Source organism: Streptomyces sp. NPDC050997 (assembly GCF_040660135.1).
GTDB lineage: Bacteria > Actinomycetota > Actinomycetes > Streptomycetales > Streptomycetaceae > Streptomyces.
On record NZ_JBFAGK010000001.1, the window covers coordinates 563140 to 678482 of the forward strand.

The following is a 115343-nucleotide window of genomic DNA, read 5'->3' on the forward strand; positions in this document are numbered from 1 at the left end:
GTGGAACTCGTGGGGCAGCAGTTTGGGTGGGACTTCGAAGACCGCCGAGGGGCCCTTCAGCGCGACGGTGAGCATCCACAGGATGGGCAGGACCATCACCGAGCTGATCAGCAGCGCGACGGCGTACCAGGACGCCGTGCGTACGGTCCTGCCACGCGGCTTCGATGCCGGGGCTGTCGTCGGCGCCGTCGTCGGCGCCCTCGTGACGTCAGGAGACGTGGTCACTGTAGGTCCAAATCGACGAGAAGCGGGCGGTGGCGGCGATCACGACGACGATGCCGAGGAAGAGCACCCACACCTGGGCGGAGGCATAGCCGAACTGGGAGACCTGCCCGAGTTTGGGGAAGCCGTTGGCGTAGATCGACAGCATCAGCGTCCTGGTGCTGAACCCGGGACCGCCCAGGCCGTCCGGCGAGAGGATCTTCGGCTGGTTGAAGGCCTGAAGGGCGGTCACCATCTGCAAAACCACCTGGAGAACCATGATCGGGCTGATCAGCGGCAGGGTGATCCGGAAGAACACCGTCCAGGGGCCGGCGCCGTCGAGCCTGGCCGCTTCGTAGAGCTCGGTGGGGACGGCCTGGAGCGCGGCGAGAAAGATGATCATCGTGGAGCCGACGCTCCACAGCATGACGATCACGATCGAGGGCATCGCCGAGTTCGAACCGGACAGCCATTCGCTGGTGGGCAGGTGAAGCCACGTCAACGCCTGGTTGGCCAGGCCTACTTGTGGGTTGAACACGAACTTCCAGAGGGTGATCGTGGCCACCACGGGCAGGACGACCGGCAGGTAGCACAGGGTGCGCAGCAGGCGGACGCCCCGCATGCGCTGATTGCAGAACACCGCCAGGGCCAGCCCGATGGCCAGCGACAGCGGCACGTACAGCACGACCAGCAGCAGCGTGGCGCGCACCGAGGGCCAGAAGGACGGGTCGGTGGTGAACATCCTGCGGAAGTTGTCGAGGCCGATGAACTTCGGGTCCGACAGGCCGTTGTAGCTGGTCAGCGCGAAGTAGGCCGACCGGATCAGCGGATAGACGACGAACACCGTGAAGCCGATGAGAGCCGGTGCCAGGAACACGTACGCGGCCAGGGTGTCCGACGCCGGCTTCCTTCGCCGGCGCCATGGTCGCCCGAGGCGCCCAGGTCGTCCCTGCTCGGGCGGCCGATCCGCAGGTGGTGCGGTGGTTCGCGTCTCTTGGTGCGGAGTGGCTGTCACACGCGCTCACCTTCTCCCTCCGAGGAGTTGGCGATGACTCAGACTGGGCGGACCCGACCGTCTGGTGGTCTCCAGCTCCTTCAAGGTAACGTTTCCATTCCCTGTTGATCACACGGTGGCGCACGCCACAGAGGGAGTCAAGAGGCGCGATGGTAACGTTTCCCGGAGCAACATCCGGAACACTGTGGGCGGTTCCGGAGTCGCTGAGGGCACTCGGACGACGACTGGTCACCGAACTGCGGGGCAGCCCGGCAGCGGACATCGTCGAGAGTTGCCTGACCAACACGTGGACCACATCGATGAGTTGGGGCACCCCGCCATCAGACGTCTCGGACGTCTTCGTCAAGACCGGAGACATCCCGGCGATGTGGTTGCGTGACAGTACGGCCCAGGTCCGGCCCTACCTCGCCGTGGCCACGGATCCGGAGGTCGGCGACGTCCTGGTCGGCGTATCGCGCCGTCAGATCCGCTGCGTCCTGCTGGACCCGTACGCCAACGCCTTCAACGACGGACCCACCGGTGCGCACGGCGAGCCCGCCGACCGGCCCACGCCGGGCGATTGGGTGTGGGAGCGCAAGTACGAACTCGACTCCCTCTGCGCGCCGTTGCAGTTGGCGTACGCGATCCGGCGGGCGACCGGTCGCGAGGACCACCTCGACGAGGCCTTTCACCGTGCCGCCTGGACGATCGTCCGGCTGTGGCGGGCGGAGCAGTCCCACACACACTCGCCCTACTGGTTCGTCCGGCCCTCCGGCCCCTTCGCCGGTGACAGCCTTCCCCAGGGCGGCCGCGGAGCCGGCGTCCGGCGGACCGGTATGACGTGGTCGGGCTTCCGGCCGAGCGACGATCCCTGCCGACACGGCTATCTCGTCCCGGCCAACGCGCTGGCATCGGCGAGCCTGCACGGGCTGGCCGAACTGGCCGCCTCCGCCCTCCGCGACGCGGAACTCGCCCGCGAGTCCCGGAGGTTGGCCGACGAGATCGACGCCGGAATCCTCGCGCACGCGGTGACCGAGGTCGACGGCGCATCCGTACTCGCCTACGAGGTGAACGGCCTCGGCGCGGCGCTGCTCGGCGACGACGCCAACCTCCCCAGTCTGCTGAGCCTCCCCCTGAGCGGCTGGTGCGCACCGGAGGACCCGCTCTATCAGGCGACCCGGCGTCTTGCGTTCTCCGCGGCGAACCCATCGTTCTTCAGCGGCAGTTACGCGTCCGGCGTCGGCAGTACGCATACACCGGACGGTCATGTCTGGCCGCTGGCGATCGCCACCGCCGGCCTGACCGGCGACGCGAACGCCGCTGCGCAGGCCCTGGACACACTGGCGGCCACGACTGCCGGCACCGGCCTGATGCACGAGAGCTTCCATGTCGACGACCCGGGCCGGTTCACCCGGGACTGGTTCGGCTGGGCCAACGCCATGTTCTGCGAACTCGCCCTCGACCTGTGCGGGGGCGGCGTGCGGCACCTGTTTCCCGTGCACCCGCGGACCCTGCCCGCCGCGCCGAGCGCGGGAAGCGGACCCGCCTGACCTGCGTCAGTGGCCGAGACGGCGACCGCCGGGACCGGCGCCGTCACCGCAACCACCCTGAGGAGCCTGCCGTGTTGTGCCTGCCCGACACCGTCCACGTCATGACCGACGACACCCGGCCGCACACGGCGGCTCCGGCCACCGAAGGTGTCTGGACGGTGCGCGGCACCCAGGTCACCGCCGAGCGGACGTCCAACGGTCTGCGGGTGTGCGCCCGCGCGGGCGCCGAGGGCCTGTCACGGATCGTGCTGCGCTGGAGGCACAACACACCCGGAGGCGCACGGATCCTCGGAGATGCCTGGGAGCGCGGGTACGGCGATCTTCAGTGGCGGACGCTGCAGCCGGATCGCGCGCTGCCCTGGTACGTCCTGATCACCGGTGCGTCCGGGGGGACGACGACCGGATGGGGGGTACGTACCAGAGCCGGCGCCCTGTGCTCCTGGACGGTCGACGAGGACGGCATCACCCTCTGGGCGGATGTGCGCAGCGGCGGCCTGCCGGTGCTGTCGGGTGAGCGAGTACTGGACGTGGCCACGGTGGTGACCGCCGCGGCCCCGACACCGTTCGCCGCACACGAAGCGCTCAGCACCGTCATGAGCCCGGACCCCCTGCCTTCCCCAGGCCCCGTCGTGGGCAGCAACAACTGGTACTACGCCTACGGACGCGGCTTCGGCCCCGACGCGGTACTGAGGGACGCGCGGACGGTCGTGGAGTACGCCGACGGGCATCCCGTCCGCCCGTACTGCGTGATCGACGACGGCTGGACCGAGGGCGGCGGATCCGCGCCCGGCGGCCCCTGGGACACCGGGCTGCCGGGCGTGTTCGACGACATGGCGGACCTGGCCGCCCGCATCACGCAGACCGGTGCCCGGCCGGGCCTGTGGTTCCGACCGCTGCTCTCCCGGACCGAGACCGCCGCCGTCCGGCCCGGCATGCTGAGGGACGCCGGTTTCCCCCTCGACCCGTCACTGGACGTGGCACTTGAGACGGTCGCCGGGGACGTGACCCGGTTCCGGCGATGGGGGTACGAACTCATCAAGCACGACTTCTCCACGTACGACGTGTTCGGCCGCTTCGCCGCCGGCTCCCCGGCCGAACTCGCCTCGCCGGGCTGGTCGTTGGCCGACCGGTCCTTGACGAGCGCCGAGATCCTGGTCCGCCTGTACCGCACGATCGCCGAGGCCGCCGGGGACACGGTGGTGATCGGCTGCAACACGGTCGGCCATCTGTCCGCGGGCCTGGTGCGGGTACAACGGTCCGGCGACGACACCTCGGGCCGCAGCTGGGAGCGGACCCGGCGCATGGGCGTGAACACACTCGCCTTCCGGCTGGCCCAGCACAACAGGTTCTTCACCGTGGACGCGGACTGCGTGCCCTGCACACCGCAGACGGACTGGAATCTCAACCGGCAGTTCCTGGACCTCGTGGCGCGCTCCGGTACAGCCCTGTTCGTCTCGGTGGACCCCGCCGCCCGCACCGACCGCACGGACACCGACCTTGCGGCAGCCATCCGGGTCGCGCTGGACGGCGGGACACCCGGCGGCGTCGAACCCCTCGACTGGCTGTCCACCACGGCTCCCCGTCGCTGGCGGGCCGGTGCGGAGACGCTCGTCTACGACTGGGCCGAAGCCTGGGGAGCGACGCCCCTGCCGGTATGAGTGCGCCGAACTCCCCCCTGCCGCTCCTGGTCTTTCGCTCGGCCCTGGTCCCGACGCCTCACCGCACCACCGCCTCCAACCAGAATGCCTTGCCCTTCGAGGTGTTCTCGGACAGGTCGACCGGCAGTCCCTCGGTGCGCAGCTGCTCGCCCGTGAACTCCCCCTTCGCGGCGTGGGCCTGGCTGCCGTCGTCATCGATCGTGATGTCGGTGACGGCGTAGGTCGTACGGCCCTTCAGCCAGCGCACCTTCGCATCGACGGTGGTCTGGGGTGTTCCGGCCGCGGTCGCGATGAGGAGGGCGGTGCGGCGGGGGGCGTCCGTCCACATCCACACGTACGGGCCCTTGCTGCTGTCCCACTCCGTCGTGTCCCAGCCCTGGCCCAGGTGGACGGGCAGGAACTGGCCGTCCGTCAGGGCGGTGATCTCGGGCCGCCTGCGCCAGGCGTTGAAGACGCCCATCAGTTTCACCGCCGCCTCCGGCCACTTGCTCGGGTCGCCCGGATCCTGGCCGAACTTGACCGCCCGGACGGCCATGTAGGAGTAGTAGTCCTCCATGCGGCCGGTCATCCTGCCGCCGTTCATGTACGTCGCCCCCATCGGCAGGTGCCCGAACGCGGTGAGCGCGGTGCGCAGCGACAGGTCCTCTCCGGTGACGCCTCCGTTGGAGGTGTTCCAGCCGTTGTACGCGATGTGCAGCAGGCCGTTGTTGCGGTCGCCCTGGGTGGGGGCGATGTCGAGTTCGCTGGTGAGCTTGGGCAGGTACTGGGGGTTCTTCGTCACCAGGTCGTTGAGCATGGTCCGGGTGAGGATCGCCTTGCGGTAGACGTTGTCACTCGGGTGGGAGTAGGCGGTCGTCTGCTCGTTCTGCCAGTACTCGGTGAGGTCGATCATGTGCTGGGTGACGCCGTAGTCGTTGAGCAGCGTCTCGATCTGGCCTCGCTTGTAGGCGAGTTGGGCCGGGTCGGCGAGGTCGCGGCCCTTGAGGTGGCCGTCTCCGGTCAGGGAGAACCAGAGGCCGAAGCCGAGTCCGTTGTCCTTGAGGGTCCTGGAGAGCGTGGCCAGGCTGGTGATGGACTTCTTCATGGAGTCGCTGGGTTCGATGGAGTCGCGCGTGGTGTTCCAGTAGTCGTCGAGCATCACCATGTCGAGGCCCGCCCGCCTGGTCTGCGGGATGACGGTGTCGTAGTAGTAGCCGGCGGGAAGTTCGTGGCCCGGGCCGCCGCGGTAGTCCCAGTCGTTCTGGTGGAAGAGCGTGGTCGTGTGGTGGTACTTGAAGCGCTTGTGGAAGTGCAGTTCGTCGGCCGTCTTGCCGTCGACGACGTCGCCCTTGAAGACCGTGAGGTTCACCGCGAGGTACTCGAACTCCTCTTCCGGCCGCAGCGTCAGTCGCAGAGATTCGGGGTGCGTGTCCACGGAGACGGTGTCCTGCTCGTGCCAGGCGTTGATGCCGGCGAACGGCGGCAGCATGTAGTCGGTCGGGTAGTTGCCGTTGCCACGCTGCGTCTTCCAGTTGAGCTCGGGACTCACGCTCCAGCCGTGCCCCGTGTCGTACACGGTGAGGGCCTTCTTCGGCCAGGATCCGCCGACGGGGTCGGTGCTCAGCGACCCTCGGGTGCTGAACCACTTCATGTTCGGGACGTAGTGGAGGGTGTGCGGCTCGTCCGGCAGCCGTAGGTCGATCACTCTTGAGCGGGTGAGGGTGAGTTCGCGGGCCGGGTCCTCGTTGCGGACGAGGGTGAAGTAGCGCAGGCCCGCGTCTGCGTCGTAGATCTCGAAGACCAGGGTGACGCGGAACGGGCGGGGTGCGGTTCTGCGCAGGGGGATGCGGACGCGCTCCCCGACCCGCCAGGAGCTTTCCTTCGTGCGTACGGTGATGAGCTCCCTGGTCGTCGCTCCCAGGCGCCAGCCTCCGTCGTCCGCGCGGACGGTGTCGGTGCCGTCGAGTTCGTGGGCGAAGAGCGACGAGGGGGCGCTCAGGTAGTCGCTTCCGGCACGCTTGTTGAGGATCCGTGTGAGGTGGATACCGCCGTTCCGGTAGGTCACGGTGGCGCGCAGGGAGTCGTTCTCGAAGGTCCAGTCTCTGGATCTGTGCCGGATGGTGTCCGACACCGCGGCGGCGGGTCCGGCGCCTGCGGCAAGGAAGGCGGCCGAGGCCGCGCCGAGGAAGACACGGCGGCTCACAGGGGGCACGGCGGAGGTCACCTTTCGTCGGAGGAACGGTCGTCGACCGGACGGATGACAACGTTGCCATTACGACGGACAGGCACCGGGAGGAAGATCACAGTGGTGCGCATCATCGCGAGGAATTCTCCGTCAGGCGAGCGAGACATGGCGCGGGAAAGCGGCCGATCGGGCTGTGCGGGGTGAACGGTAGACGACAGCAAGCGCTTTCACCTTCGGGGAACCTAGGCGGCGTTCGACCAGTCGGTCAATGGGGCTGCAGGAATTGGACCAGGTGTGCACGCATCGATCGTCAGGCGTGATCCGCCGAGTGCCGCAAGGGGCTCCAAGAGTCTTGACGTGCACACAGTGCGGCCACAGAATGACGGCACACTCTGACAACGTTGTCGAAGGGTTCGTCAATGTCGCAGCACCTGGGGTTCACCCGCCGTCAGGCCATACAGCTGATCGGCGCCACCGGTACCGTGGCCGCCTTCCCGCTCGCCCTGGGTTCGGGCCGGGCCTGCGCCACGACAACCACCTCCACTCCAGGAGCGGACCATGTCTCCGACACGTACTACCGCGTCCTGCTCTCACACACCCGGTGGTCGGAAGGGCAATGGGACCCGGCCCAAGGCCACTACACCGACAAGGACTTCGGCTTCGGCGTCGTACTCGGCAACGCCGTCCTGCTGACCCGTGGCCCGTACGACGCCGAGCGTGCCGGAGTCGACAAGGACACCCTGCGCGCCAGGACCCTCGCCACCGTGAAGCACTTCGCGGCATCCAACCGGCTGACCGGCGGCACCCAGTGGGGGCGGAAGCTGTTCTGGGACACCACGTTCCAGTCGTACTTCGTGCTCGCGGCCCGCCTGTTGTGGGACGACCTCGACGAGGCGACGCGCCGGAACGTCGACACCATTGCCCGCGAACAGGCGCAGTACACCACCCAGTTGGGCACGGCCGATGATCCCGACTCCGCCGGCTGGACCCCGCACGGCCTGAGCGGGGGATTCGAAGGCGACACCAAGTTGGAGGAGATGGGGGTCTATACCCAGGCACTGGCCCCCGGTCTGGCCTGGGCGAGCGACGACCCGCGGTACGAGGCATGGCGCGCCGCGTTCGGCCGGTGGAGCCGCAACGAGGCAGGCCTGCCGGCCGCCGACCTCGCCAACCCGGTCCGCGTGGACGGGGTCGCCGTCAGCGCGAACACCGCGCAGAACCTGTACGACACGTTCATCGTCGAGAACCACGGCTCGTTCGGCCCGCACTATCAGGAAGAACTCTGGCGTACTTCGGGACGCAACAGCGCCCACTTCCTCGCCGCGGGCCGGGACCTGCCCGAGGTGCTCACGGCGCAGCCGAACGCCGGGCCGTTGTGGCGCACCCTGCTCGGCGTGATGAGCGACGCCGGAGAGCCCTTGATGCCGATGGTCGCCGATCGCGAGCACCTCTACGGCCGGGACGTCATTCCGCTCGCCTTCCTGGCCCAGGTCGTCGGCGACCGCGCGGCGGCCCGCTGTGAACTGGCCCTGGCCGAGCGCCTGGAGGCGTATCAGGAGTACCCGCCGCAGTACCGCCTCGCGAAGTTCTCGGGCGAGCCCAAGTACGAGCCGGAGGCCCGGGCCGAACTCGCCATCAGCTACCTGCTGCACGAGTGGCGGGCCCGGTCGGGGCAAGCACCCGTACATCCCCTGTCACAGCGCGAGCTCCTCGAGCAGGCGAGCGGCGTCACCGACTACGGCTCGGGTCCCGGCCTCGTCTCCCACCAGTCGCCGGGCGCGTGGTCCGGTGTGGTCAGCAAGTCCGGCTTCGTGAAGTTCGCCTGGCAACCCGCCCATGACGACTGGCTTTTCGCACTCAGCGGTACGACTCCGATGTTCCTGCCAAGCACCGGCGCCAAGGTCACTGGGCGTTCGGTCGCCACGTACTCGCGCCCGCGGGACGGGTTCGACGGCAGCGCGAGCCTGCTGACGCTCGACCACGGATACGCGGGGTTCACCACGTTGCCGTCCGGCGCCGTCGTGTACGCGACCTCCGGGACGGCGTACGGCGAAGGCCACATCGAGGTGCACAACCTGAACATGCCCGGGATGCCGGGGCTGGACGGAAGCCGCGCGTACCGGGCGGCCGAAGGCAGCACGACGATCGCGGCACAGGCCGACACCTCGGCTCCCGCCGCCGGCCCCCGGGTCGACGAACTCACCTTTCCTCGCGGCCGGTTCCGCCATCTGCGGATGCTCGGGACCCGCCCCGACCCGTCGTACGGCTATTCGCTGTACGCCTTCGAGATACGCGACGGAGCCACGGGCGCCGACCTGGCGCGCGGCGCCGGGGCGACGGCCTCCGCGTCCTCCTTCGACCCGGGCAAGGAGCCCGTACTCGCGGTCGACGGCGACGGCTCGACCCGTTGGGCGGTGTCCCGTACGGACCGTCCTCGCGTGGACAGTTGGATCACCGTCGATCTGGGCGCGGCCCTGGACGTGGACCGGGTGACGCTGCGCTGGGAGACCGCGGCGGGCCGCGCGTACCGGATACAGGGATCGGTCGACGGGCAGCAGTGGACCGACCTCGTCGCCTGGCCGCGGGCGGACCTCACCAGCCGCTCCGGCTGGCTGGACATCGACGGCCGTGCCGGTCTCGTCGTGCGCGGCGGTACCAACCCGATCTCGGTGTACGGCGACACGGTCGTCCTCTCCGACGGACCGGCCGAGGGCCTTCTGGTCGAGGGACTCCCGGGCGCGACGCCTGATCGGCTGCGCGCCGCAGCCGCCCGGAAGAGCCCCTCGGTGCAGTCCGCCCAGGTGAAGGCCGCTCTCACCGACGACTACCTGAGCCTGTTCAACCTCTCCTCGGATCCGGTGACCACCACAGTGACGATCGCGGGGTCACGCTCCGACGGAATCCGCCTGTACGAGGGTGTCCAGACCGTCACCGAATCGGGTACGGCCTATCGAGCCGAACTGTCCGCCGCTTCCGCCGTGCTGTTGCCTGCGCGCTTCGTCCTCTCCGGAGAGCGCGTTCCCGTCGGTCTGCGCGCCGAGGCGGTCGACGGCCGCACGGTGCGACTCGGCGGGCCCTCCTGCCACGTCACCGTCTCCGCTCAGGGTAAGAGCCTCGACGCCACGGTCCGTGCGGGCCGTACGACCACGGTCACCGTGCCGCGCGCCACGGCGTACCCGCTAGCCGATCTCGCACTCGGCCGCCCCGCCTTCCCGACCGCACCGTTGCCGCCCGGCATGACGGACCCGAACGCCGCGGTCGACGGAGACGAAGGCACCGCGTGGACCCCCGGCCCGGACGGTCGGATGGTCGTCGACCTGGGTGCCGAGCGGCACATCACGGAGATCCGCACTCAGTGGCGGGGCGGGCACATCCCGGCAACCCAGGCCGAGTTCAGCAGGGACGGCCGTACATACACCGGAGCGGCACGGCTGACGGCGCGGGGAGTGCTGCGCACCGACAGCACGGCCCGCTATGTGGCACTCCGAGTCACCGCCCCGGCCGGAGGCCACACCGCACTCACGTCCCTCACCATCACCTCATGACCTGAGGAGCACTCCCCCGAGGAGTGGGATGCCAGGAAGGAGATCAGAAGGAACGGTCTGGCTGTAGTCACTGAGGTACGCCGTCCGAAATCGTAGGGGTCTGTTCGCAGTTGGGCCTTTTCTGCGTTCGGAACGGGAGAAAGCGAACTGACAACGTTTTCGGACTCGAGTGGAGGCCTACGTGCACGCAGGAACGCACCGGTTCAGACGCAGACTGCTGGCGTTGCTCGCCGCAGCTGTGAGCGCCACCGTGGCACTCGGAAGTCCCACTCTCCCGGCCGCGGCGGCCACTGAGAGCGCGGCGGCCACGTCGTGGAACGTGACGCACAGGGCGGGAGAGCCCGGCGACGACCTGACCGCGCACCTACAACTCGACAACACACGAGGCACCTTGTCGCTGGGCGTACGTCGGGGCAGCACCACGGTGCTCGAACCCGCCCCGGTCGGCATCACCACCGATGCCTCCGACCTGACCGCCGGTCTGCGGCTTCGTGGCCACATCGTACGGAAAGTGACCGAACGGTACTCCACGACGACCGGCAAGCAGCGCCGGCGTGTGGCCCATATGACCGAGGCGCGGTTCTCCTTCGCCAAGGACGATGGTGCCCGGCTCGACCTGGTCGTCCGTGTCTCGGACGACGGGTTCGCCTACCGCTATGTCCTGCCCGGCGACGACGAGGTGACGGTGCTCGGCGAGGCTTCCGCCTTCCAGGTGCCGGATGAGGCCACGGCGTGGCTGATGCCGTACACACCCAACTACGAACGGCCCCGCACCGAAACCACCGCCGCAGGCGCCGCGGCGGGCGACTACGCGTACCCCTCGCTCTTCCGGGTCGGCGAGTCCTACGTCCTGCTCACGGAGTCGGACGTGGACGGTCGTTATGCCGGCAGCCGTCTCGCGCACGACGCCGGAAGCGGCCGCTACACCGTGGAACTCGCCGACGACCGCATCGCCTCGTCAGGCCCGCTGGCCACGCCGTGGCGCACCGCCGTCATCGGAGACCTGGCCACCGTCACGGAATCCACCCTCGTCGACGACCTGGCGCCCGACTCCCGGGTGGCAGACACCACGTGGATTCGCCCGGGCAAGGTCGCCTGGTCCTGGCTGGCCGGCTTCGGCGCCGCGCAGCGCAGCCTGGAGACCCAGCAGCGGTTCGTCGACTACAGCGCCGCCCACGGCTGGGAGTACACGCTGGTCGACGACGGGTGGAAGACCGAGGACTGGATGCCGCGGCTCATCGAGTACGCGCAGCGGCGTGGCGTGAAGATCCTGGTGTGGATGCACTGGTCCGATCTGGACACGGCCGCCGAACGCGAAGAGACCCTGGACAGGGTCAAGGAGTGGGGCGCGGCCGGGTTGAAGATCGACTTCATGGATTCGGACGCGCAGGAGCGCTTCCGCTGGTACGACGACATCCTTGAGGCGACCGCCGAACGGCACCTGCTGGTCAACTTCCACGGATCGACCATCCCGCACGGCATCCAGCGCACCTGGCCGCACGTCATGTCGATGGAGGCGGTCTACGGTGCCGAGCAGGGCAACGTGTCTCTCGCCGACGTCACCACACTGCCGTACACCCGGAATGTGGTGGGATCCATGGACTACACGCCCATGGGATTCCAGTTCGGCACCCGCAACACCTCGGAGGCCGCGGAACTGGCCCTGTCCGTCGTGTACGAGTCCGGCTTCCAGGACTTCGCGGGTTCGGTGGAGGCGTACCGTTCCCGTCCTGAACTCGAACGGTTCCTGGAGCAGGTACCGACCGTCTGGGACGAGACGCGGCTGCTGTCCGGGCGCCCCGGTGACGGGGCGACCTTCGCACGGCGTAACGGCGACCGCTGGTTCGTCGGCGACGTCACCGCCGCCGGGCCTGCCACGCGGCGCGTACCGCTGGACTTCCTCGGCGATGGCCGCTGGCGGCTGGAGGTCCTGCGTGACGGATCGGACGGCCTGGTCCGCGAGACCCGGGTCGCCGACCGCCACGACGTCCTGACGGTTCCCACGTCGGCGGGCGGCGGATTCGCCGCCCTGATCTGCCGTGCCCTGCCCGGCCGCACCACGTGCGACCGGCCCGTGGACCGCATGCCGTTGACCGACTTGTCGGCCACACCGCAGAAGGCGGAGGCGGATGCGGGGACAACGGTCGATGTCGAAGGCACGTTCCAGGTGGAGGACTTCGGTCCGGCGCGCGACGCCACCGTGCGGGTGAACGCCCCGCAGGGGTGGACGGTCACGGACGGCACCGCTCACGCCGACGAACTCGCTACCGGCGCCGCGCTCAGCACGCGCGCCACCGTGTACGTCCCGTCCGACGCGGCGTACGGCTACCACGATGTGGTGGTCAGCGTCTCCTACTGGGCTCCGGGCGAGAAGGCCGGCGTCCCCGCACTGCGCCAGGAGCGGACGGTACGGGTGTTCGTCGCACCGCCGGGAGTGGACTACGTGAGCGATCTGCCGTTCGCAGAGGAGCGCAACGGCTGGGGGCCGGTCGAACGCGACGCCTCGAACGGAGAAAGCGCCGGAGGTGACGGCGGTCCCCTGCGCATCCGCGGCACCGCGTACGACAAAGGCCTCGGCATGCATGCCACGGCCGAGGTGTCCGTCGACGTCGGTGGCGCGTACGACCGTTTCCGGGCTCACGTGGGTGTCGACGACGAGGTCGGCGGCGCGGCCACGGTCGTCTTCGAAGTGGTGGGTGACGGGCAACTGCTCGCACGAACCGAGGTGATGACCCCCGCGGACGCCGCTCGCGCACTCGACGTCGACGTCAGTGGGGTGCAGCGCCTGACGCTGCGCGTCACCGACGGCGGCGACGGCATCAACTTCGACCACGCGGACTGGGCGGACGCACAACTGCATCAGGTCACCACCGACACCACTGAATAGCGGCATTTCGAGGGTCGGCGGCAGTGCCGGCCCTCGGGCGCCACGGCGACCCCTACGAGGTGCCCGGCGACCTGACCTGGCCCCTGACCCCGAGCAGCGTGGCGATGTCTTGATTCTCGCCACCGGCGACGACGCCGTCCGGCTCCTGGAGCACCTCTACCGGCACGGGGGAGAGCGCGCGTCGGGCCCTCGTGTCCAAGCCTTGCGCCAGATCATGGTGCAGAACTATCACCGCGACGCCGCGGGACGCCTGCGCTGGCGCACCGCCGAGTCCGAGGACGGACCCGGGCTGCCGCCCTCGTCCCGGGCGATCGTCTCCCCCTACGACACCTCGGCCCGCTATGCCCGCCACGGGCACATCATCAACTGGAAGGGGTTCTCCGCCCATCTGACTGAGACGTGTGCTCCGGACGGCCCAAACGTGATCACGGACGTGGCCACCACCGCGTCCACCACCCATGACAGCAAGGTCCTGCCCGGCATCCACACCCGCCAGCAGCACCGTGGCCTGCTGCCCGCCGAGCACCTGGTCGACAGCGGCTACACCTCCCTGCCCCACCTGGAGCAAGCCGCACGTGACCACCAGGTCACCGTCTCCGGGCCACTCCGCAGCAACCCCACCCGGCAACACCGCCGCGGCGAGGGCTTCGCCCGCGACGACTTCCACATCGACTACGACCGCCGGCAGGTCACCTGCCCTCAGGGCCAGGTCAGCCAGGGCTGGCACGGCCCCTACCCGACCTCCTCACCCACCGCGGCCCCGCTGATCGTGGCCAGGTTCACCAAAAGCCAGTGCCACCCCTGCCCGGCCCGGCCCGCACCCAGTGCACCACCTCCCGCGAAAGCACCCGCACCGTTGGCTTTCCCCCACGAGAACTCCGCGACCTGCAACTCCGCGTCCGTGCCGAGCAACAGACTCCCGACTGGAAGACCCGCTACGCGGTCCGCTCCGGAGTGGAGGGAACGGTCAACGAGTTCGCCCACGGCCACGGCATGCGCCGCTGCCGCCACCGAGGACAGAGCAAAGCCCACGTCCAGCACGTCCTGACCGCCATCGCCATCGCCATCAACATCGAGCGTCTCAGCGGTCTCCCACCGACCGAGGAAGCACCCCCTCCCCGCCGACCGACCGCCTTCCAGAACTACCTCGACCAGCGCGAATTCCCCCGGCCAAAATCCTGGCGCACCCTGGGCACCTGACCTCGGCAACTCCAAGATCCCCGACAGAGTCAAGCTAGCGGCGCTCGTTCGCCACACGCTCGCAAGGACAGAAGGACCCCGCACCTGGTACCAGGTGCGGGGTTCTTCGTCGTCGTAGGATGCGCAGCTCCGCTCCGGGAACAGATCGCCTGCGATCATGGTCACAGACGGCGTCTTCCGCACCGTCGAGCGCGAGTGCCCCGCCCCCCGCGCGCGAGATGCAGGGGCAGGGCACTCGTTCACATCAGGTCAAGAACCGGCAAGTTGGCGCAGCACGTAGTGCATGATGCCGCCGTTGCGGTAGTAGTCCGCCTCGCCGGGGGTGTCGATGCGGACCACCGCGTCGAAGTCGACGCCCGTGTCGGTGGTGACCTTGACCGTGCGCGGGGTGGTGCCGTTGTTGAGCTCCTCGACGCCGGTGAAGGAGAAGGTCTCCTCGCCGGTCAGACCGAGGGACTCGGCGGTGGCACCCTCCGGGAACTGGAGCGGGAGGACGCCCATGCCGATGAGGTTCGAGCGGTGGATGCGCTCGTAGGACTCGGCGATGACGGCCTTGACGCCGAGGAGCGCGGTGCCCTTGGCGGCCCAGTCGCGGGACGAGCCGGAGCCGTACTCCTTGCCGGCCAGGATGGCCAGCGGGGTGCCCTGCTCGATGTAGTTGCGCGAGGCGTCGTAGATGAACGACACGGGCGCGTCGGGCTGCGTGAAGTCGCGGGTGTAGCCGCCTTCGGTCCCCGGCGCGATCTGGTTGCGCAGGCGGATGTTGGCGAACGTGCCGCGGATCATGACCTCGTGGTTGCCGCGGCGCGAGCCGTAGCTGTTGAAGTCACGACGCTCCACACCGTGCTCGGTGAGGTACTTGCCGGCCGGGGTGTCGGCCTTGATCGCACCGGCCGGGGAGATGTGGTCGGTGGTGACCGAGTCGCCCAGCTTGGCCAGGACGCGCGCGCCGGAGATGTCGGAGACCGGGGTGGTCTCCATCGTCATGCCCTCGAAGTACGGGGGCTTGCGGACGTACGTCGACTCCGCGTCCCACTCGAAGGTGTTGCCGGTCGGGATCGGCAGCGCCTGCCACTGGGCGTCGCCCGCGAAGACGTCCTGGTAGGACTTGTTGAACATGTCCTCGCCGATGGCGTTCGCCACGACGTCGTTGACCTCGGCCTCGGAAGGCCAGATGTCCTTGAGGTAGACCGGGTTGCCGTCCTGGTCGATGCCCAGGGCGTCCTTGGTGATGTCCACCTTCATGGACCCCGCGAGGGCGTACGCGACGACCAGCGGCGGGGACGCCAGGTAGTTCATCTTGACGTCGGGGTTGATCCGGCCCTCGAAGTTCCGGTTGCCGGAGAGGACCGAGGTGACCGCGAGGTCGTGGTCGTTGACGGCCTTGGAGACCTCCTCCGGCAGCGGGCCGGAGTTGCCGATGCAGGTGGTGCAGCCGTAGCCGACGAGGTTGAAGCCGACCTTGTCGAGGTACGGGGTCAGGCCCGCCTTGTCGAAGTAGTCGGTGACGACCTTCGAACCCGGGGCGAGGGTGGTCTTGACCCACGGCTTGCGGGTCAGGCCCTTCTCCACGGCCTTCTTCGCGACCAGCGCGGCGGCGACCATGACGTACGGGTTGGAGGTGTTGGTGCAGGAGGTGATGGCCGCGACCGTCACCGCGCCGTGGTCGACCTCGTACGTCGAGCCGTCGGGGGCGGTCACCGTGACCGGGTTGGACGGGGCGCCGTTCGGGGCGACGGCCGGGGCGTCGGAGGCCGGGAAGGACTCCTTGCCCGCCTCGTCGACGTCGTCGACGTAGTTGCGGACGTCCACCTTGAACTGCTCGGCGGCGTTCGCGAGGACGATGCGGTCCTGCGGGCGCTTCGGGCCGGCGATCGAGGGGACGACCGTGGAGAGGTCGAGCTCCAGCCTCTCGGAGAAGTCCGGCTCGGCCTTCGGGTCCAGCCAGAGGCCCTGCTCCTTGGCGTACGCCTCGACGAGCGCGACCTGCTGCTCGGAGCGGCCGGTGAGCTTGAGGTACTTCAGGGTCTCGCCGTCGATGGGGAAGATCGCGGCGGTGGAGCCGAACTCCGGCGACATGTTGCCGATGGTGGCGCGGTTCGCGAGGGAGGTGGCGGCGACGCCCTCACCGTAGAACTCGACGAACTTGCCGACCACGCCGTGCTTGCGGAGCATCTCGGTGATGGTCAGCACGAGGTCGGTGGCGGTGGTGCCGGGGGGGAGCTCACCGGTGAGCTTGAAGCCGACGACGCGCGGGATGAGCATCGAGACCGGCTGGCCGAGCATCGCGGCCTCGGCCTCGATACCGCCGACGCCCCAGCCGAGGACGCCGAGGCCGTTGACCATGGTGGTGTGCGAGTCGGTGCCGACGAGGGTGTCGGGGTAGGCCTGGCCGTTACGGACCATGACCGTGCGCGCCAGGTGCTCGATGTTCACCTGGTGGACGATGCCGGTGCCCGGCGGGACGACCTTGAAGTCGTCGAAGGCGGTCTGGCCCCAGCGCAGGAACTGGTAGCGCTCGCGGTTGCGGCCGTACTCCAGCTCGACGTTCTGGGCGAAGGCCTCGTTGGTGCCGAACTTGTCGGCGATGACGGAGTGGTCGATGACCAGCTCGGCCGGGGAGAGCGGGTTGACCTTCGCCGGGTCTCCGCCGAGCTCCTTGACGGCCTCACGCATGGTGGCGAGGTCCACGACACAGGGCACACCCGTGAAGTCCTGCATGATCACGCGGGCCGGCGTGAACTGGATCTCCTGAGAGGGCTGGGCCTGCGAGTCCCAGCCGCCGAGGGCGCGGATGTGGTCGGCGGTGATGTTCGCGCCGTCCTCCGTGCGGAGCAGGTTCTCGAGCAGGACCTTGAGGCTGTACGGAAGGCGGGCTGATCCCTCCACCTTGTCCAGCCGGAAGATCTCGTACGACTCGTCGCCCACCTGCAGCGTGCTGCGGGAGTCGAAGCTGTTCGCCGACACGACAGTCTCCTTCATTTCTGTGCGCTTACCACCGCATCCTGCCGCCACGCCCTCTTGGCTCATCCGCTGAGGTAAGGCTAAGTTAGGTAGGCCTTACTGGAGTGGCGACTGCGGCACGCCTCGGCAGATATCTCGATGTCGAGATAACTCTAGTACATGGGCGCGGGATGGTCATGCCCGGGCCCCTGTGACCGCTGTCATCCGACCCAGCCGTCTGACGACGAACTCAGTCGCTCGGACTTCCTTGCCGGGGAGGCCAGGCGTGTGAGGTGACGCGCTGGAGCGGGGCCGGGCGGCCGTACGGCCGGGTTCGAGGACGTGACTCCGGTGCGGCCGTTTCGCTGGTCGCGGGGTGAGCACCATTTCGCAGACCCCGGCCTACTTCGTGCGCCCAGCTGACGCCTCGGCGGCCGTCGTCTGTCCGTGCGTATGACCTGACGGGTTCCGAGGGCAAGGGGGCGATCACGGCGGGGGGCGGAATGGTGTCGGGGATGTCCCGCATGGTGATGGTGAGACCGGGCAGCTCGTGCGGATGGCGACGGGGCCGGACTGACCGAGATTCAGCCCAGTGGGCCCGCCGCCGGCACGGAGATCAAGTCGCGCGGCGACCACCGCGGGTTTCACGAGTCCTTGGCGGAGACGAGGAAGTCGCTCCGGGCGGAGGGGAAGACAGGGAGGCAGGCGCCGCTCAGCCCAGTACGTCGCGCAGCAGTCTCGCGGCCTTCACCACCTGGCTCGATCCGGTGCGCGCCGCGGCCCTCGTGACCTCGGGGATCTCCCCCTTCGCCGCGCAGCGCGAGGCGCAGTCGACGCTGAGGGCGAGCAGCGCTCCGGTGCCCCGGACCACGGGGTCGCGCAGCAGGTGGGGCAGGGCGACTTCGAGCACGGACCAGACGGTGGCATACGCGCCCGTCTCGGCCGCCGTACGCAGGGACGCAGTCACCCGGTTCGCCTCGATCCACTTACTGCGCAGCATCTCGGCCAGCTGCCGTCCGAGCAGGTCGGCGTTCAGTTGCCCCCGCCCGGCGGCCTCCGACGAGCGACTGCGCCTGCCCCCCGAAGACGGCTACCACCGGTACTTCGACTGGCAGCGACTGCGCGACCAGGTCCTCATCCCGCTCACCAGTGGCACGGCAGCGGTCTACCGGTGCTACGACTGGTCGACGGGTGCGCTCGCCGAGGAGGAGACCCGTGTTTCCCGGTCGGGTACGGTCATCGTCGAAGAAGTCTTCGCCGCCCGTCCGGAACTGGCCGGCTACTACGACCTGACCGTCTACGTCGACACACCGCGCGAGACGTGCTTGCGACGCCAGTACGCCCGCGGAGACGACCACGGCCCCGGCGACTGGACCGAGCGCCGGCGCGCCGCCGAAGAGCACTACCTCGCCGCGACACAGCCCGCCACCCAAGCCGACCTGACGGTCAAGGGCTTCTGATTTTCGCCTACCCACTGACCTGCTCACTGACCTGCTCGCGGACCTGCTCGCGTACCTACTCACGGAGTGGAATCGACATGCCTGACGGATGGCAGTGGGACAGCACCCTGTTCCGGGGAAGCGCGGCCCATTACGAGCGCGGCCGACTGCCGTACGCGCCGGGCTTCGCCGAAACGCTGGCCACGGCCCTCGGCCTGGACGGCCGCGGGCGACTCCTCGACGTCGGCTGCGGGCCGGGGATCGTGACGCTCGCGCTGGCACGCTTCTTCGCCGAGGTGATCGGACTCGACCCGGACGAGGACATGCTGGCCGAGGCCGAACGACAGGCCACCCGTCGCGGAGTGACCAACGCGCACTGGGTGGCCGCCCGCGCCGAAGACCTTCCGGCCGGCCTGGGCGAGCTCCGGGTGGTGGCGTTCGCCCAGTCCTTCCACTGGACGGATCGTGACCGGGTTGCCGCCACGGTGCTGGAGATGCTGGAACCTGGCGGCGCGTTCGTCCACATCAGCGACCTGAAGAATCCGCCCGCCGACCCGACGCCGCTGCCGCTGCCCACTCCTCCCTACGCACAGATCAGCGACCTGGTGCGTCGATATCTCGGTCCGGTACGCCGCGCGGGGCAGGGAACGCTCGTCAACGGCACGCCCGGCCGGGAGGATCTCGTGCTGGCGCGGGCCGGGTTCGAGAACTTCGAACGGCATGTCGTGCCGGCCGGGGACGTGGTGAGCCGCACCGCCGACTCCATCGTGGCGTGGACGTTCTCCCGATCCGACTCCGCCCCTCACCTGTTCGGCGACAGGCTCCCGGAGTTCGAGCGGGACCTGCGGGAGGTGCTTCGGCAGGCGTCGCCCGACGAGCTCTTCGCCGAGCGTCCTCCGTCGACCGAGATCATGACCTGGCGCAAACCCGCATCGTGAGCGGTGACGGTCATGTCCCGGCGCCTTCCGGGTATCCGGTAGGGAACGAAAGGGGGCGGGAATGCCGCTTACGTTCCGCAAGAGTTTCCGGATCCTTCCCGGAGTGCGCCTGAACATCAACAAGCGCTCCTGGTCCATCACCACCGGCGGCCACAAGGGTCCGCGGCACACGCACAGCAGCACAGGACGTCGTACGACATCGATGGATTTGCCCGGACCTTTCGGGTGGCGTCGTACCCATAACGCCAAACGGCGATGACGGCCCGTCACCCGAATGGACCACCTGAGAGGCGCCATCTCATATCTGAGATAACCTCAACCTCATGGCAGACGACTACCTCGTACGTATCGGCAGGCTCATCCGTGACGCCCGGCAGCATAGGGGCTGGACACAGGCGCAGCTTGCCGAGGCGCTCGGCACCAGTCAGAGCGCCGTCAATCGCATCGAGCGCGGCAATCAAAACATCAGCCTTGAGATGATCGCTCGAATCGGTGAAGCACTGGACAGCGAAATCGTCTCTCTGGGCTATGCGGGCCCGATGCATCTGCGGGTGGTCGGCGGTCGTCGGCTGTCCGGCGCCATCGACGTGAAGACGAGCAAGAACGCGTGTGTGGCACTGCTGTGCGCCTCCCTGCTCAACAGGGGGCGCACGGTGCTGCGCCGGGTGGCCCGCATCGAGGAGGTGTACCGCCTGTTGGAGGTGCTCAACTCCATCGGCGTACGCACCCGCTGGATCAACGACGGCGTCGACCTGGAGCTGGTGCCGCCGGCCGAGCTGGACATCGCGGCGATCGACGCGGACGCCGCCGTACGGACGCGGTCCATCATCATGTTCCTCGGTCCGCTGCTGCACATCATGGACCGCTTCAAGCTGCCGTACGCCGGCGGCTGCGACCTCGGTACGCGGACCATCGAGCCGCACATGATCGCGCTGAGTCGGTTCGGGCTGGACATCGCGGCGACGGAAGGGCAGTACCACGCGGTCGTCGACCGTGCCGTGCGTCCGAGCCGGCCGATCGTGCTGACCGAGCGCGGGGACACGGTCACGGAGAACGCGCTGCTGGCCGCCTCGCGGCACGACGGCGTCACCGTCATCCGCAACGCGTCCTCCAACTACATGGTCCAGGACCTGTGCTTCTTCCTGGAGGCGCTCGGCGTCAAGGTCGAGGGAATCGGCACCACCACGCTCACCGTGCACGGCGTTCCCCACATCGACGTGGACGTCGACTACTCCCCCTCCGAGGACCCGGTCGAGGCGATGAGCCTGCTGGCCGCCGCCGTCGTCACGGAGTCGGAACTGACGGTCCGCCGGGTGCCGATCGAGTTCCTGGAGATCGAGCTCGCGGTCCTGGAGGAGATGGGCCTCGACCACGACCGCACACCGGAGTACCCCGCCGACAACGGCCGCACCCGGCTGGTGGACCTCACCGTCCGGCCCTCCAAGCTGGAGGCGCCGATCGACAAGATCCACCCGATGCCCTTCCCCGGCCTGAACATCGACAACGTCCCCTTCTTCGCGGCCATCGCGGCCGTGGCCTCGGGCAAGACACTGATCCACGACTGGGTCTACGACAACCGCGCGATCTATCTCACCGACCTCAACCGCCTCGGCGCGCGCCTCCAACTCCTCGACCCGCACCGGGTGTTGGTGGAGGGCCCGACCCGCTGGCGAGCCGCCGAGATGATGTGCCCGCCGGCCCTGCGGCCCGCCGTGGTCGTACTGCTCGCGATGATGGCGGCGGAGGGCACGTCCGTGCTGCGGAACGTGTACGTCATCAACCGCGGGTACGAGGATCTGGCCGAGCGGCTGAACTCGATCGGGGCGCAGATCGAGATCTTCCGCGACATCTGAAAGTCTTCCGGAACAACGCCACTACACCCCTCCTGACCTGCATATATGTGAATCAGGAGGGGATTCCGCGGCGCCTGTGGACTTCTCTGGGACTTTGAGCCGGGACCGAGCGACTGTCAGCCTGAGAGGTTCAGGTCAGGTTCCTCGGCTCACTGTCCTGCGTACGGGCCCTCGGAGCGTCCAGCGAGCGTCATGGCCAGCCGTCCGTCCCTCCCCTCTTCAGGCGGAACAGGCTGGCACGCCCAGACACCCTGCACGAGCCCGCTCCCGCTCACCGCGGATGCAGGCTCGCGCATCATGGTCCTTGCCGCTCCCCCGACCGCCATAATGGAGTCATGCCCTCCAGCCCACAGCACCCCGCACCGACGCCGAGCGGCCTCTCAGGCGCGGTCGCCGAGGACCTCGCGCTGTACCGGGAGAAGTTCCGGCGGCGTCTGCCGGAGTCACTGGACGAGCTGCACGGTCCGACCCAGGGGATCGTGGATCTGCCGCTGCACGTGGCTTGGTCGGGGATGACGTCGTACGACTTGAGCAAGCCTCGTCAGCGCATGGGCCTGTACCGCACCGTCCTGCATGAGGGCCTGCGTGATGACCTGCCCCGGTATCTCGACCGGGACTTGCTCCTCCAGTTGTGGCCGGTGCTGCGCACACTCGTCGGTCGTACCGTGAAAGAGCGCTTCTTGCCGGCCTGCGCCTGAGAAGGCGACCGGGTACTCGACATCGGCTTCCGGCACGGTGACATCGATGAGCAGGTCCCAGAGTTTCCCGGGTCGGGCATCACCTGGACCTCGATGACGACCCTGGCTGCGGTTGGCTGGGGCCAGTTGCGGTGGTCGGTGCGTTTGAGCCGGTAGTTGGACATCTTGCGTTTGACGACGCGGGGCTGGGTGCGCGACTCGACATACTGCTGGTTCGGCGAGGGCGCGCGGAGGATCTGGTGTCGGCGAACTCCCTGACACCCCTACCCGACACGCGCGTGATCGATGAACGCGGTCAACGCGTCCACAGTCGCGTCGGGCTGCTCCTCGGGAATGAAGTGGCCGGCTTCCGGGATGACGACGCCGGTCACGTTCTCCGCCCAGGGGCTGAGGGAGGCGGCCATGTCGGGGATCGAGCCGTGGGAGCTGGAGATTCCCAGGACGGGGATGGTCAGGTGCCCGCCTCCGGAGGCGAGAGCGTCACGGTTTTCGCGCGCTGATTCCGCGGCGTCGCGGAAGTAGGCGAGAGCCGCGCGGAGCCCTCCCTCGGCTGCGATGGAGGCGGCGTAGTAGTCGATGTCGGCGCTGTCGAGCGTGTTCGGGGACAGCGTCTTGGCCCTCAAGAACCAGCCCACGTAGTCACGTTCGCGGCCGGTGATCAGCGTCTCGGGCAGTTCGGGAACCAGATGGAACGCCAAGTGCCAGGTTTTCCAGGCGCGTTCGGGATCCGTGGGGATGGTGTCCGGGAGGGTGATTCCGGGGATGCCGGCGTCGAGCAGGGCGACGCCGTGCAGGCGGTCCTGGTACCTCAGGGCGAGCGAGAAGGCAACGCAGGCCCCGATGTCGTGGGCGGCGAGCCAGTACTTCGGCACGTTGAGCGCGGTCAGCGCGGCCTGGACGCGCGAAGCGAGAGTGTGAGTGTCGTAGCCCCCTTGGGGGCGATCGGAGTGGCCCTGTCCCGGCAGGTCGACCGCGATCACGTGGAAGCGCTCGGCAAGGCGCGGCATCGCCTTGTGCCAAGCCCACCAGGTCTGCGGGAATCCGGCGAGCAGCACGACGCTGGGGCCGCCCGACCGGCCGCCTTCCACGGCGTGAAGCCGGATTCCTTCCGCGTCGACCCAGCGGTGAGTGAAACCCGCGAGGTCACGCAGCGGCAGCCCGGGGACGCGGTCCGGGTCGGGAGAGCCGTTCGGGGCGATGGCAGTGCCGGTCATGCCTCGAACGTAACATATTTTGAACTATTCAGTTCAAGATAGGATGGGCAAGGCCACGATGGGTTGGTTCAAGAGCGGGGTGGATGCGGGATGGCCGGGAAGAAGCAGTTCGACGTCGACATCGCGCTCGACGCGGCGATGGTCCAGTTCTGGCGGGCCGGGTACGCCGACACCTCACTCGACGACCTCTCCAGGGCGACCGGACTGAACCGAAGCTCCCTCTACTCCTCGTTCGGTGACAAGGACTCGCTCTACCTGCGCTGCCTGGACCACTACGCCGTCCGGTACGGAGACAGGTACGAGCAGGCGCTTTCCTCCGGTGCGTCCGGGGAACCGCTGCGGGCGATACAGGCGTTTTTCGAGGTCACCCTCAACCGCATCGCCGACCCCGAAGTGCCGGACGGATGTCTGGTCGCCCAGACCGCGATGGCAACACCAGTACTCAGCCCCGCCATCGCCACGCGGGCGATCGAAGCCGTCGGGCTTCAGCGTGCGCGGCTGCGGACCGCCTTGAACACCGCGGAACTGGCCGAGGGCGACGCCGAGAACTACGCCACCCACATCACGGCGGTCAACCAGTCGCTGGCCGTGATGAGCAGGGCCGGGGCGAGCCAGAAGCAGCTCAGCACGATCGTCGACATCAGCATGAGCGCGCTCTCGCAGGCTTTGCACAGCCGGGGCTAGAGCCGCGACGGTTGCCCTGTTGCTCCCTCCGGGCGGCGGCAGGTCGGTCGCTTCCTGCCGACGGGTGCGTGAGATCCCAACGCCATGACGATCTTGGCGCGTGATTTTCTGCCGCATCGGTTCCGCTGGGGCGGTGGCCATGCAGACGTGTGGCCGCTCGTTCGGGATGGCGATTGCCATCCATGCGATAGTCCGGGCACCGCTGGCACCGTTCAGCGACGCGGGCGGGATGGCCGTGTGCGGGATCGAGTCACGTGGATTTCTCCCTGGAGGGGCGGCGGCGCTGGAGCTCGGCGTGGGCTTCGTCGCCGCGCGAAAGGCCGGTGGGATGTTTCGCGGCGAGAAGCTCGCTCGGAAAACGGAGCCCGACCATCGGGGTATCCGGCACTCGCTGCGGATCCAGCGGGCGTCGCTGGACCAGGGGGACCGGGTGCTGCTCGTGGACGATTGGATCGAGACCGGAAGCCAGGCTCTTGCGGTCTGGGATCTGTTGAGCGCTGTGAAGAACTTCCAGACGCTTGATCGTGTAGTGCCGGCTCTTCACCGACTGCGTCGGCTGACGTCGGCCGCGTAGGTGGCTCAGTCAGCGCGCGCAGTTGTTGGCGGAACTCCTCGATGTCCAGCTCAGCCTGAGCGGCGAGGCCGGGGATGTCACGCTCGTGGAACTCCATCCCCAGGATCTCGGGGATCCAGGCGCGGTCGGCGAGGACGGCGAGAACCTCAGGCGGCAGGCAATGAGGTCGATTGTCGCGAGGTAGATCATGGCTTCGGAGCGGTGCGGTGCAACACTTGCCGCTCGCTTGGGCGCGCGATGTGGATGAGAACTGCCGCAAAGTGTCGGTGAGAACCGGATCCCGAAGGCGCCGCCGGGTGTGCCGCACCCTGTCCTCGCGGCTGGCGCAGGGACGACGTATGAAGGTGCCGAGATCTGTCCAGCGCTCGTTCCATGCGCCGCCAGGTCCGCGGTGATCGGCGAGGTCCAGGAGCCGTAGGGGACGGGGTTGTCGGGGGCTCGACCCGTGGCCGACTCACTGCCCCCGCCCCTGAAGCCTGTGCTGGATCGACGTATTGTCCGCCTGGTTGCAGCTTATCCCGGTATGTTGTGTCTCAGTCTCCATCCCGGTCGCTCATGACTGGCAGGCAGGTGCCCGAAGCCCGTTGAGGGTGGCGGCAGCCTGGGCGCGCCTGTTCGGAGGTACTCTCGGCGGTCAGTACGACCGAGGCATTCGGCACGACATGACACGACTCCCACAGGATGCCGGTGCGGCTGACGCGGAGGGTGGCGTTGACGATCTCCTGCCGCGCCGGCCGTCGATGACCACGCCCTCACGCGGCTGGACGCCCTCCTCCTCGTAGCGCCGGGCCCACGCAAGAGCACTCAGCTCGGGCTCGATGCGCCGATCCGTATCAGCCGCACGTGTGCGTCGTATTGGCGAGCACCCATCAGTCGCCACAGCAGCCGGGCCGGGGCAGGCATCTCGCCGAGGAACCATGCGCGTTCGCGCGGCGTGGCATCCTCCAGGACCATACCGGCCAGGGTCAGCTTGCCGGTCAGCGTCTTGGGGCCGTGCTTCATGGCGTGCTTCTGCGGCGCCAGCCATTCCGGCACGGTGAGGTGATCGTGGATGAGCGGAAGCACTGAGTCCTCTTCCAGGTCCAGATGCTCGGTCAGGGTCGGGCCGAGATCCCGCAGGGCGTCGGCAAGCCGGTCGCGGGCCGGGGCCTTCGCATCGGCGGTCCAGGCGGGCAACGCGGCCGCGACTTTGCCGACGGCGTCGCCGATCACCTGGTGCTGCCCTTCCATGGCGCCGATCAAGTCCTTCTCGATCGGTACGCGTTCCATGAGGACCGGCCAGAGCAGTTCGTCTTCGGCCTCGTGGTGGTCGTGCAGCATCCCCAGAAGCAGGGAGAGGTGATTGCCGAGCAGACGGGCGCGGGCGGTATCGCCCACGGACACCCCGGCGATGAGAGCGGGAAGCTGGGTGAACTCCCGCCTCATCACACGGTGGATGACCTTCATCTGCTGGATCTCGGGCTTGTCGGCAGGAGCATCGGGGTTAATCAACATACATTTATAGTAACATCATTAACATCAATGTGTCCCTGTCATAATGATGGGATGGCGAAGCGCACCTACCGTTCAAAGGTCCGGACCCTCGCGGCGGGACAGACGCATACCGCCATCCTCCGAGCCGCGGAAGAACTGTTCGTCGAGTCGGGGTTCGCCAGGGCCACGGTCTCCGCCATCGCGGACCGGGCGGGGGTCGCGCTGAACACCGTGTACACGAGCGTCGGAGGCAAGTCGGCACTGGTGGAGGCGCTGGCAAGGGAGGGCACGGAGGACAAGGAGATCCAGACCGCGCTCGCCGCCCTGCTGGCCACAACAGATGGCTCGGAAGTCCTACGTCTGACGGCCGAGAGCACTGGCGAGATCACACGCCGCCATGAACGCGTCCTGAACTTCCTGCGCGACAACGCGACCGCCGATCCTGCGGTGGCCGCTGCGGCTGAACACGCTGTCGAGCGTTACCGCGAGCGGCTGGCCATCATCGCCGACCACCTGGTGGCCCTGCGGGCGGTCCGCCTGGACGCGGTCCGAACCGAGCAGATCCTCTGGTTCTACTTCGGCCAGGGGGCTTGGAGGACCGTCCGCGGGTTCGGCTGGACCTGGGCGGACGGCGGCGTCTGGCTGGCCGCACGGGCAGCCGACGCTCTGCTGCGCACACCCCCGAGCGACGGCGGCTGACCACCCGCAGTTCGTGAACAGGAGAAGACCGCGCCTCTGGCCGCCTCGCTTCGTGGTCTCAGTCATCAGCGTTCATCACAATCAAGGTCCCGAGTGCCCCGGCGTCACCGGACTGGGCAGCATGGGCGAGTCCCCCGTCCGAAGGCGCGCTCATCGTCATTCGAATCCCCTGTGTTCGGCATGGGCGGCTGGCACCAGAACTACCGGCCTGCACTTCGGCCCCGCAGCCGGTTCTTCCTGAACTACCCGCAGCACCTCGACCTGCCGGCCGCGTCACTGGCCAAGCCGCCGGCCGGACGCGCGCCTGCCGGCGAGCCCGATCTCGAAGCGCTCGGAGTCGCCCTGAAGGAGTTCAGGAATCGGCGTCACCACACGCACCTCCACCAGCGACCCGCTCTCGCAGGGGACCCGCCGTATCGAGGTGGAGGGCGTCGCCCGGCGGTATCACGTCCACGGCACAGGAGCGCTGTGCATCGCACACTCCGGAGATCCGGAAGGGACTGGCCCTGCGGCGGTCAGACCAGACCCGCGTGGTGGATGGTCAGGGCGATCTGTACCCGGTTGGTGAGTTCCAGCTTGGTGAGGATGTGCGAGACATGGGCCTTGACGGTGGCCAGGCTCATGTACAGCTCCGCTGCGATCTCCGCGTTGGTCTTGCCCTGTCCCACGGCGACCGCGACTTCCCGTTCCCGCTCGCCCAGCCGGTTGAGCCGGGTGCGTGCCTCGGTGGTCTCCGGTCGCCGGTCCGTCCTGTGGTCCTGGGTGACACGGGCGATGAGCTGCTCGGTCACCGCGGGTGAGAGCACCGGCTCACCCGCCTTCACCCGGCGCACCGCCGCGACGATCTCGGCCGGTGAGGTGTGCTTGAGCAGGAAACCGGCCGCGCCGGCGGACAGTGCGCTGAGGACCTGCCCCCGTCTCAGCTGCGTCCGCCACCTGGGATCGGCGCCGTCCCGACGCTCCGGTCCCTGCCGGGTGGGGGCAGGTCCGGGGCGGGGTTGCTCGGCGCGGTGGTGGACGTTTTCCGTGTCAGCGGCGGAGGAAGTCCAGCGTCTGTGCCACGAACAGGTCGTGGTGCTGGAAGATGCCGCCGTGGCCCGAGTCGGGGTAGACGCTCAGCTGCACGTCGGGCAGCAACCGGGCGAGGTGGAACGAGCTGATCGTCGGCAGCATCGTGTCGTCGTCGCCGTTGACAACGAGGACGGGCTTGTCCACGCTCTTCAGGCCTTCGGGCGAGGTGCCCTGCTCCCACTTCGCGAGGGCGGCCAGCTGGGCGCCGATAGTTTCGTTGGACACCGGCGCGTCGCGGTCCTCCGTGCGCTCGTCCAGACGGGCGAGGAAGGCGTCGGCGGCCGCCTGACTGGTCGCCGTCGGCGAGAAGAACAGGAAGTGCTTGGGGTGCTTGCCCTGGGCGCCGGCCTTCTCCATGGCGGCCTGGAGTACGGCCCCCGTGGCGGCGGGCCCCTCGTCGCCTGCGGGTGAGGTGCCGGCCAGGATGACGCGGCGGACCAGGTCGGGTCGCTGCTGGACGATCACCTGGGCGACCATGCCGCCCAGGGAGAAGCCCAGCAGGTCGACCGTGCTCAGTCCGAGCTTCTCCAGGAAGGCCACCGCGTCGCCGGCCATGGCCTCGACGCTGTCGGGGGTGGTACCGCCCGAGTCGCCGACGCCCCGGAGGTTGACCAGGATGACGGGCCGCTCGGCCGCAATGCCGTCGACGACTTCGGGGTCCCAGTCGTCCAGTACCGCGGTGAAGTGGTGCAGGAACACCACCGGGACGCCCGTGGTCGGGCCGACCTCGCGGTAGGTGAACGGGGTCCCGCCGACCTCGACGGTCTTGGTGACGGCTTCCTTGCTGGTTACAGACATGACTCTGTTCCTTCTCTCGCTTCGTGCCGGTGACGGCGTCCTGACTCTCATAGCGTAGCGCTCGTTATATAACGAGCGCTACCCTAAGGTGCCCAATAAGTCCGGAGACTTAAAGGAGGGACCGGGGATGAGGTACTCGAAGGAGCACAAAGCGCAGGCCAAGGCCGCGATCGTGCGGGAGGCGGGCCGCACGCTCAAGGAGGGCGGCTTCCACGGCGTCGGGGTCGACGGACTGGCCGCGTCAGCCCAGGTCACCTCGGGGGCCCTCTACTCCAACTTCGCCAACAAGGAAGCGGTCCTCGAAGAGGTCGTGGCCACACAGCTGGGCATCGAGTTCGCCGGCCTCGCCGACAAGGAGCCGGCCGAGCGCCGCGCCCTGCTCCGCGAGTCCCTCCGCGTCTACCTCAGCGACCTGCACCGTGAGGACCCCGGACACGGCTGTGTGATGCCGTCACTGAGCGCGGACGTGGCGCGGGCGGGCGACTCGGTCCGTGAGGCGTACCGGCGCCGGATGGCCGATGTGATCGCCATCCTGGCCCCCGCCATGCGCGGAAAGCCGGAGGAACAGGTGCAGCTGGCCTGGGCTCTCCTCGCCTCGATCGTGGGTGCGATCACGATCGCGCGGGCCCTCCCCTCTGGCGACCAGGCCCAGGCCGTACTCGACGCCGTCCTCGCGTCAGTCATGCAGTCGATCACGGACGAGCCCTGACGGGTACTGGGTACGGCTGCGCAGCGGAGCAGAGGTGACCAGCGCCCGCGTCGGAGCGTAGACGATGTGCAAGAACCTGCCGCGGAAGTGACCGATTCTGAACACGCGCGGTTCGATGTCTTCGTGCTGAAGCCCGAGGCGGTCGACGCCCCCAGTCTGCGAGGCCAAGGACGCGGGAGCCGCCTGTTCGAGGCCATGCGGGTGGCCCAGCAGACGTAAGCGGCAACCACGAGGCCGTGGAAACGGTCCTGAAACCCGGCCCCACGCTGACCGTGCGCCAAATACGATGAGGTGGCCATGGACGCCGCTCACGCGCTCTTCCACGCGGACAGCCGCCACCTGCTCACCTACCAGCGTGGCCCGGACACCTGGGACGCTGAGAGACCGCCGTCCTCCTGTGAGCGCCATGATGCAGGGCGCCGCGAAGGACTGGTTCGAGCCGGCCATTGTGACGGATCGTCGCTGCCTGGCCTGTCCTGTACTGCTGCCGATCCGGGCAGGAGTGTCGGCAGCGGCAGAGCATCTCCACCCACAACTCGCCAGGCCGCGACGCCAGATGGCGTCCCTTGTTGTGGTGTAGCCGATCACGGTCAGGGAGTGCGCCCGGGGCGCGTGCTGGCGTGGCTTCCGCTCCCTGCCCGCAGGGTGGGTCACCGTGCAACTCTCCGTAATGAACGGGCAGTTCAACGCGGGAGGTGCAGGGTGGCCCTGTCTCAGCATGACCTGGACACGCCGTGGACGTAAGCCTCCATGATGACCGCATAAAGGGCCTGGTCGATGCGGCGGCGTTCCCAGTCACATCCCGAAACCCAAACGAACGCCGCGACGACGCAGCAGAAATCAACAGGTCGACGACGCTCCCGATGTCTGACCCAGGCATACGAAAGGGCATGTCCAGCCTCGCCTCCGCACCGCCCACCGCCTCACCTCGTCGCCTTGGCACCGGGCCTGCTTCCGGGGCTGATCCCGACCGGCCGGCGGCTGATCATAGGAGCTCAACAGCCCTTCGCTTCGGGCTCGCCGTGGCGGAGCACCTCGTGCAGCAGCGCTACCCCGACCGCATCGGGTCGGTCGTGGACACGAGCAGGGTGCTGCGAGCCGGCTGGCCCCTGAGCGTCTCGCAACGGAACAAGGGCTGACGGCCCCCGGCCCAACTACCTCATCAAGGCATGGAAGCTCGGCGAGCCGTCGAAGGCGCCTTCGTGGCCTGCCGGGGAAACCACCAGAAGCCGTGCAAGCGGACCGGCCCGAACCCGCAGCACCACGATCCAGCAAGATGTACGGCCGACCGCAGTTGCCCCTGAAGCCGCCTCCGCTGTTCCCCGACGCTACTCGTCCGACGCGAGTGGCTGGTCGTAGGCGCTCAGAAGCACTTCGATGCTCTGATTGTTGATGGACTGCCGGTCGTAGAGGCGTTTGGCGTACCGCGACAGGAGAACTTCGACGCTTTTGCCGGCCCCCTGGGCGACCTCGGCCGGGTCCGCCCCGGCGCACAGCCAGGTGGACAGCGCCGAATGCTTCAGGTCGTACGGGCGCTTCGCGAGCGGGGCGCCGACGAGGGGCGGCGCCAGAGCCAGGTCGCGGGTCTCGTGCCAGACCCGGTGGTAGGTGGTGTAGCGAGGACTCCGCCGCGTTCGCTGAAGAACAGCCGGCCGTCGTCAGCCGTGCCGAAGGTGGCGACGTGCTCGCGCCACAGGGCCACCAGATGCGGGGGCAGCGGCACCACCCGTGTTTCTCCCGGCGGGCGGTTCTGGCCCCCTGGGCGAGGCCCGCGCGGATGGCCCGCACCAACTCCGCGCCGAAGTCGCAGCAACCGTGTGGCAACGCTCGGTACGGCGGACAGGCCATTGGCACGCCACAATGACGTAGCGGCCCCTCACCAGCCCAACTGCACTCATACGCCCTGTATGACGCCGAATGAGTGGTTGTCGGCAGTGGGAGTTCCGTGGGACTTTTCTGGGACTTCCGGCTGCGTCAACGGGTACGAGCATGAAACAGCTGAAAGGTCATTCGCGCAGGTCAGCCACCTGAGACCACTCATTGCGGCAGGTCACCGCGTCCGCTGGCCTCTTCCGGGACATCTGAATGGCGGATGTCACCGCACCCTGCCTGACCTGCGCTGATGCGGGTCCAGAGGGGGTGCGGCGGCGTCTCAGCGCAGTTGCTCGGCCAGTCCGACGATGATGCCGTCCGGGCCGCGGAGGTAGCAGAGCAGATAGCTGTCCTCGAACCGGGCGATCTCGCCGACGAGTTCGGCGCCGTGAGGACGCAGGCGGGCAACGGTGTCCTCGATGTCGTCGACGGCGAACATGACGCGGTGCGTGCCCAGAATGTTGTGCGGCCGATTGCGCGGCCCGGCGCTGATCGCCTCGGGGCTGCGGTACTTCGCCAGCTCGAGCCGGCTGTGACCGTCCGGGGTCCGGACCATCGCGATGTCACAGCGGACGCCGTCGAGCCCGGTGCACTGGTCGGCGACGAAGCCCTCGACCTCCGCCCTGCCCTCCAGCTCCATACCGAGTTCCACGAAGAACGCGATGGCGGCATCGATGTCCTCGACGACGATGCCGACGTTGTCCATCCGCTGAATCGCCACGCTGGTCTCTCCTTCGTCCTCGTGCGGCCCGGTGGTGACCGCTGATGTCCCTGGGACGGAGCCGGTGGCACGTTCTCGACATCCGCAGACCGGCGGAAGCGCGACACACACCTGCTCCTCATCACCCGTACTGAACGAAGCAGCAGGTCAGGCGGTTCCGGTAGCTTGCGACCCAGTCCACATGATGCGTCATCGGGAACATGTCAGTACCAGAAAGCGGTACAGAACCCCAGGTCAGAAGCGGTCTTCCGAGTGCCCCTGACGCCCCCCAGGACCCTGAGCGTCAAACGAGCGTCAAGTCTCATGACAATGCATGTGGGGCTGCTCGGGACAAAGAGGCGGCACTCCACGGCCGGGAGGGGTGCGATCTGCACGCGGTTGTTCAGCTCCAGCAGGGTCCGCATAGGCAGCAGGATCCACATGTGGCACTCGTCACCGTCAGCCAGGGGTGACCTCAGCGTTCACCGGTCAGGTCCTGGCGAGTCAGCACGGCCCGACCGGCGAGGGGGTGGGCGACCGGTACGCAGCTCTCGACCGGGTCTTCGCCGAGGAGGGCTCTCCGCACCTTCCGGTACGGGGAGCCGGACCGGGGCGGAATCGTGGGTGAGTGCGAGGTCGGCGGCCCCCCTGGAGCGAGGTCCGTGCACGGCTCGTCCGTGGCGCACCGCATACAGCAGGCGGCCCCTCATCCGGAGAGGAAGGGCCCCCTGATCATCGTTGTTTCCGCATACCCCGGCGGCTACGCGGGATCCAGCACGGGCCTCGCGGGAAGCCCGCCGTTCTTCTCGCAGCGCAGTTCCTTGGCCATGGCCAGCGAGAAGGAGTGGGCCACGGTCGCGTAGGCGTCCTTCAACGCCTCGACGTCGCCCTCGGGCTCTTTTGGCATACCCCCGCGCTCGACGCCGATGTCGATGTGGGCCACTCTCGACGAGTCGGACAACTTGTCGCTCAGGCATGCGAACCGGACGTATGCCTTGTCCGCCGCCGCCAAAGCCTCCTCACCCATCTTCAGCACGGTGAACTCCGGGGCCGCCGGGTCATCCGTCGGGGCTTCGTCGGCCAGCCTCCAGGTGATTTTGAGCTCGAAATTCGGCGTGTCGAGGGGCGTGTAGACACGGCAGGCGTCCTTGGGCACGGTCGGGACCGGGAACGCCTCGACAAGGTCCGCCGCGGTCTGCGCGACGGTGTACTCCTCTGCCGACGCCTCGAACCGTGACGACCCCGTGATCACCTTCAGTGCCTTGGACGCGTCCGCGGACACGGCATCGCCACCGCAGAGTGCTGTCCCCGCAACGACCTTGTAATCCTTCGGAAGTTCGTCCTTATCTCTGCCCCCTCCGCAACCGGTGGCCCCGACAAACAACGAACCGGCCATGACCGCAGAGAGGAGCCCCCCACGTACCGACCTACGATTGATCACTGTCCGTATCCTTACGTGTCCTCGGCCGTCCACCGGCCTCAGCCGGTCTCCGGGTCGTTGCCCTGCTGGTTCTCCCGGTCGTTGCCGACCCCGTAGCCGATCAGCATCGATTCGTGCAGGTCTTGCGCGAACACGCCTTTTTCGGGATCCATGCCGTGATGCCGCAGGAACTCCTCCATCGGGGACTCGGCCATGCTCTCACCGGCGGAGTAGATCTTGGTCTTCTCCGTCCTGTTGAGCTCCTCCACCTTCTCCTTGTGCTCATCCACCGAGTTGTCGGAGATGTCGCCGACCATCTGGCCGATGACCTGTTCGGCAGCACCACTGGCGGTATCGGTCGCCAGCGGGATGAGCACCGCGGCCGTGCCCACGGCCGCGGTCGCGGGCAGGAAGGCTACGCCCGCCGCGACGCCCGCCGTGGCCCCGAACTCGACCCAGCCCGCCCGCTTGGCGACCGCCTTCTCGTAGTCCTCGTGGGTCTTGAGGTTCGTCGCCTCCACCTGGTCTGCCCGGGACTGGTCGAGCATGCCCTGCACCTCGGCGCCCACGCGCACGGTCGCCCTGGCAGCGCCCTCGTTGATCTTTCCGTCGGGTCCCACTGTCTCTTCCAGCGCGCTGCGGGTGTAGACCTGCTCCGCGGTCGAGACCGTCGCGTAGGCGTCCGGGTGCTGGCCGAGGGTGCTGAGGAAGCCCCGGACTACGCTCCGCCCGTTCCCGTCCGCGGTGTCCGCGAAGTCGAGGTGCCCGTCCGGGTTCTTGCCCGGCGCGAACACGCTGTCCGGATCGTTCTTGGCCAGCGCCCAGTTGATGTCGTCGATGTACCCGGCGCCCATGACGCCCAGGCTGTCGGCCATCGCCTCGTGGTGCTCCTTGAGCAGACCCGGGTCCGCACCGTATTTCTCCATGACCTTCTGCATGACCGCGGCGTTGTCCGCGTCCCGCACCACGCCGGCGTCCGGGTGCCCGGACGGGTAACCGAGGGTCGCCGCCTCCAGGGCGTGACCGAGGGCGTCGGGCATCTGGTCGAGCGACGCCTTGCCCTCCTTCTCGTCGGTCGAGTTGACGTCGGGGAAGGACTCCCACTTCTCGTCGCCGAAGAAGTCGAGGTAGTTGTCGATCGCCTCGCCGTCCTTGTTCTTTCCGAGGTCGGCCGTGGCACCGTGGTTGACCGTGCCGTCCTCGTTGTACGCGGTCGGAGGGTCGGCGAAGAACTTCTTCGCCGCTTCCGGACTGTTGCCGAGCGCTTCCAGCATGGCGGTGGCCGGGTCGTAGCCGGCGCCGTTCACGCCCGAGGGGTTGAACGGGTTCTTGAACGGACTGTTCACCACCTTGTTCTCGGCGAACCTGTACGGATCCTTCTGATGCAGCTGCGCCACGTGTTCCGCGATCGGGTTGAGGAACTTCGCGTCGTAGTTCCCGTACCGCATGATCCCGCCGAGCAGCTGGTATCCGAACGGCCCGCCGTAGTCGTTCTTGGCCAGCGGAATGCGCTCCGTACCCAACTTGCGGAGCTCCGGACCCCACTTGTCGGTGAACTCCTTGTCGTGGGAGGCGGTGGCCAGGTTGAGGCCCAGGTTCTTCTGGAGCTCCTGGACGTCCTTCAGGCGCTCCGCGTCGACCTTGCCGTACTCGTACATGTCCATGGAGAGCTGGCCGAAGAACGCGAGCGACTTCTCGGGACCGAGCTTCTCGTAGAAGCCCTTGGAGAACTCCACCGACGAACTGTTGTCCTTCAGCAGCTCGTTGAGCTGCTGCAGTTCGGCGTGTGTGATGTCCCGGCCCTTGGCCGCCAGAGCGGCGGCGCGGGCGGCCTCCTCCTGGTCCAGCTTCGTGTACGTCGGAGCGCTGAAGTCCTTGCGGTCGGAGACGTTGGCCTCGAGGGTGTTCTTGAGGGCGAGGTCGGTGTCGTTGCAGTTGTCGACGATGAGGTCGATCCTCTTCTGCCACGACTCGATGTTCCGCCTCTCCTCCTGCAGGAACTCGCTGTAGTCGGGGTCGTGCCGCGCCGCGGAGCTCTCGGACAACGGGTTCCGCGCAGTGACCTTGCCGTTGCCGGCCACGCGGATGCCAGCCGCGGGCCCCTCCTGGTCCCGGATATTGACCAGGTCGTCCTTGGCCTTCTTGATGGCCGCGTGACCCTCTTCCAGGATCAGCTTCACACCCTTGGCCTCGGCCGCGGCGTCCGCGAACTCCTTGGCCGTCTTACCGATGAACGCCTTGGTGACCCCTGCGTTGACGCCCTCCCAGGCCGCTCTGTCCGCCTTTGCCTTCATCCCGTCGGCGGCGTCGGTGGCGAGCTTGTCCAGCTTCCCCGCCATCTCCGACCAGTCGTCGACGGCGGCCTTCAGCTTCGCCACCGGAGCGTCGATAATGTCCTCGTACTTCAGCATGTTGCGCGCTCCCCCGAGCCCTATTTCATGTATTCCGTGAGCACGGAGATCCGCGTCAGATCTCCCTCGATCTTCGCCTCGTCCTTGGCATGCTGGGCCTTGCTGTAATCGAGGTGATTCGAAATCTGCGCGCAGGCGTCCAGCAGCGTCTTCAGGTGCGTCTGCCAGAAGTCATGCACCTTCAGCACGGCCGAACCGCTCACGAAATTCCCATTGGTCAGCGCCGTCGCCGCGTCGAACGTGGAGGAACGCGCGATGTCGCCCTCCTTCGTCAGCCGTCCCAGCAGGTCATACGCGTCATTGCCGATAGCTCCGAGGTCGTCCCGATTGACCACCAAGTCGTTCCCGCCACCACCGCCTCCGCCGCCGTCGGCCGGAATGCTGTTGATCTGCATGGCAGTCCGCTTGGCCGCCGCCGCGCGCAGTTCGGCCCATTCTTGCTCGAACGTCATGAATTTCCCCCGAGTCGATCCAGGCAGGCCACACCGTACTCGCGCGGCCACCGACCTGATCACCTGTCTCTTGTATCATCACCCGCCCACGGGCGGCCGGTAGTTGATTCCCCGAAGCCCGGACGACAACGATCGAATCCCGGCAGGGTCATGCCCCGTGGATGCGGTCTCCCCGCCTGCCCAAGGCGGCGCGTGCGGCCCAGAAACGACCACTCGCGATTCGTCAGACCCCTCACATGATCCGCCGGATGGTGCCCAGCCCGGTGGGATCACAGGCGCAGCCACCGTCACCCTCGTACGTCTCTCTGATCAACCAGACCCGGAGTAGTCGGCGTGCACTCGCGCCTGCGCACCGATCAAGACTTGGGACGTCCGCCAGTAGGTCATCGGATGCGTGGGCTTCGGGGGCGGGTGTTCCAGCGGTAGAGGGTCCAGGCACGTCGGATCAGGCGGCGGACCGTGATGATGGTGCTGCCCAGTCCGCGGGGGACGAGTGGATGCGGATGCTGAGCGAGGACGCGGCCGTTGCGGAGACCGCCGAGGAACTGCACGCGCGACTCCGGCATAGGCTCGGCAACCTGACCCTCACGGCGGTCAACTCGGAACTGCCCAGCCACCCGTTCGAGCGCAAGCAGGATCTACTCAAGGGCAGCCACCTGGAGTTGAACCGACGCATCGCAGCCACCGACCGGTGGGGGGCCCAGGAGATTCTGCCCCGCGCCGACGATCTCGCCGAGCGCGCGATCGCACTGTGGCCGGCCCCTCTGCGCGGAATCGGCCGGTCAGGGCGCAGCCGCGACTGGCAGCTGGTCCATCAGGTACTCGCGGCGCTCCCTCACGGCACCTGGACGTCCTACGGTGACCTCGCCGCATTCCTCGGTTCGGGCGCGCAGGCCGTGGGGAACCACCTGGCCGCCACCCCGGGCGTGGCCTACGCGCATCGCATGCTCATCTCCGAGGGCAAGGTCTCCGACGGGTTCCGCTGGACGTCCCCGAGCGAGGGGGGCGACGTCCGCGCCCGGTTGACCGCAGACGGCGTCCGCTTCACGGTCAACGGCGCCGCCGATTCGGCCCAACGCATCACTGCCGACGATCTCGCCCTCCTGCTCACCGGCGTCGACGACTCCCAGGCGGACGACCAGGACACGGCAGAGCGCACTGTGCAAAGCCAAGCGAGGAGACGCGCGCCGACCGGTTCTTCTGTCAGCTCGCGGTAGACGACCGGCGCTGCGCGCCGAACCGCTACGGCGGCTCAACGGGCTGAAGGGTGTCGACATCCCCGAGGGAAGGCCAGAACTGCGTCCCAGCTTTCGTCTCTCCCTTCTGGATGAGAACCACAACCGCGAACTGCTAGCCGAGACACTCGCGTGGTTCCGTTGCGGCTGGGACGCCCGGGATGCGGCCTGAGGCGGCGACGCGCGGGCATCGACGAACAGGCGGCTCTGACAGCCCACTCGGTACTCGGTCGCCATGACGGGACGCCGTTCCTCAACGACACCGGCCTCTCGTGCTCCGCCACCCTCCCTGACGTCCGGCCCGGCACCATCGCACGCACACCCGACGGGTGAATCCCAGCTCCTCGGTTCTGGAGGCACGGTAAGCGGGCATACCGGCAGCCGAGCCCGTGACACTGGCTGCCGATCGGTCGGGATCCGCCGTCCTCGTCGGCCACTACGCGCAGGCGACGTGGCGGAGCATTCCGGGCGGGCGTCATTCGAGCGTCAAGGATCCTTGGCACCGCCACGACACTCATGCCGTCAGGACCGTGTGCTGTGCCATAACCGCAGGTCAGAATGCCGAACACCAGGACACCGTTCGCTCGACCCGGTGCAGGCAGCAAAACAGGTCGAGCGAGCCATCCAAACCGCAATCCGCAGGTCAGGAACCCTTGGCCACCGGCTCCAGAATCGCCACGCACTCCACATGATCCGTCATCGGAATCATGTCAGGACGAGCCGAGGGACATAGCTCCCGGTCCCCCGAAGCGGGCCCACCCTCACCCTCGCCCGTCGACGATCCCGGATTCCCAGGCCCAGGCGGCGATCTCCACACGGTTGCGGGCGGAGAGCTTGATCTGCACGTTGGAGAGATGGGTCTTCACCGTACCGACCGAGATGGTCAGTTCGGTGGCGATCTCGGCGTTGGTCAGCCCTCTGGCCACCAGGCGCACCAGATCGTTCTCCCGCGCGGAGAGTGCGGTGTGCGGTTCCCGGGGGGCGGGCACGGCGCTGTTGAGGCGCCGCAACAGCCGGACCGTGATGGCCGGGCTCACCAGCGCCTCGCCGGAGGCGGCCGCCCTGATGGCCTCGACGAGGAGGGCGGGGCCCGAGTCCTTGATCAGGAATCCGGAGGCGCCTTCGCCCAGAGCGCGCTGGACGTACTCGTCGTCGTCGAACGTCGTCACCACGACGACCTTCGGCGGATTCACGGTGCCGGGGCGGGTCAGTCTGCGCAGTGCCTCCAACCCGTCCATGCGGGGCATGCGGATGTCCATCAGCACCACGTCGGGCCGGTGGCGCTCGGCGAGTTCCAGCGCGTGCACCCCGTCCTTGGCCTCCCCGACGACGTCGATGTCGTCCTCCGCGGCGAGGATCATCGCGAACCCGGCACGGACCATGGCCTGGTCGTCGGCGATCAGCACACGGATCGTCATGACGCCGCCGCCTTCGCCGTGGAGGCGGCCGGGGACACGGGGACCGTCGCCTCGACTCCCCAGCCGCCGGCCGTCACCGGGCCCGCCTGGACGTCTCCGCCGATCAGGCCCACCCGCTCGGCCAGGCCCTTCAGCCCGAAGCCGCTCTGGGAGACATGGCGCGTCCGTCCGTCGTCGCTGACCCGCACGATGAGCCGGTCTCCCGAGCGGTCCACACGCACCAGCACCTCGGTGCACCCATGGGCGTGTTTGCGTACGTTGGTGAGGGCCTCCATCACCACCCGGTGCGCGGTGGTGGACACCTCGACCGGCAGGTCGTCGAAGGTCCCTTCCAGTTCGAGCCGGGCCCGGGCGCCACCGACGGCCGAGAACTCCTCGACGAGCGTCCGCACTTCACCGATGCCCGCCAGCGGCGTCAGTGTCACCTCGCCGTCGGCGTCACGCAGCATCCCCACCATGTGCCGCATCGAGGTCAGTGCCTCCGAGCCCGCCTGTTCGATCCGCTGCAGCGCGGGCGGTACGAGTTCGGGCCGCCGGCCGGCGATCGCCTGGGCCCCCTGCGCCTGCACGACGATGCCGGTCACGTGGTGGGCGACGAAGTCGTGCAGGTCCCTGGCGAACTCTGTCCGCTGCTCCAGGCGGAGGGCCGCCGCCTGCCGCCGCCGGTCCGCCAGGAGCAGGCGCATGCCGAGACCGATGCCCAGCGCCGTGACCGCTGCCAGGGCGAAGAGCAGCGCCATGATGATGGTGGACTGCCGCGCCGAGACCGACACCGGCCGCAGCACGATCGCCATGCCCAGCAGAGGGACGGCGAGCGCCGCCCACGACGGCTTCCCCCGTCGGGCGACAAGCAGCAGGAGCCACACGAGCGCCGCCGGCTCGGCGAATCCCAACGCCTGCGAGCCGGCCACCATTTCCAGGTGTAGCCAGACCGAGAGGCACAGCGACCCGACCGCGAATACGCAGGCGGCCACCGGCAGCGCCCGGCTGTCGAGCCGGGGCGAAGCGACGGCGAGAGCGACGGTCAGCAGGGCGCCGATCAGCTTGACGGAGCCGTGGTTCTGGATCCAGTAGAGGCCGCCCGCCCAGTCCAGTACGACGAGGCCGACCAGGCACCCGACGAGCAGCATCCACGCCGTGACGGGCAGTACCTGCGAACGTCCCGTCTCCCTCGTGGCCGTGGGTGTGGGCGCTTCGTTCGCCGCCTGCACCATCTCTCTCACCGTCCCTCCGGCGGACCGGCCGAAAGTCGGAGCCGGCCTCGCATGATCTGTCTTTCGCCCGATCCGCCACGAGACGCCGCGGAGGAGAGTCGTGGTCACCGGGCGGCGTTCGCCATTCATCACGCAAGGACCACGTCATGATCACGGCCGATATCACCTTAGTGGGGAGCCCCGGAGGGGCCGGAGCCCGCGTAGGCGACTTCGCGGCAGTGGTCGACCGTACACAGCCGGCCCTCTCCCCCACACGCACAGGGCCGACCCTCCCACACGTACAGGAGCCACACATGGACCACCCAGGGACGCATCGCGGAAACGGAACGGGCTTCGCACCCCCGGTCGGCGAATCGGCGATCGAGGCCCATGGGCTCGGCAAGCAGTACCGGCGCGGCTGGGCATTGCGGGACGTTTCCTTCCGGCTGCCGGCCGGGCGGGTCTGCGGCCTCGTCGGCCCCAACGGCGCCGGCAAGAGCACCCTGATGGGACTGGCCACCAACATGATCCGGCCGACGACCGGCGGCCTGCGGGTGTTCGGCGCGGCACCGGGGTCGACGGAGTCGGTCCTGCGCACCGCGTACCTCACCCAGGAGAAGCCGTTGTTCCGGCGCTTCACCGTGGCCGAGACCCTGCGCCTCGGCCGTGAGCTCAACCCCCAGTGGGACCAGGAGGTCGCCGAGGGCATCGTCCACGCGGGCCAGGTGCCGCTGAAGGCGAAGATCGGCACGCTGTCCGGCGGGCAGCGCACCCGCGTCGCCTTCGCCCTGGCTTTCGGGAAGCGCCCCGACCTGCTCATCCTCGACGAGCCGATGTCCGATCTGGACCCGCTGGTGCGCCGCGAACTCATGGCCACGCTGACGGCGGAGGCCGCCGAGCACGGCACTACGGTCCTGGTGTCCTCGCACATGCTCGCCGAGCTGGAGTACATCTGCGACTACCTCCTCGTCATCGCGAACGGAGGTCTGCGTCTCGCGGGCGAGGTGAACGAACTGCGCGCCGCACACGCCCTGCTCGACATCCCCGGGGGCGGCTCGTTCTCCTCCGTCGCACCCCACACCGTCATCGAGCACCACCGCTCCGATGGCCGACCGGGCGTCCTGGTGCGGCTGGGCGCTCCGATCACGTCCGGCGGGCCGGCCCAGCCTCCCACCCTGGAAGAGCTGCTGCTCGCCTATCTGCGTTCACCCGACGCGCCCCCGCTGATCGCCCCCAGCGCCCGCGTCGGCGACATCCACGACATCATCACCCGCGACCGGCAGAAGGCTGTGACCGCATGACCACGCTCACTCACGACCCGGCCCACACGGCGCCCGCCGGGCGCCCGCAGAACGCGCCGGGCTCCCGGCCGGCCGGCCCGCGGCTCGGCGGTACCGCGTGGCTCGTCTGGCGCCAGCACCGCGCCGCGTTCTGGACCCTCATCGCCCTCACCCTGCTGTGCGTGGTCGTGATGGTCTTTCTGCGCGGGCAGGTGGTGGACTACCTGGACGCGCAGCCGCGGAAGTCCGGCGGCCTGCCGCCCGATTTCGAGCAGTACACGTCCCGCCTTTCCAGCTTCGGCGGATACCTGGGCTACGTCCCTCTCCTCACGGGTGTCCTGCTCGGTGCCCCGCTCATCGCGGGCGACCTGGAATCCGGCACCGCCAAGCTGGTGACCTCACAGTCCGTCAGCCGGCTGCGCTGGCTCACCACGAAGCTCGCCATGCCCGCCGCGCTGATCGCACTGTCCACCGCGATACTCGCCGCCGTCTTCGACTGGTGGTGGAGCCCGGTCAAGGGGCGGGCCGACACGCTGGAGTGGACCAGCGGCGTGTTCTTCGACGTCACCTGGGTGATGCCGGTGGCCTACGCCCTGCTGACGTTCGCCGTGGGCGTGGCGTTCGGCATGGTCCTGCGCCGCACGCTGGTGTCGATGGTGGTCACGCTCGGCATCGTCGTGGCGATCGGGGTCGTCTGGGACCGGTTCCGGCTGAGCCTCGGGCACATCATGTCGGTCAGCACCGACAAGGGAGTCGGACCCGGCGCCGCACGGCCGGAGCTGCCCACCGGGGCGGTGCAGCAGGGACAGGGCACCTACTTCCTCACCAGCTCCGGAGCCCGTCTGGACTGGACCGCCTGCCTCGACAAGGTGGACAACGACCGGGCGCACACCGCCTGCCTGGAGTCCAAGCACGTCATCGGCTGGTCCATGGACTACCTCCCCATCTCGCAGATGCACACGATGCAGTGGCTCGGAGCGGGCATCATGCTCGCCGTCGCCGCCGCCATCGTCACCTTCATCATCGTCTGGGGCCGCAAGCGCCTGCTGTGACGTCCCGGCAGGGAAGAAGTCAGGGGCCCGACTCCGCGGAGTCGGGCCCCTGGGCGTCAGGTGGCGGGGCAGGGTGGGTCGAAGTCGACCGCCGCGAAGTACCGTGCCCATTCGGCTCTGGTGATCCGCGGGTGCGCACTGTCGCAGATGCGGGTGGCGACCCTGTCCAGGCCGGTGTCCCAGAGCCGGATCGTGAAGTCGTTGCCGCCGGTGGCCAGGGTGTTGCCGTGCGGGTCGAACGCCACGGCCGGTACCGGATTCGACTGGCCGGTGAGGAAGACGGGAGCGGCCGCACCCCTCACGTCCCACAGCGGGATTCTGCCGTCCGCGGCACCGCCCGCGAGTCGGTGGCCGTCCGCGGAGAAGGCCAGCGCGTAGAGCCAGGAGCCGGACGCCCGTAGCCGCGTCACCGTGACCGCCTTCACCGCCTTGACCGTCTTCATCGGGCGGCCGGTGTCGCCGATATCGATCAGCCAGACCGTCTTGTCGGGCCGGTGGACGGCGGCCAGGGTCCGGTTGTCGGGGCTGAACACGCCACCGGTCAGTGAGTCGGATCGGAACGGGGACAGGAGTTCCCTGGGGCTGCGCGGCTCGCTGATGTCCCAGAACCGCAGCGAGCCGGACTCTCCTGTGCTCGTCATCAGTGTGCGGCCGTCGGGCCGGAACGACGCCATCGTGACGTCCGGCCCGCCCTCGGTGATCCGGCTCAGCGGCCGGGGACGGCCGGGATCGGTCAGGTCCCACAGTCCGGTCTCGCCTTTCGCCCACACGACCAGTACGTGGCCGCCGGGGCCGAAGCCGGCCCCCGCGACCTCACCGGCATCGAGGGTGAGGATCGACATGAGCCGGGGTCCGCGTGGATCGGTCACGTCCCAGACGCGGACGGTGCCGTCCTCGCCGGTGGTGACGAGGGTGCGCCCGTCGAGGCTGAACGCCACGGACCGCACGAACCTGGTGTGCCCGCGCAGGAGCGCCAGCGGCCACAGGGCCCGGCCGCCGGTGACCTGCCACAGCCGTACGGTGCCGTCCCAGCTGGCGCTGGCGAGCAGGTGGCCGTCAGGGGCGAACGCCAGGGACGTGACGACGTCGTCGTGGGTCCCGAGCGACAGGTCCCGCAGGTCCAGCAGCCGGTCGGAGGCGGCGAGGGTGCGCCCGTCCGGGCTGAACGCGGCTTGGTAGACCCCACCGGGAATCGCGCTGACGCGCTTCGGGTGTGCCGGGTCGTCGACATCCCAGAGCAGAGTGGACCCGCCGACCGAGGCGAGTGTCCGGCCGTCGGGGTGGAACGCCACCGACCAGACGATCGTGGCATGGCCGGACAGAACGGCCGGTGGCCGCGTCCGCGGGCTGCTGCCGATGTGCCAGATCCGGGCGGTGTGATCCCAGCTGCCGGTCGCCACGGTCCGGCCGTCCGGGCTGAACTCCACCGAGGTCACCGTGTCGGTGTGTCCGCGCAGCACGTCGAGCCGGCGCGGATGCGTGGGGTCGGCGACGTCCCACAGCCGGGCGGTGGTGTCGCCGGTGGTCGCCAGCCTGCGGCCGTCCGGGCTGAACGCCGACGAGGTGACCGCGGCGGTATGGCCGGGCAGGGTGGCCAGCGGCCGCGGATGCCGGGGATCTCGTACGTTCCACAGCCGCGTCGCGCCGTCGGTGTGGCCGGTGGCGATGATGTCGCCGTCGGGCCGGAACGCCACCCACATCGGCGCGGCCGGCTGAACCGGCAGGGTGCTCAGCTCGACGGGCGCCCGCCGGTCCGTCACGTCCCACAACCGCACCGATCGTTCACTCGCCGCCGCAAGGACCCGGCCGCCCTGCCCGAACGCGACCGACAGCGGCCGCCGGGGCTGGTTCAGGACCGCCAGCTGTACGGGATGGTGGGCCTCCCCGACGTCCCACAGCCGGACCGTGCCGTCCCAACTCGCCGTGGCCAGGACCGTGCTCCGCGGGGCGAAGGAGGTCGAGACCACGTCGGAGGTGTGACCGGTGAGCCGACTGATGTACGGCGTCGCGAACGTGCTCATCAGCTGATCGCGGACGTCATCCGTGGCTGCCAGCCGGTACGAGGCCAGGTTCAGCTGCGCGGCGAGCGCGGGGTTCCGGTGCCGCACCTCGGCCGCGTCCGCGGCGGCCTTCCGCGCGATGGCGACGTTGCGCTGCCGGAGCGCCGAGTCGCGCGAGCCGACGGCCAGCGCTCCCGCGGTGACCGCGGTGACCACAAGTACGGTGAGAAGCGTGACCAGTTGCCGCAGCCGGACCGTCCGCCGTCTGACCGCCGCCATCTCGCCGGCCTGCGCCTCGCCGCTCGCGTCGAGGAAGCACCGCTCCCTGGAGGTCAGCCGGCCGGGGTCCGCGGCGGCCAGGTCCAGTGCCGCGGCGAGGCGGGCCCCCCGCCACACGGCGTGCGGGTCGCGGCCGTGCGCCTCCCAGTCGGCGGTCGCGTCAGTGAGCTGCCGGTGCAGGACCAGCCGGTCCCGGTCCTCGGTCAGCCAGCCGCGCAGCCTCGGCCAGCACCGGATGATCGCCTCGTGGGTGATCTCGACGCACCTCTCGTCCAGCGTCACCAGCCGTTGCCGGGCGAGGGATTCGAGCACGAAGGCGGTGTCGGGGCCCGGGTCCAGCTCGTCCCGGGTGATCCGGCGCCTGGTGTCCTCGGTACCGTCGCCCAGCGCGGTCAGCCGGAGGAACAGTGATCTGGCGAGGTTCTGCTGCACCGGCGTCAACGCCCGGTAGGCGGTCTCGGCGGTCTGCGCGAGGGCGTGCTGGATTCCGCCGGCCGCCAAGTACCCGTCCAGGGTCAGGCGACTGCCGCTGCGGCGGCGCCAGGTCTCGACCATCGCGTGTGAGATCAGCGGCAACGCACCTGGCTGACCGGTCGCGTCGGCGACCACGGCCGCCAGCAGCGGGCCGGTCACCGTACAGCCGGCGAGCTTGGCCGGCCGGGTGATGGCCTCGCGCAGCTCCTGGCTGCTCATCGGGCCGACGACGAGCTGCGCGTCGCGCATCGCCTCGACCAGCCGGGGGTCCTGGACGCAGTGGGCGTAGAAGTCGGCGCGTACGCCGAGTACCACCCGGGTCCGGCTGGTCCTCGCGGTGGCGGCGGCGATCAACAGGGCGATGAACGCGTCTCGTTCGTCCCGGTCCCGGCAGAGCGTGAAGACCTCCTCGAACTGGTCGGCCACGATCAGCGCGTCGATGTCCGGTGGGCCGTCGACCGTGGCCTGCCGGATCCGCAGGTGCAGCGCCTCGGGATCGTCGCGCAGTTCGGTCATCAGCGCGCCGGGTGCCTCTCCCGTCACCGCGGCCAAGCGGATCGCGCACTCCTCCACGGGGTGGGGCCCCGGCGTGAAGAGCATCACCGGCCACCCCGATGCCCGCGCGCGAGCGACGAGCCCTGCCCGCAGCAGCGAGGACTTCCCCGATCCGGACGGCCCGAAGACCGCCAGGAACCGGCCCTCACGCACCTTCGCGAGCGCCTCGTCGGTCAGCCGTTCGCGCCCGAAGAAGCGGTCGGCGTCCTCCGGTTGGAACGCCGACAGCCCGGCGTACGGCGTGCTCTGCCGGCTGGTGTCCGCGGGCTCGTCGCCCTGCGCGCTCGCGGCGATCTCGGCGGCGACCGCGTGCCAACGGGATTCCCATGCGCGGCGGTCGCCCTGACACGCCTCGACGTACGCGAGCGTGACACTCAGGCTGGGAAACGTGCGCCCGCCTGCGGCGTCCGACAGCGTCGTGGACGAATAGTGCGCCTTGTGAGCCATCGTCCGGTAGGGGGGCCGTCCCGTCGTCTCGCGCAGCTTCCGCAGGTCGGCCGCGAAGCGCGTCAGCGGACCGGTGTCCAGGTCAAGCGGGCGTTCGGCGCGTGGCATGCCCTTCCTCTCCCGAGCCGTTCCGCGGCCGCGATACGCGGTGATTGTCCGGCTGTTGATGTCCGGCGCCGACGGCCCGGCGCCGGACAACCCCCGGCAGGTAGCCATGGATCAGCGCAACCGCGCATCGACCATGCGGAGGGAAAGCATGAAGGCTACGAAACGACTGGTGCCGCTGCTGGCGGCGATCGCGCTCGCGGTCGGCGCAAGCCTGACGGGACCGCCGGCATACGCCGCGGCACCGCTGCTCAAGTCCAACCTGAACGGCAGGTGCGCCGACATCTTCATGTTCCATCAGGAGAACGGCGCCTCCGTCGTGACGTGGGACTGCCACGGAAACACCAACCAGCAGTGGCGGTGGGACGGTGAGCAGATCCGTTCCGGCATGAACGGGAAGTGCCTGGAGATCTACGCGGCCCATCCGGGTGACCAGGGCTCGGTGGACACGTGGGACTGCAACGGCTCCAGTACCCAGAAGTGGTTTCGCAACGGCACCGAGATCCGCAGTCGGCTGAACGGAAAGTGCCTCGACATCCTGGCCGGCCGGCCTGAGATCGGCCAACTCCTGGTGAGCTGGAGCTGCAACGGAGCGCAGAGCCAGAGCTGGGACTTCTGAAGGGTGGCCCGGCCCGGCACATGATGTGCCGGGCCGGGCCGCGGTCACCGACCGAGCCAATCCACACCTCCACGACTGCACCCGGACAGAAGGCATGTCCGACGGGGACGAGACTCGCGCACCGCGGATGCGACCGGGTCAGAACGGCCCGCAGTCACTCGGACGAGGGTCGTGCCCTGCCGGGGACACCAACGACAACGTCCTCGGGGTCGGGAGGACGCACTCGCCTCTACGTGACCAGGCGATCAACCAGTGCTGGGCTTTCGCCCGCCTAGCACGCGCGATGAGCCGTTCGCCGTATGGCATCGGGCCGCGCGTCCGGCACGTCGCTCGGCGCAGGGCAGGGCAGGGATACCGAACGCCGCCACTCGCGCGGCCCCCGGGCCACCGGGTACGGGCTACGCTTCGCGCGCCGCGAAGACCGCCGCACCTACCAGGGCCTTGTCCTCGCCGTCGCCGTGCACCGACAGGGCGAGTCGTCGGAGCCGCGGGTCGTGGTGGGTGAGGCCGGCGGTGAGGGGTGGGCCTATCAGCGGCCATGCGGCCGTGATGGAGCCGCCGAAGGCCACCGTGTCGGCCTCGAAGGCGGTCAGCCACGGGGCGAGGGCGCCGCCGAGATCGCGCAGGGCCGAGGTGATGACGTCGCGGGCGATGACGTCGTCGGCGGCGGCGAGGGCCGTCAGCTCCCGTAGTCCGTCGACGGGACGGCCGGTGCGGTTCGTGTAGTGGGCGGTCATCGCCCGGGTGGAGGCCGTGTCCTCCAGTGGACCGCCGTCGACGGTCAGCAGGTCGACGCGGCCCTCGGGCGGCACGCACGGGTCGTCCTCGACGAGTGTCCCCCGGTCCAGGAACGCGGAGCCGACCCCGGTGCCGAGAGTGATGGCGACGAGGCGCCGGCTCTGGGTGTGGGCCATGTGCCAGGCGCCGAGCGCGAAGGCGGAGGCGTCGTTGAGGAACCGCAGCCGGGCCGGAGGCCGGTTCAGACGGGGCGTCAGGAGCGTGCCGACGGCGAGGCCGTCCAGCGAGGCGAACTTGCCGACGCCGTGGTAGCGGGCGATGCCGCGCGCGTAGTCGAACGGCCCTGGGACCGCGATGCCCCAGGTGCCGCCGACCGCACGCGCGCCGAGGGCCGTCGCCGAGAGCATGCCGTTGGCGGCCTCGGCGAGCGCGGCGAGGAAGTCCTCGGGGCCGACGCCGGACGTCAGCGGCAGGCGGCGCCTGGTGCCGTCGGCGATCCGGGCGCGGTCGAGGTCGACTGCCGCCGCGGTGACATGGGAACCACCCACTTCGAGGACGGGCACGACGGGAAGCGGCACGGGACCTCCGGAATCCGCCATCGACGCCTACCGCGGTGCCGGATAGTCGACGAGTGTGGTCGCGATGGTCACGCGCCGCGGCGGCTTCGGGACGGTGCTCGCCTGGCGTTCGAACAGCAACTCCGCGGCGGCCCGGCCGATTTCGGCCGGGTCGTAGGAGACCACGGTGAGCGGCAGGTGCAGCATGTCGGCGAGTTCGATGTCGTCGAAACCCGCGAGGGCGACCGGCTCCTCGTCCTTCGCACGGCCCTGCAGGGCACGCAGCGCGCCGATCGTGTTCCGGTTGTTGGCGGTCAGCAGCGCGGTCGGCGGGTCCGGCAGGGCGAGCATGGCGCGCGCCGCCTTCTCCGCGAGCACTCTGTCGCCCCGGTGTCGGCTGATGTACCGCTCGTCGAGCGCGATGCCCGCCTCCTCCAACGCCACCGCGTAGCCCCGGAAGCGCTCGGAACCGGTCCACAGCGACGGCGGCAGGCCGAGGAAGCCGATGCGCCGGTGACCACGGGCGACGAGTCGGCGGCACGCCTCCCGGCTGCCGCCGAAGTCGTCGACGAGGACGCAGTCCACGTCGATACCCATCGGCGGGCTGGCCGCGAGGACCACCGGGAGGTCGCGCAGCTTCTCGCCGCCGAGGTGGCCGTGGTCGTGACCGGCCGGGACGACGACCAGGCCGTCCACGCCGCGGTCCACCAGGTCGGCCACCACCTCCCGTTCGGCAGCCGGGTCCTCCCCGGTACTGCCGAGCACGACCCGTGCGCCATAGCCCACACAGCTCTGTTCGAGGCCCACGGCGAGTTGGGAGTAGAACGGGTTCGCCAGGTTGGTCACGACCAAGCCGATGAGCTCGTTCGGACCGCCCGAACGCAGCCCTCGGGCACGCTTGTTGGGGCGGTAGCCGAGGGCCGCCACCTCGGCGAGCACCCGTTGGCGGGTGGCCTCGCCGATTCCGCGCTGACCGCTCAGCGCACGGGAGACCGTCATCGTGCTGACGCCGAGGCGCGCGGCCACGTCCCTCATGGTGAGGGCCTGTTCGGCATCCGAATGTGAGCTCATACCACCTGTGCCTTTACCAGACGGACCGGCTCCGGCCCTGGATTGTGCACGCGGTAGGCGGTGACCGACGCCGGAATTGCGAGAGTCTCGGCATAGTGTACGGAGTGCTGGTGCCCGGCGGCGGTGGTGATGAGCACGCCCTGCCCGTCGACGACGGTCAGCACGTGGAAGCGGCCGTCGGTCTGCTGCTCGGCGGCCCCGCCCGGCTCGACGGCTATCCGGTGCACCTGGAAGAACATCTCCGGCAGCGCGCCGAGCACCTCCTCCCGCCAGCCGTCGCCGGCGCGCAGCGGCCGTGGCCGCTGGACCAGTTCACGGGCGACCGCGGCACCCGACCGGGCCGGGTCGAGGTTGCGGAAGGCGTGCTCCACGTGCACGGCACGCTGCCGGTCCGCCGGGTCCCGCCGCAGCCAGTCGTAGAACCGCAAGGAGTACAGGTAGGGGGTGGCACTGACTTCCAGGACGACATTGCCCTCGCCGCTGCCGTGCGGTGTACCGGCCGGAACCAGGTACAACTGCCCGGCCTCGGCGGGAAATACCTGCACATACCGCTCGATGTCGAACGGTGTGCCGTGCGCGTCGGCGGTGTGCGCGCTGTGCTGGAACTCCTCGAGGTCGGCGCCCTCGCGAAGTCCGAGGAAGACCTTGCTGTCCGCCCCGGCGCGCATCAGGTAGTAGGTCTCGTGCTGGGTGTACGGCCAGCCGAAGACGTCGCGCATGTCGTCGGGTCTGGGATGGCAGTGGACGGACAGGTTGCCGCCGCCGTCGGTGTCGAGGTAGTCGAAGCGGACCGGGAACGACGCGCCGAACATCTCGTACACGGCCGGGCCGAGCACGTCCACCGGACAGAGCGCGACGACGAGCTGGAACGGCACCTCCACACACCTGGAGGCGTCGTCGCCGAGCAGGACCCCGCTCTCCGGCGCGATCAACTCGTAGCCGAGAGCCGTGTTCTCCGCGTCCGGGTTGTGACCGAGCGTCTCCTGTGCCCAGTGCCCGCCCCACGGCGTCGAGTTGAAGGTCGGTCGGGTACGGAAGGGGCGGGTGGCGAGCGACCGGCAGGTCTCGCGCAGCGCCTGCCCACCGATCGACGTCGCGGCGACGGTATCGGTAACGTCGATCCATCGGTCGATCCGCTCCGCCACGTTGTCGCGATGGCGGTCGAGCAGCGGCCAGTCGATGTAGAGCAGCCGCCGCAGGGTCGGCGGCTCGTCCTCGGGCGCCGCGAGGTTGCGGCCCCGGCCGTGCTTGACCGCCGCCTCCGCGTACCGCTTCGGCAGGTCGACCCACCACAGGACGTCGGCGTCCCCGAGCGCGGCGCCGGGCCCGAGCAGGACGCGCAGCGCGCCGTCCTCGCCCGGGTCGGCGAGCGCCGCCAGGGCGGCAGGGTCCATCAGGTCGAGGAGGTCGCCACTCGCGAGTCTCGCGAAGTCGGGGTCGTCCCGCAGCTCGTCGGAGTCCGTGAGCCGCCGCACCGTGTCCCAGTCGCGCACCGCCGTCCGGACGTCCGCGATCTCCACCCGGATGCGCCCGTCGTCGAACGCCGCGTGCAGCCCGGCGGCGACGGCGGCCCAGTCCAGCACCGCGGGGCCGTCCACGGCGAGGATCCGGGTCCCCTTCGGGAGCGTCCCGGCCGCGTCGGCCCAGCCGACGGCGACCGTGTCGGCGAGGACCGGGTAGCACGGCGTCGGTTCGTACTGCGGCACTTCCGTCTTGACCTGCGAACTCTGGCCCATGTCACCAATCCCGCGAGATACGTTAACGCGACTACTTCTCAAATTGCCTGCGTGCCACTACGTTACCGATAACTTACCAGGGTCGGTGATCGACATGCCACAGGAAATGAGCCGGCGCAAGGTGTTGGCGTCTTCTTTCACAGGCATCGCCAGTCTTGCGCTCAGCGCATGCGCACGAGGTTCGATGAGTCGGCCCGCACCGGCCGACGTGGTCTCCCTGTTCAACGACAACCCCACCTGGGCGCCGGGTTTCCAGGCGGCGGGCAGGCGGCTGCGGCCGCTGTCCGGCTTCCGGCTCGCGCCGCGGGCGGTTCCCAACGTCAGCAACTACCAGCAGATCGTGCGCATGTCGGCGCGGACCGACTCCACGGCTGATCTCATCAAGTGGTGGAACGGGTACCGACTGCGCGACATCGCCCGCGCCGGGATCCTCGCCGACGTCACCGACGCCTGGGACGAGGCGAAACGGCGCGGCTGGAGCGACGACACCGCGTTGCGCTCCACCTTCACCTACGAGGGAAAGCAGTACGGCGTCCCGCTCTACAAGTCGTACTACGTGGTCTTCTACAGTCGGCCCGCCTTCGAGCGGCTCGGTGTGGACGTGCCGACGACGTGGCAGCAGTTCCTCGACGTGGTGGACGCCGCCCACGCCAAGGGCATCACGCCGATCTCATCCGGCGGCGCGACCGACTGGACGTCGTTGATCTGGTTCCAGCAGCTGGTCAACGGGCTCGACCACGGCTTCTACCAGGAGCTCACGGCGGGCAGGGCCTCGTACACCGATGATGTGTGCCGACGCGCGATGGCCCTGTGGAGCGACCTGTACCGACGGGGTGCCTTCTCCTCGCCCGACGCGTCGACCTCTGACCTGCCGGGCCAGTTCACGCAGGGCACCACCGCGATGTGCCTCTTCGGCACCTGGAACACCGGGGCGTTCCTCGACAACGGGGTCAAGGAAGCCGACCTCGGCGCGTTCCTGCTGCCTCCGCCGCCCGGCGGCACAAGCTCGGTGATCGTCGAGAGCGGCGTACTGGCGGTGTCGGCACACGCCCACAAGCTCGACGCCGCCCACGCCGTGGCACGCGCCTGGCTCAACCCGGCGGTCCAGACGGCGTGGTCGGGATTCTTGCGGGACACCTCCGCCGACCCTGGCGTCGTGCCGAACGTCGGCACGGTGCGCCAGGTCGCCGCCCAGGTGCGACGGGAACGGCCGACGCAGGCCATCCGCTACTGGGAGGCATCGCCCCCCGTGCTGATCGAAGGGAACGTGCAGGAGTTGAGCGCCTTCATGATCGACCCCACACGCGCCCAGGCGACGAAGACCCTAACGAACATGCAGCATCGAGCCGACAAGGAGTGGAAGGTGTGGACGTCCTGACCCCTGCCGACCCGGCAGCCAGACAAACGGGGTCACGCCGGCCCCACTCCCTCGTGCCCGACCCGCGCTCCGAGCGCCGTCGCGCCGCCGCCTGGGTGGGCGCGTTCCTGACGCCCGCCGTGGCGCTGATCCTTCTGCTCCTGCTCGTGCCCTTCCTGACCACGGCATGGCGCAGCCTCTTCGACGACAACGGCGTCACCGCGCGCTTCGTCGGCCTGTCCAACTACGTCGCGCTGTTCACCGACCCCGACTTCGGCCGGTCACTGCTGAACACCGTGCTCTGGGTGGTGGGCACGCTGGTCCTTCCCGTGCTGCTGGGCCTGCTCCTCGCGGTGCTGACCCACTCGGTGCGCTGGGGCGCCATGGCCCGCACCGCCGTGGTCATCCCGTACGCGCTCTCCGGCTCGGCGACGGCGCTGCTGTGGACGTTCCTGCTGCGGAGCGACGGGGCGGTCAACCAGACGCTGAGCGCGGTGGGACTCGGCGGCTGGCAGCAGGAGTGGCTGCTGCACTGGCCGATGAACACCCTCGTCATGATCGTGGCGACGACGTGGCAGGCGACCGGGGCCTCGTTGATCCTGTTCCTGATCGGGCTCCAGACCATCCCCTCGGAAACCATCGAGGCCGCCCGGCTCGACGGCGCGCAGGGCCTCCAGCTGTTCCTGCGCGTCATCCTGCCGCAGCTGCGGCCGATGACCGTCGTGGTGGTGGGCATGTCCATCGTCAACAGCCTCAAGACCTTCGACATCGTGTGGCTGCTCACCCAGGGCGGCCCCGGAACGGCCTCCGAGACGCTCGCGCTGACGATGTACCGGCAGACGTTCACCCTCAACCGATACGGCTACGGCGCGGCCGTCTCCGTCGTGCTGACGGTCGTCGTCATCGCCGCCTCCTGGCTGTACCTGCGGCGTCAGGTGCAGCAGCGGTCTGGGGAGGGAGTATGACCGGCCGAACGGCGCGTGGCGTCCTGGTCACCCTGATCTCCGTGCTGTGGCTGGTGCCGACCTGGCTGGTCGTCGTCAACGCCTTCACCCCCACCACGGAGTACACCGGATCCCCCCAGTGGTGGTTCAGCTCCCCCGGGTTGTTCTCCAACATCCGCGCCGCGTTCGACAGCGCCGATGTCGGGCAGGGACTGCTCAACACCCTGATATACGCGGTGGTCGGCGGGGCGGTGGCGGTGGTGATCGCGGCACTGGCCGCGTTCGCCGTCACCGTGATGCCGGTGCGGCGGCCCGGACTCTGGTTCTGGTTCATCTTCGTCGGCACCGTGCTGCCCCTCCAGACGTTCCTGACCCCGCTGTTCACCGGGTACGCCACCACCAATCTCTACGACACCCAGTACGGCATGGTGCTGATCTACGTGGCGCTGACGATCCCCTTCGCGTTCTTCGTCAACCGCAACTTCATGCTCACCGTGCCCAAGGAGATCTCCGAGTCGGCCCAACTCGACGGCGTGAACTGGCTGTCGATGTTCCTGCGGATCCACCTGCCGCTGGCCAGAAGCGCGCTGCTGGCCGCGTTCATCTTCCAGTTCACCTGGATCTGGAACGACCTGCTGTTCGGCATCACGCTGTCGCTCAGCCCCAACGTGCGGCCGGTGACGGCCACGCTGGCCGACCTCAGCGGCAACTACGGCACGGTGGGGCCGCCCGTCGTACTCGCCGGCGCGCTCGTCGCCTCGGTGCCGACCGTGGTCCTCTTCTTCGTGTTCCAGCGCTTCTTCGTCAACAGCCTGCGGCTCACGGCCTGAACCGAACGACCCTGAGAGAGAAGTGACACATGACGACGCGAGCCCTCGTACGCGATCGCCGCTGGTCCACCGACAAGGCCCGGACGAACATGATCGGCCTGGCCGTCGCCGCCACCGCGCGGGCCGGCGGCACGGAACTGCGGGCCCTGCCGGAACACCTCGTACGACAGGGCGACGACGGCGCCCGGCGCAGTGTGCGGATCCTCGTCTCCGGCGACGCACCGGACCACGACGCGTGGACCTTCGAAGTAGAGGTCGCCGGCCGTGGCCGGGTGCCCGTGGAGGTGCTGCCCGCGCCCGGCGGGCCACGCCTCATGCTCCCCCTGGAACACGACCGCCGCGACGTGCGTATCACGGCCCGGCGCGGCGGCGCGTCGGCGGTGCTCGCCTTCGCGCTGGAACCACCCCGCGACTGGACGATCCACCTGGTCCACCACTCGCACCTGGACATCGGCTACACCGATCCGCAGGGCACGGTTCTCGGCGAACACGTGGCCTTCCTCGACTCCTGCCTCGACCTGACCCGGGTCACCGACGGCTGGCACGACGACGCCAGATTCCGGTGGGCCGTGGAGTCGCTGTGGTCGTTCGAGCAGTGGGCCGCCGCCCGGCCGCCGGAGCGGGTCGCGGAGTTCATCGAGCGGGTCCGCGCCGGCCAGATCGAGCTGACGGCCATGCCGTACAACCTCCACAGCGACACCTGCTCCACCGACGAGCTCCACGAACTGCTGCGGTCGGCCCGCCAGGTGAGGGACACGTACGGGATCGAGTTCCGCTCGGCCATGCAGACCGACGTACCCGGCTCGGTCGCCGGGCTGCCGGACGCCCTGTCCCCGCTGGGCGTGCGCTATCTGTCGGTGGCGCACAACTGGGCCGGACGCTCGGTGCCCACCATCAACGGCGGGGCACGGTTGCCGCGCCTGTTCCGGTGGCGTGCCCCGTCGGGCAAGGAGGTGCTGGTGTGGATGACCGACAGCCCCCACGGCCTGGCCTACATGGAAGGGCCCGTACTGGGCTTCAACACCTCCTACGCCATGGTGGACGACCTGCTGCCCGCCTACCTGACGTCGCTGGCGACCAACCCGTACCCGTTCCCGCCCGAGGAGTACGGCTCGCCGGCCCCCGCTCCGGGGGAGCGTGAGCCCTACCCGTGGGACATGCTGCATCTGAGGGTGCAGGGCCACTTCGGGGACAACGCGCCGCCCCGGCTGATCCTCGCCGAGACCGTACGCCGCTGGAACGAGACATGGCACAGTCCCAGACTGCGGCTGTCCACCAACACCGACTTCTTCACCGACGCCGAGGCCCGCCTCGGCGACGCCATCCCCGCCTTCGAGGGCGACTGGGGCGACTGGTGGGTCGAGGGCGTCGGCTCGGGCGCCCGGCCCCAGGCCATGGTGCGCCGCGCCCAGTCCACCGTCACCGACGCCGCCACCCTGTACGGCATCGCCGCCCTGGCCTCCCCCGCGGGACCCACCACCGCCCTGGCCACCGCCGCCCGCGGCGGCGCCGACCAGGTGTACGAGTCGGTGTCCCTGTTCAACGAGCACACCTGGGGCGCCGCCGACCCGTGGACCCATGGGGACGCGGGCGGCGAGTCGGGCGAGCAGCAGTGGCACTGGAAGTACGGGTACGCGCTGCGCGGCGACAACGACGCCGACACCTTCCTCGACCACGCCTCGGCCGCACTGGGCGCCGTACTGCCCGCCGCGGCGGCCGCCGACGTGACGTACTGGGCCGTCAACACCACGGCGGTCGCGCGCACCTCGGTCGTGACGGTGTTCCTGCGCGAGAGCCGTGTCCCGCTCACCAGCCGGGTGTCGGTGACGGACGGCCGAACGGGCGTGGAACTGCCGGTGGTTCAGGAGACGCAGACCAACCCGGTCCACCGGGACGCCGGGCGGTGGCTGCACGTCCATGTGCCCGATGTGCCACCGTTCGGCCTCGTACGGCTGGACGTGACCGCGACCGGCGAGAGCAGCGGCGAGGGGGCGCCCCCTCTTCCGCTCCGCCTCGACCAGGACGACGAGCACAAGGACCGCGCGGTGCCCCTGCCCACCGCGGACGACCTGATCCTGGAGAACGAGCACCTGCGCGTCCGCGTCGACCTGACCACGGCCTGCGTGGCGAGCCTCGTCGAGAAGGCCACCGGTCGCGAACTCGTCGACCAGGACGCCGTCGTCGGTTTCAACGGCTACGTCTACGACACGTACACCACCGCGGGCGGCTACAACCACCAGGCCAACAAGATGACGGTGAGCGAGGAACTGGAGCTCCTCGGCTCCCGGACCCTGGCCCGGCCCGCCGTGCTCCTCGAACGCGTCGACGACGCTCTCGGCGCGCGCCTCACCTACGAGTACGCGGCGGACGGCGTCCGCCAGGCCCGCACCACGGTCAGCCTCGGCCGCGACGACGCGCACCTGGTGATCGACAACCGGTTCGACAAACCCGCCACCATGACGAAGGAGAGCGCGTACCTCGCGTTCCCGTTCGCGCTGTCGCAGCCCACCGTGCACTACGAGATCACCGGCGCGCTGACCGGCACCGGCCTCGCGCATGTGCCCGGCGCGCCCCAGCACATGCGTGCCGTCAGGTCGTTCGTCTCCCTGTCGGACGACGACGGCCCCGTCGCCTGGATCACCAGGGACGCGCCGCTGGTCCAGCCGGAGACCATCGCCCTGCCCTACGCGCCCTTCCCCGACTCGATGTCGCCGCGACAGCCCGGGACGGTCTACTCCTGGGTCCACAACAACCTGTGGGACACCAACTTCCCGTCCCAGCAGGCGTTCCACACCACTTTCCGGTACGCGGTGGGCGTCCGCCGGAGCGGCGAGAGCATCGACGCCGACGCGCTGGCGCTGCGCACCGCCTACGAGGTCGACCACCCGCTGATCGGCGTGCCGGCCCACGGTGCGCCCGACGCGGACCGGCCGGCCGAACTCGCGCTGCTCTCCGTGGACGACGCGCGCGTCACGGTCCGCGACGTGGCCCCGGTGCCGGGTGACGACGGCGTCGACCTGCTGATAAGGCTCCAGTCCTTCGCCACGGAGCCGGGCACGGTCCGGCTCAGGTGCGGCTTCCCCGTCGCGGGCGCGGAGCGCTCCACCTATCTCGGCGACCCCGACGGCCCCGCCGCTCTCGACGGCGACGACATCCTCGTGGAGATCCCCCGCCTGGGCACCACCGCGGTGCGCGTGCGCCTTGGCACGGCGGGGTAGGGCGTCGCCCGGCACCGTGGGTTCCGCAGAATCGGGAGCGGTGGGAGCAACGTGGTCGGGGATCAGTCCGGGCAGAATGCGTGTTCGATCACGCTCGCACCATGCTCGCGGTCAAAGCACTCACCGCCCTGAGAAGTACCGACGGGGCCTGGCCGAGATCGAGAGCGTGCTGGTGCAGCACGATCCCGGAATGGCGGACCATGTGGCCAACGTGTGGTGCGTTGCCCTTCGCGTACACGAGGTGCCCGTTCTTCAGTCCTAGGGATGTGCAGTACGCCAGCATCTGGTAGAGGTCGGCATCGGGATAGCCCTGCGGTCTGCCCGCCTTGTACTTCGCGTCGGCCACAACCAGCGGAACTCCGGACTCCCCGTACCAGACGAGGTCCGGTCGCATCCGGATGGCGCCGCCTTCATCCAGGTAGATGTTCCTGGCCTGCAGCGTGGCGTGCCCGCCATATGCAGCCAGGGCCTCGCGGAGCGCGACGCAGACGAAGTCCTCGAAGACCTTGTTCATATCGAAGAGGAAGCCGTTCATCCGCAGCCCGCCCGGCAGATGCTCAGCCGACGCCCCGTCCAGCACGAGGCCCGCCAGATGGAGGGCGTGGTGGTAGCGGGCGTTGAGACGGTTCGGCTGCCATCCCGGGACCGGCTGTCCCCTCACGAGCGGGGTGGCATTCGCGAGCCTTGCCCGGTGGTGCATCAGACGCGTGCGTACGGCGCAGGGCACGCCGGGCAGGCGCAGCAGTCGTTCAACTCCGGCTCTCAGGATGCGATTCTCGGCGATGTCCGTGGTGAACTCGTCGTACGCGGTCTCAACGGGCAGCGAGGCACCGAATCGGCGCCGGATCTGCTCGGCTTCGCGGATCCTGCCTCGTACGACGAACGCTGTGGCTTCGGTGGGCCGGTAGCCCTGCAGCAGCCCCTGCTGTAGTGCCCGGTCCGTCTGCCGCTCGACTGCGTGGGCGAAGGCGGGCAGCAGTTCGTCGTGTCCGGCGATGTCGACGGCTCCGTCCCGCCAGCCGCGCGGGTCCAGGCTGTAGCCAAGAAGGAAGAACAGGCGCCCGATGGGCACTTTGGGCGTGATCCGCAGCCGGACGGTCTCGCCTCCCGGAACCTCGAGCGCTACGGCCCCGACCTTGCTTCCCGCCCGCAGCCGCCACAGCCCCGGCTCGTACGGATCGGGTACGGCGTCCACGACTTTCGAAGTAGCCAGGGCCCGCCCTGCCGAGTCCGGGAGGGACACGACCTTCGCCGGGGCGTGTTCGACGAGGTGAACTTCGGTCACGGCGTGCCGGGGCCTTCCCCGGCGTCATCCGCTTCCGGTGCCCTGCGCGCGGCCACGGCGGCCTGTAGCGCCGCCAGCCCGTACCGCTTCTCGATGTCCACGCCTTCCCCGTAATGGTGTTCTTCCAGCAGGGGCAGGATCTTTGTCCGCCAGGTGCGTTCCAGTCCGCCCTCGCGGTAGACGCCGGGTTTCATCAGGTACGACGGCCCGAGCCGGAAGTCGGCGTCGTCGATACGGGCGTTGAGAGCGTCGAGCAGGTCGGCCGGCTCGGCGTCCTTTCCCTCGCCCTCCAGCCAGCGGCGCAGAAGTCCCTTGGTGGGCTCGGTTCTCGGCGAGAGCTCCACGAAGGCGAACCGCCGTCGCATCGCCGCGTCCACCAGCGCGATGGACCGGTCGGCGGTGTTCATCGTGCCGATGACGAACAGGTTCCGGGGCAGGGCGAAGTCCTCGCCCGAGTAGGTCAGCCGGACCGACTTCTTGCGGTACTCCAGCAGGAAGTACAACTCACCGAAGACCTTGGCCAGATTGGCGCGGTTGATCTCGTCGATGATCAGGAAGTGCGGGATGTGCCCCCTGCCCTCCAGGCGGGCGAGGTCGGCCAGTTCACGAAGCGGACCGGGAGTCAGCCGGAACGCGACCTCGCGTGTGTCCGGGTCTTCCCGGGGCCGGAACCCCTCGAAGAAGTCCTCGTAGGCGTAACTGGGGTGGAACTGGACCAGCTTGACCTGCTCCGGGCCGCCGCCGAGGAACTCGGCGAGCTCCTGCGCGAGGTAGGTCTTGCCCGTTCCGGGCGGCCCGTAGAAGATCAGTTGACGTTCGTCCCAGAGCAGGTCCCGTACCTCGCTCAGCCATTCGAGTCTGTCGACGTTGAGCTTCTCGCGCAGCGCCTCGTCGGGGTGGGGGAAGTCCAGTTCACGGCGGGCGGCGATGGCCTGAATCGCCACGCCGGCGGTGTCGGCGGATTCCTCGGCTGCCTTCTTCAATTCGTCGTCGGAGAACCAGAGTCCGTCGAGGATGCCCTTGACCGCCGTCAGATCGACCAGGTCGTGTCCGGCGTTCAACTTCTGCTGGAGTTCCTCAGGGAGCTTTTCGTACGGGTAGCCCTCGCTCCACTCCACCGGGCGCCGCAGAACGCTCCGCCCGTCTTCCGAGATGACCTGCTCGGCGTTCCCGGTGACCTCACCCATGTACAGCTTGCCGCCGGGGAACACACAGACGGTGTCTCCGGGCCTCATCCGGGAGAGGAATGCGTGGAACTCGTCGACGAGTCGGGCCTTCTGGCTGTAGGCGACCGCCGATTCGTAGTCCTCGTCCACGATGGCGCGCAACTGCTCCTTGCTTACGCCCGGGGACACCCCTGGCCTCAGCCGATCCGCGGCGAGCGTCACACGGCCCTCGGTCAGCCACTCCTGGTCGACCGTAGGGAAGCCGGTGACGTTGGGGTCACGGACCAGCCAGGCGCGGCTGGGGCCGGCCGATGCCTGCTCCAGGAAGTCGGCGAGAGGCCGACCGTCGGTTGTCTTCCACTCCAACCAGCCGTTGGCGCTGCGGCCGAGGAGGATCTCTGCCGCGGCGGACGGTGAGTTGCACTCGACGTCACTGACCACCTCGAGCCACCCGGGCCAGGTCGTCGTCTCCTTGATCCTGCCCTCTTCCCTCAGTTGCTCCCGCAGCCGGTGGGAGGACGGCATTCGCAAAGGGAAGGAGGGTACGACCTCTGGGCGGGCCGGCGAACCGGCCAGGACCACCATCTTCTGGCTGCCGTTGGTCCCCTTCTCCGTGAGCAGCCGCCCGCGCGCCGACGGCCCACCGTGCGGCAGACGCAGCAGGAACTCCGGGTACTCCTCGGTCATCCGTCTCCTCAGTCGCTCAGGTCAGTGTCAGGAACTTGCGCGGGACAAGGCCCTGGCCGCCCTCAGGAAGCAGGCGGACAGTCCCGGCAAGCAGGCCCTCGGGCTCGGCTGCGAAGGCCGGGGCTGTGGTCCGGGCAGCGTCATGACACGGCATTCGGGCATTCTCCGGGCAGTGCGTGCCCGGATCACAACCGCAGTGGCTTTTCCGGCCAGCGAGCGGAGCACGGATTGCCCTCCGAAGCGTGCTGCGCCCATGATCTGTTCCGATGGGGCACGGTCATGAGGGGGAACAGTGAGAAGCGGAACGACGGCGGCGACGGGGAAGCCACAGGCGGAGGCTCTGCCCGCGGCACTGGGCATGTCCGTGTCGGAGCTCGTACATGCGGTGGGCGGCTTCGAGTGTGAGCCGGCAGAGATGGTTCGGGCCTCGGTACGGACGGCCGAGCGTGCGTTCGCCGAACTCGACGCGTGCGACGACGTGATCGACAGGGCCTCGGAGATCGGAGGGAAGGTTGCGGACCGCCTGCGCGTACATCTCTCGGCGGAGTCCGCGGCGGAGATCCCCGCCGAGCTGGTCGAGCTGGAGACTGTCGCTGCCCGGGTGCGAAGCACCGATGAAACCCGTCGGCTGCTGAACCGCGTGCTGGGCAGGGAGGACCGGGATGCGTTCGCTCCCATGGCTGTCGTCCGCCTCACCGCCGATGACCTGCCAAAGCTCCCGTCTGCCTACACCGAGCCCGACGACTATACGGACCTGCTCGCGGTGGCCGGCCGCGAAGAGCAACTGAGACCCCAGCTGAAACTCGTGCACGCGGACCGGATTGTTCGCGTTGCCTCACACCTGGTGACCGTGGTGGAACAGGTCGCCGCGGTGGGCTTCGCGGACAGGCGATTCGCCGGTGAGTCACTTCGCGAGGCACGGCGCTCGTACGAGTTGTGGCAGCGGTGCCTGGCCGAGCGCCGACGGGACCTGAGCTAGGCGTTACCGATCTGACCGGCGCCCCTTCCCTCGGGGCGTGGTCTAGCGTGACGATGAGCACCTGCCCCGGCTCGCTCGTCCCGAATGTGAGGCCTCACGTGCACATCGCGCCCCTCAGCCCCGACGACCCCGCCGAGTTGGGCGGGTACGAGTTGCTCGGGCGGATCGGGCAGGGCGGTATGGGTCAGGTGTATCTGGGGGAGTCGCCGGGCGGGGAACCGGCCGCGGTGAAGGTGATCAAGCCGTCCGTCGTGGACTACGAGACCCGGCTGAGGTTCGCGCAGGAGGTGGAGATCCTCAAGACGGTCTGGGGGGCTCGGATCGCCGCCCTTCTGGACGCCGACCCGGAGGCGGACCCGCCGTGGCTGGCGACCGAGTACGTCGAGGGGCTGGACCTGAGCAGGCATGTGGGCGCACACGGCCCGCTCGACGCCCTGCTCACCGCCTCGCTGGGCGCGACGCTCGCGGAGGCGCTGGCGACGGTGCACAAGCAGGGACTGCTGCACCGTGATCTGAAGCCGGCCAATGTGCTCCTCGGCCCCAACGGGCCCAAGGTGATCGACTTCGGACTCGCGGTGTTCGCGGAGTCCAGCGTGTCGCTGACTGCGGCCAACACGGTCGTCGGCACGCCCTCCTGCATGCCGCCCGAGCAGGCGAACGGCGAGAAGCCGCTGACCCCGGCGGTCGACGTGTACGCGCTGGGCGCCGTGCTGCTGTTCGCCGCCTCGGGTCATCTCCCGTACCGGGCCGACAACATCCACCTCCTGTTCCACCAGGTCGTCGATCCCGCGACCGCGCCGGACCTCTCGGGCGCACCGGAGGAGCTCGTGCCGCTGCTGACGGCGATGCTGACCCACCGTCCCCAGGACCGGCCCGCGCTCGACGACGTCGTACGGCGGTGCCGGACGCTGATCGAGGCACAGGGGCTGAAGGTCGCCCAGGCGCGGCGCAGGCTCACGAACTACACGGCCGCTCCGGCCCACGTCCTCGACGACCTGCTCGCCGTGGACCGCCCACCTGCGTCGGGGTCGACGCCTCGGACACGTGCTCAGACAGCCGACGTCCCGGCCGACATTCGGCCCGATCGGCAGGAGCCGGTGACGCCCACGCCCGGGTCGGCACGGCAGGAGCCAGGTGGATCCCGTCCCACTCACCAACAGCCCGAAGTACCCGCCTCGCCGATGCCGCCGACCCAGGTACCGCCGCCCACGGATCCGCGCTTGTCCTTCCTCCGTGTCGACACCCCCACGCCCCCGCCCGCCGACCGAGCGGCCGACTCCAGGACGGCCGGGCGGCGACCGACGGACGGGACAGCGGCGGAGCCGGACGGCACGCGGTCCCCGGCTCGCCCGGTGAGGCTGGGCAGCGCGGGCAGCAGCAACAGCGGCAGCGCCCAGCGGCGCTCGCTGCGGCATTCCGCGCAGGCCCGGATCACCGCGCAGCGGCTGCGTGAGGCATACGCGGCCAGTACACCCTTCTGACCCGTACGCCCCTCCGACCCGCGATAATGGGCGGGCCCTGAAAGGGGGCGCCTGCATATGTACGACCGAACCGCCTCAGGAGGCCACGGGTGACCGCCGTCCAGATCAGCGCGGAGCAGAGCGTCGCCACGACCGGCCAGGACCAGTACCCGGCAGGCGCCCAGGTGGTCGTGCGGGACGAGGAGTGGTTGGTCAGGAGCTCGATGCCCACGACCGACGACGGCACCCGGATCGAGGTCGTCGGGGTGTCGGAGTTCGTCCGCGATCAGGAGGCCGTGTTCTTCTCCGGCCTGGACCGCATTGCGCTCCTGGACCCGCGCGAGACCGGTCTGGTCATGGACGACTCCCCGAACTACCGCCGCTCCCGGCTGTTCCTGGAGGCGGTGCTGCGCCGCACCGCGCTCCCCCAGTCGGAGCGCCGGCTGGCCCTGGCCGACTCGTTCCTGATGGACCCGCTGCCATACCAGAGGCGCCCCGCCGAGCTGGCCCTGTCCGGCGCCAATCTCCGCCCGCGTCTGCTGATCGCGGACGTGGTTGGCCTCGGCAAGACCCTGGAGATCGGTCTGACCCTGGCCGAGCTGATCCGCCGCGGCCGGGGCGAGCGCATCCTGGTCGTCACGCCACAGCATGTGCTGGAGCAGTTCCAGCACGAGCTGTGGACGCGTTTCGCGATCCCGCTGGTGCGGCTGGACTCGGTCGGCATCGAGCGGATCCAGCGGGAGATCCCGGCCGGCCGCAACCCCTTCACCTCGTTCAAGCGGGTCATCGTCTCCATCGACACCCTGAAGAACACCGACCAGTACCAGCACCACCTGGAGCAGATCCGCTGGGACGCGGTCGTCATCGACGAGTCGCACAACCTGATCAACCGCGGTTCCCTGCGCAACCAGCTCGCGCGCACCCTCGCGCCCCGCACGGACGCCCTGATCCTGGCGTCGGCGACCCCGCACAACGGCGACGCGAGGTCCTTCGCTGAATTGATCGGCCTCCTTGACCCGGTGGCGATCCAAGACCCCGAGAACTACCGCGCGGCCGACATCGAGCACCTCTTCATCCGCCGTACGAAGATCAGCCCCGAGGTGCGTGAACAGATGAAGGGCCAGTGGGCGGACCGCGGCCCCTCCCACTCCGTGCGCTGCCCGGCCACCCCCGCCGAGGAGAAGGTCTTCGAGGAGCTGGCCGCCGTCTGGCTGCCCGGTGACGGCGGCACCTCGGTGAGCACGGTCCCCCTCTTCCCGTACACGCTGCTGAAGTCGTTCCTGTCCTCCCACGCGGCGCTGAGGGCCACGGTCTCCGCGCGTATCAAGACTCTGGAGAAGAAGGACGACCCGCAAGGCACCGCGGCCGAACTGGCCGCCCTCAACCGGCTGTCGGAGCTGGCCGCCGACCTCACCGAGGCGGACTCCGCGAAGTTCACCGCCCTCGTGCGTCAGCTGCGCGAAGAGATCGGTGTCGGGCCAGGTTCGGACGAACGGGTCGTGGTCTTCTCCGAGCGCGTACAGACCCTGGAGTGGCTGTCCGCGGTGCTGCCCGCCGCGCTGGGCTTCAAGGGCCGGGCCGCCCGCGACTGCGTCCGCGTCATGCACGGCGGCCTCTCCGACGAGCAACAGATGGCCTGCGTCGAGGAGTTCGGCCTGGCCGACACGCCCGTACGGGTTCTGCTGACCGGCGATGTGGCCTCCGAGGGCGTCAACCTGCACCGCCAGTGCCACCAGCTGGTGCACTACGACGTGCCGTGGTCGCTGATCCGTATCGAGCAGCGCAACGGCCGTATCGACCGGTACGGGCAGGCTCGGCCCCCCGAGTTCCGCGCGCTGATCCTGACCAGCGAGGTCGAGGGTGCCAAGGACGACACGGTGGTCGCCGAGCGGCTCCTGGAACGCGAGGACCAGGCCCACAGGTCACTGGGTACGGCGGAGGCGGTGACCGGGCTGTACCGGGCGGAGGCAGAGGAGAAGTCCCTCATCCAAGACCTGTTGCGCGGCAGGACGGTGGACGAGTCCCTGGACGCCCACCGCTCCGGCACGGACGGTGAGGACGCGGGCCTGGACGACTTCCTCGCGGACTTCTTCGGCTCGGTCGGTGAGGTCGGCGAGGTCGGTGAGGCCAGGCCCGTCGGCGAGGACACGCGACCGGCGGAGTCCGGCGCCTCGGTCCCGGCCGGTACGGAGGCGTCGTCGGCCGGCCGCACCGCCGCGAGCCCCGTGGTCCCCCGTCTCTTCGACTCGACCGCGCACTTCCTGGACGAGGCGCTGCGCGAGGTGTATCCGGACGCCCGCGGCCAGCTGGACCTGGACCGCGACCAGCAGTCGGGACTGCTCTCGTTCCGCCCGCCGACGGAACTCGTGCACCGCCTCAAGGCGCTCCCCATGGACTACCTGCGCGAGCAACGGCTGCGCGAGCGGCTGCTCGTGACCTTCAACCGCCGCCTCGCCGAGCACTCCCTCCAGCGGGCCCGGGAGTCGTCCACGTCGAGCTGGCCGGAGATCTCGCTGCTGACGGATCTGCACCCGGTCGTCGAGTGGCTCACCGACAAGGTCCTCGTCGGGATGGGCCGCCAGGAGGCCCCGATGATCACGGCGAACGTGGCGGAGCCCATCTACCTCGTCCAGGGCGTCTACTCGAACAAGTTGGGCAGGCCCACCGTCGTGAAGTGGATGGGGGTCACCTGGCTGGAGGCCGCCAGGCAAGGCCTGGTCGACGACGACATGGTGTCGCTGCTGCGCCACTGCGGTGTCGGCCCCACCATGGCGAACAAGCTCCGCTACCGCGATCCCGCGCCGCTGCGCAAGGCCCTCCCCCACGTGCTGGACACGGCCGAGGCGTTCCTCAACGCCCACCGCGACGCTTGGGACGAACCGTTGCGCGAGCCCATCGAGCAGTACAAGCGGCGGCTCGGCACCTGGCGTCAGCCCACCCTCGCCGATGAGCGCACGAAGGAACGCCTCGCCGATCTCGCCGACTCCCTGCTGACGACGGGCAGGCCGCTGCTGCGGGTCCTCGCGGTGCTCGTGCCGGACACGGACCGCAAGGATGGTGACGGCGGGCCGCCGTCCGTCTCCCTCACCGCCCCGGCCTCGTCCGCGACCGCGCTCCGGTCTCCGTCCTCGCCCGCCGCCCTGTGACCCTGGTCCCGTGACCATCTGAGAGAAGCACTGTCATGACGTACGACTCCCTGGTCAACCGCGGCGACTACTTCTCGGCCCACTATCTGGCCGAGGTGCTGCCGAAGGACCTCAAGTCGGGCCTGCTGCAGGCGTGGAAGGAACGCGAGGAGGCGGCGAAGCCGCCCGTCGGGGACGAGCGCGGCGAGGAGGCCGAGGTCCTCGTCACGGCGGCGCCCGGCGGCGGCGAGCTGCCGGTGACCCCGCGGGCCGGGCTGCGGGCGCTGCGCCGCGACTACTTCCGGGCCCGGTCGTCCTTCGCCGTCCCCAAGGACAAGGACGGCCTCCCCGTCGTACGGGAGATCGACGAGGAGAAGGCGACTTACGGCGACCCGGAGTGGCGGGAGCGGGTGCGGGCGCTCAACGCCGAGGTGTTGCGTGCCCTCGGGTACGACGCCAAGCCTCGCACGCTCACGGTGGTGCGGGCCGGGCAGACGTACGAGATCCCGGTCGCGCACGCCGAGAAGGGCCTGGTCGCGCTGGACTGCGGCTGGGCCGCCGAGCCGGACGCCGCTCTGGACAAGAAGGGCCGGGGCCGGTTGCTGGAGCCCGTGCCGCTCGACGGTCCGACTCCGGTGGAGACCGGCGAGAAGCTGGCCTCGTTCCTGTTCGCCTGCGAGGAGCCGCCCCGGTACGTGCTGCTGCTCGGCGGCGGCGTGATCGTCATCGCCGACCGAGCGGTGTGGGGCGAGGGCCGCTACCTCGGGGTCTCCCTGGACACGGCGCTCCAGCGCAACGACACCCGGGCGGGCGGCGAACTCGACACGGTGGCCGCGCTGTTCGGCGCGGACTCACTGCGCACCCCGGAGGAGGGCGGCGAGAACCCGCTCTCCGAACTCGTCGGCAAGTCGGCGAAGCACGCCGTGGGGGTCTCCAGCGAGCTGCGCGACGGCCTGCGCAAGAGCGTCGAGCTGATCGCGGGCGAAGTGCTGGAGCGGCTGCGCGAGCAGGGCGTACGCCCCGAGGACATCGGTGAACTCCCGGAACTGGGACGCCGGTTGACGCGCGAATCGCTGCGCTATCTCTACCGGATCCTGTTCCTCCTGTACGCGGAGGCCCGCCCCGAGCTGGGCATCCTGCCGGCCGACTATCCCGAGTACCAGCAGGGGTACGGACTCGGCCGGCTCGGTGAGCTGATCGCCGACCGGGAGCCGATCGGCGACACCGCCCGCAAGGGCTTCTACCTGTACGAGTCCCTGGACCTGCTCTTCAAGAAGGTGCAGGACGGCTACCGCCCGCGCCGCACCCACGGAGTGGAGCCGGCTCCCGACGACATCGACGCGAAGACCAGCGAGGACATCGGCCTGCGCTTCGAACCGCTGCACAGCAAGCTGTTCGAGCGGGAGTCGATCCGGCTGATCGGCGCCGACTGCCTGCTCGATCCGCGCTTCGACTCCGACGAGGCCCTGGCCCGTGGCGAGTCCGTCCGCCACCTCGACACCCGGCTGCGCAACGCCACCCTCCACCAGGTGCTGCACAGCCTGATGATCACCCAGGGGAAGAGGGGCGAGCGCGGCGGCTTCATCTCGTACGCGCAGCTCGGCATCAACCAGCTCGGGGCGGTGTACGAGGGCCTGATGTCGTACAGCGGCTTCATCGCGGGCGAGGAGCTGTACGAGGTCGCCAAGGGCGGTGACCCGAAGGACGGCTCCTGGCTGGTCCCCAAGTCGAAGATCGACGAGTATCCGGACGCGGTGTTCGTACGACGCCGGGACCGGCACACGGGCGAGGACGTCCGGATGCGGTACGCCCCGGGGTCGTTCGTGTACCGCCTCTCCGGCCGCGACCGGCAGACCTCGGCGTCGTACTACACGCCGGAGTCACTGACGAAGGTCACCGTGCAGCTGGCCCTCCAGCAGCTGCTCACCGACGAGACCGAGGCGAAGAATCTGCTGAACTGGAGGATCTGCGAGCCCGCCCTCGGCTCCGGCGCGTTCCTCAACGAGGCGATCAACCAGGTCGCGGCCGAGTATCTGCGGCGCAGGCAGAGCGAGTTGGGGCGCTCCATCGACACGGAGCAGTACCCCGTCGAACTCCAGAAGGCGAAGGCGTACATCGCCCTGCACAACTCGTACGGCGTGGACCTCAACGAGACCGCCGTGGAGCTGGCCGAGGTCTCGCTGTGGCTCAACACCATGCACCCCGGCATGGAGGCCCCCTGGTTCGGCCTGCACCTGCGGCGCGGCAACTCGCTGATCGGCGGGCGGCGGGAAGTGTACGGCGCCGAACGCCTGAAGAAGGGCGGCTGGCTGGGGATCACTCCGGAGCGGTTCGCGCTCGCGGACGCGGTGGAGGGTGCGTCGCTTCCGGAGGGGGCGGTCCATCACTTCCTGCTCCCCGCGAAGGAATGGGGCGCGGTCGCGGCCGAGAAGGAGGCGCGGGCGCTCGCCCCTGAAGCGGCGAAGACGCTGGGCGCTTGGCGGAAGGCGATCACGAAGTCGCCGACGGCTAAGCAGACAGCGCGACTTCAGGGCCTGGCCCGGCGGGCCGAGTACCTGTGGGACCTGGTCGTACGGCGACTGGAGCTGTCGGAGCGGGACATCTCGCGGCGGATCGCTGTGTGGGGCGCGGAGAGCGACTGGCTGCGGCGGCCCGAAGTCGCGGTGCAGCGGGACGAGGTGCTGGCCGAACTCCAGGCGGAGGACACCCCGTACTGGCGGCTCAAGACGCTCATGGACACGTGGTGCGCACTGTGGTTCTGGCCGGTGCAGAGCGCTTCGCTGCTGGACGGTACGGATGAACGGTACGCGCGAGCGGAGGCGCTGGCGAAACGGGCGGCGAAGTTGGAAGCGGCGGGGGTTCGGGCTGCGGCCGGTGACGACGACTCCGGTGTTCTGATGGCTTGGGAGGAGGACGCTCTCCCTGGTTTCATCGCCGAGCCGAAGCAGAGGACCATGACACGCGATTCGGTGTCGCGTCGCCGCACAGGCAGCCGCCCCGAGCAGATCAAGCGACAGCGCCGCGAGGTCATCCCGCTGGCGGAGCTGGACGACTGGCTCACCTTCGCGGAAGCGCTGTTGGGCACACAGGACGTGCCGAGCGAGTCGCTGGTGTCGACGTTCGAGACGCTGGACCGCTTGTCGGGGTACGAGGACGAGTTGCCCGAGTGGATGGGCATGGACCGGTTCCAGGGGTTGGAGAACCGGTTCCTGTGGGCGGCCACCGCGAAGGACGTGGCAAGGGCGCAGGGGTTCTTCCACTGGGAGTTGGAGTTCGCGCAGGTGTTTGCGCGGGGTGGGTTTGATTTGCAGGTGGGGAATCCGCCTTGGGTGCGGCCTACTTGGCAGGAGGACCAAGTCCTTGCAGAGCTGGAGCCATGGTTCGTGCTGGCAGAAAAGCCGAGCGCGGCAGAATGGCGCCTCCGCAAGGAAGAGGTGCTGGGCGCTCGCGCGGACGGCCAGGATTTCCTTTTCGATGAGCTGGCTTCCCACGCAGGGGCCGTCGCAATACTGGGCAGCCCGGCCACGTATCCGATCCTTCTCGGTACCCGCAGTGATCTTTATCGGGCCTTCATGGCTCAGGTGTGGCTTCACATCGCACCGAACGGCAGCGCGGGCCTGATCCACCCCGACACTCACTTTGGCGGCGTACGCGAGGGAGCCATTCGTGCCGCCGCGTACCAGCATCTGCGGGTGCACGCACATTTCGTGAACTCGTCGAACTGGGCCTTTGAAGACCTCAATCGCTCTGCAGAATTCGGGATGCACATCTACGGCACGCCGCAAGAGCCTGAATTCCTGCATCTCAGTGAGCTTCGCGATGCCACAGCCTTGCCCGATTCGCTGACCCACGACGGACGAGGCACGACGCCCGGCATCAAACACAATGGCGCATGGGACATCCGGCCACACCGCGAGCGCGTGGTGCATGTGGACACTGCCTTGCTGGCCAGTTGGCAGGCGTTGACGGGCGCGGCAGGCGGTGCGGCACAGGCCCCTCTGCTGTACCCAGTCCTTGTTGGCGAACAAGGGGCCATTGAGGCATTGGCTGCCCATCCCAGCAGCCTGGCCGATTTCCATCCGATGATCTCAGGCGGATACAACGAAACCAATGCAAGGAAAGACGGGCTGATCCGTTGGGGCAACCAGGCCGTCGCCGAGCTCACAGATGTCATCCTTCAAGGACCGCATTTCGCATCGGCGCTTCCCTTCTCAAAGGAGCCGAAGATCCCCTGCCGTAGCAACAGGGACTGGGATCTACTCGCACCGATGGATCTGCCCGAGGCGTGCGTCCCCGTAACCAACTACGTGCGGGCCACCGACGAGGCGACGTACCAGGCAGCCCAGGACCCCTGGCTCGGAAAGCCGTTCACCACGTTCTTCCGGCTGGCCTGGCGAGTCATGATCCCCTTCGACAGCAGTCGCTGCCTGCACGCCGCACTGATCCCACCCGGCCCCGCCCACATTCATGGGGTACACAGCATGGCCATGCCGACCAATCGCGCGACAGTCCTCAACGCCGGTTTCTGGGGTGCTCTTCCACTGGACTATCTGCTACGAATCACTGGCCGTGCCAATCTCATGACGGGCGAAGCCCTGAAAATGCCCGCCCCCGGCCCAAAGCATCCCCTCGCCCCGTCCCTACTCCTGCGCACCCTCCGCCTGAACGCCCTCACCACCCACTACGCCCCCCTCTGGACGGAGCTGTTCGACCCCCGCTGGGCAGGCTACGAGGACTGGGCCAACCCCAATTGGCCCCACCTGAAGCCCCTGGCCGCCGGCCTCAAACAGACCTGGGAATACAGCACCCCGCTCCGCACCGAGCATGAGCGCCGCGCCGCACTCGTGGAACTCGACGCTCTAGTCGCAGTCTGGCTCGGCATCACCGCCGACCAGCTCGTCGCGATCTTCAAGTCGCGATACCCGCAGCTGTACGCCTACGAGTCGGCGACCTACCTCGACGCCAACGGTCGCAAGATCGCGGGCGACTTCAACACCTACGGCCACGGCCAGACCAAACAGGACTACCTCGATCTCCTCGCCCACCTGGAAGACCCGGAGCACACCCCGCCCCCCGAGGGCTACCAGGCCCCCTTCTACAAGGCCGACCGAGAGGCCGAGATGAGAGCAGCGCACGCGCACTTCCAGGTGCGGCTGGATGCGGAGATCGCCGCTGGCCGCTGGGCTGCGCCCGTCCGCGAAGCCGTACAGGCGTAGTTGGCAAGCGTCGCCAAAAGCAGGCTGCCCCCGACACCGGTCGGGGGCAGGCCGCAGTTACCGTCGGGCAGCGTTTACCGCCCCACGAAGCCGACGAACAGGTTCCAGGCGGCAGCATCGACGGCAAGGCCCGGTCGGCTCGTGTCCTTGGAGTCCCGCACGTGGATGGCGTGAGTGAAGGTAGCCACCTCAACGCACTGGCCGCCCTCACCGCTGCTATAGCTGCTCCTGCGCCACGCAATGACTTCATCACCGTCGACGTTCATGTCTCTCCAAGCAGTTTCTCGATGAGTGTCAACGACTCGCGCGGGGTGAGAGCCTGAGCTCGGAGCAGACCGTACTGCTCCTCCAGCTCTCGGACAGTCCCCCGGTCCGTATAGAGACGGCTGTGCTTGTACGCCTCCACGTAGGCGATCCTCCGCGCATCCTGCGTCTCGATCAAGGTGAAGGGACCGGCCAAACCGGCGTGCTCGTCCCTCTCGTTCGGCATGACCTGAATCTCGACGTTGCGTCGCTGACCGCAGAGCAGAAGCTGCTCCAACTGCGTGCGCATCACGTACTCACCGCCCGTAGGGCGCGTCAGCACCGACTCCTCAATGACGAAGCTGATGGTCGGCATCGGGCTGCGGGCGAAGATCTCCTGCCTCGCGAGCCGCGCGACCACCCGCTGGTCAATCGTCTCGTCACTCAACAGAGGGCGTCGCATCGTGAACACGGCCCGCGCGTACTCCTCTGTCTGCAAGAGCCCATTGATGAGATGCGTGTCATAGACATGCAGCTCAACCGCCTCCGCCTCCAACCGCGCCGCATCCCGAAAGAACGCCGGATACTGGGCCCGCGCCACCTCCTCCTTCATCTCCTGGAGGACACCGCCCGCGTCCAGAACCTCGTCCGCCTGGTCGATGAACTTCGGAGGCGGCACCCGGCGGCCCTGCTCGTACGCGGCGATGGTCGACACGGAGTAGCCCGTCCTCGACCCGAACTCGGCCCGCTCCAGCCCCACCCGTAACCGGAACCTCTTCAACTGGCGCCCGAAGACGCGCAGGATGCCCGATCCCGCTCCCGCCTCCCGCCCGTCCCCCTCCGCACCGGACTCCTCCTCGGCAGCAGATCCCACCGGCTCACTCATGTCCCGCACCACCTCCCTCGGCCAACGCGGCCCCGCGTCGACTGTCACGCTCCGCCCCGCCTACACGCGCGGACCGGCCACGTACAGCGACCGTCCGTGTGCGCGTCGTATCTCGTCACGGTAAAACCACCACGTCAGCGTGGACCACATGAACAGCGAAACTTCCCCCTCCCTGGGGGCTCGACCGATCGCCTCGGCTCAGACGGACCCGAACCCGGCTCCGAAGCCGACCGTCGATCCAGCCCCCGCGCAACATGCCGACGAGGCGCCCCAATTCCCCCGCCCCCTCCGGGAGTTCGCGATGCGCTTCACGTCCTCCCATCGCGGCGCGCGCCTCGCCCGCCGTCTCGTCTCGCACCGACTGGACGCCTGGGGCCACCCGTACACCGGTGACGCCAACGAGACGCTGACGCTGATCACCGCGGAGCTGGCCGCCAACGCCGTACGGCACGGACATGTGGCGGGGCGGGACTTCCATGTGCGGCTGACCGAGACCGGTGGCGGCACGCGCCGGCGCGTCCTGCGCGTCGAGGTCACCGACACCCGCACCGAACGCGTACCGCTGCTCGCCTCCCAAGAACCGCCGGGGGACGAGGAGTCGGGGCGAGGTCTGCTCATCGTGGCGCGTCTGGCGGCGCGTTGGGCGGTCGCGCCGTGTGCCGACCGCCCCGGCAAGACCGTATGGGCGGAGCTGGAGCCGGCGCTGCCCGCAGAGACCCCCGTACCGCCCCCGGTCAGCCACTTTCCCGCCAACACCTGACGGGTTTTCGGAAACGCGGGCGCCCGGTGTCAGACCCGCCGACTAACGTCAGCCGCTCATCCTTCGTCAGAAGCACGGCACACCGAGGGGACGCCCTGTGACCACCACGCCCGAGGACCGGACCGGGTACCGGATCTCCATCGTCGACGAGGACCCGCTGCGTGCGCGCAAGGAAGCGCGCGAGCTGCTCGCCGGGATCGCCGACGTCGACCCGGGGGCCGCCCTGGACGTTCGCCGGCCGAGCGCGACGGCCGGTGTGACGGACAAGGGCGGGCCGTCGGCCGACACCATCGGGCTGGTGATCAGCGCTGCCTCCCTGGTCGCGACGGGAGTGCAGATGTGGCTGGCCCGCGTACCCCAACGGACGATCGTCGTCACGCGGCCCGACGGAGCGACTCTGCACATCACCGGTAAGGAGGCCCGCGAGGACGACGAGCGGATCGAGCGGTTCCTCGCGGGCGGCGGAGAGACGCCGCACCCCACGGGCGACGACGGCCTCGGCAACACCCCCGCGGCGGGCTGAGCGCGCGTGGCCGACAACGACCGGTTCGCCATGCTCGTCGGCGTGTCCACGTACGACAGCGATGCCTACCGCGATCTGCCGCCCGTACGCGCCGACTTGCACTACATGCGGGCCGTGCTGGAGAACACCGAGATCGGCATGTACAACGACTGCGCGATGGTCGCCGAGCCGACCCGCGCGGAGATGCTGCACGCCATCGAGACGTTCCTGGAGGCGCGTCAGCCGAGCGAGACCGCTCTGCTGTATTTCAGCGGGCACGGTGAGTTCTGCGAGGACGACAACCAGCTGTACTTCCTGACCCGGGACGCCGACCCCGACGATCTGCCGGGCACGGCCGTCCCGGCGGAGTTCCTGGAGCGGATGCTGCAGTCATGCCGCGCTTCGTCGAAACTGGTGCTGCTGGACTGCTGCTCCAGCGGCTCCGTCGTCCAGGGCTGGACCGCGAAGGGTCCCGCGGAGGAACCCGCGCGGCCCGCGCCGAGCACCCTGCTGCGGCCGACCGGCGTGTACTTCATCACCGCCTCCGACGCCCTCCAGTCCGCGTCCGCGATGGCGCCGCCCGGATCGAGTCTCGGCACGTCCCGGTTCACCGGGGAGATCGTGGAGGGGCTGCGCAACGGGCGGATCAAGGGCGGCGGCTGGATCACGCCTGACGACCTCTTCGACTACCTGACCGCGCAGATGGCGCGTGACGGCGTACCGGAGGAGCAGCGCCCCACCAAGTCCACGATCAGGGCCACCCGGAGCCTGCCCTTCGCCCGGTCGGTGGCGCGCCCGGTGCACATCGCGGCGCTGCCGCGTGACGCGGCCGAGGCCGCGCGGCGCTCGCCCGCTCTGCTGAAGGCCCGGGAACTGGCCGCGCTGGACGCACGGGACGGCGTCGACTGGCAGCGGCTGCTGCGGTACTACGCGCACTGCCTCACCGCGCAGGCGGCGGCCGGCATGCGGCCCGACCGTGACAGCGGGCGCTATTCCACGTACTTCCTGCTGGGACAGGGCGAGGAGACCATCCAGTCGGGGCGGGGCTCCACCTTTCCCGCTCCCGGACAACTGCCCAGGCCGCAGGGCAGGTCGGCCGGGGTGAACGGTGACGCGGGGGCGCAGCAGGAGTACTGGTACGGCTATCCGGCGATCACTCTGCCCGTGCGGGACGGGGGCCGGGGGCGCCGTACGGCGGTGGAGCTGGCGCCGCTGCTCATCCAGCAGCTGGAACTCGCGCCGGACGAGGACGGCCGGGACGTGCTGCGGCCCAGCGGTGTGCCGTCGCTGCACACCGGTGTCGTCTCGGAACTGCTGGACGCGGGTGACGCGGCCGACCTCGTCGCGCGCTGGCAGCCGACCTGGCAGGAGGGCAACGACGCGCAGATGCTGCGTGCCGTACGGGAGTTGCTGGAGGAGCTGGGCCTGCCGGAGCTGGAACCGCTCGACCCGTCGGCGCTCAGCGAGCGGACGGTGATGCAGGCGCTGCGGCCCGGCGCGCACAACGCGGCCGTGTTGCTGGTGCCTTCGGGTGTGGAGGCCATCGCCACCCAGGCCCTGGTGGACAACCTGCTGCAGATGTCGACGCGGACCGGGCAGATCCCCGGCACCGCCCTTGACGCACTGCTGAGCGGCGGAGAGGAGGGGGAGCAGGCCGCGTCCGTCGCGGTGGTGGCTCCGGGGCCGTGCAACGAGAGCCAGGAGCTGGTGATCTCTTCGGCGATGACGCGGCCGCTGACGGTGGCGACCGGGCCGCCCGGCACGGGCAAGAGCGAGGTCGTCACGGCCGTCGTCACCACCTGTGTCGCCGCCGGGCAGTCCGTGCTGGTCGCCTCCACGAACAACGAGGCCGTGAACGTCGTCGCCGAACGCTGCGACGACATCGCGCCGGGCCTGCTGATGCGCACGGGCAACGCCGAGGCGCTGGAGCGGGAGGCGGCGAAACTGGAGCGACTGCTCGGTGAGCCCGCCCAGGTCCCGCGGCGCGGATCGGCCACCGTGGGCGGGCAGTTGCGCAGCACCCGTGGGACAGCCGACGGGCTGCGGGCGGAGGCGGCGCGCCGCGTCGGTGAGGAGGGGCGGCTGCTGGAGCTGATCCGGGACCGGGAGGAGCGGGCGGCCGCGCTGGAGCTGCCGCTGCCGCTCCTGGAAGGCGTCTGGTCGGCCGACGAGGACGGCGTGGCCGCTCTGGGGCGCTGGGAGGACAGGGCACGGAAGGTGGCCGGGGCCCGATGGTGGCTGCTCGGTCCTTGGCGCCGGGGGCGGGCTCTCGGCGCTCTGGTCTCGGCGGTGGACGATGCCCCGGAAGGGGACGAGCCGTCGTGGCCGGCGTGGGCGACCGGTCGGCCGGTGCCGCCCGAGTTGCTGGAGTCGGTGGCGGACGCGGTGGCCGTGGAACGGGAGGTGCGGGAGCTCGTCCCCCGGCACACGGGGTGGGACGAGGAGAGGCTTAGGCAGTCGCGGCTGGAGACGGCGGGCGCGCTGTCCGAACTGTCGGCGGAGCTGTCCCGGGCGGGGTCCGCCGAGGCGCTGACGAGGGCACGCGGGCTCATGGGCCAGCGGCTCCAGGCACTGCGGGGCCGCTCGGGCTACCAGCGGAGCCAGAAGAACCTGATGGCCCACATCAAGGGGTGGGCCATCAGCACCCACTCGGTGCGGCAGTTGGAACTCACGCCGAGGTTGTTCGACCTCGTCGTCATCGACGAGGCGAGCCAGTGCTCCATCCCCTCGGTGCTGCCGCTGCTGTTCCGGGCGCGCCGGGCGCTGATCATCGGCGACCCGATGCAGCTGGGCCACATTCCCGGTGTGTCACCGCAGCAGGAACAGCAGGCGCGGGCCAGGACCGGGCTGAGCGCGGCGCAGCTGGAGGACCACCGGCTCACGTACCACGTGTACTCCTCGTACCACGCGGCCGAGCAGCACGGCGACTCCGCGCTGCTCCTCGACGAGCACTACCGGTGCCACCCGAGGATCGCCGACGTCGTCAACGGCTACTGCTACGCGGGCCAGTTGCGGGTGCTCACCGACGTACGGCGGCAGGTCCCGGCAGTGGACCCGGTGGGGGCGGCCGATCCGGCGCCGGTGCTGGGCTGGGTCGACGTACCGCACGGCGAGTCGGCGCGGGGCGGCGACGGGCGGTCCTGGCGCAACGCGGCGGAGGCGGAGGCCGTGCGGCGCGTGGTGGACGAACTGCTGGCGCGGCTCCCGCAGGACGCCAAGGTGGGGGTGGTCACGCCGTTCCGGGCGCAGAAGGAGGCGCTGGCGCGGGTGTGGCGCGACGACGACCGTGTCCGGGTCGGAACGGTGCACGCCTTCCAGGGCGGGCAGCGCGACGTGATGGTGCTGAGCCCGGTGGCCACGCACAACACGCCGCCGAGGACGACGTACTGGGTGGCGAGCCAGGTCAACCTGTGGAACGTGGCGGTCACCCGGGCCAAGTCGCAGCTGATCACCGTTGGCTCCCACGCGTTCTGGCAGGGGCAGAGCGGACTGCCGACACTGCTCGCGGGACGCTCGGTCCCCCTGGGGGCGGAGGCGGGTGAGGACGGCGGGCCGGTGGTGACGGCCACCGCGGTGACCGGGTTGCGCGAGGAACTCGCCGACCGGCTCCAGGAGTACCTCGCCGGGCGCGGGATCACCGATCTGGAGCGGGCGGCGGTGGTCGGCGGGCACCCGGTGGACCTGCTGTTCACCGCGGCCGGGGAGAACACGGCGGTGTTGATCGATCCCGGCCCGCCGCCCGGCGGTGACCCGGCGCGGCACCTACGGCTGACGCACGCGCGCAGCGACCTGCTGACCGGGCTGCCGTCCGGTGGCTACGGCGCGAAGGCGTGCCCCGTGGGCCGGACGGTGCGGGTTCCGGCGTGGCGGATCCTGGCGGGCGAGGAGGCGCTGGCGCCGCTGTTCGACTGAGCCCGGCCGTGTTTCCACCGGGAGGTTCAACGGCATGAGGGCGACCCGAGCGTCGATCGAGCGTCGCGGCTCCCCTCTTGGCACTGCCCGCGTGCTTTCCCTTCCCGTCAGGGTCCGCGAACGCCAAGGCGCGTGAAAGGAGAGCCCTTTCGGTCCGAATGGCTGAAGTGTGCAAGTACCTGGTGGCGGTGTGACGCAAGTTGTACTCTTCGTGAAGCTCGGTGGTCGGACGCGCCAAGTGCACGACTCACATGGGGAACTGAGCGGCACTCAGCGGCCTGCCTCGGGGCCGCCCGCCGTGCGTCGACCAGTTCGATGACCGGGTCGCTGTCGCCCGGCTGTTCCACGATGGGCGCGAGGCTTGAACCACCGCATACTCGGTCTGACAGTGCGCAATTTCCGCACACTGACCGACACGAAGCTGCCGCTCGGGCCGCTGACCGTCATGGTCGGCCCGAACGCGGCGGGCAAGTCGAATGTGTTGCACGCTCTGGAGTTCCTGGGGGATGTGACCCGCAAGGGGATCGAGCCGGCGTTCGAGGAACGGGGCGGATTCGACGTCCTGGCGTTTCGCGGCGGCCCGAAGCCGGTGTCACGGATCTCCGTCGGAGTCGAGGGCATCTGGTCCGACTTCGCGTCGGAGGAGACTCCGGACCGCTACGAGCTGAGCATCTCCCGCCGTCGGCTGGCCCCGGGCGCGCGTGGTCGCGGGCGCTACACGACGTACCGGCAGGAGCTGTTCACTCAGCATCCGGCGGAGGGCGTGGAGACATCCGTCGAGCTGACCGGTGGCTCTGTGAGGGTCAACAGTTCACTGGAGGCGGACCAGGCCTGGAGTCCCGTCGATGTCGAGCCGATGGCATCCGCCCTGCACCGGGAACAGGTACTGCACTTGGGCCTCCCCTCCGCCCTCGCCATGGAGAACGTCCGGAGTCATCTGTCCCAGATCCGGGTGTTCGACCCGGATGTACGGGAGGCCCGTAAGCCGTGGGGCATCAGCGAATCGGGGCGCTATCTGGCGAACGACGCGTCGAACCTCGCGGACTTTCTGAGAGAGCTCCAGGAAGACGGCGACGCCTGGGAGTTCCTGCTTGAGGACGTCCGGAAGGTGGTGCCGCAGATCCGCGACATCCACCTCGTGAATCCCCCCGATTTCGCCTCCCACCGAACGGCGGTGGAGTTGGAGGAAGAGGGCCTGCGGGGTCGTACCCGTCTGACGGAGGCGTCCTGGGGCACCGTTCGCATCCTGTGCATGCTCGCGATCTTCCACGACCCGAATCCCCCGCTGCTCACCTGCATCGAGGAGATCGACCACGGGATCCACCCGCACGCGCTGAGCCTCATGGCCCAACGGCTCCGAGAGGCGAGCGAGCGGAGCCAGTACCTGGTGACCACGCACTCTCCGGTCTTCGTCAACGAACTGGAGCCCGAGGAGTTCGTGCCCTGCGAACGCCGGCCCAGTGGCGCTTCCGTCATCCCCGCACGCAAGCCCGCCGACACGCGCCGGGTGCTCGAGGTGTCCGAGTACGAGCCCATCGGCAATCTCTGGTACTCGGGTTCCGTGGGCGGAACCCTGTGAGCCCCGCCCCGCGGCGGCGGCGATCCGTCATCGTCGTCGCCGGCGAGAGTGACAACGACCGGGAAGTCCTCCAGCACCTGATACCCGCCCTCTACCCCAGATGCCCCAAAGTCGTCACGATCAACGACAAGATCCGGCTCGCGCCCGCGCTGCTCCAGCTCAGCCCACGGATCGAGACGCTTCGCACCAACGCCCTGCGCAAGGCGGAGGGGTGTGGTGCCGACCTCGCGGGCGTCGTCGTCCACGCCGACCTGGACAAGGTCTCCGACGAGACGTACGACCAGGTCCGGGAAAGAATCACGGACCAACTGCGGAAATCTCTCCCCTGCCCCAGCGCACTGGCCCTCTCCGCCGTCGAGATGGAGTCGTGGCTGATGCTGTTCCCCGACGCGTTTCCGAAGGTGAGGCGCGGCTGGGCCATGCGGCCGGAGGACTGCCGGAAAGACCTCACCAAGGTGGCGAACCCCAAGGAGCACCTCAAGAAGTACCTGGGCAGACCTCCGTACCGGGAATCCGACTCCCCGAAGATCATGGCGGCGGCGGTGGAGCTCGGCAGGGTCAGCGCACGCCCGAGCGGCAACAACAGGTCGTTCCGGGACTTCGCGGACCAACTGGCCGCCTGGAGGAACAAGTAACGGATCACCACTCGCCCGGTGGGGCCGCCCGGGAGGACCGGGCCGGTGGCCGGTCACCCCGAGAGGGGCTGTCAGCCACCCCGTATACGGTCTATACGGTGGTATCGATCATCAGGGCACCGGCATCGCAAGGGGGACCGTCGTGAAGCCCACCATGGCCGCCGCGCAGCTGCGCGGCAGTCTGACGCAGTACCTCACGACGACGTACGCCCTCGCCGACGAGGGCACCCGCGGCGCCCTCGAACGCTTCCTGGGGCACCCCGAGTCCGGCATCTTCCGTGGGCCCTACCTGAGGATCAGGACGCCGTTCCACGTCGCCGACGGCGAGTGGCAGCGGGACCTGGAGTGGTCGGCCGGGTTCCCGGGGTTCGCTCCGTGGCGGCATCAGGCGAAGGCGTGGGCACGGCTGTCCACGCTGCACGGGCCCGCCAGGCCGACGCTGGTGACCACCGGCACCGGGTCCGGCAAGACCGAGTCCTTCCTGATCCCCGTACTGGACCACTGCCGGCGGCAGAAGGCCGAGGGGCGGGCCGGGATCAAGGCCGTGCTGCTGTACCCGATGAACGCGCTCGCCACCGACCAGGCCGGCCGCATCGGGGAGTATCTGGCGCGGCCGGAACTGGCCCAGGTCACGGCGGGCCTGTACATCGGTGACCGGCCCGACACGGACTTCCGGCGGGTGATGACGCGACGCGAGGAGATGCGCGTCTCGCCGCCCGACGTGCTGATCACCAACTACAAGATGCTCGACCTGCTGCTCCAGCGCGGCGAGGACCGCAGCCTGTGGGAAGGCGCCGAGCCCGCCTATGTCGTGCTGGACGAGTTCCACACGTACGACGGGGCGCAAGGCACCGACGTGGCGATGCTGCTGCGCCGGCTGGCCGCCGCCACCGGCGCGTCCCGGCCCGGCAGGCCACTGGGGTCGATCTGCCCGGTGGCGACCTCGGCGACGCTCGGTGAGGGCGCGCCGGGCAAGGGGGCCGGGGGCATCCTCGACGTGGCGGCGCGGGTGTTCGGGATGCCTTTCCCGCCGGAGGCGGTCATCGGCGAGGAGCGGATGACCGCCGACGAGTTCACCGGAACCGTCGACTACGAACTGCCGGAACCGCCGACCCCGCAGGAGGTCGTGACGGTGTCCGGCGGGCCGGACGCGGAGGCCCGGCCCGATCTGCTGGACCTCGACGCGCTCGCCGCCCTGATGCTGGGGCGTTCCGGCCTTGACGCTTTCCGCGTCGGGCGGCTGCTGAAGCGGCACGACTTCACCCATGGTGTGCTGTCGCTGCTCGGCGGTGAGCCACTGGACGAGTGGGCGCTGCGGGACCGGCTCGCCCGGTTCGGCTACGCCTGGGGCCGCACCGCGCGGGAGAACCCGCGGCTGGTGCTCCAGGCGCTGTCCCGGTTCGTGGCGCTGCTGTCGGCCGCCCGTGACCCGGACTCCGACGAGCGCAGGCCCCGGCCGCTGCTGCACATCGAGGCGCACCTGTGGGTGCGGCCCGTGACGCGGGTGCTGCGCGGCGTGGGCCGCACCCCCGAGTTCCGCTGGTACGAGGACGACCGGACGGCTGCCCGCCGGGCCGCGCTCAACGCCGCGCCGCCCGGCGACGAGGACCCGGACGCCTCGTCCGGCAGCTGGCCGTCGTTCTCCGCGAGCAGGCAGCCGCAGCCGCTGCCGGGCACCGACACCGCGCCGCGCCCCGCCCAGGTGCACCTGCCCGCCGTGTACTGCCGCAACTGCGGGCGCTCCGGCTGGGCCGCCCTGTCCCCCGAGGCCGACCCACAGCGGCTGGTGATGGCACAGGACCGGATCTGGCGTGCCGGGGTGGGCCGGGACAAGCGGCGCGTCCGGTACTTCATCTCCGCCACCGCCCGCGAGCGACAGCAGGCTCTCGACGCACTGACCGGGGCACGGCCCTCGGACGGCGGCGTAGACCCGCTGTCGGTGGTGGTCCTGGACGGCGGACAGGGCACCTACCGGCTGCCCGCCGCGGGGGACGACGGCGAACTCGTCGACGCCTGGTTCGCGCTGGCCGTGCTCGACAAGAAGACCGCCGACCGGGCCGCGAAGGACGACCGGTGCCCGGCCTGCCACACCGACAACAGCATTCGCTTCCTCGGCACGGCCCAGGCGGCCCTCGCCTCGGCGGCGGTCACCCAGCTGTTCACCGGCGGCGACATCGCGCTCGTACCGGAAGAGCGCAAGACGCTGCTGTTCAACGACTCCACGCAGGACGCCGCGCACCGGGCGGGATACGTCGCCAACGCCTCGTACAAGTTCTCGCTTCGCTCGCTGCTCGCCCACAACCTGGACGACTCGGGGGCGCCGACCGCGCTCAACGACCTGATCGGCCATGTCCTGGACTCGGTGGACGACCCGGAGGCGCTGGCCGCCGTGGTGCCCCCCGACCTGCACGACGAGCCGGGCGTCGACCGGCTGCTGTCCGGCCGCGGCACCGGCGACGCGCGGACCTGGCGGCTGATCGGCGAACGGCTGGCGTTCGCGACGGTGATGGAGTTCGGGCTGCGCAGCCGCATGGGTCGCACCCTGGAGCTGACCCGGACCGCGGCCGCCGAGGTCACGGTGGCGGAACCGGACCGGGTCACCGACCTGGCACGGGACCTGCACCTGTCGCTGCCCGGTCAGCTGCTGGCGGTCGGCGGGCTGCCCACGCCCGAACGCTATCTGGCGTATGTCCGGGGCCTGCTGGAGCGGCTGCGGCTGCGCGGCGCGGTGCGGCACCACTGGCTGGACACCTGGATCAAGGAGGCCGGCACCGACCGCAGAGTCATCTGGGGGCGAAGGCCGGACGGCATGCCCGCCTTCCCCGAAGGGGTCGCCCCGCCACGCTTCCTGCTGGACGGGCAGAAGGGCGCGTCCGAGTTCTCGTCGATCACGGGACGTCAGGGCTGGTACCAGGACTGGACCCGCAGATGCCTCGAACTGGACGCTGCCGGGGCCACGGAATATCTGCGCAGGCTGCTGCCCGCCCTGGCCGACGCGGGCGTCCTCGCGGTCCGGACCACCCTCGACCGCCAGACCCGGGTGTACGGGCTGCAGCCCGGCCACATCGAGGTGCGGCTGCTCGGCGACACCGTCGTCAACAAGGCCTTCGTCGGCTGCGAGGACTGCGGCTGGCAGCAGGTCGTGGCGCCCGAGCGGCGCACTCGCTGGTACGGGCACCCCTGCCCCCGCTACCGGTGCAAGGGCAGCCTGACCGCACCACAGCCCGGCATGCCCGGAACCGGGACCGAGGTGTCCCGGTTCGGCGCGCCCGCACAGGAGCGGGACTACACCGGCGACTACTACCGCCGCCTCTACCTGACGGGCGGCACGTTCCGCGTGGTGACCGCCGAGCACACGGGCATGCTCAGCCGTCCCGAACGGGAGCGCGTCGAGCGCACCTTCAAGGCAGGTACGCACTACACCGACCCCAATGTGCTGTCGTGCACCCCGACGCTGGAACTCGGCATCGACATCGGCGACTTGTCCGCCGTACTGCTCGGCTCCCTGCCGGCCGGGCCCGCCAACTACGTGCAGCGCGCCGGGCGCGCCGGGCGCCGGACGGGCAACGCGCTGATCGTCGCGTTCGGCGGACGCAAGGCACGCGACCTGTACTACCTGGACGAGCCGCGCGAGATGATCGCCGGCACCATCCTGCCGCCGGGCTGCTACCTGTCGGCGGTGGAGATCCTGCGCCGCCAGTACACGGCGCGGTTGCTGGACCTGGCGGCCCGAGGCGAACTGCGGACCTCCGACGGTGAGGTGCTCGCGCCGCTCCCCCGGCTGTCCTCCGCCCTGTTCGGCACCAGCGGGTGGTGCGAGGACCTCGCGGACGCCGCCCGGACACACGGCGCGGCCCTCGTGGAGGAGTTCCTGTCCCTGTTCCCCGACGGCGGCGACGGGGAGGACGCTGACGGAGCGGGCGTCTCCGCGCACGCGGCGCAGGAACTCCGGGCGTACGCGACCGGCGGGATCGCGCGGGCTCTGCAGGAGGCCGAGGAGGACTGGACGGGGCGGCGCGAGGAACTTCGCCGCAGGATCGCCGCGATCGACGAGGCCGCGGGTCAGTTGGCCCGGTCCGACGACACGCAGGACCGCGAGCGCCGCGAACTGCTGGCCGAGCGGCGGAGCGCCGGGGACCTGCTGCGGGAGCTGAGCCAGTCCAGCGCCCACGCCACCCTCGTGGACCTCGGACTGCTGCCGAACTACAGCCTGACGGACACCACCACCCAGCTGGAAGCGACGCTGTACTGGGCAGAGGCCCCGGGCGAGGAGGACAACCCCCGGGAGGCGGGAGCCCAGCAGGGCGCCGTCCGCAAGGTGTACCGCAGTGAGACCCGGGACTACGAGCGGTCCCGCAAGCTCGCCCTCACCGAACTCGCCCCCGGCAACAGCTTCTACGTCAACGGCTACCGGCACGTCGTGCGCGCCCTCGACGTCGGCAGTCCCGAGCGCCGCGCCTGGTCGGTGTGGAGGCTCTGCCCCGCCTGCGGGTACGTCCGTACCGAGGAACACAACGCCGAGCACAACACCGACCCGTGCCCGCGCTGTCGCGGGCGGGAGATCGCCGACGCGGGCTGCGTCCAGTACGTACTGCGACCCAGGCGGGTCCTGTCCCGCGACAAGCGCGACGACGCCCGGGTTCGCGACGACCACGACGAACGGGACCGCAAACGTTACGCGGTCCTCACCACCGTCGACATCGACCCCGACCGCGTGGCGCCCGGTTCCTGGCGGCACGACAGCGCCGTGTTCGGTGTGGACTTCACCCGCCACGCCACGATCCGGACGCTGAACCTCGGGCTGGACCGCGAGGACGGCAGCAGCACGGTGCCGCTCGCGGGACAGGACGTACGGCTCAACCCGTTCTACGTCTGCACCGAGTGCGGCGGGGCGACGGCCGACGGACGGCCCGCGGTGGACGTGCCGCAGCACGCGCTCACCGAGTCGGGGGCGGCGAGCACCCCGGCCGCCGCGCACCATCAACTGTGGTGCCCGCGCCGCCGCGTCCGGGGGCCGGTGACCGACAAGGGCCGACAGCAGGGCAAGGGTCAGGACGTGCCGCTGCTGCTCGCCCACGAACTGACCACCGAGGCCGTGCGCATCCTGCTGCCCGCGTCGGTGGCCCGCGTCAAGGAGCGGCTCGCGTCGTTCACCGCCGCCCTGTTCGCTGGGATCGCGGCCCGCTACGGCGGCGATCCCGACCACATCGACATCGCCGAGGCGACGATGCCCGACCACGCGGGCGACCTGGACGCGGACTGGCCGAGGCGCTTCCTCGTCGTCTACGACCGGCTGCCGGGCGGCACCGGGTACCTGCACCGGCTGGCTTCCGCCGACGGATTCCGGGAGGTGCTGCTCAGGGCGCGCGACGTCATCGAGGGCTGCGCGTGCCGTGAGAAGGGGCTCGACGGCTGCCACCAGTGCCTGCTGCGACGGGTACCGGCCGCCGACTACGACAAGGTCAGCCGCAACGAGGTCCGCCAGATGCTGGACGAGTTGCTGGGCGCCGACGGTGAACGGTGGCACACCTCACCGGTGGCGACGACGCGTCACATCCCGCTGCAGCGGCAGGCCGAGAGCGACCTGGAGATCCTTTTCATCGACACCCTCCAAGACTGGGCGAAGTCGCCGGAGTCGAAGGCCGCGGCGGACACGTACACCACCTCCGCCGGTACGTACGCCCTCGACCTGCGGCTCACCGCGGCCGACAGGACCACCGTGAGCTGGCGCGTCTCCCAGCAGCGCGCCCTGGACGGCACCCGGCCCGACATACTCCTCGAACGGCTGGACACCCCGGGCCCGCGCGTCGCCCTGTACCTCGACGGCTACGCGTACCACGCCACCCGTCAGCACAACCGGCTGGCGGACGACGCCATGAAACGCACCCGGCTCCGGGCGGACGGTCTGCGGGTGTTCCAGCTGACCTACCACGACGTGAAGGAGTGGCGTCAGCAGGTCCAGAACACCGGGTACGCGGGGGCGGGTCCCGCCGACCCGGTGTGGGAGCCGTACGGCACGGGCGGTCAGCGGCGGGCCCGCGACTACTACGACCGCGTGGGCCGGGGCCTGCCCGGTGAGCTCGCGGAGACGGTGTGGGTCAACCCGGCCCGGCTGCTGCTGTCCTATCTGCGCTCCCCCGACCCGGAGCGCTGGCGTCGGCGGGCGGAAGCGGCGGCCGCGGGGCTCAGCGGCACGGACGGGGTCCGGGCCGCCGCCCTCACCGGCGAAGGCGTCGACGCGGGCCTCCGGGAAGCGCTGAGCGGCGGCATGCCCGCCGGGGCCGCCGGGCCCGTGCGACTGCTGTCCGGCCCCGACGCGTCAGGCTGCCGTCTGGTGCTGGCCGCGGACGGCAGGCGGACCCCGCCCGTATGGACGGGACTCACCGTCCTGGACGACGGTGACGCGGCCCTGGCCAACGAGCCGGCCCACAAGCGACGCTGGCGTGCCTGGCTGTACTGGAGCAACGTGCTGCAGTTCCTGGAGCACGGCGGAGGTGACAGCGTCCAGCTGACGTCGAGCATGCTCGACGGCTTCGACACCGAGGTGCTCACGGTGACCGGCGGGGCGGGCTGGCTGACGTCGACACGTGTCCCGGTGCCCTCGCACGCGGACGAGCTCGCCTCCGTCGGGGTCGTCGCCGCGCCCTCGGTGCCCGCCGCGGGAAGCGGTGAGGCGGTCCCGTCCAGGCCCGCGGCACACGAGGTCTCCGGGGACGCTGGGGCAGAACGGGATCCCGGCTGGGACCGGGTCATCGAGCTTCTCGACCCCGAGGAACCGGGGCTCGCCGATTTGGCCCACGCACTGGCCACCGCTGCGGTGCCGACACCTCTGGACGGCCACGAACTGGACGGACACGGCTGGCAGGCCGAACTGGCGTGGCCCGACGCCCGGATCGGAGTGGTCCGCGCGCCACGCACGGACGGCGACGAGCCCGACTACGAGGCGCAGGACCGGGACAGAGCCTTCTCGGCAGCGGGCTGGACGGTCCGCACCGCCGCGGAATGGGACCGGGCGGCGATGATCGCCCGGCTCACGGAACGGCGGCAGGAAAGCGACACCACCAGCGACGGGGAGCGGAAGCGATGAATACCTCGGGCGTCACACTGCGCCTGCTCGACAAGGCGGACAAGGAGATCCTCAAGCTCCCCCGCACGGTCAAGGGCGCGTTCTTCGACTTCCAGCACAAGTTCCGGAGCAACCCTCACACCACCGGGCTCAAACTCCAGCAGCTCAAGGGCGACAGCAGGCTCTGGTCGGCGCGCGTCAACGACGAGTACCGGGCGCTGCTGCTGCGGCTCGCCGACGACGACTGGCTGATCGTCTCCGTCAAGCACCGCAAAGACGTGTACAACCGGCTGTCGTACGGCGTCAACCAGGTCACCGGCGGCATCGAGTACGTGGACCTGGAAGTGGTCGAGGACAGCGTCCTGCGCAGGCTCCCCGCCCCGCCCGCACCGGCCCCGACACCCGCTGTACCCGCTGCACCCGCGCAGCCGGAGCCGACCCGGACGCTGTTCGCCGCCTGGTCCGACCAGCAACTGTCGGACCTCGGCGTCGCCGAACCACTGCTGCCCGTCATCCGCACCCTCGCCACCGAGGACCAGCTGCTCGGTCTCGTCGAGTACGCGCCGCAGCTCACCGGCGAAGTGCTGCTCGCGCTGTTCGACGGGGCGTCGTACGACGACGTACTCGACCAGGTGACCAAGCCGGTTGCCGCCACCGAGCCGGTCGACCCGGACGACTTCGAGGCCGCCGCACAGCGGCCGGCGACGGTCGTCACCACGACGGACGACGCCCTGCGGGAGGCGTTGGAGAGCGGCGACTTCGGCCGCTGGAAGGTCTTCCTCCACCCCACCCAGGCCAGACTGGTCGAACGGCGCTACAACGGTCCCGCCCGGGTGGGCGGCGGCCCCGGCACCGGCAAGACCATCGTCGCGCTGCATCGGGTGAGGCATCTCGTGCGGCAGCTTCCCCCGGGCCGGGACAAGCCCGTCCTCCTGACCACGTACAACAAGAACCTCGCCGCCGACCTGCGCTCCCGACTGCTGGAACTGGGCGGCGAGGAGCTGCTGAGCCGGGTCGAGGTGAGCCACGTCGACCAACTGGCGCTGCGCATTGTCCGCGAGGCCGAACCGGGCAACGGCAAGCAGGCCATCGACGACAGCCAGGCCGTACGCGAATGGCGCGGACTGCTCGACGAGCTGGGAGAGAACGGCTGGGACCCGGAGTTCCTGCACGACGAGTGGACTCAGGTCATCCTCGGCCAGGCCGTGGGCACCCGGACCGACTACTTCCGGGCCCGGCGTGCCGGACGCGGCAGGAGCATCGGCCGCGGCGAGCGCGCCGAGATCTGGCAGCTCGCCGACCGCTTCACGCAGCGGCTCGACCGGCTCGGGCGGCAGACCTGGGACCAGGTGGCGGAGCGTGCCGCACGGCTGGAGATGGGCCGCGAGCAGCGCGTCCTGAACATCGCCCAGCAGCGAGAGAAGGCGGGTGGCCTCGACAACGTCCATCTCCAGGACGGCTCAGGGGGCTGGCTGCGCCACAGGTACCGGCACATCGTGGTGGACGAGGCCCAGGATCTCCGCCCCGCCCACTGGAAGATGTTGCGCGCGATGACCCCGCAGGGCGTGGACGACCTGTTCCTGGTCGGCGACACCCACCAGCGCATCTACAAGAACCACGTGACACTCGGCAGCCTGGGCATCAACATCCGCGGCCGGTCCTCGAAGCTGAGCCTCAGCTACCGCACCACGCGGCAGATCCTGCGTTCCGCCCTCGGCGTGCTGGGCGAAACGAAGTACGACGATCTCGACGGCAGCGAGGAGACGCTGGCCGGCTACCGGTCGGTGCTCAGCGGAGGGCTCCCGACGGGGCACGCGTACTCGGACTGGGCCGCCGAGCAGGAAGGTGTGGCCGCGCTCATCAAGGAGTGGGACGCCGGCGAGGACCTGGCAATCCCGCACGAACAGATCGCGATCTGCGTGCCGACCAATCAGATGGCGGCCGAGATGGCCTACACGCTCAAGCTGCACGGCATCGGCTCGGTGGAAATCCGTTCCGACGGCCCTCACGGCTCCACCGGCGTGCACATCGGCACGATGTTCCGGTTCAAGGGGCTGGAATACCAGCGCATGATCATCGCGGGCGTGGCGGACGGACTCGTGCCGCGCGAGGCCGTCAGCAGACTGCGTGACAGGGACCCGGTCCGCCACCGGCACGAAATCCAGCGGGCTCGGTCCCTGCTGTTCGTGGCAGCGACACGGGCACGCGACAGTGTGGACGTGTTCTGGCACGGAAAGCCCAGCCCGTTCCTCGACGACTCATGGGTGACGCGGAACCCGGTGTGAGCTGACGTCCCGGTGGCCCGGCTCGGCACTCCGTTGACTGTCCCGGCCTGCTTGGCCGCCCCCCCCTCCGGAGTTACGCCGGGCAACTCGGCCTGGACGACCAGCGCAACGGCCTGGGGCTGGACGTGCGGGGCACCCCGACGTTCACCGGCACCCGTGTCATGGGCGTGCGCCTCCTGTCGTACCCCGGGCCGCCAACTCCCCCGGGGGACGCGTCACGCCGTCAGCTCTTCGCCACGAGATCCTTGAGCGCGATGTTGAGTTCGAGGACGTTGACGCGCGGTTCACCGATGAAGCCGAGGGTGCGGCCCTCGGCGTGGTCGTCGACCAGCTTGCGCACCTGGGCGACGGACAGGCCGTTCTTCTCGGCGATCCGGTGGACCTGGATGTCGGCGTACGTCGGGGAGATATCCGGGTCCAGGCCCGAGCCGGAGGACGTCACCGCGTCGGCGGGCACGTCGGAGGGCCTGACCGTATAGCCGTTCACCGAGTTGTCGTGGATGACGGCCTTCTTGGCGGCGGTCACCCAGTCGATCAGGTCCTTGTTGTCACCGGAACGGTTGGTGGCGCCGGACAGGATCAGCTTGTACCGGGTGTTGACGCTGTTGGTGCCGAGGCCGTTCTGCGGGCGCCCCTGGAACCACTTCAGGTCGGGCGCCGGGGTCTGCCGGCCCTTCTCCAGCGGCAGGTTGTAGGACTGCCCGATCAGGGAGGAGCCGACGACCCTGCCGTCCGCCTTGATCTCCGAGCCGTTCGCCTTGCCGGGGAAGATCCCCTGGGCGACACCGGTGATGGCGAGCGGGTAGAGGACGCCCGTGATCACGGTGAGCACGAGGAGGGCTCGCAGGCCGGCCCAGAGCAACCGGGCGGTGTTCGTGACCGAGTTGTTCATGGTGATCAGCACGCTTTCAGGAATTACAGCCCGGGGACGAGGGAGAGGAGCAGGTCGATCAGCTTGATGCCGATGAAGGGGGCGATCAGTCCGCCGATGCCGTAGATCCCGAGGTTGCGGCGGAGCATCCGGTCGGCACTCATCGGGCGGTACCGCACACCCCGTAGGGCGAGTGGCACCAGCGCGATGATGATCAGCGCGTTGAAGACGACCGCGGAGAGGATCGCGGAGTCGGGCGAGGCCAGGTGCATGATGTTCAGCCTGTCCAGGCCCGGGTAGACCGCCGCGAACAGCGCCGGGATGATCGCGAAGTACTTCGCCACGTCGTTGGCGATGGAGAACGTCGTCAACGCGCCCCGGGTGATGAGGAGTTGCTTGCCGATCTCGACGATCTCGATGAGCTTGGTCGGGTTGGAGTCCAGGTCCACCATGTTCCCGGCCTCCTTGGCGGCCGAGGTACCGGTGTTCATGGCCACGCCCACGTCGGCCTGGGCCAGCGCCGGCGCGTCGTTCGTGCCGTCACCGGTCATGGCGACCAGCTTGCCGCCCGCCTGCTCCCGCCTGATGAGGGCCATCTTGTCCTCGGGGGTGGCCTCCGCGAGGAAGTCGTCGACTCCGGCCTCCCGCGCGATCGCCTTGGCCGTCAGCGGGTTGTCACCCGTGATCATGACGGTCCTGATGCCCATCCGGCGCAGTTCGTCGAACCGCTCGCGCATGCCGTCCTTGACGACGTCCTTGAGGTGGATGACGCCCAACACCCGTGCGCCCTCGGTGTCTTCGACGGCCACGAGCAGCGGCGTCCCGCCCGCCCCGGAGATCCGGTCGGTGAGCGCGCCGGCGTCCTCGGACACCTCGCCGCCCTGCTCCCGTACCCAGACGACGACCGAACCGGCCGCGCCCTTGCGGACCTTGCGCCCGTCGATGTCCACGCCCGACATGCGGGTCTGGGCGGTGAAGGCGATCCACTCGGCACCGGCGAGTTCGCCCTGGTGCCGCTCGCGCAGTGCGTACCTCTCCTTCGCCAGGACCACGATCGAGCGGCCCTCGGGCGTCTCGTCGGCCAGCGAGGAGAGCTGGGCGGCGTCGGCGAGTTCGGCCTCGGTGGTGCCGCGCACCGGCACGAACTCCGACGCCTGCCGGTTGCCGAGGGTGATGGTGCCGGTCTTGTCGAGCAGCAGGGTCGACACGTCACCGGCGGCCTCGACGGCCCGGCCGGACATGGCGAGCACATTGCGCTGCACGAGCCGGTCCATGCCCGCGATACCGATCGCGGAGAGCAGCGCGCCGATCGTGGTCGGGATGAGGCAGACCAGCAGCGCCACCAGCACGACCATCGTCAGATGGGTGCCCGCGTAGTCCGCGAACGGGGGCAGGGTCGCCACCGCGAGCAGGAAGACGACCGTCAGGGACGCCAGCAGGATGTTCAGCGCGATCTCGTTCGGCGTCTTCTGTCGGGCCGCGCCCTCGACCAGGGCGATCATGCGGTCGATGAAGGTCTCGCCGGGCTTCGTCGTGATCTTGATGACGATACGGTCGGACAGCACCTTCGTCCCGCCGGTCACGGCCGACCGGTCGCCGCCCGACTCACGGATCACCGGAGCCGACTCACCCGTGATCGCCGACTCGTCGACCGAGGCGACGCCCTCGACGACGTCACCGTCGCCGGGGATGATGTCGCCCGCCTCGCAGACGACCAGGTCACCGACGCGCAGGTCGGTGCCGGGGACCTGCTCCTCCTCGGAACCGCTCAGACGCCTGGCCACGGTGTCGGTCTTGGCCTTGCGCAGGGTGTCCGCCTGCGCCTTGCCGCGGCCCTCGGCGACGGCCTCCGCCAGGTTGGCGAAGAGCACGGTCAGCCACAGCCAGGCACTGATCGCCCACCCGAACCAGTCGCCCGGGTCCTTGAAGGAGAACACCGTCGTCAGCACCGAGCCGACGAACACCACGAACATCACGGGCGACTTGACCAGCACCCGCGGATCCAGCTTGCGGAACGCGTCGGGCAGCGAACCGAGCAGCTGCTTCGGATCGAACAGGCCGGCGCCGACGCGCGCCTCTGAGGGCTTGTGGCCGACCGGCACATCACTGTGCGGTGTCCGGGTCGGGGTGGCAGTGGACATGGCGTCCTCTTGATTCGTTACGTCGGTGGTCATGACGCCAGCCCCTCGGCCAGCGGACCCAGCGCCAGGGCCGGGAAGTAGGTCAGACCGGTGATGATCAGGATCGCGCCCACCAGCAGGCCCGTGAACAGCGGCTTCTCGGTGCGCAGGGTGCCCGCGGTGGCCGGCACCGGCTTCTGCTCGGCCAGCGAACCGGCCAGCGCCAGCACGAACACCATCGGCAGGAAACGCCCGAGCACCATGGCAAGCCCCAGCGTGCTGTTGAACCACTGGGTGTCCGCGTTCAGACCGGCGAAGGCCGAACCGTTGTTGTTCGCGGCCGAACTGTAGGCGTACAGGATCTCGGAGAATCCGTGCGCCCCGCTGTTGGTCATCGAGGTGCCCGGGGTGGGCAGGGCCATCGCCGCGGCGGTGAGGACGAGCACCAGCGCCGGGGTGATGAGGATGTAGCAGGCCGCGAACTTGATCTCGCGGGTGCCGATCTTCTTGCCCAGGTACTCGGGCGTGCGGCCGACCATCAGCCCCGCGATGAACACCGCGATGATCGCCATGACCAGCATGCCGTAGAGACCGGAGCCGGTGCCGCCGGGCGCGATCTCGCCCAGCTGCATGCCCAGCAGGGTGATGCCGCCGCCCAGACCGGTGAAGGACGAGTGGAAGGAGTCCACCGCTCCGGTCGAGGTGAGCGTGGTCGACACCGCGAAGATCGACGAGGCACCGACACCGATGCGGGTCTCCTTGCCCTCCATCGCACCGCCCGCGATGTCGAACGCCGGGCCGTGGTGCGCGAACTCGGTCCACATCATCAGCGCGATGAAGCCGACCCAGATGGTGGCCATGGTGGCGAGGATCGCGTAGCCCTGCCTGATGGAGCCGACCATGATGCCGAAGGTGCGGGTCAGCGCGAACGGGATCACCAGCAGCAGGAAGATCTCGAAGAGGTTCGTGAACGGGGTCGGGTTCTCGAAGGGGTGGGCGGAGTTCGCGTTGAAGTAACCGCCGCCGTTGGTGCCGATCTCCTTGATGGCCTCCTGCGAGGCGACCGCGCCACCGTTCCACTGCTGGTTGCCACCCATGAACTGGCCGACCTCGTGGATCCCGGAGAAGTTCTGGATGGCGCCGCAGGCGACCAGCACGATCGCGGCGACGACGGACAGCGGCAGCAGGATGCGGGTCACACCGCGCACCATGTCCGACCAGAAGTTGCCCAGCTCGCCAGTGCGGGAACGGGCGAAGCCCCGTACCAACGCCACCGCCACCGCGATGCCGACGGCCGCCGAGACGAAGTTCTGCACGGCCAGACCGGCGGTCTGCACGACGTGGCCCATGGCCTGTTCGCCGTAGTAGGACTGCCAGTTGGTGTTGGTGACGAAGGACGCGGCGGTGTTGAACGCCTGGTCCGGGTCGATCGCCTTGAAGCCGAGCGAGCCGGGGAGCACGCCCTGGAGCCGCTGCAGCAGATACAGGAACAGGACGCCGACCACCGAGAAGGCGAGCACGCCGCGCAGGTACGCGGGCCAGCGCATCTCGACGTTCGGGTTGGCGCCGATGCCCTTGTAGATCCACTTCTCGACGCGCCAGTGCCGGTCGGAGGAGTAGACCTTGGCCATGTAGGTGCCCAGGGGTATGTAGGCGAGCGCCAGCGCCGCTATGAGCGCGAGCAGCTGGAGCACTCCGGCGAGTACGGGACCCATGGCCTGCTCAGAACCTCTCCGGGAAGATCAGGGCGACGACGAGATAGCCCAGCAGGGTGACGGCCACGACGAGGCCGACGACGCTCTCGGCGGTCACAGCTTCGTCACCCCCTTGGCGACGAGGGCCACCAGCGCGAACACCGCGATCGTGGTGACGACGAAGGCCAGGTCGGCCATCGCGAGCTCCTAGAACTGGAAGAGGTTCGAAAGAGAACCGGACAGTTCGAGGAAACCCGCGCCTGGCCGGAATCGGTCAGTCGTTGACGACTCTCTTACGGCGGCCCGAACACCTTTGACGGGACTCTTACGGCGGCGGTCCGCCGGGGTGGCGTCCGCGGGTGTGTGCCGCCGAGGTGGCGTCCGCGGGTGTGTGCTTCACAGGCTCAGCCGGTACGGCACGACGCACACGACGACATCGGTACGGGCCCTCAGTGTGGCCGCGAGCAGGAGGCCGCGCTGGTTCTGCAGGATCTGGTAGCGGCGGTGGAGGGGCTCCACCTCGGGGATGAGGACGGCGATCTGCCGTCCCCCCTCCGCCGCCCGCTGGACGTAGTCGACGATCGGCTGCACGAGCGAGCGCTGCGGGCTGTCGATGACGTCCAGTGGTACGCCGGGATTCCAGCGGTCCCAGCTCTCCTCCAGGGCGCGGGCCTGGGCGGGATCACCGTGCACGGCGACGGCGACGACGTCGTGGCCGAGGGAGCGGGCGGCCGTCAGCGCGTGCCGGGTGAGCTTGCTGACCTCGCCGACCAACACGATGACCAGGGAGTCGGTGACGCGCGGCGGCGGCGGGATCTCGCCCAGTCCCAGCTCCCGGGCGACCGCCGCGTAGTAGCGCTGGACTCGGGCGAACAGCAGCATCAGCAGCGGAATGGCGATGACCACGACCCACGCGCCTTCGAGGAACTTGGTGGTCAGCAGGACCAGCCCCGCCACGGCGGTCAGCACCGCGCCGACGCCGTTGAGGACCGCTCGCCGCGGCCAGCCGGGCGGCCGCTGCCCCGCCCAGTGCCGTACGAGCCCGATCTGGCTGATGGTGAACCCGATGAACACGCCGATCGCGAAGAGCGGGATCATCCGGTGGGTGTCGGCGTCGAGGGCGATCAGAAGAAGTGCCGCGAGCAGGGTTAGGGCCACGACTCCCCAGCGGTACACGGGGCGTTCCTTCCGCAGCCCGAACAGATGCGGCAGCCGGTTGTCCTTGGCCAGCAGGCTCATCAGGACGGGCAGACCGCCGAAACTGGTGTTGGCGGCGAAGAGGAGGACCAGGGTGACGACGAGGTTGGTCGCGTAGTACCGCCAGCCCGTCCCGTACGCGCCCGCGGTCAGCTGAGCGAGAACGGTCACGCCGCCGCGCGGGGCCAGATGGTCACGGCGGATCAGCACGGCCAGCCCGATCAGCATCAGCCCGAGCAGCGCGCCCAGCATCAGCTCGGTGCGCTGCGCCCGCCTGACGCGCGGCGCACGGAACGTGGGCACGGCGTTGGCGATGGCCTCCACTCCTGTCAGCGCCGAGCAGCCGGAGGAGAACGCCTTGAGGAGCAGGAGCACCCCCAACGCCTCGGTGGCGTGCACGGGTTGGGCGGTCCCGACGACGGCCGCCGGGGTGCCGCGCAGCAGACCGATCACGACGATGCCGCCGATGCTCACGACGAACAGCGCGGTGGGCAGCATCAGCACCCGCGCGCTCTCGGCCACTCCCCGCAGGTTCACGACCGTGAGGAGGGCGAGCCCGGCGAGACAGATTTCCAGGAGATACGAGCCGAGCGTGGGAAAGGCGGAGGCGAGACTGGCCGCGCCGGCCGCCAGACTGACGGTCACGGTCAGCACGTAGTCCACGACGAGACTGGCCGCCGCGAGGTAACTCGTCCTGGGCCCGAGGTCCTTCTTCGCCACCGCGTACGCGCCGCCTCCGTCCGGATGTACGGCGATCACCTGCCCGTACGAGACGACGAGCACCGCCAGCAGGCCGGCGATGACCAGCGTCACCGGCAGTGTGGCGGTCAGCGCCCCCGTCCCGGCCGCGATCAGGACGAGCCGATCGCCTCGGGGCCGTACGCGACCGAGCTCAGCGCGTCCAGGGAGAGCGCGGCGAGACCTTCGAGGCTGGTCAGGTGGTGCCGATCGCCTTCCCCGTGCCGCAAGGGAACTCTCGGCCGCAGTTCGCGGCGGGCCAGGCCGTACGCCATGGAGGAACCCCGCTGTGCAGAGTGCGGCGGGAACAGGGGTTTTTCGAGGCCAGTGTGACCAGGTCCGCACGGCGAGGCGCGGCAAGGACGCGCCAGTGCGTGACGTGGACCCGGGTCCGCTCGTGACAGGCTGCGAGGGTGGCTACCTTGCTGATCGTGCATCACACGCCCTCACCGAACTGCCAGGCGCTGTTCGAGGCCGTCGTGGCCGGTGCGACGGACCCGGAGATCGAGGACGTCCGCGTCGTACGGCGGGCCGCGCTGGCCGCCACGGCGTCCGACGTGCTCGCCGCCGACGGGTTCCTGCTCGGCACGCCGGCGAACCTCGGCTACATGTCCGGCGCGCTGAAGCACTTCTTCGACCAGGTCTACTACCCCTGCCTCGATACGACGCGGGGCCGCCCGTTCGGTTACTACGTGCACGGCGGCAACGACGTCACCGGAGCGGTCCGCGGCATCGAGGCGATCACGACCGGCCTCGGCTGGCGGCGGGCAGCCGAGGCCGTGACCGTGACGGGCGAGCCCGGCAAGGCGGACGCCGAGGCGTGTTGGGAACTGGGCGCCACGGTCGCCGCGGGGCTGACGGTCTGACGGACTGACGGACCGTATGGCTGACGCCGGAGTCAGCCTGCGATCAGTGTGATGTCCTGCCGCGTGGTCCCGTGGAACGCGAACAGCGGCAGGCCGCCCTGTGGGTGCAGCTCCATCAGGGTCGCCTCGACGTTCGCCGCGCCGGGTGCCAACGCACTCGGGTAGGACTTGCCGCTGTTCTGCCAGGGGTGCTCCAGACCGTCGCACACCGCGCGGGTGCCGCCGATGCCGTGGCGGACGGACGAGGAGTTCTGGGCGACGGTCGAGCTGACGAACACCGGCCCGGTGCCGGCGGCGCAGCGGTAGGTGCCGGAGAGGGTAACGGTGCCGTCGGACGCGATACGGCCCGTCGGGTCGACGGTCACGGTCTCCGGCGGGTCGGCGGGGGGCGGGGCGGCGAAGGCCGCGGGCGCGGCCAGCAGGAACAGTGCGGCACCGGCGGCGGTGCCGAGGGTATGGCGCAAGGACATGAGAAGACCTCCTGAAGTGGGGCCCCCACTGGTACCGGGCCTACGCGTCCACAGCCGTGATCGTCACCCCTTCGGTGGCGAGTCCACACCGACGGTCGTGGAACCGTCCGGGTGTTGTCCGCGTGTTGTCACGCTTCGCGAAGGGCCGTTCCGATGAGTGCACGGCGAGAGGATGGTCTGTCCATACGGACCCGATCCGATGGTCCTACCGACGTGGAGGTGCGCCATGTGTTCCCACCAGTCCTCGACACACGCAGCCGACAGCCCGGCCCCGCACGTCGTCGCCGCCCACCCCGAGCAGGGCTGGAACCTGCTCTGCGACGGCACCATCGTCTTCGACGACACCGGCGAGCTGCTGCCGGACGGCAGGATCGTCGCCCCGCACCGGGTGCCCGTCGAGCGGCTGACGATCGCCGCCTGACCACGGCCCGTCAGGCCGGCGCGACGAGCCCCCGGCCCGGCTACGGCAGCACGGCGAAGCCGTCGAGCTCCACCGTCGCCTGCTCGTCCCACAGGCGTACGACCTCCACGACCGCCATGGCCGGATAGTCGCGGCCCGCCAACTCACGCCAGATGCGGCCCAGTTCGGGTGCGTGGATGCGGTACGCGGCGATGTCCGTGGCGTAGACGGTGACGCGTGCGAGGTCACAGGGCGTGCCACCCGCCGCCCTCAGCGCGGTCAACAGATTCGTGAGCGCCCGCTCGAACTGCTCGGGCAGGGTGTCGCCGACGACTTTGCCGCTGGCGTCGAGAGCGGTCTGGCCCGCAAGGAACACCGTCCGGGACCCGGTGGCGACGACCGCGTGGGAGAAGCCGGTGGGCGGGGAGAGGCCGGGAGGGTTGATGCGCTCGGCGGTCACCGGTCCTCCAGCCTGGAGTACAACTCCTTGGCGATGATGCCGCGTTGGATTTCGCTGGCACCCTCGTAGATGCGCGGGGCGCGCACCTCGCGGTAGAGGTGTTCGAGGAGGTGGCCGCGGCGCAGGGCGCGGGCGCCGTGCAGTTGGACGGCCGCGTCGACGACGTACTGCGCGGTCTCGGTGGCGAGCAGCTTCGCCATCGCCGCGCGCCGGGGGACGTCCGGCGCGCCCTCGTCGTACGCCGTCGCCGCCGCGTACACCATCAGGCGGGCCGCCTCGGTGCGCAGAGCCATCTCGGCGACCTGGTGGGCGACCGTCTGAAGGTCCCTCAACGTGCCGCCGAACGCGTCCCGTCGGGCCGTGTGGTCGAGCGTGGCGTCCAGGGCGGCCTGGGCCATGCCGACCGCGAAGGCGCCGACGCTGGGGCGGAAGAGGTTGAGGGTGCTCATCGCGACCCTGAAGCCGCGGTCGACCTCGCCGAGGACGTCGTCCGCCGTCACCGGCACCGCGTCGAAGTCGAGGCTGCCGATGGGGTGCGGCGAGAGCATGTCGAGGGCGGTGCCGGTCAGTCCCGGTCGGTCGGCGGGGACCAGGAAGGCGGTGACACCTCGCGCGCCGGCACCCGGGGTGGTGCGGGCGAAGACGGTGTAGAAGTCGGCCTCGGGGGCGTTGGAGATCCAGCACTTCTCACCGGTGAGCCGCCAGCGGGCGGGGCCGTCGGACTCGGCGCCGAGGGAGGCGCCGAGGGAGGCGGCGGGCGCGACGGTGGCGGACCTCGCGCTGTCGGCGGGCCCCGCTTCCGCCCGCAGCGACAGCGCCGCCGCGTCCGACCCGGCGCCGGGCTCGCTCAGGGCGAACGCCGCCACCGCGGTGCCGTCGGCCACCTCGGGCAGCCAGCGTTCGCGCTGGGCCGGGGTGCCGTGGGCGTGGACGGGATGGGCGCCCAGGCCCTGGAGGGCGAGGGCGGTCTCGGCCTCCGTGCAGGCGTACGCGAGGGACTCCCGCATCAGACAGAGGTCGAGGGCGCCGGAGGTGAACAGGCGGGCCGGCAGGCCGAGTCGGCCGAGTTCGGCGACGAGCGGACGGTTGACGTGACCCGGTTCGCCCTTCTCCGCGAGGGGGCGCAGCCGGTCCGCGGCCAGGGCACGCAGCTCCGCGCCCCAGGCGGTCTGTGCTGGTTCGAGCGAGAATGCGGGCATTGCCGGTCCTCTCTCCCCGCGGCATCGCGGCCACTCCCCCGACGGTATCGCGTACCGTTGACTGCCGTCACCAACACGATACGCTCGTTGCGCGAGCCCGCCCGGGATGCCCACCACCGATGCCCACAAGGCAAGGGGGCGAACCGTCATGAACCCCTCGGCCCACGTCGACACCTTCGCGCGCGACCACCTCCCGCCCCCCGACCAGTGGCCGGAGCTCCGCTTCGACCTGCCGGAGCTGGACTACCCTGATCGGCTGAACTGTGCCGACGCGCTTCTCGCCGGGCCGGCCGCGGACCGACCGGTGTTCCACACGCCCGCCGGGGGGACCTGGACGTACGGCGACCTCCGCGCCCGTGTCGACCGCATCGCGCACACCCTCACCCGCGACCTCGGGATCGTCCCCGGCAACCGTGTCCTGCTGCGCGGCCCCACCACCCCCTGGCTGGCCGCCTGCTGGCTGGCCGTACTGAAGGCCGGCGGGGTCGCCGTCACCGTGCTGGCCCAGCAGCGCCCGCACGAACTGAGCACGATGTGCGAGATCGCCCGGGTGCGGCACGCCCTGTGCGACATCCGAGCCCTCGACGACCTCACCAAGGCCGAGATACCGGGGCTCAGGATCACGGCGTACGGCGGTGACGCCCCCGACGACCTGCTGCGCCGCAGGACGCCCGAACAGCCGTACCCCACCGTGCGGACCGCGGCCGACGACGTCGCGCTGATCGCGTTCACCTCGGGCACCACGGGCCGCCCGAAAGGCTGTATGCACTTCCACCGGGATGTGCTGGCGATCGCGGACACCTTCTCGCACCATGTGCTGCGGCCACACTCCGACGATGTCTTCACGGGTAGTCCCCCGCTCGGTTTCACCTTCGGTCTTGGCGGCCTGGTGGTCTTCCCCCTGCGGGCCGGCGCGAGCGCCCTTCTCCTCGAACAGGCGGGCCCCAGGCAGCTGTTGCCCGCGATCGCCGAACACCGGGTCTCGGTCCTGTTCACCGCGCCCACCGCCTACCGCGCGATGCTCGGCGAACTCGACGCGTACGACACCTCGTCCCTGCGCCGTTGCGTCTCCGCCGGCGAGAACCTGCCCGCCGCCACCTGGCGGGCCTGGCACGAACGGACCGGCCTCGGCATCATCAACGGCATCGGCGCCACCGAACTGCTGCACATCTTCGTCTCCGCCGCCGACGAACTAATCAGGCCCGGGACGACCGGAGTTCCGGTACCGGGGTGGCACGCGCGCGTGCAGGACGAGAACGGTGAACCGGTGCCCGACGGCGAACCCGGACTGCTGGCCGTGCGCGGGCCGGTCGGCTGCCGGTATCTCGCCGACCCGCGGCAGCGGGAGTACGTGCGCGGCGGCTGGAACCTCACCGGCGACACCTACGTCCGCGAACCCGACGGCTACCTCCGGTACGTCGCCCGCGCCGACGACATGATCATCTCGGCCGGGTACAACATCGCCGGACCGGAGGTCGAGGACGCCCTGCTGCGACACCCGGACGTGGTGGAGGCAGCCGTCGTGGGCCGGCCCGACGAGGCACGCGGGCAGATCGTGGTGGCCTACGCCGTCCTCGAGGAGGGCGCCGCACGGGACACCGAGGCTCTGCGCGCCTTCGTCAGATCCGAACTGGCGCCCTTCAAATGCCCTCGTGAGATCGTCCTGCTGGACGCGCTGCCGCGCACGGCGACCGGCAAGCTCCAGCGGTTCAGGCTGCGCACCGCCGCATCCGGCGACGAAGGTGACACCCTTGGTGACCAGCAGTGATACCGACGACCTAAGATGATCAACGTGTCCGACCAGCATGCACCCCGGTCTCTCATCGTCACGCTCTACGGCGCGTACGGCCGCTTCGTGCCCGGCCCGGTACCCGTCGCCGAGCTGATCCGGCTGCTCGCCGCGGTCGGGGTGGACGCCCCCTCCGTACGTTCGTCGGTGTCCCGGCTCAAACGGCGCGGGCTGCTCCTGCCCGCGCGTACGGCGCAGGGCGCGGCCGGTTACGAACTGTCTCCGGATGCCCGCCAGCTGCTCGACGACGGTGACCGGCGTATCTACGGCACACCGTCCGAGGAGGACGAGGGCTGGGTGCTCGCGGTGTTCTCCGTGCCGGAGTCGGAGCGGCAGAAACGGCATGTGCTGCGTTCGCGCCTGGCCGGTCTCGGCTTCGGCACGGCGGCACCCGGGGTGTGGCTCGCCCCCGCGCGGCTGTACGAGGAGGCCCGGCACACCCTGGAGCGGCTGCGGCTCGCCCCGTACGTCGACTTCTTCCGTGGCGAGCACCTCGGCTTCGCGCCGACGCTGGAGGCGGTCGGCCGCTGGTGGGACCTGGCCGCGATCGCCAAGGAGCACGAGGCGTTCCTCGACGACCACGCGCGTGTGCTGCGCGACTGGGAGCGGTGCACGGACACCCCGCCTCAGGAGGCGTACCGCGACTACCTCCTCGCCCTGGACTCCTGGCGCCACCTCCCCTACGCCGACCCCGGCCTGCCGGCCCCGTTGCTGCCCGAGGGCTGGCCGGGTGCCAGGTCGGCGGCGGTGTTCCGGGGGCTGCACGAGCGGCTGCGGGACGCGGGAGCCGAGTTCGTCGGCGTGCGCGCCGAGGGTGCGTGAGTCACCGGACGAGATCCGCCGCTTCCTGTCTCCGAGTTGCTCGCGCTGCCGTAGGGCATTTGCCTCAAGTACCCAGCCTCAGCCGGGGCTTGGGAGCGTCCGTCCGTCCTGTCCTTGGCTGTCGGCTGCCCGCCCGGTAGGGCGCCGGCCAGCCGACGCCCGGCCCGTCGTATCCCTGCTCGGCCGCCGCGTGCAGCGTCCAGTGCGGGTCGTAGAGGTGCGGGCGGGCCAGTGCGCACAGGTCCGTACGCCCGGCCAGGATCAGCGAGTTGACGTCGTCCCAGGAGGAGATCGCGCCGACCGCGATCACCGGGACGCCCACCTCGTGGCGGATCCGGTCGGCGAACGGCGTCTGGTACGACCGCCCGAACTCCGGCCGTTCGTCGGCCACGACCTGACCGGTCGAGACGTCGATCGCGTCGGCGCCGTGCGCGGCGAAGGCCCGGGCCATCTCGACGGCGTCCTCGGTCGTGGTGCCGCCCTCGGCCCAGTCGGTGGCGGAGATCCGGACGGTCAGGGGCTTCTCCTGCGGCCACACTCCCCGTACGGCATCGAAGACCTCCAGCGGGAAACGCAGCCGCCGCGCGAGTGAGCCGCCGTAGGCGTCGGTGCGGAGGTTGGTCAGCGGCGAGAGGAAACCGGAGAGCAGATAGCCGTGGGCGCAGTGCAGTTCGAGCAGGTCGAAGTCCGCGCGGGCGGCCCGTCGGGCGGCCGCGGTGAACTGCTCACGGAGATCGGTGAGTTGGGCGCGGGTCAGTCCACGCGGGGTCTGGCCGGAGGGCTTGTACGGGATCGGGGACGCGGCCACGAGCGGCCAGTTGCCGTCCTCCAGGGGCTCGTCCATGCCCTCCCACATCAGCCTGGTCGAGCCCTTGCGCCCGCTGTGACCGAGTTGCACGCCGATCGCGGTGCCGGGCGCCCGCGTGTGCACGAAGTCGGTGATGCGTTTCCAGGCCTCGGTCTGCCTGCCGGTGTAGAGGCCGGTGCAGCCGGGCGTGATCCGGCCCTCGGGGGACACGCACACCATCTCGGTCATCACCAGGCCGGCCCCGCCCAGTGCCCGGGCCCCCAGATGGACGAGGTGGAAGTCGCCGGGGAGGCCTTCGGCGGCCGAGTACATGTCCATGGGGGAGACGACGACCCGGTTGCGCAGGGTCAGACCGCGCAGCCGGAACGGGGTGAACATCGGAGGCGTTCCGGGCGGGCAGCCGAACTCGCGCTCCACGGCCTCGGTGAAGTGGGCGTCACGCAGGCGCAGGTTGTCGTGGGTGACGCGGCGGCTGCGGGTGAGCAGGTTGAAGGCGAACTGGCGGGGTGGCTGGTCGAGATGGAGGCCGAGGTTCTCGAACCACTCCAGGCTGGCGCGGGCCGCGCGCTGGGTGGAGGCGACGACGGGACGCCGTTCCGCTTCGTAGGCCGCCAACGCCCGCTCCAGTGACGGCTGTTCCTCCAGACAGGCGGCCAGGGCCAGCGCGTCCTCGACGGCGAGCTTGGTGCCGGAGCCGATGGAGAAGTGGGCGGTGTGGGCGGCGTCGCCGAGGAGCACCACATTGCCGTGCGACCAGCGCTCGTTGACCACCGTACGGAACCTGGTCCAGGCAGAGCTGTTGGACTTGAGCGGCCTGCCGCCCAGCGCGTCCGCGAAGATCTTGGCGCATCGCTCGACGGATTCCCGCTCGTCGAGTTCCGCGAACCCGGCCGCCCGCCACACCTCCTCCCGCATCTCGACGATCACGGTGGAGGAGTCGGCCGCGTACGGATAGGCGTGCAGCTGCATCACGCCGTGCTCGGTCTCGGCGATCTCGAAGCGGAAGGCGTCGAAGGCGAAGTCCGCGGCCAGCCAGACATAGCGACAGTGGTGGGCGACCACATGGGGCTGGAACACAGGGGCGTAGGCCTCGCGGGTGGTGCTGTGCACACCGTCGGCGGCGATGACGAGGTCGTGGGTCTCCGCGAGCCAGGCCGGGTACGGCGCCTCGGAACGGAACCGCAGCTCCACGCCGAGCGAGCGGCAGCGCTCGTGCAGGACCTCCAGGAGCCGGCGTCGGCCCAGGGCGGCGAAGCCGTGTCCTCCGGAGGTGTGGCGGGTGCCTCGGTGGACGATGTCTATGTCGTCCCAGCGGACGAAGTGCTGTTGCAGGGCCTCGTAGACGACCGGGTCTGCGTGTTCTATGCCGCCGAGGGTTTCGTCGGAGAGGACCACTCCGAAGCCGAAGGTGTCGGTGGGGGCGTTGCGTTCCCAGACGGTGATCTCGCGGGCGGGGTCTAGGCGTTTGAGCAACGCCGCCGCGTAGAGGCCGGCGGGGCCGCCGCCGATGATCGCTATGCGGTGGGGGTGGCTGATCGCCGTCGGCGGGTGCGGGTTCGTGGGGGCTTGTCGCGCAGTTCCCCGCGCCCCTGAGGTGGGTGCCCCTGGGGTGGGCATCATCGGCCCCGCCACTTCGGCGGTCGCCTTTCCGTGAACGCCGCGTGGAACTCCGCGTAGTCCTCGCCGTTCATGAGCAACGCCTGGGTGGAGGCGTCCAGTTCCACTGCTGCGGCCAGGGGCATGTCCAGTTCGGCTGTCAGCAGGGCCTTGGTCTGGGCGTATGCGAGGGCTGGGCCCTCGGCCAGGCGGTGGGCCAGGGTCTGTGCGGCCTCGTCCGCCTGTCCGTCCTGCGTGAGCTCGCTGATCAGGCCGATGCGCTCGGCCTCCGGCGCCCGGACCGGCTCGCCGAGCATCAGCAGGCGGGTCGCGTGGCCGAGGCCGACGACCCTCGGCAGCAGGTACGCCGCGCCCATGTCGCCGCCCGAGAGTCCGACCCGGGTGAAGAGGAAGGCGAACCGCGCCGAGGGGTCGGCGACCCGGAAGTCCGCCGCCAGGGCCAGCACCGCGCCCGCGCCCGCCGCCACCCCGTGCACTGCCGCGATCACCGGGAAGGGGCACTCCCGTACCGCCCGTACCACCTGCCCCGTCATCCGGTTGAAGTCGAGAAGCTGAGCGGTGTCCATGGCCAGGGTGGCGCCGATGATCTCGTCGACGTCGCCGCCGGAGCAGAAGCCCCGCCCCTCCCCCGCCAGCACCAGGGCTCGCACGGACCGCTCCCGGGACAGCTCGGCGAGCAGGTCGCGCAGGTCGGCGTAGGCGCCGAAGGTGAGCGCGTTGAGTCTGTCGGGGCGGGCCAGCGTGACGGTGGCGACACCGTCGGCGAGGTCGACGCGGAGGTGCTCCCAGCGCGGGGTGCGGGCGGCGGAGCCGATGAAGGGACTCACGAGGTGCGGCCTCCTCGTTCGAGCGGCGGGCACTGCCTCACGGGGCTCTACCCTTCGAAGTTATCACCCATCCGTGACTGTCGTCACGAGTGCGCGATATGACTTCGACGCGGACTTCTCCCCGTCCGAGTCATGGGCTGTGACCCGGCCCCGTCACAGCCGTCACGGATCGTCCACATCCCGGTAACGGCGGGAGCAGCCGTGCGAGGCGGGGCGTTCACCCGGGTAAGCCGCCCGGCAAGGGGCCGAGGGTCCCGCACGGTCCCCCTCGGAGGCCTCCGAGGGGCGCGCCGTACCATGCATAAGGTTGAAAGCAGGACAGCCTGCTCATGAACGGAACCACCTTGTACGAACGCCCCTCCGCCTACGCCTCCTGGCGCATCGCACTGCCGCACTCCGCCGCGGCGGTGCCGGTGGCCCGCGCCCTGGTGCGCACCGCGCTGGCCGAGCTGGACCACGGGGCCGACAGCGACATCGCGGAGCTGCTGACGGCGGAGCTGGTGGCGAACGCCGTGGAGCACACCATCGGGGACGCGCCGATAGAGCTCGTGGTGGAGCTGCTGCCGACCGGCTGCCAGGTCGAGGTGCACGACCCGGACCCGGCGCCGCCCGGCAATCTCACCCGCCCGTTGGACACCGAGCCCGACCCCTGGCTGGAGCACGGGCGGGGTCTGCTGCTGATCCGCGCGCTCAGCTCGTCCTGCGGCCACCGCGCGACCGGCTCCGGCAAGGCAGTGTGGTTCAGGCTGCCGACGGTGCCGGTCCAGCGGCGTCCGGCGTAGGAGCCGACCCCGCTCCAGCACCGCTCAGGCGCGTGTGCGGCTCAGGCCAGCGTGGCGACCAGGACCGCCTTGATGGTGTGCAGCCGGTTCTCCGCCTCGTCGAAGACGACCGAGTGGGCCGACTCGAAGACCTCGTCGGTCACTTCCAGGGACTCCAGTCCATGGCTCTGGAAGATCTTCTGTCCGACCTTGGTGCCGAGGTCGTGGAAGGCCGGCAGGCAGTGCAGGAACTTCACGTCCGGGTTGCCGGTGGCGCGCAGGACGTCCATGGTCACGGCGTACGGGGAGAGGGCGGTGATCCGCTCGTCCCAGACCTCCGGGGGCTCCCCCATGGAGACCCAGACGTCGGTGGCGACGAAGTCGGCGCCGTGGACACCTTCGTCGACCTTCTCGGTGAGGGTGATGCGGGCGCCGCTGGTCTCGGCGAGCGTGCGGGCGCGGCCGATGATCTCCTCGGCGGGCCAGTACGCCTGCGGGGCGACGATCCGGACATCCATGCCGAGGAGGGCACCGGTGATCAGGTAGGAGTTGCCCATGTTGAAGCGGGCGTCGCCGAGGTAGGCGAAGGCGATCTGGGTCAGCGGCTTTGCGGTGTGCTCGGTCATGGTGAGCACGTCGGCGAGCATCTGCGTGGGGTGCCAGTCGTCGGTGAGACCGTTGTAGACGGGCACACCGGCGTAGGCGGCCAGCTCCTCCACCTTCTGCTGGCTGTCACCGCGGTACTCGATGCCGTCGTACATCCGCCCCAGTACGCGCGCGGTGTCCTTGACGGACTCCTTGTGCCCGATCTGCGAGCCGGACGGGTCGAGGTAGGTCGTCGACGCGCCCTGGTCGGCGGCGGCGACCTCGAACGCGCAGCGGGTGCGCGTCGAGGTCTTCTCGAAGATCAGCGCGATGTTCCTGCCGCTCAGGTACCGCGTCTCGGTCCCGGCCTTCTTGGCGGCCTTCAGCTCGGCGGCCAGCTCGATCAGGCCGCGGAACTCCTCCCCCGTGAAGTCCAGCTCCTTGAGGAAGTGGCGGCCGGCGAGGGCGGTCGGGACTGTCGCCATGGGGGCGTCTCCAGAGGTGCAGTGACAGGAACCCTCGGAAGTCTATACGATGCTCAGCATTTTTATACAGGCACCCGTACGTCTATACGGCACTCCGTTCGACCGGGCAGCTCATGCAGCGCGGGCCGCCTCTCCCGCGCCCCAGCTCGCTGCCCGGGATCTCGATCACCTCGATGCCCTGCTTGCGCAGGTGGGTGTTGGTGGTGGCGTTGCGTTCGTAGGCGACGACGACGCCCGGCTCGACGGCGAGGACGTTGCAGCCGTCGTCCCACTGCTCGCGCTCGGCGGCGTGCACGTCCTGGGTGGCGGTCAGCACCCGGATCTCGTTCAGCCCGAGTGCCGCGGCGATCGCCCGGTGCATGTGCTCCGGCGGGTGGTCGGTGACCTTGAGTTCCTTCTCGCCGACTCCCGGTTCGATGCTGTACGAGCGGAGCATGCCGAGGCCCGCGTACTGGGTGAAGGTGTCGCCGTCGACCATCGTCATCACGGTGTCCAGGTGCATGAAGGCACGGCGCTTGGGCATGTCGAGCGCCACGATCGACCGCGCGGACCCGGCGTCGAACAGCTTGTGGGCGAGCATCTCGACGGCCTGCGGGGTCGTGCGCTCGCTCATGCCGATGAGGACGGCACCGTTGCCGATCACCAGGACGTCCCCGCCCTCGATGGTGGACGGGTAGTCGGCCTGCCCCTCGGACCAGAGACGGAACGTCTCTTCCCGGAACAGCGGGTGGTGCCGGTAGATCGCCTCGAAGTGCACGGTCTCCCGTTGCCTGGCCGGCCAGCGCATGGCGTTGATGGAGACACCGTCGTAGATCCAGGCGGAGGTGTCGCGGGTGAAGAGGTGGTTGGGCAGCGGGTCGAGCAGGAACTCGTCGAGTTCCATGACGTGGAAGCGCACGGAGGTCGGTTCCTCGTGCGCGTCCAGGAACTCCCGCTTGGTCATGCCGCCGACGAGCGCCTCGGCCAGTTCGACCGCGGGCAGGGTCTCGAACGCCGCCCGGAGGTGGTCGGTGGCGAGGACTCCGTACTCCTTCTCGTCGAAGACCCGGTCCAGGACGAGCGCTCGGGCCGCCGGGATCTCCAGGGCCTCGGTGAGCAGGTCGCCGAAGAGGTGCACGGCGACCCCGCGGTCGCGCAGCACATCGGCGAACCCGTCGTGCTCCGCGCGCGCCCGGCGCACCCACAGCACGTCGTCGAAGAGCAGGGCGTCCTTGTTGCTGGGGGTGAGCCTCTTGAGCTCCAGATCCGGCCGGTGCAGGATGACGCGGCGCAGCCGCCCGGCCTCGGAGTCGACATGGAATCCCATGTCTCCATCCTGACCAACAGCGGTCGCGTTCACCCGTTCGTCGGACGTTTCGCGGCTGTCTTCTTTTCGTCGGCGTGACGACAAGCAGGCCCTGGTCAGGCCCGGTCAGCCGCTCGGCAGGGGGGCGAGCAGTTCCGGGCGGGCCAGTATGCGGCGGGCGGTGCGGCCCGGGTCCAGGGCGGCTCGGGCGACGATCCAGCCCGCCAGGGTGTGCGGTTCGGCCGGGTCGGCGGTCAGCTCGTCGTCGTATCGGACGAGGGCGGCGGCCGGGTTCCCGGCGGCGAGGTACTCGTCGCCGGTGCGCGGGGCGGTGGGGCGGATGGCGAAGGCGTGGGTGCGGACGTCCGGCCAGGAGGTGCGGTCGGGGCGGAAGCGGGGACTGTCCGGCCGGTACCCGGGGTCGGTCACCGGGACCACGTTGCGCAGCCGCCACTCGGTGCGGTGCAGCGCGGCGGCCGTACGGGCCCGGGCGAGGGCGGGCGCCGGGACCCGCTCGCGCAGCCAGCCGTCCAGGGTGCGGGCGAGGCCGGACACCAGGGCCCGGCCCTGCGGGGTGAGACGGCCCTCGGCCAGCAGGGTGCGGACCACGAGACGGCTCTGCAGGCGACGCAGGGCGAAGTGGTAGCCGGCCAGCTCGGCCGCGCCTTCGTCCCGGGTCCCCGTCCGATCGTCCCGCGCGGCCGCCAGACGGTCCCGCCAGAAGCCCGCGACGCCGGTGAAGGCGTAGGCGCCGTGCAGCAGGCCGGTGAGGTGGCGCGGGTCGGCACGCCACGGGGCGTAGTAGCGCTCCCGCCGGTCGTCGTCGAGCAACGGGAAGAGGTGCAGCAGCGCGGCCAGCTTGCTGTGCTGGAACTCGTGGACGAGCGTCTCGGCGAGGGCGAGCGCCGAGGAGGGCCGGGAGATCACCATGGCGCCGAAGGAGTCACCGCTGGACGCGGAGACCCGCACGGTCGGCGGGGCGGGCGGCACGGTGCTGGTGCGCCCCCAGGGCACCACGGCGCGGATCGCGGCCGGGTCGAACCGTCCGGGCCCGGTACCGCCCGGCTCGGCGAGCAACGCGACGGCCTCCTCGAACAGCCGCTGCCACGCCTCGGCCTCGGCCTGGTCGAGCCGGGCCGGCGGCAGCGGGTCGTCGAGGTCGCGGTAGGGGTCGAGGTCATCGAGGGGGATGGCGACGGATCCGGTGGGTGCGGAGTGGGTCAGCGTGCGCAGGGGCAACCAGGAGGCGTACGGCTGCCCGTGGCCCGCGGGGTCCGCCCCGACCGGCGCCGCGCACGCCCCGCGCTGAACTCCCCCGCCCCCCAGTGACTCCAGTGACTCCGTGGCCGGACGCACCGTCAGCGTCCTGGTGCCGCCGTCGCGCGCCGGTCCCGTGAGGGTCAGTCGTCCCTCGTCGGTGCGGGCCTGTCCCACCGACAACCCGGGTTCCGCGTCGGGGAGCCGGGCCAGGCCCAGCCCGGGCAGGGTCAGGCCGCCGTCGGCCAGGGGGACCCTGAGGTCCGTGCGGGTGCCGGCGAGCAGGGACGCCGCCGTGGCCAGGGCGCCCAGGTGGCCGGCCTCCGCCCACAGCGGCGGGCCCGTCGCCGTGCCGTGGATCCGGCGCAGCAGGTGGGCGATCCAGGCGCCGGTCGCGGGGGCGAGCAGCAGCCCGTCGACCGGCTCGGGTGCCCGCGCGGCCGCCTCCTTCAGGGCGTGCCAGGCCTCGGCGGCCGGGGTCAGCGGCGTGGGCAGCGGCCCGAGCCGGTCCAGCAGCGTGCGCAGGAGCAGCAGTCGGCGCGCCCGCTCCGCCCGTATAAGGAACCCGACGGCCGCCGCGGAGCCGCCGCCGGCGGCCAGTTCCGCGAAGATCCCTTCGGGTATCCGGAACGGGGCAGGGCGCGGCTCGCTGGACATTCCCGGGAACCTCCGTGTCTGGGCGGGCATACGGGGACCCGGCCGGGCCCTGCCGTCGAAGCGGGCGATCGGCTATTCGGCGCGGCCTCCGGTCTCACCTCCACCCTTGGTACTGCTCCGGGGGCGCAGGACCTGCTCGAGAAGGCGCGCGGTGGGGTCGAGCGGGGCGAGCCCGTCCACGGCGGTCAAGGGCAGTGCCGCGATGTCCGCCAGGTCCGACTCCCATACGTCGGTCCCGGCGATGGCGGCCGACTGACGTACCGCTGCCTCGGCGTGACGCAGAGCGGGCGGCTGGTCCAACAAGATGCTCCCCTTTCTCGCACGGTGGCACGCGATGCCCCGTGGCCGTGTCCCATTTCCATCATGGCCATTCCAGCCCGGGTCGAAAACCGTACGATCACGCCACTCGATCATTTCCGATCTCGCGGCCGTCTCGCCGAGGCCGCGAACTCACGCAGCGCGACGCCCAGTTCGTCCTTGCGTCCGGGGTCGTCGTCGACGGCGACCACCGCGTCGAACAGCTCCCACAACGCGTCAGGGTGGTGCCGGGCCAGCCAGTTGAGCATGCCGGTGGCATCCGTGCGAGCCCTGGTGTGACGGGGCAGCATCGCAGTGACATGCGGGTCCAGCGTGGCGACCACCGTCTGGCGTTCGACGGGATCACCCATCAACGGGTAGGCCAGCAGGGCCTCCACGGCCCGTTGCAACGGCGAGAGGGGACGCGTCCCGGCGGCCGGACCGACCGGGGCCAGGTACTCCGTGCGCCCGGGGCTGCGCAGCTGGATCTCGGGATGCTGCAGAGTACGTCCCGCTTCCCTGAGGGCCGCGATGCGTGTCCGTACGGCCGGAAACAGTTCCTCCGGATCGGGCGGGGCGGGCAGGAGGGCCGCCCGGTCGGCCAGCAGGGCGAGCAGGACGTCGGAGAACAGCCCGGTGGCGCGCACCGGGTCGTTGGCGGCGGCCCGGCCCCGGCCGGCGGCCCTCAGCACGGTCTGGCGATGGACGAGGTCGGGCCGTCCCACGGGCAGCGCGTCCGGCGGCAACTGCTCCCGGAAGGCGAGGTCCTCCTCGAAGGTCTCGCAGGCGTCCACGATCCACAGCTGCTCGGCGAAGCCGGGCACGGCGTCCCCGGTGTACCGGGTGAGCGCGGAGTCCAGGTCGATGCCCAGCTTGTCGGCGGCATGGGCGTCCGCGCAGAACAGCCGCAGCCGGCCGGCCCGGTCGAGGACGCCGTGCCCGCCCCACCAGACCCAGAGGATGTCGCCCTGGGCGGCGGGCAGTTCACGGACGAGGACCCGGCGCAGGGTGGCGTGGTCGGCGGGCAGGTACGGGATGTCGGGGACGTACGGCGGCAACGGGGCGAGGTGGAGCCGCAGGTGGGCGTCCGGCACCCCGGCCGCCCGCAGCAGCCGGTGGAACGCGACGGCGTCCCGGGCGGGCCCGGGCAGCTCCCAGCCGGAACCGGCGTCGTACTTCTCGACGCCGACGATCAACGCGTGCACCCGGGCGGGATCTACCCTCGACGGCAGGGCGCCCGCCATGGGGCCGGGCCCGGTCACGGCAGTCGGTCCACGATGTGGCGGTACACCTCGGGGTTGGTCCAGTAGGCGCTGTGCGCGGCGGGGAACGGCTGGCGGCTGTCGACGGCGATGTCGGTGACCCGGCCCGGGAACAGGCCCGCGCCGACGTAGGAGAGCAGGTCGCGTGGGTCGTACAGGTTGAGCCAGGCGGGGACGTGCGCCGGCAGCGGGGCGGGGTGTTCCAGCGTGGGCAGGGAGCCGGACTCGTACAGGAAGGGCCCCTGCGAGCCGGCCGTCACCAGGAGGCGGACCTGGGGCAGCGGGGCGGCGATCAGCGTGTCCAGGGCGATGATGCCGCCGAGGCTGTGGCCGACGAGGACGACGGGCGGCGCGAGCCCCGCGACGAGGGTGCGCAGGTCGGCGCGGGCCGCCTCGCCGCGGCTGAGGTAGCGCAGGATGTCCCCGGCGGCGGGGTGGGCGGCCTCGGTGAGGGCGCGCCGACGGCGCACGACGGCACGGGAGGCGGCGGATCCGGCCGTCCGCAGCAGCAGGGAGCGCAGCCCGCGTTCCGTGCCCCGGGGCGGTGCGCCGAGAGCTTCGGCGAGCCGGTCGGCGACGGCGTCACGGGTGTCGCCGACCGGGACGAGCGGCACGTCGCCGTCGAGGACGTCCGCGACGATCCGGGCGGTCAGGCTGCGGGCGGCCAGCACCGCGAGGTCCTCGGGGTCGAGCGCGTCGGCCGCGGGCCCGAGCAGCGGATGGGCGGCCAGGTCGGTGGCGGCACGGGCCAGGCCGGGGCCCAACTCCGCGGCGGGCGTGTCCCCTTGGGCGGCGAGCGCGGCCAGCCGCGCCTGGAGCCGCTGCTGGGGCGGTACGGAGCCGGGCGGGCGCTCGACGACGGGTGCCGTGCCGAGGGCGGCCAGGGCGAGTTCGGCGTACGGGTCGGCGTAGAGGGCGGCCCAGGCCGCGGTGTCGTCGTCGGCGTCGGACGCTGCCGGGGTCTCGGCGAGGCCGCGGACGGTGCCTGTGGGGTGCGCCGGGAGGCTCACCCCACCCGCGGCGAGCGTGGCGCCGTGCGCCCCTGCCCAGTAGTACGGCACGATGCGAAGTCCGTCGCGCAGTGCGGTCACACCGGCCGCCACGCGCCCCGCAAGCTTCGAGAAGTCCGGTTCGCGCACCCCTGTGCCATGAATGAAGACGAGCGCCGTCATGTGCCCCCCGTGACACCCGTGCAGCCTTGTGTACTACTCCCGTTACGACGTCAAGTTACCAGTACCATAAGGAGGTTGGGGTCGAGCAAACATGCGAAGACCCTCCCTCGGCCGGTCCCCGGCCTCACATCTGGACACAGGGGGACTCCGTGAGCCCTGACTCGATGGTCATGCACTTCGTGGGTGCCTCGGCGCTGATTCTGGTGGCCGCGCACGCGGCCGGATGGCTGGCCCGGCGCCTGAAGCAGCCGTACATCGTCGGACAGCTGACGGCGGGCATAGCGCTCGGCCCGTCTCTGCTCGGCAGTGCCGCGCCGGGCGCGTACGAGACGTTGTTCCCGGCGGGTATCTCCCCCGCGCTGACCGGGTTCGCCCAGTTCGCCCTCGTGCTGTTCCTGTTCGCGGTGGGGTACGAGCTCGATCTGAAGCTTCTGGGCGACCGGGCGAGCACGGCGGTGAGCGTGGCGCTGGCGGCCTTCGTGGTGCCGATGGCGGTGGGCAGCGGCTGCGCTCTGCTGTTCCGGGACCAGCTGGCCGACCTGGGAATGCCGCGGGACCTGACCCCCGGCATGGTGGTGTTCGCGGGGATCGCCCTGTCGATCACGGCGGTGCCCGTGCTGACGGCGATAGTGCGGGAGAACGGTCTGTCCCGGACGGTGCCCGGGGTGGTGGCGGTGTCCGCGGCCGGTCTGCTCGACGTGATCGGGTGGACGGTACTGGCCGGGACCATGCTGAACGGCGATCACTCCGGGCCCGCGCTGAGCTGGCCGTGGCGGGCGCTGCTCGCGGCCGGCTTCACCGCGCTGATGCTGGTGGGGGCCCGCCCACTGCTGCGCAGGCTGCTGTGGGGGACGCGGACGCGGATGGAGCCCTCGCTGCGGCTGGCGCTGCTCATCGGCTTCGCCCTCGGGTCGGCGTGGGTGACCCACTCCCTCGGACTGCACGTCATCTTCGGCGCGCTGCTCGCCGGGGTCGTGGTGCCGCGCGAGGAGGGCGGGACGCTCGACCCGGACCTGTTGCGGCCGCTGCACGACGTCAGTTCGCTGTTGCTGCCGTTCTTCTTCGTCGTCTCGGGACAGTCCGTCGCGCTGAACAGCATGAACGCAACGGGGTGGGTCACCCTGCTCGTGGTGACGGTCCTGGCGGTCACCACGAAGATCGGCAGCGGGACGGCGGCGGCACGCCTGAGCGGGCTGGACCGTGACGACGCGCGGACCGTGGGGGTCCTGGTGAGCGCCCGGGGCCTCACCGAGCTGATCGCCCTCAACGCGGGCCTCCAGGCGGGCCTGCTGAGCGAACCCCTCTACACGGTCCTGGTCTTCATGGCCCTGACCACGACCCTGCTCACCCAGCCCCTACTGCTCCTGGTCGACCGCCTCGCCACACACGAGGGCCGCACCACCCAACGCCACCAGCTCACACCCCTCCACCCCCCACCGGACGAACCCACGAAGGCCCCGGTACCAGACGTGAGCTGACGGCGCCACGGGGGCCTGCAAACACCGCTGCGTACCCCGCCCCTCAGGGGCGCGAGGAACGGCGCGACCAGCCCCCACCAACCCGCAGATGCTCCAGACACGGCCCCGCCGCCCCCAAGGGGCGCGGGGAACTGCGCAACCAGCCCCCACCGGCCCGCAGATGCTCGGGACACGGCCCCCGCCACCCCCAAGGGGCGCGGGGAACTGCGCAACCAGCCCCCACCGGCCCGCAGATGCAACCGACACGCCCCCCGCCCCTCAGGCCACGGGCGCCGCAAACACCCCAAGGGGCGCGGGGAACTGTGCAACCAGCCCCCCACCGGCCCGCGCAGCTACAACGGCATAGGAGCCATGTCGCACTCGATGCGACGCCGCTGCCGAGCCGCAAGCAGCCACGGATGGTCGACGCGAACCACCCGGGTGAGCCCCTCCACGGCCTTCCGCTGGAGCTCCTCCGCCTCGGGCCCCCGCCCCAGCCCCCGCAGATCGAGCGCAAGGTTCGCGGTGCACGACAGAGTCAGCGGATGGTCCTCCCCCGCCACCTCCGCCAGCAGCGGCAGGTTCGCCTCGTCGATCTGGTGCGCCCGCTCGAAGTCCAGGCGCGCGTAGGCCGTGTTGGCCTGGCCGACGGCCACCGTCAGCGTGGTGATGTGCAGGGGCCCGAGCGTCGCGGCCAGCCGCTCGGCCGCCGCGTCCTCCAGCTCCGCCGCGGCGTCGAGCGAGCCCAGCGCCCGCAGCGTGGCGGCGAGATTGGCCTTGGTCAGCAGCGTGTAGGCGTGCTCCTCGCCGAGCCGCGCGGCGTAGCGCGCCGCAGCGTCCTCGCCCTGCTTGCGGGCGTTGTCGAGATCGCCGGCGAGGCGCAGGTCGACGGAGTAGTTGAGCGCCGTGGACACGGAGTCGAAGTGGTCGGCCCCGTACCGCGCGACGAAGCGCCGCAGCGTCTCCTCGGAGAGCTTGGCGGCCTCGGCGAGGGCCCCGTCACGGCGTCGGCAGACGGCGAGGTTGCGGCCGATGCGCAGGGTCAGCGGGTGTTCCTCGCCTAGCGCGGTCCGGGCCCGCCGGTAGGCGTCCTCCTGGAAATCGCGTGCGCCGGGATAGTCGCCGTTCTCCCGCATGTCGATGGAGAGGGCGTTGAGGGAGTTGAGGGTGAAGAAGCTGGCGGAGCCGAACATCTGGTCGCGCAGC

General features: G+C 70.0%; 80 protein-coding genes and 2 pseudogenes (2 of these 82 only partly in view). 40 read left to right on the top strand and 42 right to left on the bottom strand.

The window, feature by feature from the left end; translation table 11 throughout:
- Both AB0H86_RS02395 and AB0H86_RS02400 read right to left on the bottom strand, forming a co-directional pair.
- Positions 1-225: the beginning of a carbohydrate ABC transporter permease gene (locus AB0H86_RS02395; protein ID WP_362431935.1), read on the bottom strand. It extends 687 nt beyond the left edge of the window; 225 of the gene's 912 nt are visible here — the first part of the coding sequence; its start codon is at positions 223-225; the stop codon falls past the left edge of the window.
- A complete protein-coding gene (locus tag AB0H86_RS02400; RefSeq protein WP_362431938.1) occupies positions 209-1078 on the bottom strand; it encodes a sugar ABC transporter permease in 870 nt (289 codons plus the stop codon). The genes AB0H86_RS02395 and AB0H86_RS02400 overlap by 17 nt, the downstream gene beginning before the upstream one ends.
- Before the next feature lie 287 nt (positions 1079-1365).
- Between AB0H86_RS02400 and AB0H86_RS02405 the strand changes: the two genes are divergently transcribed.
- Positions 1366-2745 (top strand): glycoside hydrolase family 125 protein, encoded by a 1380-nt coding sequence (locus AB0H86_RS02405; RefSeq protein ID WP_362431941.1) that lies wholly within the window; start codon positions 1366-1368, stop codon positions 2743-2745.
- Positions 2746-2846: 101 nt separating this feature from the next.
- Entirely contained in the window at positions 2847-4403 is a 1557-nt protein-coding gene (locus tag AB0H86_RS02410) for a hypothetical protein (RefSeq protein WP_362431944.1), read from the top strand.
- Between the two features lie 58 nt (positions 4404-4461).
- Here the strand turns inward: AB0H86_RS02410 and AB0H86_RS02415 are convergent, their stop codons facing one another.
- Complete coding sequence (locus tag AB0H86_RS02415; RefSeq protein ID WP_362431946.1) at positions 4462-6594, bottom strand: hypothetical protein; 2133 nt, start codon at positions 6592-6594, stop codon at positions 4462-4464.
- 392 nt (positions 6595-6986) lie between these two features.
- Here AB0H86_RS02415 and AB0H86_RS02420 point away from each other — a divergent pair, with 392 nt between their 5' ends.
- From AB0H86_RS02420 to AB0H86_RS02430, 3 genes are all read left to right on the top strand, one after another.
- Positions 6987-10112: a discoidin domain-containing protein gene (locus AB0H86_RS02420; RefSeq protein WP_362431949.1), complete on the top strand. Its 3126-nt coding sequence runs from the start codon at positions 6987-6989 to the stop codon at positions 10110-10112.
- A gap of 181 nt (positions 10113-10293) precedes the next feature.
- Positions 10294-12999: a glycoside hydrolase family 97 catalytic domain-containing protein gene (locus AB0H86_RS02425; RefSeq protein WP_362431951.1), complete on the top strand. Its 2706-nt coding sequence runs from the start codon at positions 10294-10296 to the stop codon at positions 12997-12999.
- Between the two features lie 792 nt (positions 13000-13791).
- Positions 13792-14199 carry a transposase gene (locus tag AB0H86_RS02430; protein WP_362431953.1) on the top strand — a complete coding sequence of 136 codons (408 nt, stop codon included), beginning with the start codon at positions 13792-13794 and terminating at the stop codon, positions 14197-14199.
- A 249-nt stretch (positions 14200-14448) separates the two neighbouring features.
- Here AB0H86_RS02430 and acnA read toward each other — a convergent pair whose 3' ends face one another.
- Together acnA and AB0H86_RS02440 are read right to left on the bottom strand one after the other, a co-directional pair.
- Complete coding sequence (gene acnA / locus AB0H86_RS02435) at positions 14449-17166, bottom strand: aconitate hydratase AcnA (RefSeq protein ID WP_362431956.1); 2718 nt, start codon at positions 17164-17166, stop codon at positions 14449-14451.
- Between the two features lie 688 nt (positions 17167-17854).
- Positions 17855-18052 (bottom strand): hypothetical protein, encoded by a 198-nt coding sequence (locus AB0H86_RS02440; protein ID WP_362431959.1) that lies wholly within the window; start codon positions 18050-18052, stop codon positions 17855-17857.
- A 10-nt stretch (positions 18053-18062) separates the two neighbouring features.
- On the opposite strand from AB0H86_RS02440, the gene AB0H86_RS02445 reads away from it, so the two are divergent.
- The 5 genes from AB0H86_RS02445 to AB0H86_RS02465 all read left to right on the top strand — a co-directional run bounded on the left by AB0H86_RS02445 (position 18063) and on the right by AB0H86_RS02465 (position 22070).
- A complete protein-coding gene (locus AB0H86_RS02445; protein WP_362431961.1) occupies positions 18063-18602 on the top strand; it encodes a hypothetical protein in 540 nt (179 codons plus the stop codon).
- Positions 18603-18679: 77 nt separating this feature from the next.
- Positions 18680-19519 (top strand): class I SAM-dependent methyltransferase, encoded by an 840-nt coding sequence (locus AB0H86_RS02450; protein WP_362431964.1) that lies wholly within the window; start codon positions 18680-18682, stop codon positions 19517-19519.
- Positions 19520-19580: 61 nt separating this feature from the next.
- A complete protein-coding gene (locus AB0H86_RS02455) occupies positions 19581-19778 on the top strand; it encodes a DUF4236 domain-containing protein (RefSeq protein ID WP_362431966.1) in 198 nt (65 codons plus the stop codon).
- 64 nt (positions 19779-19842) lie between these two features.
- Positions 19843-21372 (top strand): UDP-N-acetylglucosamine 1-carboxyvinyltransferase, encoded by a 1530-nt coding sequence (locus AB0H86_RS02460; RefSeq protein ID WP_362431969.1) that lies wholly within the window; start codon positions 19843-19845, stop codon positions 21370-21372.
- A 335-nt stretch (positions 21373-21707) separates the two neighbouring features.
- Positions 21708-22070, top strand: a complete 363-nt coding sequence (locus AB0H86_RS02465) for a hypothetical protein (RefSeq protein WP_362431971.1) — start codon at positions 21708-21710, stop codon at positions 22068-22070.
- A 263-nt stretch (positions 22071-22333) separates the two neighbouring features.
- On the opposite strand, the gene AB0H86_RS02470 is transcribed toward AB0H86_RS02465, so the two are convergent.
- The gene (locus tag AB0H86_RS02470) at positions 22334-23284 is read right to left on the bottom strand and encodes an alpha/beta hydrolase (protein ID WP_362431973.1); all 951 of its coding nucleotides are present in this window, start codon (positions 23282-23284) and stop codon (positions 22334-22336) included.
- Positions 23285-23374: 90 nt separating this feature from the next.
- On the opposite strand from AB0H86_RS02470, the gene AB0H86_RS02475 reads away from it, so the two are divergent.
- Together AB0H86_RS02475 and AB0H86_RS02480 are read left to right on the top strand one after the other, a co-directional pair.
- Positions 23375-23968 carry a TetR/AcrR family transcriptional regulator gene (locus AB0H86_RS02475; RefSeq protein WP_362431975.1) on the top strand — a complete coding sequence of 198 codons (594 nt, stop codon included), beginning with the start codon at positions 23375-23377 and terminating at the stop codon, positions 23966-23968.
- A gap of 133 nt (positions 23969-24101) precedes the next feature.
- On the top strand, positions 24102-24542 hold the full coding sequence (locus tag AB0H86_RS02480) for a hypothetical protein (RefSeq protein WP_362431977.1): 441 nt from the start codon (positions 24102-24104) through the stop codon (positions 24540-24542).
- 804 nt (positions 24543-25346) lie between these two features.
- Here AB0H86_RS02480 and AB0H86_RS02485 read toward each other — a convergent pair.
- Positions 25347-26036 (bottom strand): hemerythrin domain-containing protein, encoded by a 690-nt coding sequence (locus AB0H86_RS02485; RefSeq protein WP_362431979.1) that lies wholly within the window; start codon positions 26034-26036, stop codon positions 25347-25349.
- A 51-nt stretch (positions 26037-26087) separates the two neighbouring features.
- Between AB0H86_RS02485 and AB0H86_RS02490 the strand changes: the two genes are divergently transcribed.
- Positions 26088-26714 carry a helix-turn-helix domain-containing protein gene (locus tag AB0H86_RS02490; RefSeq protein ID WP_362431982.1) on the top strand — a complete coding sequence of 209 codons (627 nt, stop codon included), beginning with the start codon at positions 26088-26090 and terminating at the stop codon, positions 26712-26714.
- Between the two features lie 515 nt (positions 26715-27229).
- Here the strand turns inward: AB0H86_RS02490 and AB0H86_RS02495 are convergent.
- Both AB0H86_RS02495 and AB0H86_RS02500 read right to left on the bottom strand, forming a co-directional pair.
- Positions 27230-27625: pseudogene (locus tag AB0H86_RS02495) on the bottom strand (response regulator transcription factor); the annotation flags it as partial.
- 118 nt (positions 27626-27743) lie between these two features.
- Positions 27744-28583, bottom strand: a complete 840-nt coding sequence (locus AB0H86_RS02500) for an alpha/beta hydrolase (protein ID WP_362431984.1) — start codon at positions 28581-28583, stop codon at positions 27744-27746.
- 127 nt (positions 28584-28710) lie between these two features.
- Between AB0H86_RS02500 and AB0H86_RS02505 the strand changes: the two genes are divergently transcribed.
- Both AB0H86_RS02505 and AB0H86_RS02510 read left to right on the top strand, forming a co-directional pair.
- The gene (locus tag AB0H86_RS02505) at positions 28711-29292 is read left to right on the top strand and encodes a TetR/AcrR family transcriptional regulator (RefSeq protein WP_362431987.1); all 582 of its coding nucleotides are present in this window, start codon (positions 28711-28713) and stop codon (positions 29290-29292) included.
- Between the two features lie 87 nt (positions 29293-29379).
- A complete protein-coding gene (locus AB0H86_RS02510) occupies positions 29380-29511 on the top strand; it encodes a hypothetical protein (RefSeq protein ID WP_362431989.1) in 132 nt (43 codons plus the stop codon).
- 1933 nt (positions 29512-31444) lie between these two features.
- Here AB0H86_RS02510 and AB0H86_RS02515 read toward each other — a convergent pair.
- The 5 genes and pseudogenes from AB0H86_RS02515 to AB0H86_RS02535 all read right to left on the bottom strand — a co-directional run.
- Complete coding sequence (locus AB0H86_RS02515) at positions 31445-31885, bottom strand: VOC family protein (RefSeq protein WP_362431991.1); 441 nt, start codon at positions 31883-31885, stop codon at positions 31445-31447.
- 739 nt (positions 31886-32624) lie between these two features.
- On the bottom strand, positions 32625-33260 hold the full coding sequence (locus tag AB0H86_RS02520; RefSeq protein WP_362431993.1) for a hypothetical protein: 636 nt from the start codon (positions 33258-33260) through the stop codon (positions 32625-32627).
- Positions 33261-33343: 83 nt separating this feature from the next.
- On the bottom strand, positions 33344-35695 hold the full coding sequence (locus AB0H86_RS02525) for a hypothetical protein (protein WP_362431995.1): 2352 nt from the start codon (positions 35693-35695) through the stop codon (positions 33344-33346).
- A 20-nt stretch (positions 35696-35715) separates the two neighbouring features.
- The gene (locus AB0H86_RS02530) at positions 35716-36147 is read right to left on the bottom strand and encodes a hypothetical protein (protein WP_362431997.1); all 432 of its coding nucleotides are present in this window, start codon (positions 36145-36147) and stop codon (positions 35716-35718) included.
- 383 nt (positions 36148-36530) lie between these two features.
- Positions 36531-36626: pseudogene (locus tag AB0H86_RS02535) on the bottom strand (IS5/IS1182 family transposase); the annotation flags it as partial.
- Between the two features lie 18 nt (positions 36627-36644).
- Here AB0H86_RS02535 and AB0H86_RS02540 point away from each other — a divergent pair.
- The gene (locus tag AB0H86_RS02540) at positions 36645-37364 is read left to right on the top strand and encodes a DUF1524 domain-containing protein (protein WP_362431999.1); all 720 of its coding nucleotides are present in this window, start codon (positions 36645-36647) and stop codon (positions 37362-37364) included.
- A 779-nt stretch (positions 37365-38143) separates the two neighbouring features.
- Here the strand turns inward: AB0H86_RS02540 and AB0H86_RS02545 are convergent.
- Both AB0H86_RS02545 and AB0H86_RS02550 read right to left on the bottom strand, forming a co-directional pair.
- Entirely contained in the window at positions 38144-38800 is a 657-nt protein-coding gene (locus AB0H86_RS02545; protein ID WP_362432002.1) for a response regulator transcription factor, read from the bottom strand.
- Positions 38797-40014, bottom strand: a complete 1218-nt coding sequence (locus AB0H86_RS02550) for a histidine kinase (protein ID WP_362432257.1) — start codon at positions 40012-40014, stop codon at positions 38797-38799. The genes AB0H86_RS02545 and AB0H86_RS02550 overlap by 4 nt, the downstream gene beginning before the upstream one ends.
- 293 nt (positions 40015-40307) lie before the next feature.
- Between AB0H86_RS02550 and AB0H86_RS02555 the strand changes: the two genes are divergently transcribed.
- Together AB0H86_RS02555 and AB0H86_RS02560 are read left to right on the top strand one after the other, a co-directional pair.
- Positions 40308-41294 carry an ABC transporter ATP-binding protein gene (locus AB0H86_RS02555; RefSeq protein WP_362432004.1) on the top strand — a complete coding sequence of 329 codons (987 nt, stop codon included), beginning with the start codon at positions 40308-40310 and terminating at the stop codon, positions 41292-41294.
- Positions 41291-42325 carry an ABC transporter permease subunit gene (locus tag AB0H86_RS02560; protein WP_362432006.1) on the top strand — a complete coding sequence of 345 codons (1035 nt, stop codon included), beginning with the start codon at positions 41291-41293 and terminating at the stop codon, positions 42323-42325. Before AB0H86_RS02555 ends, AB0H86_RS02560 begins: the two co-directional genes overlap by 4 nt.
- 56 nt (positions 42326-42381) lie before the next feature.
- Here AB0H86_RS02560 and AB0H86_RS02565 read toward each other — a convergent pair whose 3' ends face one another.
- A complete protein-coding gene (locus tag AB0H86_RS02565; RefSeq protein ID WP_362432008.1) occupies positions 42382-46188 on the bottom strand; it encodes a hypothetical protein in 3807 nt (1268 codons plus the stop codon).
- A gap of 148 nt (positions 46189-46336) precedes the next feature.
- On the opposite strand from AB0H86_RS02565, the gene AB0H86_RS02570 reads away from it, so the two are divergent.
- A complete protein-coding gene (locus AB0H86_RS02570; RefSeq protein WP_362432010.1) occupies positions 46337-46804 on the top strand; it encodes a ricin-type beta-trefoil lectin domain protein in 468 nt (155 codons plus the stop codon).
- Positions 46805-47202: 398 nt separating this feature from the next.
- Here the strand turns inward: AB0H86_RS02570 and AB0H86_RS02575 are convergent, their stop codons facing one another.
- Genes AB0H86_RS02575 through AB0H86_RS02585 form a run of 3 tightly spaced genes read right to left on the bottom strand, consistent with a single transcriptional unit; the run spans position 47203 to position 50906 of the window.
- The gene (locus tag AB0H86_RS02575) at positions 47203-48120 is read right to left on the bottom strand and encodes an ROK family protein (protein ID WP_362432012.1); all 918 of its coding nucleotides are present in this window, start codon (positions 48118-48120) and stop codon (positions 47203-47205) included.
- A 27-nt stretch (positions 48121-48147) separates the two neighbouring features.
- Positions 48148-49170: a LacI family DNA-binding transcriptional regulator gene (locus AB0H86_RS02580; protein WP_362432014.1), complete on the bottom strand. Its 1023-nt coding sequence runs from the start codon at positions 49168-49170 to the stop codon at positions 48148-48150.
- Positions 49167-50906 (bottom strand): hypothetical protein, encoded by a 1740-nt coding sequence (locus tag AB0H86_RS02585; RefSeq protein WP_362432016.1) that lies wholly within the window; start codon positions 50904-50906, stop codon positions 49167-49169. The genes AB0H86_RS02580 and AB0H86_RS02585 overlap by 4 nt, the downstream gene beginning before the upstream one ends.
- 184 nt (positions 50907-51090) lie before the next feature.
- Here AB0H86_RS02585 and AB0H86_RS02590 point away from each other — a divergent pair, with 184 nt between their 5' ends.
- The 4 genes from AB0H86_RS02590 to AB0H86_RS02605 are packed head-to-tail and all read left to right on the top strand — an operon-like array spanning position 51091 to position 57255.
- Positions 51091-52284, top strand: a complete 1194-nt coding sequence (locus tag AB0H86_RS02590; RefSeq protein ID WP_362432019.1) for an extracellular solute-binding protein — start codon at positions 51091-51093, stop codon at positions 52282-52284.
- Positions 52285-52337: 53 nt separating this feature from the next.
- Positions 52338-53228 carry a sugar ABC transporter permease gene (locus AB0H86_RS02595; protein ID WP_362432021.1) on the top strand — a complete coding sequence of 297 codons (891 nt, stop codon included), beginning with the start codon at positions 52338-52340 and terminating at the stop codon, positions 53226-53228.
- Positions 53225-54037: a carbohydrate ABC transporter permease gene (locus AB0H86_RS02600; protein ID WP_362432023.1), complete on the top strand. Its 813-nt coding sequence runs from the start codon at positions 53225-53227 to the stop codon at positions 54035-54037. Before AB0H86_RS02595 ends, AB0H86_RS02600 begins: the two co-directional genes overlap by 4 nt.
- A gap of 29 nt (positions 54038-54066) precedes the next feature.
- The gene (locus tag AB0H86_RS02605; RefSeq protein ID WP_362432025.1) at positions 54067-57255 is read left to right on the top strand and encodes an alpha-mannosidase; all 3189 of its coding nucleotides are present in this window, start codon (positions 54067-54069) and stop codon (positions 57253-57255) included.
- A gap of 88 nt (positions 57256-57343) precedes the next feature.
- On the opposite strand, the gene AB0H86_RS02610 is transcribed toward AB0H86_RS02605, so the two are convergent.
- Together AB0H86_RS02610 and AB0H86_RS02615 are read right to left on the bottom strand one after the other, a co-directional pair.
- Positions 57344-58540 (bottom strand): restriction endonuclease, encoded by a 1197-nt coding sequence (locus AB0H86_RS02610; RefSeq protein ID WP_362432028.1) that lies wholly within the window; start codon positions 58538-58540, stop codon positions 57344-57346.
- Complete coding sequence (locus AB0H86_RS02615) at positions 58537-60393, bottom strand: DUF4357 domain-containing protein (RefSeq protein ID WP_362432031.1); 1857 nt, start codon at positions 60391-60393, stop codon at positions 58537-58539. Before AB0H86_RS02615 ends, AB0H86_RS02610 begins: the two co-directional genes overlap by 4 nt.
- A gap of 292 nt (positions 60394-60685) precedes the next feature.
- Here AB0H86_RS02615 and AB0H86_RS02620 point away from each other — a divergent pair, with 292 nt between their 5' ends.
- From AB0H86_RS02620 to AB0H86_RS02635, 4 genes are all read left to right on the top strand, one after another.
- Entirely contained in the window at positions 60686-61372 is a 687-nt protein-coding gene (locus tag AB0H86_RS02620) for a hypothetical protein (protein ID WP_362432033.1), read from the top strand.
- A 98-nt stretch (positions 61373-61470) separates the two neighbouring features.
- A complete protein-coding gene (locus AB0H86_RS02625) occupies positions 61471-62853 on the top strand; it encodes a serine/threonine-protein kinase (protein ID WP_362432036.1) in 1383 nt (460 codons plus the stop codon).
- Between the two features lie 89 nt (positions 62854-62942).
- The gene (locus AB0H86_RS02630) at positions 62943-65978 is read left to right on the top strand and encodes a DEAD/DEAH box helicase (protein WP_362432039.1); all 3036 of its coding nucleotides are present in this window, start codon (positions 62943-62945) and stop codon (positions 65976-65978) included.
- Positions 65979-66013: 35 nt separating this feature from the next.
- Positions 66014-71173: a class I SAM-dependent DNA methyltransferase gene (locus AB0H86_RS02635; protein ID WP_362432041.1), complete on the top strand. Its 5160-nt coding sequence runs from the start codon at positions 66014-66016 to the stop codon at positions 71171-71173.
- A gap of 74 nt (positions 71174-71247) precedes the next feature.
- Here AB0H86_RS02635 and AB0H86_RS02640 read toward each other — a convergent pair whose 3' ends face one another.
- Both AB0H86_RS02640 and AB0H86_RS02645 read right to left on the bottom strand, forming a co-directional pair.
- Positions 71248-71439 (bottom strand): DUF397 domain-containing protein, encoded by a 192-nt coding sequence (locus AB0H86_RS02640; RefSeq protein WP_362432044.1) that lies wholly within the window; start codon positions 71437-71439, stop codon positions 71248-71250.
- On the bottom strand, positions 71436-72302 hold the full coding sequence (locus tag AB0H86_RS02645; RefSeq protein WP_362432259.1) for a helix-turn-helix transcriptional regulator: 867 nt from the start codon (positions 72300-72302) through the stop codon (positions 71436-71438). Before AB0H86_RS02645 ends, AB0H86_RS02640 begins: the two co-directional genes overlap by 4 nt.
- Positions 72303-72603: 301 nt before the next feature.
- On the opposite strand from AB0H86_RS02645, the gene AB0H86_RS02650 reads away from it, so the two are divergent.
- The 7 genes from AB0H86_RS02650 to AB0H86_RS02680 all read left to right on the top strand — a co-directional run bounded on the left by AB0H86_RS02650 (position 72604) and on the right by AB0H86_RS02680 (position 89041).
- Entirely contained in the window at positions 72604-73062 is a 459-nt protein-coding gene (locus tag AB0H86_RS02650; RefSeq protein WP_362432046.1) for an ATP-binding protein, read from the top strand.
- A gap of 97 nt (positions 73063-73159) precedes the next feature.
- Positions 73160-73585 (top strand): hypothetical protein, encoded by a 426-nt coding sequence (locus tag AB0H86_RS02655; protein ID WP_362432049.1) that lies wholly within the window; start codon positions 73160-73162, stop codon positions 73583-73585.
- 6 nt (positions 73586-73591) lie between these two features.
- Positions 73592-77476, top strand: a complete 3885-nt coding sequence (locus AB0H86_RS02660) for an AAA domain-containing protein (protein ID WP_362432051.1) — start codon at positions 73592-73594, stop codon at positions 77474-77476.
- Positions 77477-77864: 388 nt separating this feature from the next.
- Entirely contained in the window at positions 77865-79055 is a 1191-nt protein-coding gene (locus tag AB0H86_RS02665; RefSeq protein ID WP_362432054.1) for an AAA family ATPase, read from the top strand.
- A complete protein-coding gene (locus tag AB0H86_RS02670; RefSeq protein WP_362432056.1) occupies positions 79052-79690 on the top strand; it encodes a hypothetical protein in 639 nt (212 codons plus the stop codon). Before AB0H86_RS02665 ends, AB0H86_RS02670 begins: the two co-directional genes overlap by 4 nt.
- A gap of 142 nt (positions 79691-79832) precedes the next feature.
- Positions 79833-86777: a DEAD/DEAH box helicase gene (locus tag AB0H86_RS02675; protein WP_362432059.1), complete on the top strand. Its 6945-nt coding sequence runs from the start codon at positions 79833-79835 to the stop codon at positions 86775-86777.
- The gene (locus AB0H86_RS02680) at positions 86774-89041 is read left to right on the top strand and encodes a UvrD-helicase domain-containing protein (protein ID WP_362432062.1); all 2268 of its coding nucleotides are present in this window, start codon (positions 86774-86776) and stop codon (positions 89039-89041) included. Before AB0H86_RS02675 ends, AB0H86_RS02680 begins: the two co-directional genes overlap by 4 nt.
- A gap of 223 nt (positions 89042-89264) precedes the next feature.
- On the opposite strand, the gene AB0H86_RS02685 is transcribed toward AB0H86_RS02680, so the two are convergent.
- The 6 genes from AB0H86_RS02685 to AB0H86_RS02710 all read right to left on the bottom strand — a co-directional run bounded on the left by AB0H86_RS02685 (position 89265) and on the right by AB0H86_RS02710 (position 95936).
- Entirely contained in the window at positions 89265-89933 is a 669-nt protein-coding gene (locus AB0H86_RS02685; protein ID WP_362432261.1) for a potassium-transporting ATPase subunit C, read from the bottom strand.
- Positions 89934-89956: 23 nt separating this feature from the next.
- A complete protein-coding gene (gene kdpB, locus AB0H86_RS02690; RefSeq protein WP_362432064.1) occupies positions 89957-92086 on the bottom strand; it encodes a potassium-transporting ATPase subunit KdpB in 2130 nt (709 codons plus the stop codon).
- A complete protein-coding gene (gene kdpA / locus AB0H86_RS02695) occupies positions 92083-93747 on the bottom strand; it encodes a potassium-transporting ATPase subunit KdpA (RefSeq protein WP_362432067.1) in 1665 nt (554 codons plus the stop codon). The genes kdpB and kdpA overlap by 4 nt, the downstream gene beginning before the upstream one ends.
- Before the next feature lie 7 nt (positions 93748-93754).
- Positions 93755-93844, bottom strand: coding sequence for a K(+)-transporting ATPase subunit F (gene kdpF, locus AB0H86_RS02700; protein ID WP_362432069.1), 90 nt, complete (start codon positions 93842-93844; stop codon positions 93755-93757).
- Positions 93845-94122: 278 nt separating this feature from the next.
- Positions 94123-95736 carry an APC family permease gene (locus AB0H86_RS02705; protein ID WP_362432072.1) on the bottom strand — a complete coding sequence of 538 codons (1614 nt, stop codon included), beginning with the start codon at positions 95734-95736 and terminating at the stop codon, positions 94123-94125.
- 38 nt (positions 95737-95774) lie between these two features.
- A complete protein-coding gene (locus AB0H86_RS02710) occupies positions 95775-95936 on the bottom strand; it encodes a hypothetical protein (protein ID WP_362432074.1) in 162 nt (53 codons plus the stop codon).
- A gap of 138 nt (positions 95937-96074) precedes the next feature.
- Between AB0H86_RS02710 and AB0H86_RS02715 the strand changes: the two genes are divergently transcribed.
- Positions 96075-96527: an NAD(P)H-dependent oxidoreductase gene (locus AB0H86_RS02715; protein ID WP_362432077.1), complete on the top strand. Its 453-nt coding sequence runs from the start codon at positions 96075-96077 to the stop codon at positions 96525-96527.
- Positions 96528-96559: 32 nt separating this feature from the next.
- Here the strand turns inward: AB0H86_RS02715 and AB0H86_RS02720 are convergent, their stop codons facing one another.
- A complete protein-coding gene (locus tag AB0H86_RS02720) occupies positions 96560-96997 on the bottom strand; it encodes a DUF6299 family protein (RefSeq protein WP_362432080.1) in 438 nt (145 codons plus the stop codon).
- A gap of 226 nt (positions 96998-97223) precedes the next feature.
- Between AB0H86_RS02720 and AB0H86_RS02725 the strand changes: the two genes are divergently transcribed.
- Positions 97224-97418, top strand: a complete 195-nt coding sequence (locus AB0H86_RS02725; RefSeq protein WP_362432082.1) for a DUF5999 family protein — start codon at positions 97224-97226, stop codon at positions 97416-97418.
- Between the two features lie 40 nt (positions 97419-97458).
- On the opposite strand, the gene AB0H86_RS02730 is transcribed toward AB0H86_RS02725, so the two are convergent.
- Positions 97459-97857: a RidA family protein gene (locus tag AB0H86_RS02730; protein WP_362432084.1), complete on the bottom strand. Its 399-nt coding sequence runs from the start codon at positions 97855-97857 to the stop codon at positions 97459-97461.
- On the bottom strand, positions 97854-99056 hold the full coding sequence (locus AB0H86_RS02735) for an acyl-CoA dehydrogenase family protein (protein ID WP_362432087.1): 1203 nt from the start codon (positions 99054-99056) through the stop codon (positions 97854-97856). The genes AB0H86_RS02730 and AB0H86_RS02735 overlap by 4 nt, the downstream gene beginning before the upstream one ends.
- A 61-nt stretch (positions 99057-99117) precedes the next feature.
- Here AB0H86_RS02735 and AB0H86_RS02740 point away from each other — a divergent pair, with 61 nt between their 5' ends.
- Both AB0H86_RS02740 and AB0H86_RS02745 read left to right on the top strand, forming a co-directional pair.
- Positions 99118-100824, top strand: a complete 1707-nt coding sequence (locus tag AB0H86_RS02740) for an AMP-binding protein (RefSeq protein ID WP_362432264.1) — start codon at positions 99118-99120, stop codon at positions 100822-100824.
- Positions 100825-100839: 15 nt separating this feature from the next.
- Positions 100840-101667: a PaaX family transcriptional regulator C-terminal domain-containing protein gene (locus AB0H86_RS02745; protein ID WP_362432089.1), complete on the top strand. Its 828-nt coding sequence runs from the start codon at positions 100840-100842 to the stop codon at positions 101665-101667.
- A gap of 64 nt (positions 101668-101731) precedes the next feature.
- On the opposite strand, the gene AB0H86_RS02750 is transcribed toward AB0H86_RS02745, so the two are convergent.
- Positions 101732-104095, bottom strand: coding sequence for a bifunctional salicylyl-CoA 5-hydroxylase/oxidoreductase (locus tag AB0H86_RS02750; protein WP_362432093.1), 2364 nt, complete (start codon positions 104093-104095; stop codon positions 101732-101734).
- Complete coding sequence (locus AB0H86_RS02755; RefSeq protein ID WP_362432095.1) at positions 104092-104919, bottom strand: enoyl-CoA hydratase family protein; 828 nt, start codon at positions 104917-104919, stop codon at positions 104092-104094. The genes AB0H86_RS02750 and AB0H86_RS02755 overlap by 4 nt, the downstream gene beginning before the upstream one ends.
- Positions 104920-105248: 329 nt before the next feature.
- Here AB0H86_RS02755 and AB0H86_RS02760 point away from each other — a divergent pair, with 329 nt between their 5' ends.
- Entirely contained in the window at positions 105249-105701 is a 453-nt protein-coding gene (locus AB0H86_RS02760) for an ATP-binding protein (RefSeq protein WP_362432097.1), read from the top strand.
- 41 nt (positions 105702-105742) lie between these two features.
- Here AB0H86_RS02760 and argF read toward each other — a convergent pair whose 3' ends face one another.
- The 6 genes from argF to AB0H86_RS02790 all read right to left on the bottom strand — a co-directional run bounded on the left by argF (position 105743) and on the right by AB0H86_RS02790 (position 112680).
- Entirely contained in the window at positions 105743-106750 is a 1008-nt protein-coding gene (gene argF / locus AB0H86_RS02765) for an ornithine carbamoyltransferase (protein WP_362432099.1), read from the bottom strand.
- A gap of 82 nt (positions 106751-106832) precedes the next feature.
- Positions 106833-108056: an arginine deiminase gene (locus AB0H86_RS02770; protein ID WP_362432101.1), complete on the bottom strand. Its 1224-nt coding sequence runs from the start codon at positions 108054-108056 to the stop codon at positions 106833-106835.
- Between the two features lie 105 nt (positions 108057-108161).
- A complete protein-coding gene (locus tag AB0H86_RS02775; RefSeq protein WP_362432103.1) occupies positions 108162-109949 on the bottom strand; it encodes an HEXXH motif-containing putative peptide modification protein in 1788 nt (595 codons plus the stop codon).
- Positions 109950-110021: 72 nt separating this feature from the next.
- Positions 110022-110252: a hypothetical protein gene (locus AB0H86_RS02780; RefSeq protein WP_362432106.1), complete on the bottom strand. Its 231-nt coding sequence runs from the start codon at positions 110250-110252 to the stop codon at positions 110022-110024.
- Positions 110253-110359: 107 nt separating this feature from the next.
- Positions 110360-111490, bottom strand: a complete 1131-nt coding sequence (locus AB0H86_RS02785; RefSeq protein ID WP_362432266.1) for a caspase family protein — start codon at positions 111488-111490, stop codon at positions 110360-110362.
- 14 nt (positions 111491-111504) lie between these two features.
- Positions 111505-112680, bottom strand: coding sequence for an alpha/beta fold hydrolase (locus AB0H86_RS02790; RefSeq protein WP_362432108.1), 1176 nt, complete (start codon positions 112678-112680; stop codon positions 111505-111507).
- Between the two features lie 149 nt (positions 112681-112829).
- On the opposite strand from AB0H86_RS02790, the gene AB0H86_RS02795 reads away from it, so the two are divergent.
- Entirely contained in the window at positions 112830-114158 is a 1329-nt protein-coding gene (locus AB0H86_RS02795) for a cation:proton antiporter (protein WP_362432110.1), read from the top strand.
- Between the two features lie 332 nt (positions 114159-114490).
- Here AB0H86_RS02795 and fxsT read toward each other — a convergent pair whose 3' ends face one another.
- Positions 114491-115343: the 3' portion of an FxSxx-COOH system tetratricopeptide repeat protein gene (gene fxsT / locus AB0H86_RS02800; RefSeq protein WP_362432112.1), read on the bottom strand. Its footprint extends 3749 nt past the window's final position; only the last 853 of its 4602 coding nucleotides appear in the window; its start codon lies beyond the right edge, outside the window; the stop codon is at positions 114491-114493.

Excerpts from the sequence above, each read along its gene's own strand:
- AB0H86_RS02790 (WP_362432108.1), bottom strand. The coding sequence starts at position 112,680 with ATGACGGCGCTCGTCTTCATTCATGGCACAGGGGTGCGCGAACCGGAC.
- AB0H86_RS02525 (WP_362431995.1), bottom strand. The coding sequence starts at position 35,695 with ATGCTGAAGTACGAGGACATTATCGACGCTCCGGTGGCGAAGCTGAAG.
- AB0H86_RS02505 (WP_362431987.1), top strand. The coding sequence starts at position 28,711 with ATGAGGTACTCGAAGGAGCACAAAGCGCAGGCCAAGGCCGCGATCGTG.
- AB0H86_RS02550 (WP_362432257.1), bottom strand. The coding sequence starts at position 40,014 with ATGGTGCAGGCGGCGAACGAAGCGCCCACACCCACGGCCACGAGGGAG.
- kdpA (WP_362432067.1), bottom strand. The coding sequence starts at position 93,747 with ATGGGTCCCGTACTCGCCGGAGTGCTCCAGCTGCTCGCGCTCATAGCG.
- AB0H86_RS02405 (WP_362431941.1), top strand. The coding sequence starts at position 1,366 with ATGGTAACGTTTCCCGGAGCAACATCCGGAACACTGTGGGCGGTTCCG.
- AB0H86_RS02490 (WP_362431982.1), top strand. The coding sequence starts at position 26,088 with ATGGCGAAGCGCACCTACCGTTCAAAGGTCCGGACCCTCGCGGCGGGA.
- AB0H86_RS02720 (WP_362432080.1), bottom strand. The coding sequence starts at position 96,997 with ATGTCCTTGCGCCATACCCTCGGCACCGCCGCCGGTGCCGCACTGTTC.
- AB0H86_RS02645 (WP_362432259.1), bottom strand. The coding sequence starts at position 72,302 with ATGAGTGAGCCGGTGGGATCTGCTGCCGAGGAGGAGTCCGGTGCGGAG.
- AB0H86_RS02710 (WP_362432074.1), bottom strand. The coding sequence starts at position 95,936 with ATGGCGTACGGCCTGGCCCGCCGCGAACTGCGGCCGAGAGTTCCCTTG.
- AB0H86_RS02420 (WP_362431949.1), top strand. The coding sequence starts at position 6,987 with ATGTCGCAGCACCTGGGGTTCACCCGCCGTCAGGCCATACAGCTGATC.
- AB0H86_RS02580 (WP_362432014.1), bottom strand. The coding sequence starts at position 49,170 with ATGAGCTCACATTCGGATGCCGAACAGGCCCTCACCATGAGGGACGTG.
- AB0H86_RS02640 (WP_362432044.1), bottom strand. The coding sequence starts at position 71,439 with ATGAACGTCGACGGTGATGAAGTCATTGCGTGGCGCAGGAGCAGCTAT.
- argF (WP_362432099.1), bottom strand. The coding sequence starts at position 106,750 with ATGGCGACAGTCCCGACCGCCCTCGCCGGCCGCCACTTCCTCAAGGAG.
- AB0H86_RS02590 (WP_362432019.1), top strand. The coding sequence starts at position 51,091 with ATGAGTCGGCCCGCACCGGCCGACGTGGTCTCCCTGTTCAACGACAAC.
- AB0H86_RS02485 (WP_362431979.1), bottom strand. The coding sequence starts at position 26,036 with ATGTTGATTAACCCCGATGCTCCTGCCGACAAGCCCGAGATCCAGCAG.
- AB0H86_RS02775 (WP_362432103.1), bottom strand. The coding sequence starts at position 109,949 with ATGTCCAGCGAGCCGCGCCCTGCCCCGTTCCGGATACCCGAAGGGATC.
- AB0H86_RS02520 (WP_362431993.1), bottom strand. The coding sequence starts at position 33,260 with ATGGCCGGTTCGTTGTTTGTCGGGGCCACCGGTTGCGGAGGGGGCAGA.
- AB0H86_RS02540 (WP_362431999.1), top strand. The coding sequence starts at position 36,645 with ATGCGGATGCTGAGCGAGGACGCGGCCGTTGCGGAGACCGCCGAGGAA.
- AB0H86_RS02410 (WP_362431944.1), top strand. The coding sequence starts at position 2,847 with ATGACCGACGACACCCGGCCGCACACGGCGGCTCCGGCCACCGAAGGT.
- AB0H86_RS02760 (WP_362432097.1), top strand. The coding sequence starts at position 105,249 with ATGAACGGAACCACCTTGTACGAACGCCCCTCCGCCTACGCCTCCTGG.
- AB0H86_RS02555 (WP_362432004.1), top strand. The coding sequence starts at position 40,308 with ATGGACCACCCAGGGACGCATCGCGGAAACGGAACGGGCTTCGCACCC.
- AB0H86_RS02465 (WP_362431971.1), top strand. The coding sequence starts at position 21,708 with ATGCCCTCCAGCCCACAGCACCCCGCACCGACGCCGAGCGGCCTCTCA.
- AB0H86_RS02450 (WP_362431964.1), top strand. The coding sequence starts at position 18,680 with ATGCCTGACGGATGGCAGTGGGACAGCACCCTGTTCCGGGGAAGCGCG.
- kdpB (WP_362432064.1), bottom strand. The coding sequence starts at position 92,086 with ATGACCACCGACGTAACGAATCAAGAGGACGCCATGTCCACTGCCACC.
- AB0H86_RS02545 (WP_362432002.1), bottom strand. The coding sequence starts at position 38,800 with ATGACGATCCGTGTGCTGATCGCCGACGACCAGGCCATGGTCCGTGCC.
- AB0H86_RS02750 (WP_362432093.1), bottom strand. The coding sequence starts at position 104,095 with ATGATGCCCACCCCAGGGGCACCCACCTCAGGGGCGCGGGGAACTGCG.
- AB0H86_RS02735 (WP_362432087.1), bottom strand. The coding sequence starts at position 99,056 with ATGCCCGCATTCTCGCTCGAACCAGCACAGACCGCCTGGGGCGCGGAG.
- AB0H86_RS02680 (WP_362432062.1), top strand. The coding sequence starts at position 86,774 with ATGAATACCTCGGGCGTCACACTGCGCCTGCTCGACAAGGCGGACAAG.
- AB0H86_RS02455 (WP_362431966.1), top strand. The coding sequence starts at position 19,581 with ATGCCGCTTACGTTCCGCAAGAGTTTCCGGATCCTTCCCGGAGTGCGC.
- AB0H86_RS02650 (WP_362432046.1), top strand. The coding sequence starts at position 72,604 with ATGCGCTTCACGTCCTCCCATCGCGGCGCGCGCCTCGCCCGCCGTCTC.
- AB0H86_RS02470 (WP_362431973.1), bottom strand. The coding sequence starts at position 23,284 with ATGACCGGCACTGCCATCGCCCCGAACGGCTCTCCCGACCCGGACCGC.
- AB0H86_RS02460 (WP_362431969.1), top strand. The coding sequence starts at position 19,843 with ATGGCAGACGACTACCTCGTACGTATCGGCAGGCTCATCCGTGACGCC.
- AB0H86_RS02770 (WP_362432101.1), bottom strand. The coding sequence starts at position 108,056 with ATGGGATTCCATGTCGACTCCGAGGCCGGGCGGCTGCGCCGCGTCATC.
- AB0H86_RS02725 (WP_362432082.1), top strand. The coding sequence starts at position 97,224 with ATGTGTTCCCACCAGTCCTCGACACACGCAGCCGACAGCCCGGCCCCG.
- AB0H86_RS02585 (WP_362432016.1), bottom strand. The coding sequence starts at position 50,906 with ATGGGCCAGAGTTCGCAGGTCAAGACGGAAGTGCCGCAGTACGAACCG.
- AB0H86_RS02600 (WP_362432023.1), top strand. The coding sequence starts at position 53,225 with ATGACCGGCCGAACGGCGCGTGGCGTCCTGGTCACCCTGATCTCCGTG.
- AB0H86_RS02500 (WP_362431984.1), bottom strand. The coding sequence starts at position 28,583 with ATGTCTGTAACCAGCAAGGAAGCCGTCACCAAGACCGTCGAGGTCGGC.
- AB0H86_RS02530 (WP_362431997.1), bottom strand. The coding sequence starts at position 36,147 with ATGACGTTCGAGCAAGAATGGGCCGAACTGCGCGCGGCGGCGGCCAAG.
- AB0H86_RS02615 (WP_362432031.1), bottom strand. The coding sequence starts at position 60,393 with ATGACCGAGGAGTACCCGGAGTTCCTGCTGCGTCTGCCGCACGGTGGG.
- AB0H86_RS02635 (WP_362432041.1), top strand. The coding sequence starts at position 66,014 with ATGACGTACGACTCCCTGGTCAACCGCGGCGACTACTTCTCGGCCCAC.
- AB0H86_RS02475 (WP_362431975.1), top strand. The coding sequence starts at position 23,375 with ATGGCCGGGAAGAAGCAGTTCGACGTCGACATCGCGCTCGACGCGGCG.
- AB0H86_RS02570 (WP_362432010.1), top strand. The coding sequence starts at position 46,337 with ATGAAGGCTACGAAACGACTGGTGCCGCTGCTGGCGGCGATCGCGCTC.
- AB0H86_RS02785 (WP_362432266.1), bottom strand. The coding sequence starts at position 111,490 with ATGGCGGGCGCCCTGCCGTCGAGGGTAGATCCCGCCCGGGTGCACGCG.
- AB0H86_RS02745 (WP_362432089.1), top strand. The coding sequence starts at position 100,840 with ATGATCAACGTGTCCGACCAGCATGCACCCCGGTCTCTCATCGTCACG.
- AB0H86_RS02605 (WP_362432025.1), top strand. The coding sequence starts at position 54,067 with ATGACGACGCGAGCCCTCGTACGCGATCGCCGCTGGTCCACCGACAAG.
- AB0H86_RS02560 (WP_362432006.1), top strand. The coding sequence starts at position 41,291 with ATGACCACGCTCACTCACGACCCGGCCCACACGGCGCCCGCCGGGCGC.
- AB0H86_RS02565 (WP_362432008.1), bottom strand. The coding sequence starts at position 46,188 with ATGCCACGCGCCGAACGCCCGCTTGACCTGGACACCGGTCCGCTGACG.
- AB0H86_RS02685 (WP_362432261.1), bottom strand. The coding sequence starts at position 89,933 with ATGAACAACTCGGTCACGAACACCGCCCGGTTGCTCTGGGCCGGCCTG.